The sequence below is a fragment of the Pseudomonas sp. R3.Fl genome, assembly GCF_023516765.1.
GTDB classification, from domain to species: Bacteria; Pseudomonadota; Gammaproteobacteria; order Pseudomonadales; family Pseudomonadaceae; genus Pseudomonas; species Pseudomonas citronellolis.
Genome location: NZ_JAMGSO010000001.1, coordinates 3711326 through 3815000, shown reverse-complemented (window position 1 = coordinate 3815000; position 103675 = coordinate 3711326). Strand labels below are relative to the sequence as shown.

Annotated in this window: 90 protein-coding genes, 1 rRNA gene and 1 pseudogene (1 of these 92 only partly in view); 44 read left to right on the top strand and 48 right to left on the bottom strand. The window is 67.8% G+C overall.

The genetic code is table 11. The annotated features are described in order from the left end of the window. Nucleotides 1–677: ribosomal RNA gene (locus M8R19_RS16780) — 16S ribosomal RNA — on the bottom strand; it reaches 860 nt to the left of the window's first position. 136 nt (nt 678–813) lie between these two features. Here M8R19_RS16780 and M8R19_RS16775 point away from each other — a divergent pair. Beyond that, nucleotides 814–1086 carry a hypothetical protein gene (locus tag M8R19_RS16775; protein ID WP_249918376.1) on the top strand — a complete coding sequence of 91 codons (273 nt, stop codon included), beginning with the start codon at nt 814–816 and terminating at the stop codon, nt 1084–1086. Between the two features lie 146 nt (nt 1087–1232). Here M8R19_RS16775 and M8R19_RS16770 read toward each other — a convergent pair whose 3' ends face one another. Continuing rightward, nucleotides 1233–2543, bottom strand: coding sequence for an MFS transporter (locus M8R19_RS16770; RefSeq protein WP_249918375.1), 1311 nt, complete (start codon nt 2541–2543; stop codon nt 1233–1235). 263 nt (nt 2544–2806) lie between these two features. Here M8R19_RS16770 and M8R19_RS16765 point away from each other — a divergent pair, with 263 nt between their 5' ends. Further along, nucleotides 2807–3211: an acyl-CoA thioesterase gene (locus M8R19_RS16765; RefSeq protein ID WP_009614218.1), complete on the top strand. Its 405-nt coding sequence runs from the start codon at nt 2807–2809 to the stop codon at nt 3209–3211. A gap of 197 nt (nt 3212–3408) precedes the next feature. Here the strand turns inward: M8R19_RS16765 and betA are convergent, their stop codons facing one another. From betA to betI, 3 genes are all read right to left on the bottom strand, one after another. After that, nucleotides 3409–5094: a choline dehydrogenase gene (gene betA, locus M8R19_RS16760; RefSeq protein WP_249918374.1), complete on the bottom strand. Its 1686-nt coding sequence runs from the start codon at nt 5092–5094 to the stop codon at nt 3409–3411. A 117-nt stretch (nt 5095–5211) separates the two neighbouring features. Further along, entirely contained in the window at nt 5212–6684 is a 1473-nt protein-coding gene (gene betB, locus M8R19_RS16755) for a betaine-aldehyde dehydrogenase (protein WP_249918373.1), read from the bottom strand. Between the two features lie 46 nt (nt 6685–6730). Continuing rightward, nucleotides 6731–7324, bottom strand: coding sequence for a transcriptional regulator BetI (gene betI / locus M8R19_RS16750; protein ID WP_043270284.1), 594 nt, complete (start codon nt 7322–7324; stop codon nt 6731–6733). Between the two features lie 362 nt (nt 7325–7686). Here betI and M8R19_RS16745 point away from each other — a divergent pair, with 362 nt between their 5' ends. From M8R19_RS16745 to M8R19_RS16735, 3 genes are all read left to right on the top strand, one after another. Then, nucleotides 7687–9225, top strand: coding sequence for a BCCT family transporter (locus tag M8R19_RS16745; RefSeq protein ID WP_249918372.1), 1539 nt, complete (start codon nt 7687–7689; stop codon nt 9223–9225). A 229-nt stretch (nt 9226–9454) separates the two neighbouring features. Beyond that, nucleotides 9455–10015 (top strand): HdeD family acid-resistance protein, encoded by a 561-nt coding sequence (locus M8R19_RS16740; RefSeq protein ID WP_074986091.1) that lies wholly within the window; start codon nt 9455–9457, stop codon nt 10013–10015. After that, nucleotides 10008–10184 (top strand): hypothetical protein, encoded by a 177-nt coding sequence (locus tag M8R19_RS16735; RefSeq protein ID WP_249918371.1) that lies wholly within the window; start codon nt 10008–10010, stop codon nt 10182–10184. The genes M8R19_RS16740 and M8R19_RS16735 overlap by 8 nt, the downstream gene beginning before the upstream one ends. A gap of 75 nt (nt 10185–10259) precedes the next feature. Here the strand turns inward: M8R19_RS16735 and pdxR are convergent, their stop codons facing one another. Further along, the gene (gene pdxR, locus M8R19_RS16730) at nt 10260–11726 is read right to left on the bottom strand and encodes a MocR-like pyridoxine biosynthesis transcription factor PdxR (protein WP_249918370.1); all 1467 of its coding nucleotides are present in this window, start codon (nt 11724–11726) and stop codon (nt 10260–10262) included. A gap of 105 nt (nt 11727–11831) precedes the next feature. On the opposite strand from pdxR, the gene M8R19_RS16725 reads away from it, so the two are divergent. The 3 genes from M8R19_RS16725 (at nt 11832) to M8R19_RS16715 (ending at nt 13973) form a co-directional block, all read left to right on the top strand. After that, a complete protein-coding gene (locus M8R19_RS16725; protein WP_249918369.1) occupies nt 11832–12281 on the top strand; it encodes a GNAT family N-acetyltransferase in 450 nt (149 codons plus the stop codon). Between the two features lie 13 nt (nt 12282–12294). Then, entirely contained in the window at nt 12295–12978 is a 684-nt protein-coding gene (locus M8R19_RS16720) for a GNAT family N-acetyltransferase (RefSeq protein ID WP_249918368.1), read from the top strand. 83 nt (nt 12979–13061) lie between these two features. Next, on the top strand, nt 13062–13973 hold the full coding sequence (locus M8R19_RS16715) for a D-hexose-6-phosphate mutarotase (protein ID WP_249918367.1): 912 nt from the start codon (nt 13062–13064) through the stop codon (nt 13971–13973). Between the two features lie 371 nt (nt 13974–14344). Here M8R19_RS16715 and M8R19_RS16710 read toward each other — a convergent pair whose 3' ends face one another. From M8R19_RS16710 to purE, 4 genes are all read right to left on the bottom strand, one after another. Then, complete coding sequence (locus M8R19_RS16710) at nt 14345–14887, bottom strand: DUF3299 domain-containing protein (protein WP_009614238.1); 543 nt, start codon at nt 14885–14887, stop codon at nt 14345–14347. A gap of 156 nt (nt 14888–15043) precedes the next feature. Then, nucleotides 15044–15289, bottom strand: coding sequence for a GlsB/YeaQ/YmgE family stress response membrane protein (locus M8R19_RS16705; RefSeq protein ID WP_074986098.1), 246 nt, complete (start codon nt 15287–15289; stop codon nt 15044–15046). 112 nt (nt 15290–15401) lie between these two features. Then, entirely contained in the window at nt 15402–16487 is a 1086-nt protein-coding gene (locus tag M8R19_RS16700) for a 5-(carboxyamino)imidazole ribonucleotide synthase (RefSeq protein WP_116425763.1), read from the bottom strand. 8 nt (nt 16488–16495) lie between these two features. Then, the gene (gene purE / locus M8R19_RS16695) at nt 16496–16987 is read right to left on the bottom strand and encodes a 5-(carboxyamino)imidazole ribonucleotide mutase (RefSeq protein ID WP_009614245.1); all 492 of its coding nucleotides are present in this window, start codon (nt 16985–16987) and stop codon (nt 16496–16498) included. A gap of 309 nt (nt 16988–17296) precedes the next feature. Between purE and adhP the strand changes: the two genes are divergently transcribed. Continuing rightward, entirely contained in the window at nt 17297–18331 is a 1035-nt protein-coding gene (gene adhP / locus M8R19_RS16690) for an alcohol dehydrogenase AdhP (protein ID WP_249918366.1), read from the top strand. A 316-nt stretch (nt 18332–18647) separates the two neighbouring features. On the opposite strand, the gene M8R19_RS16685 is transcribed toward adhP, so the two are convergent. The 4 genes from M8R19_RS16685 to M8R19_RS16670 form a co-directional block, all read right to left on the bottom strand. Further along, entirely contained in the window at nt 18648–21065 is a 2418-nt protein-coding gene (locus M8R19_RS16685) for a TonB-dependent siderophore receptor (protein WP_249918365.1), read from the bottom strand. Nucleotides 21066–21179: 114 nt separating this feature from the next. Beyond that, complete coding sequence (locus M8R19_RS16680; RefSeq protein WP_249918364.1) at nt 21180–22175, bottom strand: FecR family protein; 996 nt, start codon at nt 22173–22175, stop codon at nt 21180–21182. Then, the gene (locus M8R19_RS16675; RefSeq protein WP_074986107.1) at nt 22165–22758 is read right to left on the bottom strand and encodes an RNA polymerase sigma factor; all 594 of its coding nucleotides are present in this window, start codon (nt 22756–22758) and stop codon (nt 22165–22167) included. The genes M8R19_RS16680 and M8R19_RS16675 overlap by 11 nt, the downstream gene beginning before the upstream one ends. Before the next feature lie 122 nt (nt 22759–22880). Continuing rightward, nucleotides 22881–23795 carry a LysR substrate-binding domain-containing protein gene (locus M8R19_RS16670; protein WP_064584908.1) on the bottom strand — a complete coding sequence of 305 codons (915 nt, stop codon included), beginning with the start codon at nt 23793–23795 and terminating at the stop codon, nt 22881–22883. A 222-nt stretch (nt 23796–24017) separates the two neighbouring features. On the opposite strand from M8R19_RS16670, the gene M8R19_RS16665 reads away from it, so the two are divergent. After that, complete coding sequence (locus tag M8R19_RS16665; protein WP_009614250.1) at nt 24018–25442, top strand: aspartate ammonia-lyase; 1425 nt, start codon at nt 24018–24020, stop codon at nt 25440–25442. 482 nt (nt 25443–25924) lie between these two features. On the opposite strand, the gene zapA is transcribed toward M8R19_RS16665, so the two are convergent. The 9 genes from zapA to gbca all read right to left on the bottom strand — a co-directional run bounded on the left by zapA (nt 25925) and on the right by gbca (nt 36929). Continuing rightward, on the bottom strand, nt 25925–26224 hold the full coding sequence (gene zapA, locus M8R19_RS16660) for a cell division protein ZapA (protein ID WP_116425769.1): 300 nt from the start codon (nt 26222–26224) through the stop codon (nt 25925–25927). Further along, nucleotides 26221–26451 (bottom strand): hypothetical protein, encoded by a 231-nt coding sequence (locus tag M8R19_RS16655; protein WP_249918363.1) that lies wholly within the window; start codon nt 26449–26451, stop codon nt 26221–26223. The genes zapA and M8R19_RS16655 overlap by 4 nt, the downstream gene beginning before the upstream one ends. Nucleotides 26452–26712: 261 nt before the next feature. Further along, nucleotides 26713–27486: an electron transfer flavoprotein subunit beta gene (etfB, locus tag M8R19_RS16650; protein ID WP_074986113.1), complete on the bottom strand. Its 774-nt coding sequence runs from the start codon at nt 27484–27486 to the stop codon at nt 26713–26715. A 118-nt stretch (nt 27487–27604) separates the two neighbouring features. Further along, entirely contained in the window at nt 27605–28837 is a 1233-nt protein-coding gene (gene etfA / locus M8R19_RS16645; RefSeq protein WP_249918362.1) for an electron transfer flavoprotein subunit alpha, read from the bottom strand. Nucleotides 28838–29114: 277 nt separating this feature from the next. Then, on the bottom strand, nt 29115–31082 hold the full coding sequence (gene dgcB, locus M8R19_RS16640; protein ID WP_249918361.1) for a dimethylglycine demethylation protein DgcB: 1968 nt from the start codon (nt 31080–31082) through the stop codon (nt 29115–29117). A gap of 107 nt (nt 31083–31189) precedes the next feature. After that, on the bottom strand, nt 31190–33250 hold the full coding sequence (gene dgcA, locus M8R19_RS16635; RefSeq protein ID WP_074986121.1) for a dimethylglycine demethylation protein DgcA: 2061 nt from the start codon (nt 33248–33250) through the stop codon (nt 31190–31192). 74 nt (nt 33251–33324) lie between these two features. Continuing rightward, nucleotides 33325–33855 (bottom strand): DUF5943 domain-containing protein, encoded by a 531-nt coding sequence (locus M8R19_RS16630; RefSeq protein ID WP_043256596.1) that lies wholly within the window; start codon nt 33853–33855, stop codon nt 33325–33327. A gap of 105 nt (nt 33856–33960) precedes the next feature. Then, a complete protein-coding gene (locus M8R19_RS16625) occupies nt 33961–34938 on the bottom strand; it encodes a dipeptidase (protein WP_116425775.1) in 978 nt (325 codons plus the stop codon). A 701-nt stretch (nt 34939–35639) separates the two neighbouring features. Continuing rightward, nucleotides 35640–36929, bottom strand: a complete 1290-nt coding sequence (gene gbca / locus M8R19_RS16620) for a glycine betaine monooxygenase oxygenase subunit (protein WP_249918360.1) — start codon at nt 36927–36929, stop codon at nt 35640–35642. Nucleotides 36930–37376: 447 nt separating this feature from the next. On the opposite strand from gbca, the gene gbcB reads away from it, so the two are divergent. The 4 genes from gbcB (at nt 37377) to M8R19_RS16600 (ending at nt 41325) form a co-directional block, all read left to right on the top strand. Next, the gene (gene gbcB / locus M8R19_RS16615; protein WP_249918359.1) at nt 37377–38480 is read left to right on the top strand and encodes a glycine betaine monooxygenase reductase subunit; all 1104 of its coding nucleotides are present in this window, start codon (nt 37377–37379) and stop codon (nt 38478–38480) included. A 330-nt stretch (nt 38481–38810) separates the two neighbouring features. Continuing rightward, on the top strand, nt 38811–40097 hold the full coding sequence (locus M8R19_RS16610) for an NAD(P)/FAD-dependent oxidoreductase (protein ID WP_249918358.1): 1287 nt from the start codon (nt 38811–38813) through the stop codon (nt 40095–40097). Nucleotides 40098–40157: 60 nt separating this feature from the next. After that, entirely contained in the window at nt 40158–40940 is a 783-nt protein-coding gene (locus M8R19_RS16605; RefSeq protein ID WP_249918357.1) for an NYN domain-containing protein, read from the top strand. Nucleotides 40941–41004: 64 nt separating this feature from the next. Beyond that, the gene (locus M8R19_RS16600) at nt 41005–41325 is read left to right on the top strand and encodes a DUF2845 domain-containing protein (RefSeq protein ID WP_249918356.1); all 321 of its coding nucleotides are present in this window, start codon (nt 41005–41007) and stop codon (nt 41323–41325) included. A gap of 125 nt (nt 41326–41450) precedes the next feature. On the opposite strand, the gene M8R19_RS16595 is transcribed toward M8R19_RS16600, so the two are convergent. The 6 genes from M8R19_RS16595 to M8R19_RS16570 form a co-directional block, all read right to left on the bottom strand. Next, nucleotides 41451–42752 carry a HipA domain-containing protein gene (locus tag M8R19_RS16595; RefSeq protein ID WP_116425778.1) on the bottom strand — a complete coding sequence of 434 codons (1302 nt, stop codon included), beginning with the start codon at nt 42750–42752 and terminating at the stop codon, nt 41451–41453. Further along, nucleotides 42752–43039 carry a helix-turn-helix domain-containing protein gene (locus tag M8R19_RS16590; protein WP_009614281.1) on the bottom strand — a complete coding sequence of 96 codons (288 nt, stop codon included), beginning with the start codon at nt 43037–43039 and terminating at the stop codon, nt 42752–42754. The genes M8R19_RS16595 and M8R19_RS16590 overlap by 1 nt, the downstream gene beginning before the upstream one ends. Nucleotides 43040–43379: 340 nt before the next feature. Continuing rightward, complete coding sequence (locus M8R19_RS16585; protein WP_249918355.1) at nt 43380–44018, bottom strand: DUF2931 family protein; 639 nt, start codon at nt 44016–44018, stop codon at nt 43380–43382. 19 nt (nt 44019–44037) lie between these two features. Next, nucleotides 44038–44673, bottom strand: a complete 636-nt coding sequence (locus M8R19_RS16580; RefSeq protein WP_249918354.1) for a DUF2931 family protein — start codon at nt 44671–44673, stop codon at nt 44038–44040. Nucleotides 44674–44692: 19 nt separating this feature from the next. Then, the gene (locus tag M8R19_RS16575) at nt 44693–45331 is read right to left on the bottom strand and encodes a DUF2931 family protein (RefSeq protein ID WP_249918353.1); all 639 of its coding nucleotides are present in this window, start codon (nt 45329–45331) and stop codon (nt 44693–44695) included. Then, nucleotides 45331–47352, bottom strand: coding sequence for a PAAR domain-containing protein (locus tag M8R19_RS16570; RefSeq protein ID WP_249918352.1), 2022 nt, complete (start codon nt 47350–47352; stop codon nt 45331–45333). The genes M8R19_RS16575 and M8R19_RS16570 overlap by 1 nt, the downstream gene beginning before the upstream one ends. A 318-nt stretch (nt 47353–47670) precedes the next feature. Between M8R19_RS16570 and M8R19_RS16565 the strand changes: the two genes are divergently transcribed. Beyond that, on the top strand, nt 47671–48120 hold the full coding sequence (locus tag M8R19_RS16565) for a BRO-N domain-containing protein (RefSeq protein WP_074986255.1): 450 nt from the start codon (nt 47671–47673) through the stop codon (nt 48118–48120). Between the two features lie 126 nt (nt 48121–48246). Next, the gene (locus tag M8R19_RS16560; protein WP_074986258.1) at nt 48247–48774 is read left to right on the top strand and encodes an REP-associated tyrosine transposase; all 528 of its coding nucleotides are present in this window, start codon (nt 48247–48249) and stop codon (nt 48772–48774) included. A gap of 152 nt (nt 48775–48926) precedes the next feature. Here M8R19_RS16560 and M8R19_RS16555 read toward each other — a convergent pair whose 3' ends face one another. From M8R19_RS16555 to aptA, 3 genes are all read right to left on the bottom strand, one after another. Further along, entirely contained in the window at nt 48927–50423 is a 1497-nt protein-coding gene (locus M8R19_RS16555; protein ID WP_249918351.1) for a CoA-acylating methylmalonate-semialdehyde dehydrogenase, read from the bottom strand. Between the two features lie 176 nt (nt 50424–50599). After that, nucleotides 50600–50893, bottom strand: a complete 294-nt coding sequence (locus tag M8R19_RS16550) for a cupin domain-containing protein (RefSeq protein ID WP_069862934.1) — start codon at nt 50891–50893, stop codon at nt 50600–50602. After that, nucleotides 50894–52240, bottom strand: a complete 1347-nt coding sequence (gene aptA / locus M8R19_RS16545; protein WP_058071609.1) for an omega-aminotransferase AptA — start codon at nt 52238–52240, stop codon at nt 50894–50896. Nucleotides 52241–52377: 137 nt separating this feature from the next. Here aptA and M8R19_RS16540 point away from each other — a divergent pair, with 137 nt between their 5' ends. From M8R19_RS16540 to argE, 6 genes are all read left to right on the top strand, one after another. Beyond that, entirely contained in the window at nt 52378–53298 is a 921-nt protein-coding gene (locus M8R19_RS16540) for a LysR family transcriptional regulator (protein ID WP_249918350.1), read from the top strand. Between the two features lie 204 nt (nt 53299–53502). Next, nucleotides 53503–54192, top strand: coding sequence for an NYN domain-containing protein (locus M8R19_RS16535; RefSeq protein WP_249918349.1), 690 nt, complete (start codon nt 53503–53505; stop codon nt 54190–54192). Nucleotides 54193–54427: 235 nt separating this feature from the next. Next, nucleotides 54428–55777 (top strand): flavin-containing monooxygenase, encoded by a 1350-nt coding sequence (locus M8R19_RS16530; protein ID WP_249918348.1) that lies wholly within the window; start codon nt 54428–54430, stop codon nt 55775–55777. A 3-nt stretch (nt 55778–55780) separates the two neighbouring features. Next, a complete protein-coding gene (locus M8R19_RS16525; RefSeq protein ID WP_074986270.1) occupies nt 55781–56203 on the top strand; it encodes a RidA family protein in 423 nt (140 codons plus the stop codon). A gap of 10 nt (nt 56204–56213) precedes the next feature. Continuing rightward, entirely contained in the window at nt 56214–56888 is a 675-nt protein-coding gene (locus M8R19_RS16520; protein ID WP_009614292.1) for a DUF1028 domain-containing protein, read from the top strand. A gap of 117 nt (nt 56889–57005) precedes the next feature. Next, entirely contained in the window at nt 57006–58157 is a 1152-nt protein-coding gene (gene argE / locus M8R19_RS16515) for an acetylornithine deacetylase (protein WP_249918347.1), read from the top strand. Nucleotides 58158–58325: 168 nt separating this feature from the next. On the opposite strand, the gene M8R19_RS16510 is transcribed toward argE, so the two are convergent. From M8R19_RS16510 to M8R19_RS16485, 6 genes are all read right to left on the bottom strand, one after another. Then, entirely contained in the window at nt 58326–59678 is a 1353-nt protein-coding gene (locus tag M8R19_RS16510; protein ID WP_249918346.1) for an 8-oxoguanine deaminase, read from the bottom strand. 155 nt (nt 59679–59833) lie between these two features. Beyond that, nucleotides 59834–60517: an SDR family oxidoreductase gene (locus M8R19_RS16505; protein WP_249918345.1), complete on the bottom strand. Its 684-nt coding sequence runs from the start codon at nt 60515–60517 to the stop codon at nt 59834–59836. 41 nt (nt 60518–60558) lie between these two features. Continuing rightward, on the bottom strand, nt 60559–61359 hold the full coding sequence (locus M8R19_RS16500) for an ABC transporter permease (protein WP_249918344.1): 801 nt from the start codon (nt 61357–61359) through the stop codon (nt 60559–60561). Further along, nucleotides 61356–61979, bottom strand: coding sequence for an ABC transporter ATP-binding protein (locus M8R19_RS16495; protein WP_249918343.1), 624 nt, complete (start codon nt 61977–61979; stop codon nt 61356–61358). Before M8R19_RS16495 ends, M8R19_RS16500 begins: the two co-directional genes overlap by 4 nt. Nucleotides 61980–62177: 198 nt before the next feature. Next, nucleotides 62178–63485 (bottom strand): MFS transporter, encoded by a 1308-nt coding sequence (locus M8R19_RS16490; protein ID WP_074986284.1) that lies wholly within the window; start codon nt 63483–63485, stop codon nt 62178–62180. Nucleotides 63486–64034: 549 nt separating this feature from the next. Further along, entirely contained in the window at nt 64035–64832 is a 798-nt protein-coding gene (locus tag M8R19_RS16485; protein ID WP_249920188.1) for an AraC family transcriptional regulator, read from the bottom strand. Nucleotides 64833–64909: 77 nt separating this feature from the next. On the opposite strand from M8R19_RS16485, the gene M8R19_RS16480 reads away from it, so the two are divergent. Then, a complete protein-coding gene (locus M8R19_RS16480; protein ID WP_249918342.1) occupies nt 64910–66526 on the top strand; it encodes a gamma-glutamyltransferase family protein in 1617 nt (538 codons plus the stop codon). A 457-nt stretch (nt 66527–66983) separates the two neighbouring features. Next, entirely contained in the window at nt 66984–67820 is an 837-nt protein-coding gene (locus M8R19_RS16475) for an outer membrane protein OmpK (protein ID WP_043270226.1), read from the top strand. Between the two features lie 356 nt (nt 67821–68176). Here the strand turns inward: M8R19_RS16475 and M8R19_RS16470 are convergent, their stop codons facing one another. The 3 genes from M8R19_RS16470 to M8R19_RS16460 form a co-directional block, all read right to left on the bottom strand. Continuing rightward, nucleotides 68177–69094: an AEC family transporter gene (locus tag M8R19_RS16470; protein ID WP_249918341.1), complete on the bottom strand. Its 918-nt coding sequence runs from the start codon at nt 69092–69094 to the stop codon at nt 68177–68179. A gap of 83 nt (nt 69095–69177) precedes the next feature. Beyond that, nucleotides 69178–69789: an adenylyl-sulfate kinase gene (cysC, locus tag M8R19_RS16465; protein WP_074986294.1), complete on the bottom strand. Its 612-nt coding sequence runs from the start codon at nt 69787–69789 to the stop codon at nt 69178–69180. After that, complete coding sequence (locus M8R19_RS16460) at nt 69782–70486, bottom strand: sulfotransferase family 2 domain-containing protein (RefSeq protein ID WP_249918340.1); 705 nt, start codon at nt 70484–70486, stop codon at nt 69782–69784. Before M8R19_RS16460 ends, cysC begins: the two co-directional genes overlap by 8 nt. 557 nt (nt 70487–71043) lie before the next feature. On the opposite strand from M8R19_RS16460, the gene M8R19_RS16455 reads away from it, so the two are divergent. The 3 genes from M8R19_RS16455 (at nt 71044) to M8R19_RS16445 (ending at nt 73747) form a co-directional block, all read left to right on the top strand. Beyond that, nucleotides 71044–72027, top strand: a complete 984-nt coding sequence (locus tag M8R19_RS16455; RefSeq protein ID WP_249918339.1) for an ABC transporter substrate-binding protein — start codon at nt 71044–71046, stop codon at nt 72025–72027. A 92-nt stretch (nt 72028–72119) separates the two neighbouring features. Continuing rightward, nucleotides 72120–72926 (top strand): ABC transporter permease, encoded by an 807-nt coding sequence (locus tag M8R19_RS16450; RefSeq protein ID WP_061563149.1) that lies wholly within the window; start codon nt 72120–72122, stop codon nt 72924–72926. After that, the gene (locus tag M8R19_RS16445; RefSeq protein ID WP_043270214.1) at nt 72914–73747 is read left to right on the top strand and encodes an ABC transporter ATP-binding protein; all 834 of its coding nucleotides are present in this window, start codon (nt 72914–72916) and stop codon (nt 73745–73747) included. The genes M8R19_RS16450 and M8R19_RS16445 overlap by 13 nt, the downstream gene beginning before the upstream one ends. A 46-nt stretch (nt 73748–73793) precedes the next feature. Here the strand turns inward: M8R19_RS16445 and M8R19_RS16440 are convergent, their stop codons facing one another. Continuing rightward, nucleotides 73794–74264, bottom strand: coding sequence for a nuclear transport factor 2 family protein (locus M8R19_RS16440; protein WP_074986302.1), 471 nt, complete (start codon nt 74262–74264; stop codon nt 73794–73796). 309 nt (nt 74265–74573) lie between these two features. Further along, the gene (locus tag M8R19_RS16435; protein WP_249918338.1) at nt 74574–75566 is read right to left on the bottom strand and encodes a GlxA family transcriptional regulator; all 993 of its coding nucleotides are present in this window, start codon (nt 75564–75566) and stop codon (nt 74574–74576) included. A 210-nt stretch (nt 75567–75776) separates the two neighbouring features. On the opposite strand from M8R19_RS16435, the gene M8R19_RS16430 reads away from it, so the two are divergent. The 12 genes from M8R19_RS16430 (at nt 75777) to cls (ending at nt 88839) form a co-directional block, all read left to right on the top strand. Next, a complete protein-coding gene (locus M8R19_RS16430; RefSeq protein WP_069862908.1) occupies nt 75777–76715 on the top strand; it encodes a choline ABC transporter substrate-binding protein in 939 nt (312 codons plus the stop codon). 75 nt (nt 76716–76790) lie between these two features. Further along, nucleotides 76791–77678 carry a 3-dehydrocarnitine:acetyl-CoA trimethylamine transferase CdhC gene (gene cdhC / locus M8R19_RS16425; protein ID WP_249918337.1) on the top strand — a complete coding sequence of 296 codons (888 nt, stop codon included), beginning with the start codon at nt 76791–76793 and terminating at the stop codon, nt 77676–77678. Between the two features lie 109 nt (nt 77679–77787). Next, on the top strand, nt 77788–78753 hold the full coding sequence (locus M8R19_RS16420) for an L-carnitine dehydrogenase (RefSeq protein ID WP_249918336.1): 966 nt from the start codon (nt 77788–77790) through the stop codon (nt 78751–78753). Nucleotides 78754–78976: 223 nt separating this feature from the next. Then, a complete protein-coding gene (locus M8R19_RS16415) occupies nt 78977–79447 on the top strand; it encodes a thioesterase family protein (RefSeq protein ID WP_249918335.1) in 471 nt (156 codons plus the stop codon). Nucleotides 79448–79449: 2 nt separating this feature from the next. Next, nucleotides 79450–80379 (top strand): alpha/beta hydrolase, encoded by a 930-nt coding sequence (locus M8R19_RS16410; protein ID WP_249918334.1) that lies wholly within the window; start codon nt 79450–79452, stop codon nt 80377–80379. A 639-nt stretch (nt 80380–81018) separates the two neighbouring features. After that, nucleotides 81019–81849, top strand: coding sequence for an iron uptake transporter permease EfeU (gene efeU / locus M8R19_RS16405; protein WP_116425799.1), 831 nt, complete (start codon nt 81019–81021; stop codon nt 81847–81849). Beyond that, a complete protein-coding gene (efeO, locus tag M8R19_RS16400; protein ID WP_116425800.1) occupies nt 81846–83033 on the top strand; it encodes an iron uptake system protein EfeO in 1188 nt (395 codons plus the stop codon). Before efeU ends, efeO (M8R19_RS16400) begins: the two co-directional genes overlap by 4 nt. A 15-nt stretch (nt 83034–83048) precedes the next feature. Then, complete coding sequence (gene efeB / locus M8R19_RS16395; protein ID WP_116425801.1) at nt 83049–84326, top strand: iron uptake transporter deferrochelatase/peroxidase subunit; 1278 nt, start codon at nt 83049–83051, stop codon at nt 84324–84326. 29 nt (nt 84327–84355) lie between these two features. Beyond that, a complete protein-coding gene (efeO, locus tag M8R19_RS16390) occupies nt 84356–85183 on the top strand; it encodes an iron uptake system protein EfeO (protein ID WP_249918333.1) in 828 nt (275 codons plus the stop codon). A 135-nt stretch (nt 85184–85318) separates the two neighbouring features. After that, nucleotides 85319–85567 carry a hypothetical protein gene (locus M8R19_RS16385; protein ID WP_009614343.1) on the top strand — a complete coding sequence of 83 codons (249 nt, stop codon included), beginning with the start codon at nt 85319–85321 and terminating at the stop codon, nt 85565–85567. A 409-nt stretch (nt 85568–85976) separates the two neighbouring features. After that, entirely contained in the window at nt 85977–87374 is a 1398-nt protein-coding gene (locus tag M8R19_RS16380; RefSeq protein WP_249918332.1) for an amidase, read from the top strand. A gap of 40 nt (nt 87375–87414) precedes the next feature. Then, entirely contained in the window at nt 87415–88839 is a 1425-nt protein-coding gene (cls, locus tag M8R19_RS16375; RefSeq protein WP_249918331.1) for a cardiolipin synthase, read from the top strand. Between the two features lie 772 nt (nt 88840–89611). Here cls and ahpF read toward each other — a convergent pair. From ahpF to M8R19_RS16350, 5 genes are all read right to left on the bottom strand, one after another. Beyond that, nucleotides 89612–91177, bottom strand: coding sequence for an alkyl hydroperoxide reductase subunit F (ahpF, locus tag M8R19_RS16370; RefSeq protein WP_061563159.1), 1566 nt, complete (start codon nt 91175–91177; stop codon nt 89612–89614). Between the two features lie 135 nt (nt 91178–91312). After that, complete coding sequence (ahpC, locus tag M8R19_RS16365) at nt 91313–91876, bottom strand: alkyl hydroperoxide reductase subunit C (protein ID WP_037016170.1); 564 nt, start codon at nt 91874–91876, stop codon at nt 91313–91315. 213 nt (nt 91877–92089) lie between these two features. After that, nucleotides 92090–93016: an ABC transporter permease gene (locus M8R19_RS16360; protein ID WP_249918330.1), complete on the bottom strand. Its 927-nt coding sequence runs from the start codon at nt 93014–93016 to the stop codon at nt 92090–92092. Between the two features lie 204 nt (nt 93017–93220). Beyond that, nucleotides 93221–94324, bottom strand: a complete 1104-nt coding sequence (locus M8R19_RS16355) for an ABC transporter permease (RefSeq protein WP_249918329.1) — start codon at nt 94322–94324, stop codon at nt 93221–93223. Between the two features lie 10 nt (nt 94325–94334). After that, nucleotides 94335–95864, bottom strand: a complete 1530-nt coding sequence (locus M8R19_RS16350; RefSeq protein ID WP_249918328.1) for an ABC transporter ATP-binding protein — start codon at nt 95862–95864, stop codon at nt 94335–94337. Nucleotides 95865–96076: 212 nt separating this feature from the next. Here M8R19_RS16350 and xdhA point away from each other — a divergent pair, with 212 nt between their 5' ends. The 5 genes and pseudogenes from xdhA to M8R19_RS33455 all read left to right on the top strand — a co-directional run bounded on the left by xdhA (nt 96077) and on the right by M8R19_RS33455 (nt 102985). After that, nucleotides 96077–97501 (top strand): xanthine dehydrogenase small subunit, encoded by a 1425-nt coding sequence (gene xdhA / locus M8R19_RS16345; RefSeq protein WP_249918327.1) that lies wholly within the window; start codon nt 96077–96079, stop codon nt 97499–97501. Next, on the top strand, nt 97494–100082 hold the full coding sequence (xdhB, locus tag M8R19_RS16340) for a xanthine dehydrogenase molybdopterin binding subunit (protein ID WP_249918326.1): 2589 nt from the start codon (nt 97494–97496) through the stop codon (nt 100080–100082). Before xdhA ends, xdhB begins: the two co-directional genes overlap by 8 nt. After that, the gene (xdhC, locus tag M8R19_RS16335; protein ID WP_249918325.1) at nt 100079–100945 is read left to right on the top strand and encodes a xanthine dehydrogenase accessory protein XdhC; all 867 of its coding nucleotides are present in this window, start codon (nt 100079–100081) and stop codon (nt 100943–100945) included. The genes xdhB and xdhC overlap by 4 nt, the downstream gene beginning before the upstream one ends. A gap of 111 nt (nt 100946–101056) precedes the next feature. Further along, a pseudogene (locus M8R19_RS33460) lies at nt 101057–102118 on the top strand (HAMP domain-containing protein); the annotation flags it as partial. A 129-nt stretch (nt 102119–102247) separates the two neighbouring features. Beyond that, the gene (locus M8R19_RS33455) at nt 102248–102985 is read left to right on the top strand and encodes a methyl-accepting chemotaxis protein (protein WP_371857803.1); all 738 of its coding nucleotides are present in this window, start codon (nt 102248–102250) and stop codon (nt 102983–102985) included. The last annotated feature ends 690 nt before the right edge of the window (nt 102986–103675 follow it).

Here is a 103675-nt window from a genome sequence, read left to right as displayed (position 1 = left end):
CAGGAAATTCCACCACCCTCTACCGTACTCTAGTCAGGCAGTTATGGATGCAGTTCCCAGGTTGAGCCCGGGGATTTCACATCCATCTTACCAAACCACCTACGCGCGCTTTACGCCCAGTAATTCCGATTAACGCTTGCACCCTTCGTATTACCGCGGCTGCTGGCACGAAGTTAGCCGGTGCTTATTCTGTTGGTAACGTCAAAACAGCAAGGTATTAACTTACTGCCCTTCCTCCCAACTTAAAGTGCTTTACAATCCGAAGACCTTCTTCACACACGCGGCATGGCTGGATCAGGCTTTCGCCCATTGTCCAATATTCCCCACTGCTGCCTCCCGTAGGAGTCTGGACCGTGTCTCAGTTCCAGTGTGACTGATCATCCTCTCAGACCAGTTACGGATCGTCGCCTAGGTGAGCCATTACCCCACCTACTAGCTAATCCGACCTAGGCTCATCTGATAGCGTGAGGTCCGAAGATCCCCCACTTTCTCCCGTAGGACGTATGCGGTATTAGCGCTCCTTTCGGAACGTTGTCCCCCACTACCAGGCAGATTCCTAGGCATTACTCACCCGTCCGCCGCTGAATCCAGAAGCAAGCTCCCTTCATCCGCTCGACTTGCATGTGTTAGGCCTGCCGCCAGCGTTCAATCTGAGCCATGATCAAACTCTTCAGTTCAATACTGATCGGGTTTTGAGAAAACCCTAAACTTGGCTCAGCAATCGCAAAAAACTCTCGAATTCACGAGTGTTACTTGTGATGCTGATAATCTTGCGATCACCAGTCTTAACTCACAAGCACCCACACGAATTGCTTGATTCAACTTGTTAAAGAGCAGTTGGTTGATTCTTTCGTCTCAACCGAGGCCGCGCATTCTACGCCAACCTCTTATTTCGTCAAGCGTTATTTTCAGAATTTTTCGTTCCTACTCAACCGCTTGCGCTGTCGATCGGCCGGAGCTTCTCGTCAGCGGGAGGCGCATTCTACAGCGATCAAACTCGCTGTCAAGCACCTCGGCAATCTTCCTTTTGGCTCGCTGCCGGAGCAGCTGTCGAACCCAAAGGCGGCAAGTGAATCACCTGCCTGATCACCACTCTCAACTTCGAACCTGTTTAAGTGCTTGATTTTCAAGCTCTTTCAGCGCTTCGTCGCTGGGAGTGGTGCGCATTATAGGGACTTCAAAATGCCCGTCAACGACTTTTTGAATCTTTTCTGAAAAAGCTGTCCGAATGATCAATTTGCAACCAGGGAGGCCTCGCCAGCCAGGCGCTCCTGGCGCAGCAGGAAGCAGCCAGTGAGGAAGCCGACCAGGCACAGCGCGGCCACATAGTAGGCGGGGCCCATGGGGTCTTCCTTCATCAGCAGCGCCACGACCATCGGCGTGAGGCCGCCGAAGATGGCGTAGGACAGGTTGTAGGAGAAGGACAGGCCGCTGAAGCGCACCACCGGCGGGAAGGCCTTGACCATGACGCAGGGCACGGCGCCGACGATGCCCACGCACAGGCCGGCCAGCGCATATAAAGGGAAGAGCCAGTCCGGGTGGGTCTTCAGGCTGCTGTAGAAGAACCATGAGGTCGCGCCCAGCAGCAGGCTGCCGCCGATGAAGGTACGCCCGCCACCGATGCGGTCGACGATGCGCCCGGCGAGGATGCAGCCCGCGGTGAGGAAGATGATCGCCAGACTGTTGGCCTTGAGCGCGGTGGCCGCCGGGACGCCGTAGACCGACTGCAGCACGGAGGGCGTCATGAGGATGACCACGACGATGGCCGCCGACAGCAGCCAGGTGAGCAGCATGGAGATGGCCACCGCCGGACGGTGCTCGCGCACCACCACGCCCAGGGGCACCTCGTCGGCCAGTTGCTTGCGTTGCTGCAGCTCGGCGAACACCGGGGTCTCGTGCAGCCAGCGGCGCAGGTAGACGGAGAACAGGCCGAAGATGCCGCCGAGCAGGAAGGGGATGCGCCAGGCATAGGCCAGCACTTCGTCGGCGTTGTAGAAGCTGTTGATCGCCGTGGCCATCAGCGAGCCGATGAGGATGCCCGCGGTCAACCCTGCGGTCAGGGTGCCGCAGGCGAAGCCGACATTGCGCGCGGGCACGTGTTCGGAAACGAACACCCAGGCCCCGGGCACCTCGCCGCCGATGGCAGCGCCCTGCACCACGCGCAGCAGCAACAGGGCCAGCGGCGCCCAGATGCCGATCTGTTCGTAGGTCGGCAGCACACCCATGAGCAGCGTGGGCACCGACATCAGGAAGATACTCAGGGTGAACATCTTCTTGCGCCCGAGCAGGTCGCCGAAGTGCGCCATGACGATGCCGCCCAGCGGCCGCGCCAGGTAGCCGGCGGCGAACAGGCCGAAGGTCTGCAGCTGGCGCAGCCACTCGGGCATGTCGGCGGGGAAGAACAGCTTGCCCACCACCGTGGCGAAGAACACGAAGATGATGAAGTCGTAGAACTCCAGGGCGCCGCCCAGGGCGGAAAGGGACAGGGTCTTGTAGTCGCTGCGGGTCAGCGGACGGGCAGCGGTGGTATTCGCAGAAGGCATCGCAAGGCTTCTCGGCAGGTTGGCGGCGCTGACAGGGAGCGCCGAAGGCGAACCATGGCAAATGGGAGCGCGTCAGCGCAACATTGTCATCAGGCATTCTGCGGTCGCTGCCGCAGGCCGGCCTCTATATAATGCCGATGCGACATGCGCGGGGTCGGTCAGAAAGCTGTCCCAAGTTTCTGTAGGAAACCACTTTTACAGGACTCTTGGGAGAGCTTTTCCTTTCCTTGAATCGAGACCGTCGGGGCACGAGGCCCTTACCTATGATCGAGCTTGAACAAGAAGACCCCATTCCGCAGGGCGACCTGGCGCTGCAGATCACCGCGCTGCCGCGCGAGACCAATGGTTTCGGCGATATCTTCGGTGGCTGGCTGGTGTCGCAGATGGACCTCGCCGGCACCGCCATGGCCAGCCGCATCGCCGGCGGCCGCGTAGCGACGGTGGCGATCGACCGCATGGCCTTCCTGGTGCCGGTGGCGGTGGGCGCGCAGCTGTCCTTCTATACCCAGACGCTGGAGGTCGGGCGCAGCTCGATCCGCATGCTGGTGGAAGTGTGGAGCGACGATCCGCTGTCCAGCGAATGGCGCAAGGTCACCGAGGCGGTGTTCGTGTTCGTGGCCATCGATGGCAGCGGGCGGACGCGGCCGGTGCCGCCGCGGCGGGGGTGAGGGTTATCCTCGTTCGGAGTGGTGAATAGTTCCGCTCCTTCCTGACGTCGCTTTTCCCTCTCCCTAGCCCTCGGCTGCGCGCCCCGCCCTGAAGGGAGAGGGGGCCGTTCGGCGCATCCGGGGAAATTCAGTGTCAGCCGGCGACGCCCAAAGATTCAGGCGCTATCCACTCTGATAGCGCCCTTCCCTTCTCTAGCTCAAGCCCGCGTCGGCTTGCCGCGTACCGGCGCGCCGTTGGCTTTGTAGTAGTCCGCGGTGCTGCGCAGCAGCGGCTGGCGGCCACGGATGCGGTCGGCGATCTTCTCGGCGATCATGATGGTGGTGGCGTTGAGGTTGCCGGTGATGATCAGCGGCATGATCGACGCATCCACCACGCGCAGCCCTTGCATGCCGTGCACGCGGCCCTGGGCGTCGACCACCGCCATGTCGTCCTCGCCCATCTTGCACGAGCAGGAGGGGTGGAAGGCGGTTTCCGCGTGCTCGCGGACGAAGGCGTCCAGTTCGGCGTCGCTCTTCTTGTCCAGCCCCGGGCTCAGTTCGCGGCCGCGGTAGGCGTCCAGCGCCGGCTGCGCCATGATCTCGCGGGTGATGCGGATGGCGTCGCGGAACTCCTGCCAGTCCTGCTCGCTGGACATGTAGTTGAAGAGGATGCTCGGGTGCTTGCGCGGGTCGCGCGAGGTCAGCTGGATGCGCCCTCGGCTGGGCGAGCGCATGGAGCCGACGTGGGCCTGGAAGCCGTGCTCCTTCACCGCGTTGCTGCCGTTGTAGTTGATCGCCACCGGCAGGAAGTGGTACTGGATGTTCGGCCATTCGAACTCGTCGCGGGTGCGGATGAAGCCGCCGGCCTCGAACTGGTTGCTGGCGCCCAGGCCGGTGCCGAGGAACATCCACTCGGCGCCGATCTGCGGCTGGTTCCACCACTGCAATGCCGGGTACAGCGAGACCGGCTCCTTGCAGGCGTACTGCAGGTACATCTCCAGGTGGTCCTGGAGGTTCTGGCCGACGCCCGGCAGGTCGTGCACCACTTCGATGCCCAGGTCGCGCAGCACGGTCGCCGGGCCGACGCCGGAGCGTTGCAGCAGTTGCGGCGAAGCGATGGCGCCGGAGCACACCAGCACTTCGCGACGCGCGCGCGCCTCCTTCGGCGCATTGTCGTCGCCCAGCAGGTAGCTGACGCCGATGGCGCGCTTGCCGCTGAACAGGATGCGGTCGCTCAGGGCGTGGGTGACGATGGTCAGGTTGGCGCGCTCGCGGGCCTGGTCCAGGTAGCCGCGGGCGGTGCTGGCGCGGCGGCCCTGGGGGGTCACGGTGCGGTCCATCGGGCCGAAGCCTTCCTGCTGGTAGCCGTTGAGGTCTTCGGTCCGCGGGTAGCCGGCCTGCACGCCAGCCTCGACCATGGCGTGGAACAGCGGGTTGTTGCCGGCCTTGGGCGTGGTCACGCTGACCGGGCCGTCGCCGCCGTGGTAGTCGTTGGGGCCGATGTCGCGGGTTTCCGCCTTGCGGAAGTACGGCAGGCAATCGAGGTAGGTCCAGTCCTCCAGGCCCTTCTCTTGCGCCCAGCCGTCGAAGTCCATGGCGTTGCCGCGGATGTAGCACATGCCGTTGATCAGCGAGGAGCCGCCCAGGCCCTTGCCGCGCCCGCACTCCATGCGGCGGTTGTTCATGTGCGGCTCGGGGTCGGTGAGGTACGCCCAGTTGTAGCGGCGACCCTGCAGCGGGTAGGCCAGGGCGGCGGGCATCTGGGTGCGGAAGTCGGCGCGGTAGTCCGGGCCGCCGGCCTCGAGCAGCAGCACGCTGACGTCCGCGTCCTCGGTCAGGCGGGTGGCGAGGACGTTACCGGCGGAACCGGCGCCGATGATGATGTAGTCGTATTCCTGGGTCATGCAGGCCTACCTCTTTTTCTGGGCACGACACCGCCCGCGACGCATGGCGCGCCGGTGTCTGAAGGTCGGAAGGCCGGTCGTCGTGGCGACCGGCCGCTCAGGGCTCGATCGCGGTGGTCAGAACACCGAGGCGTAGTCGCCCAGCTCTACCTGCACGGATTTGATCCGAGTGTAATGAGCCAGGGTGGTCAGGCCGTTCTCGCGACCGACGCCGGATTGCTTGTAGCCGCCCACCGGCATTTCCGCCGGCGACTCGCCCCAGGTGTTGATCCAGCAGATGCCCGCCTCCAGGCGGTGGATCACCCGGTGGGCGCGGGCCAGGTCCTGGGTGACGACGCCGGCGGCCAGGCCGTATTCGGTGTCGTTGGCGCGGCGGATGACTTCTTCCTCGCTGTCGTAGACGAGGATGCTCATCACCGGGCCGAAGATTTCCTCGCGGACGATGGTCATGTCGTCACGGCAGTCGGTGAACACGGTGGGCGCGACGTAGGCGCCCTGGCCGAACTCGCCGTCGGTGACGCGCTCGCCGCCGCACAGCAGGCGGGCCTTCTGCTCCTTGCCGGCCTGGATGTAGCCGAGCACGCTCTCCATGTGCGGGAAGCTGACCAGGGGGCCGAAGTTGGTGTTCTCGTCCTGGGGGCTGCCCAGGCGGATGCGCCTGACGCGCTCCAGCACCTTCTCCTCGAAGCGCGCCTGCAGGCTGCGCGGGACGAACACACGGGTGCCGTTGGTGCAGACCTGGCCGGAGCTGAAGAAGTTGGCCATGACGGCGATGTCGGCGGCGCGGTCGAGGTTGGCGTCGTCGAAGATGATCAGCGGCGACTTGCCGCCCAACTCCATGGTGACTTCCTTGAGCGAGGAGCTGGAGGCGCTGGCCATGACCTTCTTGCCGGTGGAGGTGCCGCCGGTGAAGGAAATCTTCTCGATCAGCGGGTGCTCGGTCAGCCACTGGCCGACCTCGCGGCCGCTGCCGGTGAGCACGTTGAACACGCCGTCGGGCAGGCCGGCCTCGGTATAGATTTCGGCCAGCTTGAGCACGCTCAGCGGGGTGACCTCGCTGGGCTTGAAGATCATCGCGTTGCCCGCGGCCAGGGCCGGGGCGGATTTCCACAGGGCGATCTGGATCGGGTAGTTCCAGGCGCCGATGCCGGCGACCACGCCCAGCGGCTCGCGGCGGGTGTAGACGAAGCTGCTCTCGCGCAACGGGATCTGCTCGCCTTCGATGGCCGGGACCAGGCCGGCGTAGTACTCGAGCACGTCGGCGCCGGTGACGATGTCGACGTTGCGCGTCTCGGCCAGCGGCTTGCCGGTGTCCAGGGTTTCCAGCTCGGCCAGCTCGTCGTTGCGCTGGCGGAGGATGTCCACGGCGCGGCGCAGGATGCGCGAGCGCTGCATGGCGGTCATCGCCGCCCAGACCTTCTGGCCTTCGACGGCGCTGGCGACGGCGCGCTCGACGTCTTCCTTCGAAGCCCGCTGCACCAGGGCGAGGACCTCCCCGTTGGCCGGGTTGACGGTCTCGAAGGTGGCGCCACTGGTGGCCTCCACGTAGCGGCCGCCAATGTAGAGCTTCTGAACGTCGAATCGAGCCATGGGTCGGTTGTCCTCTCTTATGGTTTGTGCACGAAGGCCGCGCCCGCTATCCGGTGCGCTTGGCCAGTTGTTGGTCGAGATAGTCGTAGGCGATAGCCAGCGCCTGCTCGGTGTCGAAGGCATCGCCCGACAGCGCGCCGCGCAGCCACAGGCCGTCGATCAGCGCGGCCAGGCCACGGGCGGCGCGGCGCGCCTGGTCCAGCGGCAGCTCGCGGCGGAACTGGCAGCACAGGTTGGAATACAGCCTGTGGTCGTTGATCCGCTGCAGCCGGCGCAGGGACGGCTGGTGCATGCTGCTGGCCCAGAACGCCAGCCAGGTCTTCATGGCCGGGCCGTTGACCTGGCTGTTGTCGAAGTTGCCGGCGACGATCGCCCGCAGGTGGGCGCGCGGATCGTCGGTTCGCAGGCTAGCGCGACGCTCGCGCACGGCCTTGCTCAAAGCCGACATCAGATGCCGCATCGTCGCCTCCAGGAGGCCATTCTTGTCCTGGAAGTAGTGGCTGATGATGCCGTTGGAGACCCCCGCCAGGCGGGCGATCAGGGCGATGCTGGCGTCGCTCATGCCAACCTGGTCCACGGCCTCGAGGGTGGCGTGGATCAGTTGCGAACGGCGAATCGGCTGCATACCGACCTTGGGCATATTGATATATCTCCTCACGCGGGACGTGGCTGTGCCGTCCGGCGTCACTGTGGGCCAGTCTATTTTGTTTTTATTGAACGTTCAATCAACTAAGAATAAGCTGCGCTCCGTGAACCTCCCCGAGCCTTTGCGTGCAAGCGGGCCCGAGCCGTTCATCACCGCGATGCGTTCCAACCGGCAAGGATCGCAGAATCCTGCCCGGAAGTGTCGCGGCGGCAATGCTGTGTCTGTGGTTCGCGGCCCGTCGCCGTGCCTCGCGCACTGTCGCCGGCCGCCATGCGTTCACTGCCATGGGGTCCCCCTGAAAAATGAGTTCTGCTTCGCCAAGAAAAACAAACGAGCAGGCCCGTCTGAACCCGATCGTGTTCTTCGGCTCCACCGCCCTGATCCTGGTTCTGACCGCCATCCTGATCTTCTTCCCGGACAGCGCCGGCGCCGCCCTGGCCCGCACCCAGGCCTGGCTGTCGCACAGCTTCGGCTGGTACTACATGCTGGCCATCGGGGCCTACCTGTTCTTCGTCGTGTGGGTCGCCTTCTCGCGCTACGGCACGCTGAAGCTCGGCGCCGACCATGAGAAGCCCGATTTCAGCTACGGCGCCTGGGCCGGCATGCTGTTCTCCTCGGGGATCGGCATCTCGCTGCTGTACTTCGCCGCGTCCGAGCCGATCGACCACCTCTACCACCCGCCCGAAGGCGTCGCCGGCAGCCCGCAGGCGGCGCGCCAGGCGCTGCAGCTGACCTTCCTGCACTGGGGCCTGCACGGCTGGGCGATCTACGCCCTGGTCGGCCTGGCCGTGGGCTACTTCGCCTACCGCCACCGCCAGCCGCTGGCCCTGCGTTCGGCGCTGCTGCCGATCCTCGGCGAGCGCTGGGTGAAGGGCGCCGGCGGTCACGCGGTGGATATCTTCGGCATCTTCGTCACCCTGCTGGGCCTGGTCACCAACCTGGGGATCGGCGCGCTGCAGGTGTCCTCCGGCCTGGAATACCTGACCGGCATGGAGCACTCGAAGACCACGCTGCTGATCGTGCTGCTGGTGATGAGCCTGGTGGCCACGCTGGCGGCGGTCTCCGGCATCGAGAAGGGCATCCGCCGGCTGTCCAACCTGAACATCGTGCTGTTCAGCTCGTTGCTGGTGTTCGTGCTGGCCTGCGGCTCGACCCTGGAGTTGCTCAACGGCTTCGTGCAGAACCTGGGCGACTACCTCAACGGGCTGATCCTCAAGACCTTCGACCTCTACGTCTACACCGGCGGCAGCGCCGCCAAGAGCGAAGAATGGCTGGGCCTGTGGACCCTGTTCTACTGGGCCTGGTGGATTTCCTGGGCGCCCTTCGTCGGCATGTTCGTGGCGCGCATCTCCCGCGGGCGCACGGTGCGCGAGCTGGTCTGCGGCGTGCTGCTGATCCCGCTGGGCTTCACCCTGGCCTGGCTCTCGGTGTTCGGCAACAGCGCGCTGGACCTGGTGATGAACCACGGCGCCGCCGACCTCGGCAAGGCCGCCCTGGAGCAGCCGTCGATGTCGATCTACCTGCTGCTGGAGCACTACCCCTTCGCCAAGGTGGTGATCGGCGTGTCGATCTTCGTCGGCTTCGTGCTGTTCCTCACCCCGGCGGACTCCGGCTCGGTGATGCTGGCCAACCTGTCCCGCGAGGGCGGCGACCTGGACGAGGACGCGCCGAACTGGCTGCGCATCCTCTGGTCGGCGATCGTCACCCTGGTGACCATCGGCCTGCTGTTCGCCGGCAACTTCACCGCCATGCAGACGGTGGTGGTGCTGGCCGGCCTGCCCTTCTCGGCGGTGCTGGTCCTGTTCATGTTCGGCCTGCACAAGGCCATGCGCGCCGACTACGAGCGCCTGCACGGCAAGCGCCCGGAGACCGGCGGCGAGCTGGCGGCCGGCTGATCCAAGGCTCCCCGGTGGCGTCCCGCCCGACGCCACCTGCCTGCCCATGGCAGGCCCTTTCGCCCGGCCCTCGCGCCGGGCTTTCTTTTAGCTCCGGCTCTTCGTAGGAGCGAGCTTGCTCGCGAATCCTCTCGGCACGCGGCCCGTTCGCAAGCAAGCTCGCTCCTACGAAAAGCGTCCTCTGGCGCGGGGCTGCTATGGTTTCTGGCGAACCCCGCTGGAGAAACCCATGAACGATCATCCCCTGTGGCAAGCCCTGGGCCGGCACTGGAAATGGATCGCCCTGCGCGGCGTGGCCGCGGTGCTGTTCGGCGTGCTGGCCATCGCCTGGCCGGGCATCGCCCTCACCGTGCTAGTCATCGTCTGGGGCGCCTACGCCTTCGTCGACGGCGTGTTCACCCTGATCGCCGCGGCCAGCATGCGCGAGTCGCAACGGCCGATCTGGCCGCTGTGGCTGGTCGGCGCGCTGGGCGTGCTGGCTGGGCTGGTGGCGCTCTTCTGGCCGGCGCTGACGGCGCTGGGCCTGCTGATGCTGATCGCCGGCTGGGCGCTGGCCACCGGCGTGCTGCAGATCATCGCCGCCTTCCGCCTGCGCAGGAGCCTGGCCAACGAATGGTGGCTGGGGCTGTCGGGCGCGCTGTCGGTGCTGTTCGGCGTGCTGATGATCGCCAACCCCGGCGCCGGCGCGGTGGCGGTGGTCTGGGTGATCGGCGCCTACGCGCTGTTCTTCGGCGTGCTGCTGATCCTGCTCGCGCTGCGCCTGCGCAAGACCTCGACCTTCGATGCCTGAAGCGCGCGACTGGTGCCTGTGGCGCCTGGACGACAACGGCAACCGCTTCGTCGTGCGCCGCGGCCTGAACCGCGAAGAGGCCGAGGCCCTGGCCCTGGAGTACCAGGGCCGCGGGCACAGGCAGACCTACTGGGCCGAGCACGAGGAAAAGCCCCCGGGCTCTTCGTAGGAGCGAGCTTGCTCGCGAACCCCCGCCCCCGCTGCGGCACCGTTCGCGAGCAAGGACTAGGCGTCCCCCTCGCTCCTACGAAGGCGGGAGGTGCCAGGCCTTGCGCAGGGCCTTCAGGGCTTCGGCTATGCGCGCCTCGGGCACGGCGGCGAAGCCCATGACCAGGCCGGCGCGCTCGTCTTCAGGCTCCGTCGACTCGGGCAGCCAGTAGTCGCTCAGCGCGTTGATCTCCACCCCGGCCTGCAACGCGCGCTCCACCAGCCAGCGCTCGCGCTCGCGGCTTTCCACCCGCACGCACAGGTGCAGCCCCGCCTCCACCGGCGGCATGGGCGCGCAGCCGGGCACCTCCGGCCAGCCGCGCAGCAGGGCGTCGCGCCGCGCCCGGGCGGCCCGGCGCATGCGCCGCACGTGGCGCTGGAAGTGGCCTTCGGCGATGAAGTCGGCCATCACTCGCTGGGTACCGACCTCCGAGTGCCGCACGTCGAGGGCGCGGCGCCGGGCGAAGGCCTCGGCCAGGGCCGGCGGCACCACCAGGTAGCCCAGGCGCAGCGCGGGGAAGGCGATCTTGCAGAAGGTGCCGACGTAGAGCACGCGCTGCTGGCGGTCGAGCGCCGCCAGCGGCATCAGCGGGGTGCCGGCGTAGCGGTATTCGCCGTCGTAGTCGTCCTCGACTATCCAGCCGCCGCTGCGCTCGGCCCATTCCAGCAGGGCCAGGCGCCGCGCCAGCGACAGGGTGACGCCGGTGGGGTACTGGTGCGACGGGGTTAGGTAGACCAGACGGCAGTCCGGCAGCTCTCGCAGCTGCTCGGTGCGCAGGCCCTCCCCGTCCACCGCCACTCCGTGCAGGTGCGCGCCGGCGGTGGCGAAGGCATGGCCGGCGGCGCGGTAGCCGGGGTTCTCGATGGCCACGTGGTCGCCCTCGGCGAGCAGCACCTGGGCGCACAGGGCGATGGCCTGCTGCGCGCCGCTGGTGACTATTATCTGCCCCGCCTCGCAATGCAGGCCGCGCGCGCTGCGCAGGTAGGCGGCGATCAGCTCGCGCAGGCGCCATTCGCCGGCGGCGTCGCCATAGCCCAGGCAGTCCGCCGGCGGCTCGCGCCAGAAACGCGCCTGCAACCGCGCCCAGGTCTCGAAGGGGAACAGGTCGAAGGCCGGCACGCCGACGCGGAAGGCCCGCGGCGCACCTTGCGGCGGCCTGGGCAGGTGGTGCCGTTGCAGGCGTTCCAGCGCCGCCACCTCGGGCACCTTGCCGGGTTGCGGGGTGGGCGCGCTGCGTGGCTGCACGCGTTCGGCGACGTAGGTGCCATCGCCGGTGCGGCCTTCGATGTAGCCCTCGGCGTAGAGCTGCTCGTAGGCGCGCACCACGGTGTTGCGCGACACACCCAGGGCGGCGGCCAGGTCACGGCTGGCCGGCAGCCGCGAGCGCGCGGCGAGGCGGCCGTCGAGGATGCGTTCGCGCAGCGCCTGGAACAGCTGCTGGCCCAGCCCCCTGGCAGGGTCCAGGCGGATGCCGGACGGATCGAAAGGCAGCGGGGCGTTCATGGCGGGCTCCGGAAATGGCTCCTCAAATTGGACCATGAATGGCTCTTTAGCGGAACCAATTCCCGCTCTAGTCTGGAACCAGACCCCAAGGACAAAGGCCACCCCATGACCGCACCGCTCGAAATCCGCCTCGTCAGCGCCGACGACCACGCCGCCTGGCTGCCGCTCTGGCAGGGCTACCAGCGCTTCTACAAGACCGTGATCGACGACGCCACCAGCGCCGTCACCTGGCAGCGCTTCCTCGACCCCACCGAGCCCATGCACGCCGCCCTCGCCTGGCGCGACGGCGAGGCCATCGGCATGGTCCACTACATCTTCCACCGCTCCTGCTGGACCCAGGGCGACTACGTCTACCTGCAGGACCTCTACGTCCATGAAGGCCTGCGCGGCGGCGGCGTCGGCCGCGAGCTGATCGAGCACGTCTACGCCGCGGCCCGTGAGGCCGGTGCCTCGCGGGTGCACTGGCTGACCCACGAGACCAATACCGACGCCATGCACCTGTACGACCGGATCGCCGACCGCTCCGGCTTCGTGCAGTACCGCAAGATTCTCTGACCGGAGCGCGACCATGACCGACACCCAACCCGCCCTGCACTGGCAAGCGGTGCCCGCCCCGGCCCGGGAAACCCTTAACGGCCGCTACCTCGACCTGGAGCCGCTGGACGCCGCGCGCCACGGCGACGACCTGTGGGAAGCCCTGCAAGGTCCGGAATCCGACCCCGTGCTATGGGACTACCTGCCCTACGGCCCCTTCCCCGAGCGTGCCGCCTTCGACGCCTGGATCGCCGGCAACGCCGCCAGCGCCGACCCGCAGTTCTACGCCGTCCGCGAACGCAACAGCGGCCGCGTCACCGGCCTGCTGAGCTTCCTGCGCATCACCCCCAAGGACGGCGTGATCGAGATCGGCCACATCGCCTTCGGCCGCGTCATGCAGCGCAGCCCGGCCTCCACCGAGGCGGTGTACCTGCTGGCCCGGCGCGCCTTCGAGCTGGGCTACCGGCGCCTGGAGTGGAAGTGCAACGCGCTGAACGCCCGCTCCATGCGCGCCGCCGAGCGCCTGGGCTTCACCTACGAGGGCACCTTCCGCCAGCACATGGTGATCAAGGACCGCAACCGCGACAGCGCCTGGTTCTCCATCCTCGACAGCGAGTGGCCGGTGCGCCAGGCGGCCTTCGAAGCCTGGCTCGACGCCGCAAACTTCGACGCCCAGGGGCGCCAGAAGCGCGGCCTGGAAAGCCTGCGCCAGGGCTGAAAAAAGCCTTTTCGGGGAACTGCCCGGCCGCCGGGGGATCGGTGATACTGAATCCTTTCCCCTTGCTGTGCCGGAGGCCCCCCATGAGCAGCCCATACACCACTCCCCGCGTCGAACAGACCACCATCGACGAGCTGCCCTGCTGGCGCATCCACACCGAATTCGGCGAAGCGCTGATCGCCCAGCAGGGCGCCCAGTTGCTCAGCTACCAGCCCCACGAGCAGCCGCCGCTGGTGTGGCTCAGCGAGCAGGCCGGGTACAAGCGCGGCCAGTCCCTGCGCGGTGGCGTGCCGGTGTGCTGGCCGTGGTTCGGCGACCTGGCGCGCAACCCGGTGCAGGTGCGCACCGAATACGCAGGCGACCAGCCGCCGGCCCACGGCCTTGTGCGTGGCATCGACTGGCAACTGGACGACATCGCCGACGAACAGGGCGCGCTGGCCGTGCACTGGAAGCTCGACGCCCGGCAGGGCCTGCCGGGCTGGGCCCACTCCGCCGAACTGAGCCTGGTGATGCGCTTCGGCGAACGCCTGGGCCTGGAACTGACCACCCGCAACCTCGGCGACAAGCCGCTGGCCCTGAGCCAGGCGCTGCACACCTACTTCGCCGTCAGCGACGTTCGCCAGGTGAGCGTCGACGGCCTGCAGGGCTGCCGCTACATCGAGACGCTGGAGAACTGGGAGGAACGCCGCCAGGACGGCCTGGTGCGCATCCAGGGCGAGACCGACCGCATCTACCTGGACGTCGACCGGCCCCTGGTGATCCGCGATCCGCAGTGGCAGCGCGGCATCCACATCCAGGCCGGTCACTCGCGCTCGGCGGTGCTGTGGAACCCCTGGGTGGACAAGGCGCAGCGCCTGTCGCAGTTCGCCGACGATGCCTGGCAGCGGATGTTGTGCATCGAGACGGCAAGGGTCTGGGACGATGTGCTGAGCGTGGCGCCGGGGCGTAGCGAGACGATGAGTGTGGAGATCTGGAGCGAGGGGCTGGAGGGTTAGGGCCGCGCTTTTCGTAGGATGGGTTGAGCTTGCGAAACCCATGCGGTGGTGGTGATGGGTATCGCTTCGCTCAACACCATCCTACGGGGCCTTGTGCTTGCCCAAGTGAATGGGGTCTGTCGGCCAGGTTCGGTGCTTGGCCTGAAGAGCGCCCTCTCCCTAACCCTCTCCCTGAAGGGAGAGGGGACCGTTGGGCAGAGCTGGGTGTTTTGGAGTCAGCCGGCAGCACCGAAGGTTTCCGGTTGAAACCATTCCTCCTCTCGGCACGGACAAGCCCCCTCTCCCTTCAGGGAGAGGGCTGGGGAGAGGGAACGGAGTCAATCCGAAACACCAACACATCCGGGAAACACCGTTCGCGAGCAAGCTCGCTCCTACAGATCGCTATCCTGCACCGCCCGCACCTTGGCCTCGTCCATCGCATAGGCCGCATCCGCCATCTCGTTGCTGACCTTCTCCACCTTCAGCTTGCCGGTCACCCACAGCGGGCTGTAGATGTCGTCGATCTTCATGCCCTTGGGGTAGCGCACCAGCACGATCTGGTTCGGCGGCGGCGGCGGTACGTGGATGCAGGCGCCCGGGTAGGGCACCAGGAAGAATTCGGTGACGCGGCCCTTGGCGTCGTTCTCCAGGGGCACCGGATAGCCGCCGAGGCGGATCTGCTTGCCGTCCAGCGCGGCGACCGTCTTGGTCGAGAACATCACCTGCGGCAGCTTGCCCTTCTGCTTCAGGCCGCCCTGTTTCTGGGTGAAGGTGCCGGCGGCTTCCGGGCTGTTGTGGTCGATCTCGGGCATTTCCTCCAGCGCCTTGCGGTCGCTGGGCGGCATCAGTTGCAGCCAGTCGGTTTCCGGGATGTCGGCGGCATGGGCCAGGCCGGTGAGCAGCACGAGGCTGCAGGCGAGCAGGGTACGGCGCATGAATGGGCTCTCGGGCACCGGCAGCGGGCGCCCACGCAACGGGAAGACGGCGGATGACCTTCACCGCCCGCCCGGGCCGGGCGAGCGGGAATCGGCGCACATTCTTGGGGATCGCCGGGCAAATGACCAGCGCGAAGCGCTACCCGGCGTAGAGCCTCAGTTCTTCTTCACGAAGGCGTAGATGACCAGCAGGATCACCGCGCCGACCACCGCGCCGATGAACCCGGCGGTCTGCCCGGCCTGGTAGATGCCCAGGGCCTGGCCGCCATAGGTGGCCAGCAGCGAGCCGCCGATGCCCAGCAGAATGGTCATGATCCAGCCCATGCTGTCGTCCCCCGGCTTCAGGAAACGGGCGATGAGGCCGACGATCAGGCCGATGACGATGGTTCCGATTAAACCCATGGCTTTCCCTCCTGTGGGTGGACGCGCCAACCGGCGCGTCCTTGTCTGACAGTGTAGGAAAGCCTGGCGTTCCGCGCGGCCGCCCGCCATGAGAAGCGGGCGGCCGAGTGCGTCAGCCCTTGCCGATAAGGGCTTCGACTTCGCCGATGCGCGCCTTGAGGGTGGCCAGGTCCTTGCTGCGCAGGGTGGCGTGGCCGACCTTGCGCCCGGCCTTGAAGGCCTTGCCGTAGTGGTGCAGGTGGCAATCGGCGATGCTCAGCACCTCGGCCACCGGCGGCACTTCGCCGATGAAGTTGAGCATGGCGCTCTCGCCCACCTTGGCGGTGGAGCCCAGCGGCAGGCCGGCCACGGCGCGCAGGTGGTTCTCGAACTGGCTGCACTCGGAGCCTTCGATGGTCCAGTGCCCGGAGTTGTGCACGCGCGGGGCGATCTCGTTGGCCTTCAGGCCGCCGTCCACCTCGAAGAACTCGAAGGCCAGCACGCCGACGTAGTCCAGCTTGTCCAGCACGCGGCCGACATAGTCCTCGGCCAGCTTCTGCAGCGGGTGCTCGCTGCTGGCCACGGACAGGCGCAGGATGCCGTTCTCGTGGGTGTTGTGCACCAGCGGGTAGAAGCGCGTCTCGCCGTCGCGGGCGCGCACCGCCACCAGCGAGACTTCGCCGGTGAAGGGCACGAAGCCTTCGAGGATGCAGGGCACGCTGCCCAGCTCGGCGAAGGCGCCGGTCACGTCCTCGGGCTTGCGCAGGACCTTCTGGCCCTTGCCGTCGTAGCCCAGGGTGCGCGTCTTGAGCACTGCCGGCAGGCCGATGCTGGCCGCGGCGGCGTCGAGGTCGGCCTGGGACTGGATGTCGGCGAAGGCCGGGGTGGGAATGCCCAGGTCCTTGAACATCGACTTCTCGAACCAGCGGTCGCGGGCGATGCGCAGCGCGGAGGCCGAGGGGTAGACCGGGACGAACTGCGAGAGGAAGGCCACGGTCTCGGCCGGCACGCTCTCGAACTCGAAGGTCACCAGGTCCACTTCGTCGGCCAGCTGGCGCAGGTGGTCCTGGTCGCTGTAGTCCGCGCGGATGTGCTCGCCCAGGGCCTGGGCGCAGGCGTCCGGCGCCGGGTCGAGGAAGGCGAAATCCATGCCCAGCGGGGTGCCCGCCAGGGACAGCATGCGGCCCAGCTGGCCGCCACCGATGACACCGATCTTCATGGTTCTGCTCAGGCCTCGCGGGGGTCGGGGTTGTCCAGCACCGAGGTGGTCTGCTCGGTGCGGAAGCGCTTGAGCGCGTCGTGGTATTGCGGGTGCTTGCCGCCGAGGATGCTCGCCGCCAGCAGCGCGGCGTTGATGGCGCCGGCCTTGCCGATGGCCAGGGTGGCGACCGGCACGCCGCCGGGCATCTGCACGATGGACAGCAGCGAGTCGACGCCCGAGAGCATGGACGACTGCACCGGCACGCCGAGCACCGGCAGGTGCGTCTTGGCCGCGCACATGCCCGGCAGGTGGGCGGCGCCGCCGGCGCCGGCGATGATCACCTCGATGCCGCGGCCTTCGGCCTCTTCGGCGTACTGGAACAGCAGGTCCGGGGTGCGGTGGGCGGAAACCACCTTCACTTCATGGGGGATGCCCAGCTTGTCCAGCATGTCCGCGGTGTGACTAAGGGTGCTCCAGTCGGACTTGGAGCCCATGATCACGCCAACCAGTACGCTCATCGTCGTGCCTCTTGGTGGTGCGCGTGCCGCGCGTCAAAAACCAACAAGCCACGCATTCCGGTCCCGGGCGTGGCTTGTACATGGACGAACCGACGAGCGGGGCCGGTTCGGAGGCGGCGCAGTATACCGCAAGGCCGCGCCGTTCGTGGAGTCCGTGCGCGGGCCGTTGGGCGGGTGCTACCAAGGGATGAGGCGCGCGGTCCTTGCTCCAGCTCAATATCGCCTAGGCTCAAGGGCTCAGACTGATGCAACCCGCGGCGCAGACCGGCTTTCGCCCGCCCCCGTTCGTTTGCACAAGGAGAGCTTGCCATGTCCTCGACCCTGCCCCAGACCATGAAAGCGGCAGTGGTGCACGCCTTCGGCGCGCCGCTGCGCCTGGAAGAAGTGAAGGTGCCGCTGCCCGGCCCCGGCCAGATCCTGGTGAAGATCGAGGCCTCCGGCGTCTGCCACACCGACCTGCACGCCGCCGAGGGCGACTGGCCGGTGAAGCCGAGCCTGCCGTTCATTCCCGGCCACGAGGGCGTCGGCTACGTCGCCGCGGTAGGCGCCGGGGTGACCCGGGTGAAGGAAGGCGACCGCGTCGGCGTGCCCTGGCTGTACACCGCCTGCGGCTGCTGCGAGCACTGCCTGACCGGCTGGGAAACCCTCTGCACGCACCAGCAGAACACCGGCTACTCGGTGAACGGCGGCTACGCCGAATACGTGCTGGCCGACCCGAACTTCGTCGGCCACCTGCCCAAGGGCATTGGCTTCACCGAAATCGCCCCGATCCTCTGCGCGGGCGTTACCGTGTACAAGGGCCTGAAGGAAACCAAGGCACGCCCCGGCCAGTGGGTGGCCATCTCCGGCATCGGCGGCCTGGGTCACGTCGCGGTGCAGTACGCCAAGGCCATGGGCCTGCACGTGGTGGCGGTGGACGTGGACGACGCCAAGCTGGAGCTGGCGCGCAAGCTCGGCGCCAGCCTGACCATCAACGCGAAGAAGGAAAACCCGGTGGAAGTGGTCCAGCGCGACATCGGCGGCGCCCATGGCGTGCTGGTGACGGCGGTGTCCAACAGCGCCTTCGGCCAGGGCATCGGCATGGCCCGCCGCGGCGGCAGCATCTCCCTGGTCGGCCTGCCGCCGGGCGACTTCCCCACGCCGATCTTCGACGTGGTGCTCAAGGGCCTGCACATCACCGGCTCCATCGTCGGCACCCGCGCGGACCTGCAGGAGGCGCTGGACTTCGCTGGCGAGGGGTTGGTGAAGGCGACGGTGAGCGCCGGGAAGCTGGAGGATATCAACGGGATTTTCGACAAGATGCGGGCGGGGGAAATCGAGGGGCGGATTGTGGTGGAGATGTAGGCGCCTAGCTCTTGCTCACGAAAGGTGTTTCCCGACGGCTCTAGTGCGTTGGGTTAACTCCGCCCCCTCTCCCCAGCCCTCTCCCTGAAGGGAGAGGGGGCTTGTCCGTGCCGAGAGAAGATATGGTTTCAGCCGGAAACCGACGGAGTTGCCGGCTGACTCCAGAACACCCAGCCCTGCCCAACGGTCCCCTCTCCCTCCAGGGCGGGGCGCGCAGCCGAGGGTTAGGGAGAGGGCGCTCTTCAGGTCAAACACCGAGCCCAACCGGCAGAACCCCGTTCGCGAGCAAGCTCGCTCCTACGAAAAGACCCTCCCGTCAAAACTCCACGGTGGTGGAAACCTCGAACTGCCGCGGCTCGCCCACCGCGACGTAGAGGTTGTTCGCCGCCGACGGGTAGTACTCGCGGTTGAAGACGTTCTTCACATTGAACTGGAAGCCAACGTTGTGCCCGCCCAGCTGGGTGTCGTAGCTGGCGAAGGCATCGGCCACCGTGTAGGACGGCAGCTCGAAGGAATTCGCCGGATCGCCCGCGCGCTTGCCCACGTAGCGGGCGCCGCTGCCCAGGCGCAGCCTGTCGCCGCCGAAGAGGCTGCCGGCGTCGTACACCGCCGATAGCGAGGCGGTCTGCTTGGCCACGTTCTGCAAGCGGTTGCCTTCCAGCTCCGGGTCCTCGGTGACTTCCGCGTCCAGCCAGGCGTAGCTGCCCAGCAGGCTCCAGCGTTCGCTGAGCTGGCCGGCCAGGTCCAGTTCGGCGCCGTAGCTGCGCACCTTGCCGGCGGTGCGCACCACGGTGTCGCCGTTGGCGTCGAGCTGGTTGACCATGACGTTGCGCTTGCGGATGTCGAAGAACGCCAGGTTGCCGCTGATGCGCCCGGGAATGTCCATTTTCGCGCCGATCTCCCAGGAACTGGCTTCCTCCGGCTGGATCGCCGAGTCGATCACCTGGCCGGTGGACAGCGGCGCGATGGTCGAGTTGGGCTTGAACGAGCGGGTGTAGCTGCCGTACAGCGAGAACTGGTCGTCGAAGCGGTAGACCACGCCGGCGCGCGGCACCCACTTCTGCCCGTTCAGGTCGGTGTTGGCCTTGAACGGCCGGCCGCGGCCGGCGTACTGGTCGAACATCTGGTAGCGCCCGCCGGCGACCAGGATCCAATGCTCGTCCAGGTGCCAGGAATCCTGCAGGAACAGCGAGTCGCTGCGCAGCTTGTCGGTCTGGTCGCTGTCGCCGGGGCTGACGTCGGTGGCCGGCGACACCTGGCCGTAGGCCGGGTCGTTGTAGTCCAGGGTGTTAGTCCTGCTGCTGCGGATCAGGTCGGCGCGGTAGATCTTGCGCTTCTCGCTGTCCATGCCCAGCACCAGCTCGTGGCGGAAGCCGCCCAGCTGCACGTCGCCCAGCAGCGAGGCGGTGGCGAAGCTGTCGCTGCTCACCGCGCCGTGGGTGCCGTCGACGCGGCGGGTGACGGTGCCCCTGGCGCTGTTCACCGCGGTCACCCGCGCCTGGTTGTCGTCATAGGTCTCGCGGGTCCAGCCGTAGGCCAGGTGCGCCTTCCACTGCTCGTCGAGCTGGTGCTCGATGTCCAGGCGGGTCAGGTCGGAGCGGCCTTCGGTGATGTTGAAGGGCTCGTCCAGGCGGCGGGTGCGCGGCAGGTCCAGGGGCTTGTTGGTCCGGGGGTCGATGGCGGTGCCGCGGTCGAAGGGCGTCTTGAACTCGCGGTGCTCGTAGCCGAGTGTGACGGTGGTGGCCTCGCCGAACCAGGCCAGCGAGGGCGCCACCAGGGTTTCGCGCTGCTGGCCGAAGTCGCGCCAGTAGTTCTCGTCCTGGTGGTCGACGATCAGCCGGTAGGCCAGCGGCGTGTCGCCGATGCCGCCGGTCGTGTCGATCTGCGCGCCGCTGCCCTGCTTGCCGTGGGCGTAGGTGGAGCCGCGCAGGGTCACGGCGTTGTATTGCTCGAGCTGCGGCTTCTTGCTCACCACGTTGACCACCCCGCCCGGGTCCTGGATGCCGTAGAGCAGCGAGGCCGGGCCCTTGAGCACTTCGACGTGGTCGGCCGTGGCGGTGAGGTTGCGGCCCAGCACCGAGGGCAGGCCGTCGCGCATGATGGAGCCGTCGCGGTTGTCGCCGAAGCCGCGCTTCATCACCGCGTCCTGGGTGCCGCCGAGGGTGTTGGCCTGGGTCACGCCGCTGATGTTGTTCAGCGCGTCGTCGAGGTTGCGCGGCTTCTGGTCGCGGATCGCCTGGGCCGGCACCGTGACGATGCTCTGCGGGGTTTCCATCAGCGCGGTGCCGGCGCGGTTGATCGAGCTGAACGGCGCCGGCTGGTAGCTCTGTTCGGCATTGGCCAGCGCCGAGACGGTGGTGGCGTCCAGGCTCAGGGCGTCGGCGGGGATGCGTTCGAGGGTGACGCTGCGCCCGTCCAGCGGGCGGAAGCGCAGGCCGGAGCCGGCCAGCAGGCGCTCCAGGGCCTCGGCGGCGCTGTACTGGCCGCGCAGCGCCGGCGCCTGCAGGGCGTAGGGCGCCTCCTCGGTGTAGACCACGCTGAGCCCGGTGACGCGGCTGAATTCGCTCAGCGCCTGGGGCAGCGGCTGTGCCGCCAGGGCGAAGGCGTAGCGCGACTGCAGGCTGGCGGCGGCCGGTTCGGCGGCCTGCGCCGGCAGGTTCGTGACGCCGGCCAGGGCGCCGAGCAGGGCGAGGGTCAGGGGCTTGAGGGTGGAACGGGGACGCTGCGCTTTCATGGGCTTCTCGGGACTCGAAGGGCGGATTGCAACTGCGAATACATCGCATTCATGTCCACTACACGGAGCAGCCCCTCAGGTACCTCAGTGCCCGGCGGAAAAATTTTTCGCGGCTCAGCGGATCAGCACGAAACGCCCCAACAGATGCTGCTGGCGGAAGCCCACCACGGCCTGCAGCGAATCCAGCGCCGCCTGCGGGTCGTGGCTGGGGAAGCTGCCGCTGACGCGGCGCTGCGCCAGCTCGTCGTCGAGCAGCAGGATGCGCCCGGCGTACCAGGGCGCCAGGCGCTCCAGCACCTCGCCCAGCGGCGCGCGGTAGAAGGTCAGCCAGCCCTGGCGCCAGGCCAGCGCGGCGCGGCCGTCGGCGGCCTCGGGGGCGCCCAGGGTGGCGCCGAAGCTCACCCGCTCGCCGGCGCCCAACACCACTTCCGGCGCGCCCACGGCCCGGCTGGCGCGCACCGCCACGCGGCCCTCGGCCACGGTGACGCGGGCCTGGTCGCCCAGCCGGCGGACTTCGAATTCGGTGCCCAGCACCCGCGCCTCGCCCTCGCCCACCCGCACCACGAAGGGCTTGGCCAGGTGTTGCACGGCGAAGGAGGCGGCGCCGCGCAGCAGTTCGACGCGGCGCTGCTCGCCGTCCAGGGACACGGCCACGGCGCTGTCGGCGTCGAGCGTCAGGGTGGAGCCGTCGGCCAGCTTCACCTCGCGGACTTCGCCCGGCGCGCTGACGTAGTCGGCGGCCAGGTCGGCGTACCAGTGCCCCGGCTGCCACCAGCCGCCGGCCCAGAGCATCAGCAGCAGGCAGGCGGCGCTGGCCAGCGGGTAGAGCCAGCGCCGCGGGTTGCCCTGCCGGCGGCCACGCGGCGGGCGCTGCATGGCGTCGAGGTAGCCCCGCAGGGCGTCGCCCTCCTCCGCCGCCAGGCGCCGCGCCGGGCCCTCGCTGGCGCGCCACAGCGCCTCGGCCTCGGCGTAGGCCTCGGCATGTTCCGCGGCCTCGTCCAGCCAGCGCCGCAGCGCCCCGGCATCCGCCTCGCCGCCGTGCACGCGCGCCAGCCACAGGCGCGCCTGGCGCCGAGCGTCGGCCGGGAGGGTCGGGGTGTCAGGCGTCATGGCGTGGGGCTCCGCTGCGGGCGGCCGGTTCGGCGGGCTCCAGGCTCGCCTTGCAGGCATCGAGGGCGCGCATCATATGTTTTTCCACGGCGCTGCGGGTAACCCCCATGGCCTCGGCGATCTCGCCGTAGGTGCGGCCGTGCACGCGGCTGAGCAGGAACACGTGGCGGGTGCGCTCGGGCAGCGCGCGCAGGGCCTGTTCGACGCGCTCCAGCTCGGCGCCGGCCTGCACGGCCTGTTCCGGCGAGGGCTGCGCGGCGTCCTCGTCGGGCAGCAGCACGCTCAAGGTGCGGCCGCGGGAATCCTCGCCGCGCAGGTGGTCGATGGCCAGGTTGCGCGCGCTGCGCAGCAGGTAGCTGCCCATCTCCTCCACCGGCGCCTGGGGGCGTTTCCAGAAGCGCAGGAAGAGTTCCTGGACCAGGTCCGCCGCGGTCGCCCGGCAGCCCACGCGGCGGCGCAGCAGGGCCTCCATGCGCGGGCGCTGGCTGAGGAACACGCGCAGGAAGTCCTCGCGCCCCGCGCTTTCGCCGGGCGCCGTCGGTTCGGCCGCGGGCGGCCGGACGGGGGACTCGTGGTCGGACATGGACTGCGGGCTCGCCAGCGGTCCGCGCCGGGGCCGGCGCGAGGGGAAGCCCCCTGGCAAAGGCGCAAATGATAATGCTTATCAAATGAGCCTGGTAGCCCCGGCCATCCGCCGGGGCCGGCTCAGGCGCTCTCGCCCAGACCCAGGCCGCCCTCCAGCTTGCGCCAGAGCAGGCGGATCTGCGCCTTGCGCACCAGAGCGCAGCGGTACAGGCGGATTTCCTGCGGCACCACCCAGTGCGGGCCGCCGCAAACTGCCAGCTCGCCTCGGGCCAGTTCGGCCTCCATGCTCAGGCGCGGTACCCAGGCCACGCCCATGCCCTGCAGCGCCATGCTCTTCAGGCTGTCGGCCATGGCCGTCTCGTAGACCGTGGTGTAGCGCAGGTTGCGCTGGCGCAGCAGCAGGTTGACGCCGCGGCCGAGGAAGGCGCCGGCGCTGTAGGCCAGCAGCGGCACGCTCTGGCCGCTGTCGAGGTCGTACAGCGGCAGGCCGGCGGAATTCACCGCGCATACCGGAAGCATCTCGGTGCGGCCCAGGTGCAGCGAGGGGAACACTTCCGGGTCCATCTGCAGCGCCGCGTCCGGATCGTAGAAGGCCAGCATCAGGTCGCAGCCGCCCTCGCGCAGCAGGTGCACGGCCTCGCCGACGTTGGTCGCCACCAGGCGGCTGGCGATATTCAGGCCCTCGGCGCGCAGCCGGGCGATCCACGCCGGGAAGAAGCCCAGGGCCAGGGAGTGCGCGGCGGCGAACTGCAGCACCTCGCCCTGCCCGCCTTCCAGGTGGTGCAGGTGGCGCACCACCTGGCCGAGCTGCTCGACCACCGCGCGCGCGGTGACCAGGAACAGCTGGCCGGCCTCGGTCAGTTCGATGGGCGTGCGCTGGCGGTTCACCAGGGTCAGCCCGAGGGCGTCCTCCAGGCTGCGGATGCGCCGGCTGAAGGCCGGCTGGGTGACGAAGCGCTTCTCCGCGGCCTGGGAGAAGCTGCGGGTGGTGGCCAGGGTGCTGAAGTCCTCCAGCCATTTGGTTTCCAGGTTCACGTCGTCTCCTCCCGGCGCGGCGGGATGGTCTTGATCGATCGGTCAGTGGATGAACGGGCGCGCATAGCATGGCCACACGCTCGCCGTCATCAGGTCGTCACAGAATACATTATGCCGTTTGTGCATGAGACAGCTTCCAACAGCATTGGCCGACGATCGGCGAAATCCCTAGTCTAGTGGGCATCGCGGCGCTGGCCGTGTTCTCCTGAGAAAAATCTCATCATGTCCCCTGTTGCATCGTTCCGCATCGAGAAAGACCTCCTCGGCACCCTCGAAGTACCTTCTGACGCCTACTACGGCATCCAGACCCTGCGCGCTGTGAACAACTTCCGCCTTTCCGGTGTGCCGCTGTCGCACTACCCGAAGCTGGTCGTCGCCCTGGCGATGGTCAAGCAGGCCGCGGCCGATGCGAACCACAAGCTGGGCCACCTGCCCGGCGAGAAACACGCCGCCATCAGCGAAGCCTGCGCTCGCCTGATCCGCGGTGACTTCCACGACCAGTTCGTGGTGGACATGATCCAGGGTGGCGCCGGTACCTCCACCAACATGAACGCCAACGAGGTGATCGCCAACATCGCCCTGGAAGCGATGGGCCACGCCAAGGGCGAGTACAAGTACCTGCACCCGAACAACGACGTGAACATGGCGCAGTCGACCAACGACGCCTACCCGACCGCCATCCGCCTGGGCCTGCTGCTGGGCCACGACACCCTGCTGGCCAGCCTCGACAGCCTGATCCAGGCCTTCGCCGCCAAGGGCGAGGAGTTCGCCAACGTCCTGAAGATGGGCCGCACCCAGCTGCAGGACGCGGTGCCCATGACCCTCGGCCAGGAATTCCACGCCTTCGCCACCACCCTGGGTGAAGACCTCGACCGCCTGCGCCGCCTGGCCCCGGAACTGCTGACCGAAGTGAACCTCGGCGGCACCGCCATCGGCACCGGCATCAACGCCGACCCCGGCTACCAGCACCTGGCCGTGGAACGCCTGGCCGCCATCAGCGGCCAGCCGCTGAAGCCGGCCGCCGACCTGATCGAGGCCACCTCGGACATGGGCGCCTTCGTGCTGTTCTCCGGCATGCTCAAGCGCACCGCGGTCAAGCTGTCGAAGATCTGCAACGACCTGCGCCTGCTCTCCAGCGGCCCGCGCACCGGCATCAACGAGATCAACCTGCCGCCGCGCCAGCCGGGCAGCTCGATCATGCCGGGCAAGGTCAACCCGGTGATCCCGGAGGCGGTGAACATGTGCGCCTTCGAGATCATGGGCAACGACCTGGCGCTGACCATCGCCGCCGAGGGCGGCCAGCTGCAGCTGAACGTGATGGAGCCGCTGATCGCCTACAAGATCTTCGACTCGATCCGCCTGCTGCAACGCGCCATGGACATGCTGCGCGAGCACTGCATCACCGGCATCACCGCCAACGTCGAGCGCTGCCACCAGTTGGTGGAGCACAGCATCGGCCTGGTCACCGCGCTGAACCCGTACATCGGCTACGAGAACGCCACCCGCATCGCCAAGGTGGCGCTGGAAACCGGCCGCGGCGTGCTGGAACTGGTGCGCGAGGAGAAGCTGCTGGACGAGGCCACCCTGGCCGACATCCTGCGCCCGGAAAACATGATCGCCCCGCGCCTGATCCCGCTGCGCGCCTGATGCACCGCCCGGCGCGGGCCGGGCACGACTCACCGGTCGAGGGGCAGTACCCGCCTCTCACCCTTCAGGGATGGGCTATCCCCCGTCCCTTCTTTTATGCCCGGCGCGATGGGACTTCCCGCAGCGCCACGTCTCACCGGTCGAGAGGATATTCAGCCCTCTCTCCATTCATAGGGACGCCACGGATTGTGGTGTCCCTTTTTTTTCGCCTGGGGTTTGGGGGGTGGCTGCTGCTTTTCGTAGGAGCGAGCTTGCTCGCGAACGGGGCTGGCCGGTGAGAAAGAGCACCCTCTCCCTAACCCTCTCCCTGAAGGGAGAGGGGACCGTTCGGAGTGTTTGGATGCTTTGGAGTCAGCCGGCAAGCACCAAGCTTTCCGGCGAAAGCCTAACTCACCAGTGGCACGGCCTGGCTCCCTCTCCCTTCAGGGAGAGGGCGGGGGGAGAGGGGCTCTATTCCCGAGCACCAAGGCCCAGAGCAAAGATCAATCCTGCGCCTGCAAATGCGCACGAATACGCCGATTGAGCGCCGCAAGACGCTCGACCGTACGCTCCTCACCCTCTTCAGCCTCCCCACGCGGCGCCAACTGGCGGGCGCACAGGTTCAAGGCACTGAGCAGCAACAGCTCATTACTGGTGACATAGGGGAATTTCTGCTTGGCGGCGGCGATCTCCGCCTGCAACAGGGCGGCGGCCTCCTGCAGGGCGCGCTCCTCGCCGGCCGGCGCCTTGACGCTGTAGTCGCGGCCGAGGATGCGCAGGACGCGCACGCCGTCGTTGCTCATGCGCTGGCGCGGCTGTCGCTGACGCGGCGGACCAGGGCCTGTAGGCGCACGGCGGTGGCGTTGTGCTTCTCTTCCTGCTCCATCATCTGCAGTTGCAGGGCATCGTTGTCTTCGCTGGCCTTGCCGAGGCTGTCGCGCAGTTGGGCGTTGTCGTCGGCCAGTTGCTTGTTCTGCTGCAGCAGCTCAGCCACCAGTTGTTCGAGCTGTTCGATAGTGCTGTCGAGCATGGGAGTCTCCGAGGCCGTGGTAAAGGTCGCGGAGGATAAAGAAAAGTCGCCTGTGCGGCCAGGGAAATACACGCTTTCCTGACGGAAAGTATGCTGTCAATTCAATAGCTTAGAAGCCAAATTTCGTGCCATTTCAGCAGGTTGATCGCGCGACGAACCTCCGTAGGATGGGTTGAGCGAAGCGATACCCATCAGACCACGGCGATGGGTATCGCAAACTCAACCCATCCTACGAAGAGCGCATCGACGCAGTCGGCAAGCTCAGCGAATCACGCCTTCCTCGCGCAGCAGCTTGAAGATGGCTTCGGCGCCCGCCTCCGGGGCCAGGTCCTTGAGCACCTGGCCAGTGCCGCCGGAGGCCTTGGCGGTGGCGGCCTTCATGCGTTCGGCGCCGGTCTTGGCCTTGATCACCTTGAGCCGCTTGGGCCGCGGGCGCGCCGGTTGCAGGCTGCTGGCGGCGAGCAGGTCGTCCTCGACGACCTCCACCTCGTGGGCCTCGATGAAGCCACGCCGGGCCGGGCCGAAGGCGCTCTGGCGCGCCACCGGGGCGGCGTTGTCGACGCTGGCGACGAAGGGCAGGCGCACCTTCAGCCGGCGCCGCTGGCCGCGCGGCAGGGCCTGCAGCACCTGGGCGCTGCCGCCCTCGACCTTCTCCACCTCGGCCAGGCCCACCACCAGTGGCCAGCCCAGGCGTTCGGCGAGCAGGAACGGCAGCATGCCGGAGCCTTCGCCGGTCTCGGCCTGGCTGCCGGTGAGCACCAGTTGCGCGCCGGCGCCGCCGAGGTAGTCGACCAGCGCCGGCAAGGCGTCGGTGCCGGCCGGTTGTTCCAGCACCGCCAGCTCGTCCAGGCCCATGCCCAGATAGCTGCGCAGCGCCTCTTCCTGCGGGTTGCCGGCGTGCAGCACCTGCAGGCGCTTGCCGGCCAGGCGCAGGCCCAGTTCGACGGCGCGGGCATCCTGCTCGGCGCGACGGGCGCGGCCGGAGGCGGGGTGGGCGCCGATGGAGACCAGGGTGACGATGTTCAGGTCGGTCATGATGGGATCTCGACGCGGTGTTTATTGGGTTCCCGCGTGCGCGGGAATGACGGGGTTTGCCACGTGCCTTGTCTCCGGCATCGTCACCCCCGCGAACGCGGGGGCCCAGGGACTGCCTTCAAGCCGCATCCCGCGCCCCTCCCTGGCGATACTCCTCGGCCAGGCGGATCAGCGCCTGGAGAATCGCCGTGGAGTCGCCGATCACCGAAAGGTCGGCGCGTTTGATCATGTCGCAGCCGGGGTCCATGTTCACCGCCACCACCTTGTCGCAGGCGCCGATGCCTTGCAGGTGCTGGATGGCGCCGGAGATGCCCACCGCCAGGTAGACCCGCGCGGTGACCCAGGTGCCGGTAGCGCCGACCTGGCGGTTGCGCGGCATGTGGCCGTCGTCCACCGCCACCCGCGAGGCGCCTTCGGTGGCGCCCAGGGCCGCGGCGGCGCGGTGGAACAGGTCCCAGTCACGCACGCCGTTGCCGCCGGAGAGGATGAATTCGGCCTCGGCCATGGGAATCTGCGCCGGGTCCACGGCCACCGGGCCGAGGTCCTCGATGCGCGGCAGGTTGCGCGCCACGCCGCCTTCCAGGGCGACCGGGCAGGCCTCGTGGCGCGTCTCGCTGACCGGCTCGGCGCACTCGGCGGCGGCCAGGATCAGGCGCGCCAGCGGCCGTTGCAGGTCCTGCTGGCCGGCGCCGGCGCGGCCGATACAGCGCTCGCCCTCGGCCTGCCAGACGCGGGTGGCCGGGCGTTCGCCAAGGCTGGCGGCCAGGCGCCGGCCCAGTTCGCCGCCACCGGTGCGGCTATCGGGTAGCAGCCAGTGGCGCGGCACGAACTGGCCGTCCACGGCGCGCAGCGCCAGCACCCGCTGTTCCGGGGCGTAGCCTTCGTATTCGTCGCCCTCGACCTGCAGCAGGCGGTCGACGCCGGCGGTGTCGAAGGCGCTTTCCTTGTGTTCGCCGAAGACGATGGCCAGCACCGCGCCGGCGTCGCCGGCGAGCTTGCGGGCAAGGCCCAGCAGGTCGCGGTCGTGGCTGGAGAGGCGGCCGCCGACCATGTCCGGCACCACGGCGATGTAGAACGCCGGCTGCTCGATGACCTGCAGCGGCAGCTGCACCACTTCCGGCGCGCTGGAACGCTTGCCGGCGGTGCCCTGCTGGCCGCCGGAGCGGTCGATGCGCTTGACGCCGTTGGGACCGATGAAGCCAACGGCGTGGAGGTTCTTGCGGATCAGGCCGTTGGGGCCCATCCAGCGCACCTCACCGCCCTGGGCGGACTGCATGGCCGCGTGCAGCGGGTGCAGGCGGTTGCGGGCGATCCACTCGGCGCGTGGGTCGCGGCGGATGATGTCGCTCATGACAGAACCTCCAGCGAGCCTGGGCTTTTCGTAGGAGCGAGCTTGCTCGCGAACGGGCTGGCATCGAGGCCCGGGCCGCCCTCTCCCCCCGCCCTCTCCCTGAAGGGAGAGGGCGCTATCCGAGCGCCCCGGTAAGTAATGGCGCAGCGAACAACCCGGCTAAAGCCGATGTCCGCCGTGGCAGAGACGGTCCCCTCTCCCTTCAGGGAGAGGGCTAGGGAGAGGGCCTGCGGACTCACCGCCGGCACACGGCCAAGGCCTGAAGTCGTCCGAATCATCAATGCACCCCCACCACTTCTTCCCGCTTAACCGCCGCCGGCTTTTTTGCCGGCGCCTCCGCGCTCTCGATCAGCACCTCCGCCACCAGCTCGGCGATGTCCTTGATCTCCGGCCGCGGCGCCACCACGCCTTCGAGCATCGCGGTGCACTGCGGGCAACCCACGGCCACCAGCTCGGCGCCGGTCTCCTTGATGTCGACCATGCGCATGTCCGGAATCCGCTGCTTGCCGGGGATGTCGGTGATCGGCGCGCCACCGCCGCCGCCGCAGCAGCGCGAGCGGAAGCCGGAGCGTTGCATCTCCTTGACCTCGATGCCGATGGCCTTGAGCACATTGCGCGGCGCCTCGTACTCGCCGTTGTAGCGGCCCAGGTAGCAGGGGTCGTGGTAGGTCACGCTGTCGGCCTTGCTCTGGCCCAGCTGCAGCGCGCCGCTCTTAACCAGTTCGTCGATGAAGGTGGTGTGGTGCAGCACTTCGTAGCTGCCGCCCAGGGCGCCGTACTCGTTCTTCAGCACATGGAAGCTGTGCGGGTCGCAGCTGACGATGCGCTTGAAGCGGTACTGCGCCAGGGTGGCGATGTTGCGTTTGGCCAGGCTCTGGAAGGTCGCCTCGTCGCCCAGGCGGCGGGCCACGTCGCCGCTGTCGCGTTCTTCCAGGCCGAGCACGGCGAAGTCCACTTTCGCCGCCTTGAGGATCTTCACGAAGGCGCGCAGGGTGCGCTGGTTGCGCATGTCGAAGGCGCCGTCGCCGACCCAGAACAGCACGTCGGCCTGCTTCTGCTCGCTCATCAGCGGCAGGTTCAGGTCGGCCGCCCAGTTCAGCCGGCCGCCGGGGGCGAAGCCGCCGGGGTTGTCGGTGGCGATCAGGTTTTCCAGCACCTCGGCGCCCTTGTTCGGGGTGGCGCCCTTTTCCAGGGTGAGGTGGCGGCGCATGTCGACGATGGCGTCGACGTGCTCGATCATCATCGGGCATTCCTCGACGCAGGCGCGGCAGGTGGTGCACGACCACAGCGTCTCGGCATCCACCAGGGCCTTGCCTTCCAGCGCGACTATGGGCAGGTGCGGGCCACCGCTGTGCTCGCCCAGGGGCTTTCCGGGATAGGGCGAGCCGGCGAACTTGGCGTCGTTGCCGCCGGCCAGGCCGATGACCATGTCCTGGATCAGCTTCTTCGGGTTCAGCGGCTGGCCAGCGGCGAAGGCCGGGCACATGGCCTCGCACTTGCCGCACTGCACGCAGGCGTCGAAGCCCAGCAGCTGGTTCCAGGTGAAGTCGGTGGGTTTCTCCACGCCCAGCGGGGCCATGGGGTCGCTCAGGTCGAGGGCTTTCAGGCCGGTGGAGCGGCCGCCAGCGAAGCGCTCGGAGCGGCGGTGCCAGGCCAGGTGCAGGGCGCCGGCGAAGGCGTGCTTCATCGGCCCGCCCCAGGTCATGCCGAAGAACAGCTCGGAGACGCCCCAGGCCACGCCGATGGCGAGGATGGCCGCGAGGAACCAGCCACCGAAACCTTCCGGGAGGATGCCGGCCACGGGCAGCGTGGCGATGAAGAAGCTCGCCGAGAACATCAGCAGGCTCTTCGGCAGGCGCATCCATGGGCCCTTCGACAGCCGCGACGGCGGGTCGAGGCGGCGCTTGGCGACGAACAGCGCGCCGCCGAACATCAGCGCCGTGGCCGCCAGCAGGGCGAAGCCGAGGATCCGGCTGTGCAGGCCGAAGCCGTGCACGACGATGGCCAGCAGCGCCGCCAGGACGAAGCCGCCGGCGGTGGCCACGTGGGTCTTGGACATGTACTTGTCGCGCTCGACCACGTGGTGCAGGTCCACCAGGTAGCGCCGCGGCATGGCCAGCAGGCCGCCGAGCCAGTCGACCTGCGCGGGCCGCCCGCGGCGCCACATGGCGAAGCGCTTCACGGCGCCGAATGCGGCCAGTGCCAGAGCGGCAAAGAGCAGGAGGGGAAGAATCGTATTAAGCATGGGTCACCAGCCTTTTCGCTGAAGGCTGGAGGCTGGAAGCTGGACGAAAAAGCAGGCACGGTCGCTCTTTCGTTCAGCCTTCCGCCTCCAGCCTCCCACGGCTCTATTCAGAAATCCTTGCACAGCCGCAGCGCGTCGTAGATCGCCGCGTGGGTGTTGCGCTGGGCCACGCAGTCGCCGATGCGGAACAGCAGGTAGCCCTCGCCCGGCTCGCTGAGGCACGGCTGCGGCTTGATCGCGAACAGCGCCTCGACGTCGATCTGGCCCTTGTTGCGCGAGCCCTGCTTGAGCGCGTAGTACAGGCTCTCGTCCGGGCGCACGCCGTTCTCCACCACCACCTGGTCGACCACCCGCTCCTCTTTCGCGCCGGTGTATTCGTTCTCCAGCACCGCCACCAGCTTGTCGCCCTCGCGGTAGACCTTCTCCAGCATCAGGTCGCCGGTCATGATCACTTCCTTGGGGTACATGCTGCGGTAGTAGGTGGGGAAGGTGGTGCCGCCGATGGCCACGCCGGGCTTGATGTCGTCGGTGACGATCTCCACCAGCGCGCCCTTGTCGGCGAGGAAGTCGGCCACCGACATGCCGCTGAACTCGCAGATGGTGTCGTAGACCAGCACGTTCTTGCCGGGGGCGACCTTGCCGTCGAGGATGTCCCAGCTGCTCACCACCAGGCCCTCGGCGGCGCCCCAGTGTTCGTTCTGCTCGAGGAACGGGTGGCCGCCGTTGGCCAGCACCACCACGTCCGGGCGCAGGTCGAGGATGGTGTCGGCATCGGCGCCGGTGCCCAGGCGCAGGTCTATCCCCAGGCGCGCCAGCTCCAGCTGGTACCAGCGGGTGATGCCGGCGATCTGGTCGCGCTGCGGCGCCTTCGAGGCGGTGGTGATCTGCCCGCCGAGCTGGTCCTTCTTCTCGAACAGGGTCACGTCGTGGCCGCGCTCGGCCGCCACCCGCGCGGCCTCCATCCCGGCCGGGCCGCCACCGACGACGACGACCTTGCGCTTCACGCCGGTGGTCTTCTCGATGATGTGCGGCACACCCATGTATTCGCGGCTGGTCGCGGCGTTCTGGATGCACAGCACGTCCAGGCCCTGGTACTGGCGGTCGATGCAGTAGTTGGCGCCGACGCACTGCTTGATCTGGTCCACCTGGCCCATCTTGATCTTGGCGATCAGGTGCGGGTCGGCGATGTGCGCGCGGGTCATGCCGACCATGTCCACGTAGCCGCCTTCGAGGATGCGCGTGGCCTGGTTCGGGTCCTTGATGTTCTGCGCGTGCAGCACCGGCACGTTGACCACTTCCTTGATGCCCGCCGCCAGGTGCAGGAAGGGCTCCGGCGGGTAGGTCATGTTGGGGATGACGTTGGCCAGGGTGTTGTGGGTGTCGCAGCCGGAGCCGACCACGCCGATGAAATCGAGCATGCCGGTGTCGCTGTAGTACTTGGCGATCTGCTTCATGTCCTCGTGGGACAGGCCGTCCGGGTGGAACTCGTCGCCGCAGATGCGCATGCCGACGCAGAAGTCGTCACCGACCTCTTTGCGCACGGCCTTGAGCACTTCCAGGCCGAACTTCATGCGGCCCTCGAAGGTGCCGCCCCATTCGTCGGTGCGCTTGTTGACGCGCGGGCTCCAGAACTGGTCGATCATGTGCTGGTGCACGGCGGACAGCTCGACGCCGTCCAGGCCGCCTTCCTTCGCCCGGCGCGCGGCCTGCGCGTAGTTGCCGATCACCCGCCAGATCTCTTCCGGCTCGATGGTCTTGCAGGTGGCGCGGTGCACCGGCTCGCGGATGCCCGAGGGCGACATCAGCGTCGGCCAGTTGAAACCGTCCCAGCGCGAGCGGCGGCCCATGTGGGTAATCTGGATCATGATCTTGGCGCCATGCTTGTGCATGGCGTCGGCCAGGTTCTGGAAGTGCGGGATGATGCGGTCGGTGGACAGGTTCACCGAGCTCCACCACTCCTGCGGGCTGTCGATGGCGACCACCGAGGAACCGCCGCAGATGGCCAGGCCGATGCCGCCCTTGGCCTTCTCCTCGTAGTACTTCACGTAGCGCTCGGTGGTCATGCCGCCGTCGGTGGCGTAGACCTCGGCGTGGGCGGTGGAGAGCACGCGGTTGCGGATGGTCAGCTTGCCGATCTGGATCGGCTGGAACATTGCCTCGAAAGCCATTGCGGCATCCTCACGGGATCAGAGGTTTCTTGTTGTGGTGGCGGCCGGCGGGCCGCCTGTGCCGAAGTCGCGGATCAGAGCGGCTTGACGATGAACAGGCCGTCGTCGTGGCCTTCTTCCGAACCGCTGTAGACCTGCTCGGCCACGGTGCGGATGCTGCTGCCGCGGGCCTGGAGGATCTGGTCCATGGCGCCGGCGAACCAGCCGGTGAACATGTAGTCGACCTTGCGGTTGACCTTGCCGTACACGTACACGAAGGCGGAGTGCTTCAGGCGCACCTGGGCGGTGCCCTTGTCGAGGTCGATCTGCTCGATCTGGAACAGGCCCCAGCCGCGCTGCGACAGGCGCTTCATGTAGTGCTCGAACACCGCCACGCCTTCGATGCCGTGGCATTCGGCCTCTTTCTCGCACCAGTGCCAGGCGGACTTGTAGCCGGCCTTGTAGAGGATTTCGGCATAGCGCTCGGCGCCCAGCTCTTCCTCGATGCCCATGTGGTTGTTGACGAAGAAGTGCCGCGGCACGTAGAGCATCGGCAGGGCGTCGGTGGTCCAGACGCCGGTTTCGCTGTCGACTTCGATGGGCAGTTCGGGGGCGTGTTTGGCCATGGTTCGGTTCTCGGAATCCGGTTGATGATCTTGGCCGGCGGGGCGCCGGCATGGTGGGTATCGCTGCGCGCCACCCACCCTACGAAGGAAGTCGGCGACCCGGGCTTACTCGCCCCAGACGTCCGCCAGGACGCGCACCCAGTTCTCGCCCATGACCTTGCGCACCACGCGCTCGGGCATGCCGCGCTTGAGCAGGGTCTCGGTGAGGTTGGGGAACTCGCCCACGGTGCGGATGCCCAGCGGGTTGACAATCTTGCCGAAGTTGGTCAGGCGGCGGGCGTAACCCTTGTCGTGGGTCAGCCACTCGAAGAAGTCCTGGCCATGGCCCTGGGTGAAGTCGGTGCCGATGCCGATGGCGTCCTCGCCGACGATGTTCATCACGTACTCGATGGCCTCGGCGTAGTCGTCGATGGTCGAGTCGATGCCCTTGGCGAGGAAGGGCGCGAACATGGTCACGCCGACGAAGCCGCCGTGGTCGGCGATGAACTTCAGTTCCTCGTCGGACTTGTTGCGCGGGTGCTCTTTCAGGCCCGAGGGCAGGCAGTGGGAGTAGCAGACCGGCTTTTTCGATTCGAGGATGACTTCCTCGCTGGTCTTGCTGCCGACGTGGGACAGGTCGCACATCACGCCAACGCGATTCATCTCGGCGACGATCTCGCGGCCGAAGCCGGAGAGCCCGCCGTCGCGCTCGTAGCAGCCGGTGCCGACCAGGTTCTGGGTGTTGTAGCACATCTGCACGATGCCCACGCCCAGCTGCTTGAACACCTCGACGTAGCCGATCTGGTCCTCGAACGCGTGGGCGTTCTGGAAGCCGTAGAGGATGCCGGTCTTGCCCAGCTCCTTGGCGCGGCGGATGTCGGCGGTGCTGCGCACCGGGATGACCAGGTCGCTGTTCTCGCGGATCAGCTTGTTGCTGGCGACGATGTTGTTCACCGTGGCCTGGAAGCCCTCCCACACGGACACGGTGCAGTTCGCGGCGGTCAGGCCGCCCTTGCGCATGTCCTCGAAGAGTTCGCGGTTCCACTTGGCGATGATCAGGCCATCGATGACGATGCTGTCGGCGTGAAGTTCGGCTGGGCTCATCTGGCGTCTCTCTATATCAGGCAAGGCTTGTCGGGCTTGGCGCGCCGGGGCTTGTGCCGGCGCTTTGGAGGCAGCATATCCCCGGGTGGCGGGGCGGCCCGGTTCGAAAACGACCAGGGTCGTACCGAAAGCGTCAAGCCGGCGACATGCGCGACACCGAAGGCGTCGCGGGCGGGCATATGGGTATGAGGGGGGCGGTTTAGAGAGCCTGGGGGAATGAGGGGGGATGGCTTTTCGCGGGACGATGGCTTTTCGTAGGAGCGAGCTTGCTCGCGAACGGGGTTTGCCGGGAGCTGCAGGTGCAGGGTTTGAGAGCGCCCTCTCCCTAACCCTCTCCCTGAAGGGAGAGGGGACCGTTCGGAGCGCTCGGATATTTCAGAGTCAGCCGGCAGCTCTGCAGTTTCCGGCTAAAGCCATGCTCATCTCGGCACGGACTAACCCCCTCTCCCTTCAGGGAGAGGGCTGGGGAGAGGGAGCGGAGTCAATCCAACACACCAGAACCGCCGGGAAACACCGTTCGCGAGCAAGCTCGCTCCTACGAAAAGCAGCCGAACCCTCAACGATTGCGCCAGCAGGCCACCAGGTTCCACACCATCAACCCGCCAACGACCACCGAACTGCCATAGAACAGCAGACTATCCACGCTCTCCCCTCCGAAATGCAGGCGCCCCCAGTGAAGGGGGCGCCGGGTGGACCTGGGTTTACTCGTGAGCGACCAGCCGCGCGTGGGCGGACTCTTCGCCGAGGTTGTTGAGCATCCGCTCGCTGTACCAGTCAAGGAAGTTGATCACGCCGAACTCGTAGGTCTTGGAGTACGGGCCCGGCTGGTAGGCGGTGGAGTTGATGCCGCGCTGGTTTTCCTCGGCCAGGCGGCGGTCCTGGTCGTTGGTGGCATCCCACACTTCGCGCAGGCGCTGCACGTCGTAGTCCACGCCTTCCACCGCGTCCTTGTGCACCAGCCACTTGGTGGTGACGACGGTTTCCTGCGCGCTGATCGGCCACACGGTGAAGACGATCAGGTGGTCGCCCATGCAGTGGTTCCAGGAGTGCGGCAGGTGGAGGATGCGCATCGAGCCCAGGTCCGGGTTCTTGATGCGGCCCATCAGCTTCTTGCTGCCCTGCTTGCCGTCCATGGTCATGGACACGGTGCCGTCGAGCAGCGGCATGCGCACGATGCGGTTGCGCAGGCCGAAGCTGGCGTGGGCGTAGGGGATCTTCTCCTCGTCCCAGGCCTTGGTGCAGGCGGCCACCTGGTCCTTGAACGCCTGGCTGGCGCGCGGGTCGGTGACGTCGTCCCACTCCAGCAGGGTCTTCAGCAGCTCCGGGTGCGAGCCGTTGCAGTGGTAGCACTCGCGGTTGTTCTCGAGCACCAGCTTCCAGTTGGCCGCTTCGCGGATGGTGGTCTGCACGGCGACCTTGGTGTTCTCCATGTCGTACGGCTCCATGTAGTGCTCGAGCGTACGCAGGAAGTCGTCGATGGCCGGCGGGTTCTCGGCCAGGGAGATGAAGATGTAGCCGCCGGCGGTCTTCACGTTCACCGGCTTCAGGCTGTAGTCCTTCATGTCGAAGTCGGCGCCCATCTCGGTGCCGGCGAACAGCAGGCGGCCGTCCAGCTCGTAGGTCCACTGGTGATAGGGGCACACCAGCTTGGCCACCTTGCCCTTGTCGCTCACGCACAGGCGCGAGCCGCGGTGGCGGCAGACGTTGTGGAAGGCGTGGATCTTGCCCTCGGCGCCGCGCAGCACGATGACCGGGTTGTCGCCGATCTGCAGGGTGAGGAAGTTGCCCTTGGCGGGGATCTCGCAGGTCATGCCGGCGATCAGCCATTCCTTCTGGAAGATCTCCTGCATGTCGAGCTTGAACAGGCGCTCATCGTTGTAGAACGGCTGCGGCAGCGAGAAGGAATGGTCGCGGGTGCGCAGCATCTCGGCGGTGGCCTTGCGGGCCTGTTCCAGCGGATCGCCCAGACTCAGGGTGGTAGTGACGTCCATCGGTTGGTCCTCATGCCCCGCCGGGGATCGGCGGCGGCGAAATTGGGTGGCTGATACGGTTCGACGCTACGCAAGGTGGCGTTCACGGCCTTCGGCACTCCGGTGGCTCCGGAATCCCGCCCTGCCGATGGGCGGGGCCCGCGGCGGCGGGCGTGAAGGTCAGGCGCTCTGGTGGATTACCTTCGTTTCGGCTGGGGGCAGTGTGCGTCCGGGCCTTTGCGGTGCCTTATCCATGGGCGACACGACCACATCCGTTTCCGACCTGGCAGCCCCCGCCCCAGGCGGCAGGTCGCGATAAGCATGCAAATGTCGCTGGCAGGTAAGTGAGGGGCACGGGGCGTGCGCACAATCGGCCCCATCAGGCATGCCGAAAAGGCCGGGGCGAGCGTCCCCGCCCGGCGCTGCCCCATTCGGCCGGGAAACGGCCTGCGTGCGCGGAGAGACACCATGTCGACGAGCAACTTCCTCAACCCGGTGAACACCCAGACCTGGACCAACGGCCGCCACCTGGTGCGCTGCGTCAAGGCCATCCAGGAGACCTGGGACGTACGCACCTTCTGCTTCATGGCCGACCAGCCGATCATGTTCTTCTTCAAGCCCGGGCAGTTCGTCACCCTGGAGCTGGAGATCGACGGCCAGCCGATCATGCGTTCCTACACCATCTCCAGCTCGCCCTCGGTGCCCTACAGCTTCTCCATCACCATCAAGCGGGTGCCCGGCGGCAAGGTCTCCAACTGGCTGCACGACAACCTCAAGGAAGGCGACGTCGTCCCGGTGCACGGCCCGGTGGGCAACTTCAACGCCATCGACTTCCCCACCGACAAGGCGCTGTTCCTCTCCGGCGGCGTCGGCATCACCCCGGTGATGTCCATGGCGCGCTGGTTCTTCGACACCAACGGCTCGGTCGACATGGTCTTCGTGCACAGCGCGCGCACGCCGAAAGACATCATCTACCACCGCGAGCTGGACCACATGGCCTCGCGCATCGCCAACTTCAAGGTCCACCTGATCTGCGAGAAGTACGAGATGGGCGAGGCCTGGGCCGGCTACCGCGGCTTCCTGAACAAGGCCATGCTGCAGCTGATAGCCCCGGACTTCCTCGAACGCGAAGTCTTCTGCTGCGGCCCCACGCCCTACATGCACGCGATCAAGCGCCTGCTCGAAGCCGAAGGCTACGACATGTCGCGCTACCACGAGGAAGCCTTCGGCCCGACGCCGCCGGAAGTCCGCGAGGAAGTGAAGGAACTGGCCGCCGAAGCCGCCGAGGCCCCGGAAATCCCCGCCGCCGACCTGAACAACGTGGAGTTCTGCGAAACCGGCAAGAGCATCCGCGTGGGCCCCGGCGAAACCGTCCACGCCGCTGCCGCCAAGCTTGGCCTGCACATCCCCAAGGCCTGCGGCATGGGCATCTGCGGCACCTGCAAGGTGATGAAGCGCTCCGGCGAGGTGGAGATGGAGCACAACGGCGGTATTACCGACGAGGATGTGGCCGAGGGATACATCCTGTCGTGCTGCAGCGTGCCGAAGGGGGATGTGGTGATCGAGTATTGAGTGCGCTCGGGTAGGCCACGGTGCGAGGGTTCGAGCCCGCTCCCTCTCCCTAACCCTCTCCCTGAAGGGAGAGGGGACCGTTCGGAGCGCTTGGATGCTCTGGAGTCAGCCGGCCGCTCCGTCGATTTCCGGCTGAAACCATCACTTCTCTCGGCACGGACTGGCCCCCTCTCCCTTCAGGGCGGGGCGCGCAGCCGAGGGTTGGGGAGAGGGCGCTCTAAACCCCTTGCACTCCAGTCCCCCAAGGAATCCCAACCCGAAGATTTTTCAATTGCCCTCCCCGCCCCAACGGCTAAACACTCGTTCAACAACTCAAGGGACGAGTCAGCCATGCCCACCTTCACCCAAACCTACTACGAAGCCACCTCCGCAAAACCGACCTACCCCACCCAGACCGGCCGCCTCGACACCCGCGTGTGCATCCTCGGCGGCGGCCTCGCCGGCCTCAACACCGCCCTGGGCCTGGCCGAACGCGGCATCACCGACGTGGCGCTGCTGGAATCGCACTACGTGGGCCACGGCGCCTCGGGGCGCAACGGCGGCTTCGTCTTCGGCGGCTACAGCCTGGGCAACGCCGACCTGCTCGCCACCCTCGGCGCCGAGCAGGCGCGGCGGCTCTACCACCTGACCCTCGAAGCCGTGGACCTGATCCGCCAACGCGCGCGCCAATACGCCATCGACTGCGACCTGGTGGACCAGGGCGTGATCCTCGCCAACTGGTTCAACGACCCCTCGCGCCTGGAAAAACCCCGGCGCCTGATGAAGGAAGCCTACGGCGTGGACTGGGAACCCATCGCCCCCGGCGCGCTCCGCGAACAGCTCAAGACCGACCGCTACTTCGGCGGCCTGCTGGAACGCAACGCCTTCCACTTCCACCCGCTGAAATACGTGCGCGGCGTGGCCCGCGCCGCCGCCGGCCTGGGCGTGCGCATCCACGAAGGCTCGCCAGCCCTGGGCATCGAAAAACGCGACGGCCGCTTCGTCGTGCGCACCGCCGGCGGCGAAGTGCACGCCAAACAGGTGGTGTTCTGCGGCGGCGGCTACGCCCGCGGCGTGTACCGGCCCATCGAGCGCGCGGTGCTGCCCATCGCCACCTACGTCATCGCCACCGAGCCCCTGGGCGAGCGCCTGCAGGACGCCATCGCCTGCCAGGCCGCGGTCTACGACACCCGCTTCGCCTTCGACTACTACCGCCCGCTGGCCGACAGCCGCATCCTCTGGGGCGGGCGCATCTCCATCCTCGACCGCGGCCCGGAGTCCATCGCCGCCCTGCTCAAGCGCGACCTGACGCTGGTTTATCCACAGCTGGCCGAGGTGAAGGTGGACTACTCCTGGGGCGGCCTGATGAGCTACGGCCGCCACCAGATGGCGCAGATCGGCCAGGACGAAGCCGGCATCTGGCACGCCATCGGCTTCGGCGGCCACGGCATGGCGCCGACCACCGTGGCCGGCGAAGTGCTGGCCGACGCCATCAGCGGCGCCAGGGCGGTGCCGCCCGGCTTCGCCCGCTTCGGCCTGACCCACGCCTTCGGCCTCGCCGGCCTGCTCGCCGCCCAGGCCACCTACAGCGCCTACGAGGCCCGCGACGCCTTCGACAGCCGCCGCCTCAACGGCTAGGGCTGGTGCCCGGCGCGCTCGCGGTCTAAGGTCGATGCAAGCCTCAAGACCGGAGCCCCCATGGCAATCAAGACCACCCCCAACCGCCAGCAGACGCACCTGGCCGTACTGATCGACGCCGACAACGCCCCCGCCGCCATCGTCGAGGGCCTGTTCGAGGAGATCGCCAAATACGGCGTGGCCAGCGTCAAGCGCATCTACGGCGACTGGACGCAGCCGCAACTGGGCAAGTGGAAGCAGGTGCTGCTCGACCACTCCATCCAGCCGATCCAGCAGTTCGCCTACACCAAGGGCAAGAACGCCACCGACAGCGCGCTGATCATCGACGCCATGGATCTGCTCTACACCCGCCGCTTCGACGGCTTCTGCCTGGTCTCCAGCGACAGCGACTTCACCCGCCTGGCCGCCCGTCTGCGCGAGGAAGGCCTGATGGTCTACGGCTTCGGCGAAAGCAAGACGCCCGACCCCTTCGTGCGCGCCTGCGACAAATTCATCTACACCGAAATCCTCCGCGCCGACCCGGTGACCCCGGCGGAACCTGCGGAAACCGGCCAGCCCCAGGAACCCAAGGCCCCCGCCGCCAAGCCCAAGCCCCAGCGCGTGCCGCTGGACTTCATCGCCAAGGTGCTCGACGACATCGCCGACGACGAGGAAGACTGGGTGCAGCTCGGCGCCCTCGGCCAGAACATCAGCAAACTGCGCCCCGCCTTCGACCCGCGGCTGTACGGCTTCAAGAAACTCAGCGACCTGATCAAGGGCCACCCCAAGCGCTTCGAACTCCAGGCCCGCGGCGGCAGCAACAGCGGCGGCAAGGACCTGTACGCGCGCAACGTGCGCAAGTGAGCCGCGTCAAAGGCCCGGGCCGGAGCGAACCGGTATGCTGGGCCGGTCATCAAGGAGGGAAGCCATGACCGCCCTACCCCGCAGCCTCTTCGCCGCCCTGCTGCTAGGCCTGGCCCTGAGCACCAGCGCCCAGGCCTCGACGCTGCGCTGCGGCACGCAGCTGATCAACGAAGGCGACAAGATGGACGTAGTGCTGGAGAAATGCGGCGCGCCGGCGAAACGCGAAGTCTTCCCGCCGGCCCCACCCCGCCGCGGCCCGGACGGCAAGTTCATCCCCGGCGGCGCCACCATCGAAGTCTGGACCTACCCCCCACAGAACGGCGCCACGCGGGTGCTGCGCTTCCGCGAAGGCATCCTGATGCTGATCGGCACCGAGTTCCGCTGAACCCCAGCTCTTCGTAGGATGGGTTGAGCGAAGCGATACCCATCACCACGACAGCATGGGTTTCGCAGGCTCAACCCATCCTACGAAGAGCGCCTTGGCACAGCCTGCAAGACAGCGAACCGCCCTTACCCCAACCGCGCCGCCATTTCCGCAATGACAATCGTCACCACGGCCCGCAGCAAGCGAAGCTCACCGGCCAGCGTAGGACGCAGTTCAGGACGAGCGGCCGACAGTTCCTGGTTCTCCCGCTCGACCTCCGCCAACAGCGCCTGCGCCTGCTCCCGCACTGCCCTGGTGAGCCTTGCCACATGCTCGCGCGCCGTAGCCGGCTTGATGCCCATGGCCTCTCCGGCAGCCACCAGCAGCGCCCCATCGATCTGTTGCAGGCGATCGATACCGAGAATCGGCCAAGCCATCGCGGCCTGCTGCGGCCAGCGCTCCTGCTCGAATGCCCGAGTCCCGTAGACAGCCGTGCAAAGCAGATCGTAGAAAGGCGCCAGGCTGAATCCCCGGCGCGTGACCAGCAGGCTCAGGTTCTTCAGGTGCGCATCCTCGTTGCCCACCAGCACGTTGAATACCAGCCAGCGGAACAGGCCCAGGCGCGCCCTCACCGAAGGCCGGCTATCGCTGGCGATCTCGCGCAGGCGCTCGATGCTGCCCTGGTTGTACTTGAAGGCGCGGTCCAGGCCGAGCAACTGGCAGGCATCGATGCAATGCAGGCGCTCCCATTCGCCCTCCACCTGGCGGCGGTCGAAACGCTGCACCAGATACACCGGCTGCGGCACATAGCACCGATGCACAGCGGGCACCTCCAGCCCGACACGTGCAGCCAGGGTCATCACGAACCACTCGTTGACCACCGAATGCGCCCAAGCCGGGTCCGGATGATCGGGCTTGAGGATATGCGTAGAAGGCGTGCTGCCAACCGGCTCGAACAGATCCCGCCCATCGAAGACGACGGCAACCTTGTGCTGCGCCCCCGCCAGCGACATGCGCTTGGCCGCGCGTTCGGCCAGCGGCACCTGGGGCATCTGCTCGATACGCCGGGACAGCTCCGTATCGGGCAATGCACGCAACTCGCCAGGAGCCGGCGATTGCCCCGGCGGCAGCAAGGTGAGCGACCCCGCCGACTCTGCGCCGAAGTGCTCCAGCAGGCCAAAGGCATCCGCCTCCGCCAGGCGCGCCGCACCCGCCAACAGGCGACGCTGGCCCTCCTCCGGGAGCAGATTGTCGAAATACCACTGCACCGGGCGCTGGCTCGCACCATCCACATGAGGCTCGCCGCGAATCGGCAGCCCCGGGCACAACGGGTAGGCCTCGGGTGCATCCAGCCATTCGCGGGAATAGGTGAACGCCCAGACGCCGTTGTTCTCCTCCAGGGTTCCGACCCGGGTCTGGTTGATCCAGGCTTCCAGCTGCCGGGCCATCAGTCCTCCTTACCGCTTTCAGCCTTGTGGATAAGCCGTTGCAGCTGCGCCCGGGTCGAGTCCGCATACTCCTCCGGCACCTCGACGCAGACCTGCAGGCCAAGCTCCTGCAGCACCTGGAACAGCTTGCCCCACTGCACACGCTCCGCACCGCGCTCGACCTTGCCGAGGAAGTTCTCGCTCACACCAATGCTGCCGGCGGCATCGTCCTGACGCAGGTTCATGGCCTTGCGGCTTGCTCGCACCAGCAGTCCGAGAGTGGCAGGTGAGTCGATATCGATCTTCATTGAGAATCCTCATGATTGTAAGGATTATGCCAGCACCAGAGCGATGGTCCTATAAATCCTCACGACTGCGAGGATTCTAGTCAGCTGCTGTGGATATTCAAGGGAATCCTCATAATCGTGAGGATTAATGTGCAGCGATCACGAACTGTTCGCGAGCAAGCTCGCTCCTACACCCACATCGGAAATATCGCCGTATCCCGGCCAAAGGCCGCTCCCTAGCCTGCCCCGGTCACGGCTGGCGCCGTGACCGGGTTTGGCGACCCAAGGAAGTAGGTGGCGGCACTCGCGAACCACCACACGCCACGGTACAAGGCTTTTCATCTGGCGCCCTTCCGGCTGGCTACCAACTGCCGTAGGGAATGCCATGTTTGTCGATATAGGCCTTCGAGGCTTCGGAAAGCGGTCGATGTTTACCGCCTGAGGTGCCGTTATAAGGTCCCTTGGGCTCGACTTCGGCCTGGGCTCGCAGGATTTCGATACTTTCGCCGCAGGTACTTCTCACCCAGCCACGCACCACTCCACCGGGAGCCAACCCGATAGCCAGGGCCTGGCGGTATTGCATGGTTTTGCAAGGCGGATCGAGTTTCTCGACCATCAACTGACGGGCACGCTCTGGAATGTCGAGGGTCACCCGATAGGTCTGCGGCTCGGCCAGGGATTGCCAACGGACAAAAATGCGCTTGGGCAGATCGGCTCCATCGACATATCGGCCGCCTCCCCACCCCACTCGCGGCCCCCAGCCCTTGGCGTTCCCTCCCAAGTTTTCTGGAGTACTGATGGACACGATCCCTCCACCCATATGGGGAAAGAAACGGCCACGGATATCCTCCACATCCGCCGTCTCCACCCACACTTCCATATAGTCCGGCGCCAGGAAGCCCAACCGCCAATACCGGTAAGGCAGATCACCAGCGCCCTTGTCGGCTTGGGCGCAGCCGCCCAGTAGCGACAGACACAGCGTCAGTACCAGACTTTTCATCAGGCATTCTTCCGGCGGGCTACCAACTGCCATAGGGAATGCCATGCTTTTCGATGTAGACCTTGGATGCTGGTTCAAGCGGCAATGCATATTTGCCGTCCGTTTTCCCTTGGGATGGTCCCTTGGGCTCGACTTCCGCCTGGGCTTGCAGGATTTCGATACTTTCGCCGCAGGTACTTCTCACCCAGCCACGCACCACCCCGCCAGGGGCCAAGCCGATGACCAGAGCTTCTCGGTAAGCGCTGTAGGGGCAGGCGGGCTCAAGCTTCTCGACCATCAACTGACGAGCCCGCTCCGGAATGTCGAGGGTCACCCGATAGGTCTGCGGCTCAGCCAGGGATTGCCAACGCACGAAGATGCGCTTGGGGAGGTCCGCGTCGTCGACATTGCGACCAGCCCCCCAGTTGCTCCTCCACACCTTGGGCTGCCCACTGTCATCATCCGGCACATGCACTGCCACGACTCCGCCGCCCATATGGGGAAAGAAGCGGCCACCGATATCCTCCACATCTGCCGTCTCCACCCACACTTCCATATAGTCCGGCGCCAGGAAGCCCAGGCGCCAGTACCGGTAGGGCAAATCACCGGCGCCCTTGTCGGCTTGGGCACAGCCACCCAGCAAAGCCAAGCACAGCATCAGTACAAGGCTTTTCATCAGACACCCTTCCGGCTGGCTACCAACTGCCATAGGGAATGCCATGTTTGTCGATATAAGCCTTCGAGGCTTCGGAAAGCGGTCGATGTTTACCACCTGAGGTGCCGTTATAAGGTCCCTTGGGCTCGACTTCGGCCTGAGCACGCAGGACTTCGATGCTCTCGCCGCAAGTGCTTTTTACCCAGGCCCGAACTACACCGCCAGGAGCTAGCCCAATGGTCAACGCCTCTCGATAGGCACTGTAGGGACAGGGCGGATCGAGTCTTTCAACCATCAGTTGCCGCGCTCGCTCGGGGATATCAAGGGTCACCCGATAGGTCTGCGGCTCGGCCTGGGATTGCCAACGCACAAAAATGTGCTTGGGCAGATCGGCTCCATCGACATACCGGCCAGCTCCCCACCCCACCCGCGGCCCCCAGCCCTTGGCGTTCCCTTCCAAGTTTTCTGGAGTGCTGATGGACACGGTCCCTCCACCCATATGGGGAAAGAAACGGCCACGGACATCCTCCACATCCGCCGTCTCCACCCACACTTCCATATAGTCCGGCGCCAGGAAGCCCAACCGCCAATACCGGTAGGGCAGGTCACCAGCGCCCTTGTCGGCTTGGGCGCAGCCACCCAGTAGCGCCAAGCACAGCATCAGTACAAGACTTTTCATCAGGCATCCTTCCTTGGTGGCTGGTCGGCATAGCGAGCGCGGCCGCCATCGGCCGGGCGGTTGGGGAATACCACATCGACGCGGCTGGAGCCCTGACCAATTTCCGCATTCCAGTTCGAAGACTGGTGAATATAGCGTTGACGCAGAAGCGCCTCTTGCTCAGGTGCAAGCCGGCCATTGCCACGCCTAGCCCAGTCGATCAAGGCGGCGCTGATAGGCTGCAACTCCTCGGGCAACGACAGCGAGTCATCGCTTTCATCAATGAAATCCAAAGGCACCCCCGCCTCCCGCGCCAGCGCATGCATCACCCGCAAATAAACCCGCGACAGGTGACCACGGACCCGGCGCCGCAGCAGCGGCGCCGCCAGTACGTATTTCATGCTATCGCGCCGGTCGCCGCTGTAGGGCGCATAGTGCTCCCAGACGTCGGTCGTCAGGCTGGCCGAATCATCCTGCGGGTCGAGAAGGTCGGCTCGCTGGAGGTAGGCCGTGGCCTGTTCGGCATTGCGGTAGGCGAGGGTTCGCTGCGCCGGGGTATCCCGGCTGACCCAGTCGCAGAGTGGGCGTCCCAGGTAGAGGCTTTCCTCCATCTCCGGCGGGTAACCACCGCCGAGATCGGAGTGGGCGCCCGGCAGGCTGAGTTCCTGGAAGGGCGCGCTGACGCGGCTGAGCGGGAAGTTGTAGCGGTATTCGTCGCGCGCGGTGAGGTGTACCACATGCTCGGCACAGCCCCATGGCAGGTAGAGGTCCACTTCGCCATTGAGCGCATCGCCGGGAACGCCCCAGGCGCCCAGGCCGCCCACCGAGAGCACGGTATCGAACAGACCGATGAAGGTGATGCGCATATCGGTGCCCAAGGCAAAGCCCGGGGCGAACGCCTGGCGGTTGTTCTGGACCAGCTCGCCGAGCGGCCCCTGCTCAGTCTTGAGTACCTGGTTAACGAAATGTCGGGCTGCGGCGGCCCCACGACTGAAACCGAAGACATCCAATTCCAGCGTTTCAATGGCATGTTCATGGTTCATATCCATGATCTGCCGGACAGTTTTCTTTAACGAGACAAAGGCCTCCTCAACTTTGGCAAGTACACCGGTGCTACCACGCCCCAGAGCCTGTCCTGGCAAAAGTGTGTCCGGGCCGCCTATTGTGGTTCCTATGCCTGTGACATAGATGCGTACAAGGCTCAGTGATTCCGATGGGCTAAGTACTCTGCCCGCGTTATCCCGATACAACTCATGCATCCGCCAAACATTGCTCACATCGTTGGCATAGCTGCTATCGGGGTCGAGTTGATAGCGCTTGCAGCGCTCGTAGACCCCACGGGCCGCCTCGTCGTCGAGCTGTTGCGCGGCGGCGCGGCATTGCTTGCCGACTTCGCTGTTCGCGGCGTTGTTGCCGGTGCCGTCGAAACCGATGAACACCCGCAGGCGGAGGCGCTGGCGGGTATCGGCTTCGAGCTCCTCTTCCTCCTCCTCTTCTTCCAGCACCTGCGGAAGCTCGTCGGGCGGGTTCGCGGAAGGCGTTGCCAAGCGGGCCATCGCGCTGGGCGCGGCCATTGCACTGGCGCCCGGCAGAGGCGCGGGCGGCGTGAAAGGTGCCGGGGTGTGCTGCTGGCCGATGATCACGCTGCCAGAACCACCGATGACCACGCCGCCGTGGCTGTCGATACTGCCCTGGACCACGGCGGGTCGGCCATTGATCAGGACGTTGGGAATGACCTGGCCGCTGATGGCGGCGCCACAGGTACAGACGTCGCCCTGGCGCGCAGCCGACAGGCCGTCGAACTGGACATCGGCAGAGCCACTGGCGATGGCCGACATGCCACATCGGGGGCAGGCGACGGCATCGGTGAGACGGGCAGCGGGTTTACCGGTCATGGGCGTCCCCTTTTCTCCATGAAAAGGAGGACGTTGATTGGCCCCTCGCGCCCCGACAACCAGATCACTCTTAATCTGGTGTACGAAATATTTGTTCCATCCCGAGACTTTTTCGACGACAAACGAGAGGAACAGGCCTCTGCTCATCAGCAAGCCCACTCCTACGATCCCATCAGAAATATCACCATATGCGCTCCACCGGCCGCTCCCTATCCTGCACCGGTCACGGCCAGTGCCGTGACCGGGTTTGGCGACCCAAGGAAGTAGGTGGCGGTACTCGCGGGAACAGTTGCTGCTCTCGCTACCCGCAAGCACGCCGTGTTTCTGCACGCTCAATGGCAGATCGCGCGGGGAGACCTCCGGGTCTGCCGGTGCCTACTTCCGGCTCGCCAACCCCGCGCGGTCTGCCACCCTTCGTTTGGCGACTCGGGTGGCAGCTCTTATCCACAAGTAGGAGTTCCACCCATGCACGACGCATACACCCCCACCTTCTTCATCCGCCACGGTCGCCCCCTGCGCGCGGTCATGATCGACAACCAACCCTGGTTCGCCTCCTACGACCTCGCCCGCCTCCTGGGCATCCGCCGTCCCCACACCTTCCAGCACCGCGTCCTGCCCCACGAAACCCGACGCATCCACCTGCACTACGAAAGCGGCAGCGAAGAAGCCATCGACGTCCTCAACGAGGCCGCGCTCTACAAGGCCCTGGTGCGCTTCGGCAGCCCGGAAAGCCAGCACCTGGATACCTGGCTGACACGCGAAGTCATCCCCAGCCTGCGCGACCAATTAATGCCGGATGGCCAAGCACCGAGACGGGTGATGATGAGCTGGCAGGCGCGGCGGGTGATGTTGCTGGAGTGGCAAGGCGCGCTCTGGGTGCCCTTCGAGGAAATGCCGCGGCTGCTCGCCGATTGATGGGTATCGCTGCGCTCCACCCATCCTACGGGGGTATCAGCACGCTCCGGCATCGACGCCTGGCACGGACCCGTAGGATGGCGTTGAGCGCAGCGATACCCATCACCCCAAGGCCAAGGACGCGCCATGACTACCTACCGCCGTGACCGGACCCCAGGCGCCACCTGGTTCTTCACCCTGGCACTGCACGACCGCCGATCCCGCCTGCTGGTCGAGCACATCGGCCCGCTCCGCGAGGCTTTCCGCTACGTCGCCGAACGGCATCCCTGGGCAATCGACGCCATCGTCATCCTCCCCGAGCATCTGCATGCCCTTTGCACCCTGCCCGAGGGCGACAACGACTATGCCCTGCGCTGGCGGCTCATGAAGGCGCACTTCTCCAGGGCCCTGCCACGCGGCGAAGCGCGCTCGCCAAGCCGCGCCAGCAAAGGCGAGCGCGGCATCTGGCAGCGCCGCTACTGGGAGCACCGCATCCGCGATGAGCAGGACTTTTCGCGGCACGTCGATTACATCCATTTCAATCCGTGCAAGCACGGGCATGTGCAGCGGGTGGTCAATTGGCCGTGGTCGTCGTTTCATCATTATGTGCGCGATGAGGTGTTGCCGGCGGATTGGGCGGGAGGTAATGGGGAGGTCGAGCGGGCCGGGGAGTGAGGGAAATGATGGGTATCGCTTCGCTCAACGCCATCCTACAAACACCGATCCCTGAGGCCCCGTAGGATGGGTTGAGCGAAGCGATACCCATCACGCCCCATAAACGAAAAAGGCCGGTCTCTCGACCGGCCTTTCCCTTACCTCACGCCACCTCAGCTATTGCTGGGGAACGCAAACTGCGCCGCCTCGTGGCTCTTGCGTTGCGGCCAGCGCTGGGTGATGGCCTTGCGCTTGGTGTAGAAGCGCACGCCGTCCGGGCCGTAGGCGTGGAGGTCGCCGAACAGGGAGCGCTTCCAGCCGCCGAAGCTGTGGTAGGCCACCGGGACCGGCAGGGGGACGTTGACGCCGACCATGCCCACTTCGATCTCGTCGCAGAACAGGCGGGCGGCTTCGCCGTCGCGGGTGAAGATGCAGGTGCCGTTGCCGTATTCGTGGTCGTTGATCAGCTGCATGGCTTCTTCCAGGCTGTTCACGCGGACGATGCACAGGACCGGGCCGAAGATTTCTTCCTTGTAGATGGTCATTTCCGGGGTCACGCGGTCGAACAGGGTGCCGCCGAGGAAGAAGCCGTTCTCATGGCCGGCGACCTTGTAGCCGCGGCCGTCGACCACCAGCTCGGCGCCCTGGGCCACGCCGCTGTCGATGTAGCCGGTGACCTTGTCGCGGGCAGCGCCGGTGACCAGCGGACCCATGTCCAGGCCGCAGGAAGTGCCGGCGCCGATCTTCAGGCCTTTGACCTGCGGGACGATCTTCTGCACCAGGGCATCGGCGACCTGGTCGCCCACGCACACCGCTACCGAGATGGCCATGCAGCGCTCGCCGCAGGAGCCGTAGGCGGCGCCCATCAGCGCGCTGACGGCGTTGTCCAGGTCGGCGTCGGGCATCAGCACGGCGTGGTTCTTGGCGCCGCCCAGGGCCTGCACGCGTTTGCCGCGCTTGGTGCCTTCGCTGTAGATGTACTCGGCGATCGGGGTCGAGCCGACGAAGCTCAGGGCCTTCACTTCCGGGGCTTCGATCAGCGCGTCCACCGCGCCCTTGTCGCCGTGCACCACGTTCAGCACGCCTTTGGGCAGGCCGGCTTCCTGGAACAGTTCGGCGATCAGCAGGGTGGAGCTGGGGTCGCGCTCGGACGGCTTGAGGATGAAGGTGTTGCCGCAGGCGATGGCCAGCGGGTACATCCACAGCGGGACCATGGCCGGGAAGTTGAACGGGGTGATGCCGGCGACCACGCCGATGGGCTGGAAGTCGCTCCAGGCGTCGATGTTCGGGCCGACGTTGCGGCTGTACTCGCCCTTGAGGATTTCCGGGGCGGCGGTGGCGTATTCGACGTTCTCGATGCCGCGCTTGAGTTCACCGGCGGCGTCTTCGATGGTCTTGCCGTGTTCTTCGCTGATCAGTTTGACGATGCGCTCTTCGTTGGCTTCCAGCAGTTGCTTGAAGCGGAACAGCACCTGGGCGCGCTTGGCCGGCGGGGTGTTGCGCCAGGCCGGGAAGGCGGCCTTGGCGGCATCGATGGCCTGCTGCATGGTTTCGCGGTCGGCCAGCGGCACCTTGCGCACGGCTTCGCCAGTGGACGGGTTGAAGACGTCGGCGGTGCGGCCGGTGTCGGCGATCAGCTCGCCGCCGATCAGGTGCTTGATGATGGTCATCGTCTTGTCTCTTCTCGCTGAGTGGGGTTTGGAGGAGGAGCGTAAGAGCCCCTCTCCCTAACCCTCTCCCTGAAGGGAGAGGGGATTGTTCGGTGTGTGAGGTGGGCCGCGAGGCTCGCCGGGACGGCCAGGGTAAGCCCGGCCGAACCGGCATGCCTACGCGCGGGCCCGCGGGCTCAGTGTTGCTTGAGCTCGATCTCGATGAAGGCCACTTCGTGGTCGCACGGGTTGATCACGTTGTGCTCGGTGCCGATCTGGCGGGTGTAGCTCTGACCCAGGACCAGCGGCGCACGCCGCTCGCCCTCGGGGGTTTCCAGCAGCAGTTCGCCGTTGGTCACCGGGACCACCACGTATTCCATGCCGTGGCGGTGCCAGCCGGTCTCCGCTCCCGGGGCGAAGCGCCACTCGGTGACCAGGACCTTGTCGTTGTCGATCTGCACCGTCGGCACGGCCTTGGGACGCTCGCTCACTTACGCCACCCCGTTGAGGGCTTCGCCGACCGCGTCGAACAGGCGGTCGAGGTCTTCGGGCTTGGCGTTGAAGGTCGGCCCGAACTGCAGGGTGTCGCCGCCGAAGCGCACGTAGAAGCCTTCCTTCCACAGCTTCATGCTGGCTTCGAACGGGCGGACGATGGCGTCGCCGTCGCGGGCGGCGATCTGGATGGCGCCGGCCAGGCCGCAGTTGCGGATGTCGATGACGTTCTTCGTGCCCTTGAGGCCGTGCAGGGCCTTCTCGAAGTGCGGCGCAAGCTCGGCGGACTGCTGGATCAGGTTTTCCTTCTGCAGCAGGTCCAGCGCGGCGATGCCGGCGGCGCAGGCGACCGGGTGCGCGGAGTAGGTGTAGCCGTGGCCGAACTCCACCGCGTATTCGGGCAGGTTCTGGTTCATGAAGGTGTCGTAGATTTCGCTGCTGGCGATCACCGCGCCCATGGGCACGGCGCCATTGGTGACCTGCTTGGCGACGTTCATGATGTCCGGGGTCACGCCGAAGTATTCGGCGCCGGTGGCCTTGCCCATGCGGCCGAAGGCGGTGATGACTTCGTCGAAGATCAGCAGGATGTTGTTGGCGTCGCAGATTTCCCGCAGGCGCTGCAGGTAGCCCTTCGGCGGCACGATCACGCCGGCGGAGCCGGACATCGGCTCGACGATCACCGCGGCGATGTTGGAGGCGTCATGCAGTTCGATCAGCTTCAGCAGTTCGTTGGCCAGCTCGACGCCGCCGGTCTCGGCCGCGCCCCTGGTGAAGGCCATGCCCGGCTGCAGGGTGTGCGGCAGGTGGTCGACGTCCATCAGCGGGCCGAACATCTTGCGGTTGCCGCCGATGCCGCCCAGGGAGGTGCCAGCGACGTTCACGCCGTGGTAGCCACGGGCGCGGCCGATCAGCTTGGTCTTCTGTGCCTGGCCTTTGATGCGCCAGTAGGCGCGGGCCATCTTGATCGAGGTGTCGGCGCACTCGGAACCCGAGCCTGTGAAGAACACGTGGTCGAGGGTGCCGGGGGTCATCTGGGCGATCTTCTCGGCCAGCTGGAAGGACAGCGGGTGGCCGTACTGGAAGCCCGGGGAGTAGTCGAGGGTGCCGATCTGCTTGGCCACCGCGTCGGCGATTTCCTTGCGCGAGTGACCGGCGCCGCAGGTCCACAGGCCGGACAGGCTGTCGTAGATGCGCCGGCCCTTGTCGTCCACCAGCCAGCTGCCCTCGGCGGCCACGATGATGCGCGGGTCCTTGTGGAAGTTGCGGTTGGCGCTGAAGGGCATCCAGTGGGCCTTCAGGTTCAGGTCGGCGGCGGCCGACGGCGCTACGTTCACTTGCTGGTTCATGGAGCTCGTCCTCGACGACTGTCTTGTTGGGCGCGCAGGCCGCGTCACGCCTGCTGCGATAGCTCAAGATTGGGCCTGACTTAACGTGAGTTAAAGCCTATTCTTCTCACGTTCAGTTTCGATTCGGTAAAACAAAAATGGCGAAAACCCGCAGTCCGTCCCTAGGCCAGGTCAGCGATTTCGAAATACGCCTGCTGCGCATCTTCAAGACCATAGTCGAGTGCGGCAGCTTTTCCGCCGCGGAAAGCACCCTGGGCATCAGCCGCTCGGCCATCAGCCTGCACATGGGCGACCTGGAGAAGCGCCTGGGCATGCGCCTGTGCCAGCGCGGCCGGGCCGGCTTCGCGCTGACCGACGAGGGCCGCGAGGTGTACCGCGCCACCCAGTCGCTGCTGGCGGCGCTGGAGGGCTTCCGCGCCGAGGTCAACGAGCTGCACCAGCACCTGCGCGGCGAGCTGAACATCGGCATCATCAACAACCTGGTGACCCTGCCGCAGATGCGCATCACCCACGCCCTGCGCGCGCTCAAGGCGAGCGGCCCGGGGGTGCGCATCAACATCGGCATGACCACGCCCAACGAGATCGAACTGGGCGTGCTCGACGGCCGCCTGCACATCGGCGTGGTGCCGCTCATCAGCCCGCTGTCGGGGCTGGAGTATTCGCCGCTGTACGACGAACGGTCGCTGCTGTTCTGCAGCCGCGAGCACCCGCTGTTCGAGCGCGAGGACGCGGGCATCACGGTGGCGGAAATCCACGCCTGCGACGCGGTGGCGCCCAGCTACCGCATCCCCGCCGAGGCCCAGGAGCGCCACCAGGAGCTGAACGCCAGCGCCAACGCCTCGGACCGCGAGGGCATGGCCTTCCTGATCCTCACCGGCAGCTACATCGGCTACCTGCCCGACCACTACGCCGCCGACTGGGTGGCCCAGGACCGCATGCGCGCGCTGCGCCCGGAGCGCTTCCACTACGACATCCCGCTGACGGTGGTGACGCGCAAGGGACGGCGGCCGAACCTGGTGCTGGAACGGTTCCTGGAGGCGGTGGCGGAGAGCCGGTAGACCTGGCAACGTACGAAACGGCCTGGCCACGGCAGGCAGGTCCTAGGCATTTTTTGTCAACTGAATTCGGTTGACATCAGATCCCCGCCTCCCTAGCATCCTTTCTACGACTCAACCCCGTACGCAGCGATTCAGTTCGCTGGCCGTTGGGGTGAAAAAACCGGCCCGCTGGCCGGTTTTTTCGTTTCTAGGGATTGGAAACTCGTGAGAACAGCCTTCTTCGTCGACGGCTATAACCTCTTCTATGGCCTGCTTGCCGGCACCGCATTCAAGTGGCTCGACCTTCCTGGCCTGCTCGAGCATGTGCTGCGAGTACAGGATCCTGCTGCCCGGATGGTGGCGGTCAACTACTTCACCGCAGGGGTGAAGCCGGACCTGGCATCACGCGGCGTCCTTTCCAAGCAGGCGCAGGACACCTACATCCGTGCCCTGAAAGTCCGTGGTGTGGAGGTCTTCGTCGGGCGGCACCGCCTGGAGCCCGGGCGAGCGCCACGGTTCATCGACAGAAAAACACCCGCGTCCCGGGCGGACCAGGTCGATATCTGGCAATTGGAAGAAAAGGAAACCGACGTCCATCTGGCCATCAGCATGTACCGCCTGGCGGCGCGGCAGACCAGTTCCGCAGCAGAAGAGCGAATCGAGCAGATAGTTCTGGTGTCGGCCGATACGGACATGACGCCGGCCCTGCGGGCCTTACAGGAGGATTTTCCGCAATTGCGGATAGGCGTGATCCTTCCTCACCGCGAAGGCATCAAGCGTGAGCCCCCTGGATCGCTCCTTGAGTATGCGCACTGGACGCGTCGCACCATCACGACCGAAGAATTGCGAGCGCACCAATTTCCTCCCCGGGTGCCAACGCGTAAGCGCCCGGCCTGCAAACCGGATTACTGGTAACCCAAGCGCATGCCACATCACCCCATACGTTTTATCTTCCCTGCCACGCAAAAACCTATACCCCCTCCCCGCCGCCCCGCGCGGCGCTTGGCTCGCGGGCCCACAGTTTTTCCCTAGCCTGCGACTACAAAAATCATAATTTCGCTAATGCCCGGGTCTGAACAGAATGCGGCCAACACGCGGTGGACAGTCGCGACCGCAGAACAACAACGATCAGAGTCCGAGGAATCACCCCATGGCCGATCCGAACCAGACCGCCTTCGGCAAGCCCGCCGGCAAATCGCTCGATGGCATTGAAACCGACACCCTCGTGGTGGGCGCCGGGCAGGCCGGCGTGGCCATGAGCGAGCACCTGACCGCCCAGGGCGTGCCGCACATCGTGCTGGAGAAGAGCCGCATCGCCGAAGCCTGGCGCACCGGCCGCTGGGATTCGCTGGTGGCCAACGGCCCGGCCTGGCACGACCGCTTCCCGAACATGGAATTCTCCGTCGGCCCCGACGAGTTCCCGCACAAGGAGCAGGTGGCGGACTACTTCGTCGCCTACGCCAAGCAGTTCAACGCGCCCATCCGCACCGGCGTGGAAGTGAAGAAGGTGACCCGCAACGAAGGCCGCCCCGGCTTCACCGTGGAAACCTCCGAAGGCACCCTGCAGGCCCTGCGCATCGTCTCCGCCACCGGCCCGTTCCAGCGCCCGGTGATCCCGGCCATCGCGCCGAAGGACGAGCGCATCCAGCAGATCCACTCGGCCCAGTACTACAACCCGCAGCAGCTGCCCGAAGGCGCCGTGCTGGTGGTGGGCGCCGGCTCCTCCGGCGTGCAGATCGCCGACGAGCTGAACCGCGCCGGCAAGCAGGTGTTCCTCTCGGTAGGCGCCCATGACCGCCCGCCGCGCTCCTACCGCAACCGCGACTTCGTCTGGTGGCTGGGCGTGCTCGGCCTGTGGGACGCCGAGGAAGTGCAGCCCGGCCGCGAGCACGTGACCATCGCCGTGAGCGGCGCCCGTGGCGGCGAGACCATCGACTTCCGCCGCCTGGCCACCGAGGGCATCACCCTGGTCGGCCTGACCAAGGCCTTCGAAGGCGGCAAGGTGAGCTTCCAGGAAGACCTGGTGAAGAACCTGCAGGCCGGCGACCAGAACTATCTCGACCTGCTGGACGCCGCCGACGCCTACATCGAGCGCAACGGCCTGGACCTGCCGGAAGAGCCGGAAGCGCGTCGCGTCTACCCGGATGCCGAGTGCATCCGCAACCCGATCCTGGAACTGGACCTGGCCGCCGCCGGCATCACCTCGATCATCTGGGCCACCGGCTACGCCGTGGACTTCAACTGGCTGCAGGTGGATGCCTTCGACGACAAGGGCAAGCCCAAGCACCAGCGTGGCGTGTCGCGCGAGCCGGGCGTGTACTTCGTCGGCCTGCCGTGGCTGTCGCGCCGGGGCTCGTCGTTCATCTGGGGCGTGTGGCACGACGCCAAGCACGTCGCTGGGCACATCGCCACGCAACGCAAATACGTCGAATACCAGGACGCCTCGCAGCGCGAGGCCTCCGCTGAATCGCAAGCCAAAAAAGCCGCTTCCTGGGAGTAAGTGATGCCTACCCACACCCGCATCCGCATGTTCAACACCAAGGACACCTACCCGAACCAGTCCCTGGACAACGACCTCTGCCAGGCCGTGCGCGCCGGCAACACCGTGTACGTGCGCGGCCAGGTCGGCACCGATTTCAACGGCAACCTGGTGGGCCTGGGCGACCCGGCGGCGCAGGCCGAGCAGGCCATGAAGAACCTCAAGCAACTGCTGGAAGAAGCCGGCAGCGACCTGTCGCACATCGTCAAGACCACCACCTACATCATCGACCCGCGCTACCGCGAGCCGGTCTACCAGGTGGTCGGCAAGTGGCTCAAGGGCGTGTTCCCGATCTCCACCGGCCTGGTGGTCTCGGCCCTGGGCCAGCCGCAGTGGCTGATGGAGATCGACGTGATCGCGGTGATTCCGGACGACTGGGAAAAATAAGGAGCGGCCCATGACCTTCTCCATCGTCGGCCGTTGCGCCGAAACCGGCCAGCTGGGCATCGCCATCAGCTCGTCAAGCATCGCCGTCGGCGCGCGCTGCCCCTGGGTGCGCGCCGGCGTCGGCGCGGTGGCCACGCAGAACGTGACGCTGCCGGCCCTGGGCCCGCAGATCCTCGACCGCCTGGAAGCGGGCCTGGCGCCCGCCGCCGCGCTGGACCAAGCATTGTCGAGCAACGGCTACAGCGAGTACCGCCAGGTGACGGTGATCGACCAGCACGGCCAGGTGGCGCTGTTCACCGGCAGCGAAGCGCTGGGCGTGAACCACGCGGTGGCCGGCGAGAACTGCGTGGCGGCGGGCAACCTGCTGTCCTCCACCGCGGTGATCGAAGCCATGACCAAGGCCTTCGAGGCGGCCGACGGCTGCCTGGCCGAACGCCTGCTGGCGGCGATGCAGGCGGCCATGGCCGCCGGCGGCGAAGCCGGGCCGGTGCATTCGGCGGCGCTGAAGGTGGTGGGCGACCTGGTCTGGCCGATGGTGGACCTGCGCGTGGACTGGGCCGACGAGGCGCCGATCGACGAACTGGAAAAACTCTGGGTAGCCTACAAGCCGCAGATGCAGGACTACATCACCCGCGCGCTGGACCCGACCAAGGCGCCGAGCTACGGCGTGCCCGGCGACGAGTGAACATACCCTGTAGGAGCGAGGGGGACGCCCAGTTCTTGCTCGCGAACCAACCCTCGCTGCGGGGGCGGGTTCGCGAGCAAGCTCGCTCCTACGTTTAAAAGAATGCAGGAGCCGAACATGCCCAGCAGCCGTGACATCCTCGCCAGGCTGATCGCCTTCGACACCGTCAGCCGCAATTCCAACCTGGCGCTGATCAAGTACATCCAGGACTACCTGGCCGGCCTGGGCGTGGAGGCCGAGCTGTTCTTCGACGAAGCCGGCGGCAAGGCCAACCTGTTCGCCACCCTCGGCCCGCGCGACCGCGGCGGCGTGTGCCTGTCCGGGCATACCGACGTGGTGCCGGTGGACGGCCAGAACTGGAGCGTCCCGCCCTTCGAGCTGACCGAGAACGACGGCCGCCTGTACGGCCGCGGCACCGCCGACATGAAGGGCTACATCGCCTGCGTGCTGGCCGCCGTGCCGGCCTTCCTCGCCCAGCCTTTGCGTGTGCCGCTGCACCTGGCCTTCTCCTACGACGAGGAGGTCGGCTGCCTGGGCGTGCGTTCGCTGCTGGCGGACCTGGAGCGCCGCGAGCACAAGCCGATCGCCTGCATCATCGGCGAGCCCACCGAGCTCAAGCCGGTGCTCGGCCACAAGGGCAAGCTGGCCATGCGCTGCCAGGTGCACGGCGCGGCCTGCCACTCGGCCTACGCCCCGCAGGGGGTGAACGCCATCGAATACGCGGCGAAGCTGATCAACCACCTCGGCGAGATCGGCACCCGCCTGGCCGCGCCGGAGCGACACGACCCGCGCTTCGACCCCCCCTACTCCACGGTGCAGACCGGGGTGATCGGCGGCGGCCGCGCGCTGAACATAGTCCCGGCCGAATGCCAGTTCGACTTCGAGGTCCGCGCCCTGCCCAGCGACGACCCGCAGCAGGTCGCCGAGCAACTGCGCGACTACGCCGAAACCGAGTTGCTGCCGAAGATGCGTGCGGTGAAGGCGGAGGCGGATATTCGCTTCAGTGAGCTGTCGGCGTATCCGGCGTTGGCTACCGATCCGGAGAGCGAGGTGGCGCAGTTGTTGGCGCGGCTCAGTGGGTCGGATGAGTTTTCCACGGTGGCTTTTGGTACCGAGGGGGGGCTGTTCGATCAGGCGGGCATTCCGACGGTGGTGTGCGGGCCGGGGAGCATGGATCAGGGGCATAAGCCGGATGAGTTCGTGAGTGTGGAGCAGTTGGCGGCTTGTGATGGGATGCTGGGGCGGTTGGTGGGGTGGATGAGGGCTTGATGGGTGTCTTGCTGGGTGGGTTGGTGCGCGGGTTTGAGAGCGCCCTCTCCCCAGCCCTCTCCCTGAAGGGAGAGGGCTGGGGAGAGGGGCGGAGTCGAACCGAAGCACTCAGGCCGCCTGGAAACTCCGTTCGCGAGCAAGCTCGCTCCTACGAAAAGCAGTCCGGCGTCAGCCGATCAGTTTGCGTGCCGCCTGGGTGTGCGCAGCGATCAGGCCCTTCAGGTCCAACCCTTCCACCTCGCCATCCACCACCCGCCAACTCCCTCCGACCATCACCCTGTCCGCCCTGTCCGCCCCACACAGCAGCAGCGCCGACAACGGATCATGGCTCCCGGAAAACCGCAGCTCGTCCAGCTTGAACAGCGCCAGATCCGCCTGCTTGCCCGGCGCCAGCTCGCCGATGTCGCTGCGACCCAGAAGCTTCGCCGACCCCTTGGTAGCCCAACCCAGCGCCCGTTCCGGGGTGATCTCCTCCGCACCGTAGCGCAGCCGCTGGATGTACAGGGCCTGGCGCGCTTCGAGAATCATGTTCGAGGCATCGTTGGAGGCCGAGCCGTCCACGCCGATGCCCACCGGCGCGCCGGCGGCTTCCAGGGCCACGGTGGGGCAGATGCCCGAGGCCAGGCGCATGTTCGAGCTGGGGCAGTGGCAGATGCCGGTGCCGGCTTCGCCCAGGCGCTTTATTTCCTCGTCGTTGAAGTGGATGCCGTGGGCCAGCCAGGTGCGCGGGCCGAGCCAGCCGACGCTGTCGAGGTAGTCCACGGTGCGCTGGCCGAAGCGCTGCAGGCAGAAGTCTTCCTCGTCGAGGGTCTCGGCCAGGTGGGTGTGCAGGCGCACGTCGTGGTGCTCGGCCAGCTCGGCGCTGGCGCGCATGATTTCCGGGGTCACCGAGAACGGCGAGCAGGGCGCCAGGGCGATCTGCACCTGGGCGCCGTCGCCGCGCTGGTGGTAGTCGCGGATCAGCCGTTCGCTGTCGGCGAGGATGTCTTCGGCGCGCTGCACCGTCTGCTGCGGCGGCAAACCGCCATCGGCTTCGCCCAGGCTCATGGAGCCGCGGGTGAGCATGGCGCGCATGCCCAGTTCGGCGACCACCCCGGCCTGCACGTCGATGGCCTGCTCCAGGCCGTCGGGGAACAGGTAGTGGTGGTCCGCCGCGGTGGTGCAGCCGGACAGCAGCAGCTCGGCCAGGGCCACCTTGGTGGCCAGCGCCAGTTGCTCCGGGGTCAGCCGCGCCCACACCGGGTAGAGGGTTTTCAGCCAGGGGAACAGCGGCTGGTTGACCACCGGCGCCCAGGCGCGGGTGAGGGTCTGGTAGAAGTGGTGATGGGTGTTGATCAGGCCCGGCAACAGCACGTGCTGGCTGGCGTCGAATACCTGCTCGCAGGGTTGCGAGGGTTGCTGGCCAAGGGCGAGCAGTTCGACGATGCGGCCGTCCTGCACGACCAGGCCGCCACGGGCGTCGAGGCCGTTGGCGGTGAAGATGGCGAGGGGGTTGCGCAGCCACAGGCGGGGGGATGACATGGGTGAATCCTCTGAGTTGCGGAGCCGCCGCCCGAGGCGAGCCGGCTCCCGGTTGTACGGGAAGCCAGCTCAGTGTTCACCCTGTCTGCTGATCCAGGTGCGCCTTGACCCGCAGGTCAGGCGTCGGCGCATGGTAACGCCGCCGCCGGCATCCGTCACCAGTCGATCGTCGTCCCCTGGTAGTCCAGGTAGTGCTGGCCGCCGCGCCCGGCGTAAGCCTCGACCTGGTCGATGAGCCCGGCGGCGCTGGTTTCCACGTCCAGCGGCGCGGCCTCGCCGCCCATGTCGGTGCGCACCCAGCCGGGGTGCAGGTTGAGCACCGTCAGGCCGGTTTCGCCCAGCCCGGCGACCAGGCTGCGCGTCAGCGAGTTCAGCGCCGCCTTGCTCGCCCGGTACAGGCCCATGCCGCCGGATTCGTTGCCGGCCACGCTGCCCAGTTCCGAGGTCATGAAGGCCAGCACCCCGCGCTGCGGCTCCAGCAGCGGCAGCAGGCGCTCGGCCAGGCGCAGCGGGGCCACGGCGTTGACCATGAACAGCTCGCCGACCTCGGCCAGGCTGGCGTCCAGCGCCGACTGGTGCGGCGGGCCGTAGATGCCGGCGTTGATGTAGACGAGGTCGAAGCGCTGCCCGGCCAGGGCTTGGGCGAGGCAGTCCTGGGAGGCCGCGTCGTCCAGCACCAGGGACTCGACGCGCACCGGCAGGCTGTCCAGCACGCCGGCATTGGCGGCGTCGCGCACGGTGGCGGTGACCTCCCAGCCGCGCGCCAGCAGCTGGTTCACCAGGCCCAGGCCGAGGCCGCGGGAGGCGCCGATGATCAGGGCGGAATTGGCAGTGCTCATGGGGCTCTCCCCTCGGGATGGAAAAGCCCCAGCATACCCGCTCAATCCTCGCCGCGCAGGCGGTCCAGGCGCAGGCGGTCGCGCTCGTCGGTGAGCCGCCAGGCCGACAGGTACACGGCGCCCAGGGCCGCGGCGAACCCGGCGCCGACCAGCAGGAACATCAGCAGGATCTGGTAGCGCGCGGCGTCCAGCGGGTCCATGCCGGCGAGGATCTGCCCGGTCATGATCCCCGGCAGGGTGATGATGCCGGCGGCGGCCATCTGGTTCAGGGTGGGGATCAAGCCGGTGTAGAGCGCGCGGCGCAGCACCCCGCCAAGCGCGGTATAGCGGTCGGCGCCCAGGGCCAGGCGCGCCTCGATGGCGGCGCGCTCGCGGGTGACGCTGGCGAACACCTGGTTCAGCGCCAGGCTGGCGGCGTTCATCGCCGTGCCGAGGATGATGCCCACCAGCGGGATGGCGTGCCGCGCGTCGTACCACGGCTGCGGTCGCAGGCTGCCGGCCAGGGCGAAGAGCGCGATGCCCAGGGTGGCGATGCCGACGCTGCCGCCGCCGATGCCCAGGTGCCAGAACCCGGCCAGCCGGCGGCGTTGCCGCGAGCCGACCTCGAAGCTGGCCGCGGCGAGCATCGCCAGCACCACCCCGGCGGTCAGCCAGGGCGAGGACAGGGCGAACACCTGGCGCAGGAACAGCCCCACCAGCACCAGTTGCACCACCAGGCGCACGGCGCAGACCAGCAGGGTGCGCTGCAGGCCCAGGCGCAGCGCCCAGGACAGCGCGGCGGCGGCCACGATCAGCAGCGCCGCCAGGGCCAGTTCCGGCAGGCCGAGCTGCAGCGGCGTCATGGTTGCACCTCGCCCAGGCCGTGTTCGTCGAGTTGCAGGTGGACGTCCGCCAGGCGCCGCGCCTGCCCGGCATCGTGGCTGACCACCAGCAGGCCCAGGCCTTCGGCCTTCAGTTCCTGCAGCAGTTGCTCGACGCCCTCGCGGCTGGCCGCGTCCAGCGCCGCCGTGGGTTCGTCCAGCAGCAGGAAGCGCGGCCGCTGCACCACCGCGCGCAACAGGGCCAGGCGCTGGCGCTCGCCTGTGGATAACTGCGCCACCCGCGCCTGCAGCAGCGCCGGGTCGAGACGCACCCGCGGCAGCAGCGCCCGCACGGCGTCGAGGTCGGCGAAGTGCGCGGCGACGCCCTCCTCCCACCAGCCGGACTCCGCCGCCACATAGGTGACCAGCCGCCGCCAGGCGCTGGCCGGCATACGCTCGCGCGCCACCCCGGCCAGGCTGACCTGGCCCTGGTTGGGGTCGAGGTCGGCGAGCATGCGCAGCAACAGGCTCTTGCCGATGCCCGAGGGGCCGCTGAGCACGCTGCAGCGGCCGGGCGCCAGGTCAAGGTCGAAGGGCCCGCTCAGCGCCCCGCGCAGGCCGCGGGCCAGAAGAGGCCCAAAGGGAATTTCCAAAAGGCTCATGAACTCGCTTCGTCAACGCCAAGTCGCCGAGCATAACGTAGGGCGTATAACCGTTCGCGGTTATACGCCGCTACCCCCCATCTCCCCGCCCCTCATAAGCCCAGCCCAGTCGACCCAAAAACGACAAGACCCGGCATCTGCCAGGCCTCGTGGATAAAACGCCCCGGAACAACCCCGGGGCCAGGGCACGCGCCCCTATCAGTCGGTAGTGATCTTCGAATGCGTCCGGGTGTCCTTCATGGTCACGTAGACCAGCAGCGAGCAGGCGATGCAGCCGGTGACATACCAGTAGAAGCCACTCTCCATGCCGATGCTCTTGAACCACAGCGCCACGTACTCGGCGGTGCCGCCGAAGATGGACACGGTCAGCGCGTACGGCAGGCCCACGCCCAGGGCGCGGATTTCGGTGGGGAACAGCTCGGCCTTCACCACGGCGTTGATCGAGGTGTAGCCGCTGACGATCACCAGCGCCGCCATGATCAGGAAGAACGCGCCCCACCAGGTGTCGATGCTGTGCAGGGTGCTGAGGATCGGGTAGGTGAAGACGGTGCCCAGCACGCCGAAGGCGATCAGGATCGGGCGCCGGCCGATCTTGTCCGACAGCGCGCCGACGATCGGCTGCAGCAGCATGAACAGGAACAGGGTGGCGGCCGAGATCATGGTCGAGTCGGTCTTGCTCATGCCCACGGTGTTCACCAGGTACTTCTGCATGTACGTGGTGTAGGTGTAGAAGGCCAGGGTGCCGCCCATGGTCAGGCCGACCACGGTGAGGACTTCCTTGGGATGGCGCAGCAGGGCGCGCATCAGGCTTTCCTTGGGCTCTTCCTTCTTCTTGGCGAAGGACTCGGTCTCTTCCATGCCGCGGCGCAGGAACATGGCGGTCACCGCGCACAGCGCGCCGATGAAGAAGGGCACGCGCCAGCCCCAGCTTTCCAGCTGTTCGACGGTCAGGGTCTGCTGCAGCACGATGAGCACCGCCAGGGCGATGAGCTGGCCGGAGATCAGCGTCACGTACTGGAAGCTGGAGAAGAAGCCGCGTTGCTCCTTGTTGGCCATCTCGCTGAGGTAGGTGGCCGAGGTGCCGTATTCGCCGCCGACCGACAGGCCCTGCAGCAGGCGCGCGAGCACCAGCAGGATGGGCGCGCCGACGCCGATGGTCTCGTAGCTGGGGGTCAGGGCGATGATCAGCGAGCCGAAGCACATCAGCAGCACCGAGGCCAGCAGCGCGGCCTTGCGGCCCTTGCGGTCGGCGTAGATGCCCATCAGCCAGCCGCCGATCGGGCGCATCAGGAAGCCCACGGCGAAGATCGCGGCGGTGTTGAGCAGCTGGGCGGTCATGTCGCCCTGGGGGAAGAAGGCCTTGGCGAAGTACAGGGAGAAGGCGGCGTAGACGTACCAGTCGTACCACTCCACCAGGTTGCCCACCGAACCGCTGAAGATCGACTTGATGCGCTGGGAGGTCGTACGGGGCGCGGCAGAAGCGGAGACGGCGCTTGCGCTATCCATGGGTAATCCTCTTGTCGTTGTTGTCGTCGGGTGCGCGGACCACGAAACCGGCACCGGCGCGCCACGAGGTGCGGCGCAGTGTGGAGGGCGATAGCAGGCAACGTGCCAAGGGCGCAAAGCCGCGTGGGGCAAGGGATTACGGGATTTTCGTACGGTGTGGGCAGGCGGTTGGATGCCGATGGGCGGGGGTGGATGAGCGGAAATCCGCTTATTTGGAGCGGCTTTTCGTAGGAGCGAGCTTGCTCGCGAATGGTGGTCTGCCGGGGCTTCGGTGTTTGTCCTGAAGAGCGCCCTCTCCCTAACCCTCTCCCTGAAGGGAGAGGGGACCGTTCGGTGTGCTTGGGTATTTCGGCGTTAGCCGGCTGGCACCGTAATTTCCGGCTGAAACCATTCCTCCTCTCGGCACGGACAAGCCCCCTCTCCCTTCAGGGCGGGGCGCGCAGCCGAGGGCTGGGGAGAGGGTTGCGGAGTCAAACCAAAACACCGAGGCCGCCTGGAAACACCGTTCGCGAGCAAGCTCGCTCCTACAGGAAGAAAAGCCGCAGCGGCTCAACGCTGCTTGAACAACTCCCCCGGCGTAAAACCGAACAACCCCTTGAACGCAGCGATATAGGCCGAAGTGGAGTCATAGCCACAATCCAGCGCCGCAGCGGTCACGCTGGCGCCATCCTCCAGCACACCCAGCGAGCCGAGCAGCCGCTGACGCTGGCGCCAGAGGCGGAAGCTCATGCCGGTCTCGCGCTGGAACAGGCGCGAGAGGGTCTTTTCCGAGGTGCCCAGGCGCTGCGCCCAGTCGCCCAGGGTGAGGCTGGTGCTGGGCTGTTCGATCAGCGCCTGGCACAGCTGCAGCAGCCGCGGCTCCTGGGGCATGGGCAGGGAGAAGGCGACCTCCGGCAGGGTGCGCAGCTGGTCCAGCAGCACGCTCACCAGGCGCTGCTCGGGGCTGTCGCCCTGTGGATAATCCACCGCCAGCTCGCAGAAGCTCTTGATCAGCTCGCGGGCCAGCGGCGTCACCTCCAGCACCCGGCAGCGTGGCTCCGCCCAGGCGCAGGCCTCGGCGCTCAGGTAGAGGCTGCGCATCTCCGCGCGGCCGGAGGTGACCACTTCGTGCTCCAGGTACGCCGGTATCCAGATGGCGCGCTGCGGCGGGGCGAAGAAGCTGCCCTCGGCGGTGTGCACGCCGAGCACCCCGCTGATGGCGTAGGACAGCTGCACCCAGGCGTGGTGGTGGCGGCCGGTCCAGGAGCCGGCGCGCAGGCTCTCGGCGCGCGCATAGACCGGCCGCGGCAGGTCGTCGAGCGTGGGAATCGCGCGTTGCAGATGGGGGCGCTGTCCGTTCATCGCTATGCTTTGGCTTTGTATCGCTAGTCGACAGAGTCTGGCAGGGCTACCCTGCCGCCTCAAGCCGTCAACGGAGCCCGCCCATGCTGAATTTCTCCGCCCAGGAATATCCCTACGCTTCGCAACGCTCGCTGGTGTACGCCCGGCGCGGCATGGTGGCCACCTCGCAGCCGCTGGCGGCGCAGGTCGGGCTGGACATGCTCAAGCGCGGCGGCAACGCGGTGGACGCCGCGGTGGCCACGGCGGCGGCGCTGACGGTGGTGGAGCCCACCGGCTGCGGCATCGGCGGCGATGCCTTCGCCCTGGTGTGGGTGAAGGACAAGCTGCACGGCCTGGACGCCGCCGGCTACGCGCCCGGGGCGTTGGACATCGGCACGCTGCGCGGCGCCGGCCACGCGCGCATGCCGCTGTACGGCTGGACGCCGGTGACCGTGCCGGGCTGCCCGGCGGCCTGGGCCGAGCTGTCGGCGCGCTTCGGCCGGCTGCCCTTCGCCGAGCTGCTGGCCCCGGCCATCGAACTGGCCGAGCAGGGCTTCCCGGTCTCGCCGGTGATCGCCGGCCTCTGGCAGAGCGGCCTGGACAAGTTCCGCGGGGTGCGCGACGCGCATCCGGAACTGGCGGCCTGGTTCGACGAATTCCTCATCGACGGCCGCGCCCCGCGCGCCGGGGAAATCTTCCGCAATCCCGGCCAGGCACAGACCCTGCGCGAACTGGCGCAAAGCCGCTGCGAGAGCTTCTACCGCGGCGCCCTGGCCCAGCGCATCGCCGCCCACGCCCGGGACAGCGGCGGCTACCTGGACGAGGCCGACCTGGCCGGCTACCGCGCCCAGTGGGTCGAGCCCATCGCGCTGAACTACCGCGGCTACGACGTCTGGGAAATCCCCCCGGCCGGCCAGGGCCTGGTGGCGCTGATGGCCTTGAACATCCTCAAGGGCTTCGAATTCGGCGAGCGCGACAGCCCGGACACCTGGCACCGCCAGCTGGAGGCCATGAAGCTGGCCTACGCCGACGGCCGCGCCTACATCGGCCAGCCGGACGCCATGCGCTTCAGCGTCGCCGACCTGCTCAGCGACGACTACGCCGCCAGCCGCCGCGCGCTGATCGGCGAGCGCGCCCTGGAACCGCATCCGGGCAAGCCGCGCGCCGGCGGCACCGTGTACCTGGCCACGGCCGACGGCGAGGGCAACCTGGTGTCGTTCATCCAGAGCAACTACCACGGCTTCGGCTCCGGCGTGGTGGTGCCCGGCACCGGCATCGCCCTGCAGAACCGCGGCGCCGAGTTCAGCCTCGACGCCGGTCACGTCAACGCCCTGGCCCCGGGCAAGAAGACCTTCCACACCATCATCCCCGGCTTCCTCAGCAAGGGCGGCGTGCCCCTGGGCCCGTTCGGCGTGATGGGTGCCTACATGCAGCCCCAGGGCCACGTGCAGATGGTGATGAACCTGGTGGATTTCGGCCTCAACCCCCAGGCCGCGCTGGACGCCCCGCGCTGGCAGTGGCTGGGCGACAAGCGCATCGGCATCGAGCACGGCGCACCGCGCAGCCTGGCGGCAGTGCTGACGCGGCGCGGCCACCACGTGGAGGTGGCCCACGACCTGAGCAGCTACGGGCGCGGCCAGATCATCCTGCGCGACCCGCGCAGCGGCGTGCTCTGCGGCGGCACCGAGCCGCGCACCGACGGGCAGATCGCCGCCTGGTGAGGGCCGCCGCCGGGCCGGCGGAGGTGCTTGCGCGGCGCGGCTCTGGCATCATCCGCGCCCGGAAAGGCCGCGGCCGCCCGCAAGGTGGCCGCCGGGGCGCTTGTGTAGATTCTTCACAGCAAACTTGTATACACATTTTGAATTGATTCCATTCAACTCAAAGCAATCGTGTATTCAATAAGCCCTGTCCATGCTCGCCAAAATGGCGCTTCGGCACGCTGCCCTGCCCTGTTTGAAGGCACGACCTGTCCCAGGAGTCAGGTTTTTGCCCGATGCCAGGCCTTCGCCGGCTGCGGCGCAGGCCCATGAAACAGCATGGCTTTTCCCAAAACACAGAAGAAAACAGGGCCCGCGCCCCGCGTTGGCCCCGATCTTGCCTCGGCAGGCCAAGCCTGACCGAGTGGACAGGTTCAGAATTCCAACGAGATCGCTGCACTTCAAAACCTAGGAGCACCACATGACTCGCACCCTCGCATCCCTGCTGCTCGCCGGCGGGCTGCTGGCTACCGGCCAGGCCATGGCCGGCGGCGAAGACCTCACCCCCGCGCCGGCCAGCAACGACGGCCCGCTGATCTGGCACAACGAAAGCCTGACCTACCTGTGGGGCAAGAACTTCAAGGTCAACCCGCCGATCCAGCAGACCTTCACCTTCGAGAGCGCGAGCGCCTGGACCTGGGGCGACATCTGGTTCTTCGTCGACCAGATCAACTACAACGGCAAGGAAGACAGCCAGAACGGCAAGAACACCTACTACGGCGAGTTCAGCCCGCGCCTGTCGTTCGGCAAGATCACCGGCGCCGACCTGTCGCTGGGCCCGATCAAGGACGTGCTGCTGGCCACCACCTACGAATTCGGCGAAGGCGACACCGAGGCCTACCTGATCGGCCCGGGCTTCGACCTGGCCCTGCCCGGCTTCGACTACTTCCAGCTGAACTTCTACTACCGCAAGCCCGACGGCAACCGCGTGCCCTCCGGCGCCTGGCAGGTCACCCCGGCGTGGGCCGTGACCATCCCGGTAGGCAACTCCGACATCCTCTTCGACGGCTTCATGGACTGGGTGGTGAACAACAAGAGCGCCAGCGCCAGCGAACGCGGCCAGAGCGACTACCACGCCAACCTGCACTTCAACCCGCAGATCAAGTACGACCTGGGCAAGGCCATGGGCTACGAGGCCAAGCACCTGTACGTGGGCGTGGAGTACGACTACTGGTCCGACAAGTACGGGATCAAGGATTCGCAGTTCTTCACCACCGACCAGAACACCACCAGTTTGTTGGTGAAGTACCACTTCTGATTGGGGCTGGGCGCTTTTCTGTTCTGTAGGAGCGAGCTTGCTCGCGAACCAGACCTCCTGGTGGCTTCGGTGCCTGTCCTGAAGAGCGCCCTCTCCCTAACCCTCGGCTGCGCGCCCCGCCCTGAAGGGAGAGGGGACCGTTCGGAGTGTTTGGGTGTTCTGGAGTCAGCCGGCAACGCCGAAGGTTTCCGGCTGAAACCATTCCTCCTCTCGGCACGGACTAGCCCCCTCTCCCTTCAGGGCGGGGCGCGCAGCCGAGGGTTAGGGAGAGGGTTGCGGAGTCAATCCAACACACCAGAGCCACCGGGAAACTCCGTTCGCGAGCAAGCTCGCTCCTACGAAAAGCCCCCACATCCTCACCCCGCCAGCGCCTGCACCACCCCCATCACCAGCAACAGGCTCCCCCCCGCCAACAACGTCTGCAGCGTGATGATCCCCGCCATCAGGTGACTGTCCCCACCCAGCTGCCGCGTCAGCACATAGGCCGTGGGTGCCGTGGGCAGGGCGAAGAACAGCACGAACACCGCCGACTCCAGCGGCGCCAGGCCCAGCAGGTGGGCGCAGGCGAAGGCCAGGGCGGGCATCGCCAGCAGGCGCGTGGCGCAACTGCCCAGCAGCACCGGCAGTTCCGCGCGCAGCTCCTTCGGTTGCAGTGCCGCGCCCACGCAGAGCAGGCCCAGCGGCAGGCTGGCCACCGCCAGCAGGTCGAACAGCCGGGCGCTGCCGCCGCCCAGTTCCAGGCCGGCCAGGTTGACCAGGGCGCCGGCGGCGCAGGCGAGGATCAGCGGGTTCTTCAGGATCGGCAGCAGCAGCGCGCGGGCGCTGATGCCGCGTTCGGCGGTCAGCGCCCAGACCGACATCAGGTTCACCGTCGGCACCATCAGCGCCAGCATCAGCGCCGCCAGGGTCAGGCCTTCCTTGCCATACAGGCTGCCCACCGCGGCCAGGCCCAGGTAGGTGTTGAAGCGCAGCACGCCCTGGGCGATGGCGCCGAAGCGTGCCGCGCCCCAGACGCGCAGCCGCCGGCTGGCCAGCAGCGCCAGCCAGGCGCCGCCCAGGCCCAGGGCCACCGCCAGGGCCAGGCGGCCCAGCCCCGGGTCGCGCAGCGGCGCCTTGGCCAGGCTGGCGAACAGCAGCGCGGGGAACAGGATGAAGTAGTTCAGGCGTTCGGCCGCCGGCCAGAAGGCCTCGCCGGGGAAGCCGCGGCGGCGCAGCAGGTGGCCGCCGACGATGAGCGCGAAGAGCGGCCAGAGGGCCTCGAAGAGAACGGACACGGATACCCCGCGGCGGTGGTTGGGCGCCCATCTTGCCCAGCCGCGCGCGGGGACGGCAAGCCGGGCTCGGAGCCGCGAGGCGTTCAGGCCTTGCCGGGGCGGCAGCGCTGCAGGACCAGCCCGAGCAGCCGGCGGCAGGCCTCGTCGGTGGAGGTGTCGGTGGCGTCCACTTCGAAGTCGGCGTCCAGCGGCGGCTCGTAGGGGCTGTCGATGCCGGTGAAGTTGCGCAGGCGGCCTTCCCGGGCGGCCTTGTACAGGCCCTTGGGGTCGCGCTCGGCGCAGGTCTGCAGCGGCGTGCTGAGGTAGACGCCGAGGAACTCGTCGGCCGGGAACAGCGCGCGGGCGGCGTCGCGCTCGGCGCGGAACGGCGAGATGGCGGCGACTATCACCACCAGCCCGGCCTCGGTCATCAGGCGCGCGGCCTGGGCCAGGCGGCGGATGTTCTCGCGGCGGCCCTCGGGGCTCATGTCCAGGTCGCTGCACAGGCCGCCGCGGACCTGGTCGCCATCGAGCAGGAAGCTGTGCACGCGCTCGCGGTGCAGGGCCAGCTCCAGGGCGTTGGCCAGGCTCGACTTGCCCGAGCCGGACAGGCCGGTCAGCCAGATGCAGCAGGGGCGCTGGCCCTTGAGGGCGGCGCGGGCCTCGCGGCGCACGCTGCCGGTGACGGGGAACAGGGGTACTTTGAGGTCACTCATAGCCAAGCAGTTGGTAGTCGCGTTGATAGGCGCGGCGCACCAGGCGCCGCGTGCGAGTGCTGCAGAAGTCCCGGGCCGGGCCGGCCTGGCGTTGCCGCGAGGCGTTCAGGTGGGGCAGCTGGCCGCTGATGCCCAGGTGCTCGCACAGCGTCTGGAAATCCGCTTCCAGGTTCTCCTGGCGGCCGATGAAGTCCAGCCCCAGGTGGCCGAGGGAGTCGCAGAGGAAGGCCACCTGCGGCACGAAATGCAGCTGGCGCTGGAGGTTGTCCGGGTGCAGCCAGCGGTCGACGAAGTCGTCGAAGTCGCGGTACTGGCAGACCAGTTGGTGCGCCGCCCGGTCGCGCTGCGGCAGCTGATTGCCGCGCAGGTAGGCATAGGCCGAGTAGGCGCGCTCCAGCGGGTCGCGGACGAAGCTGAACTTGAAGCTTTCGGCATAGTCGCGGGGGAACTGCTGCTCGTACCAGTACAGCGGCAGGTGGCCGGGGCGCCCGCCGTCGAACAGCGCCGCGCAGAGGCTGCTGCCGGCGCACTTGGGCACGTGCACGAACAGGCAGCGGCGCTCGCGGAAATACGCGGGGAAATGGGCGTTGCCGGACATCGCCTTGTTGACGATCTGTCGTTCCTGCACCGGCAGGCGGCTGAGCAGGAAGTTGCGCTGGACCTTGGGCAGCAGCTTCCAGAAGTAGCGTTGCAGCATGGGGACTCTCGAACGCCGGAGGGTCGCTCCGGTGGTTTTCCTTGGATGGCGGGAGGGCCCCGGCCTTAAGGAAACCTTAACAGGCCCGTGTCCGGTGATTATTCCTTCTTGGTCAAGAATGTAAGGTTTCCGATACATGGCTGTCCGGTCCGGGGCGCGGGCCTTGTGGCTTGCAGGCTGGCCTGGGGCGATTTCCGACGGCCGGGGAGTCTATTCCCGGCCCGGCGCGGCGCCCACGGCGAAAAGGATGCACAAAGCGTAGGAAAGCCCTGAGGAAGTGGCTGGCAGCCCGCCGCCGGTCGGGGCGCCACGAATGCGGCAAGCCCGGGCCCCGGCGGCGAAAGGCAGCTTTTTCTTATGTCGCAACGACATATTTAATAATTTTCCGAGCCTCCCGCTTCCGCCACCATCCGCCCTGTCACGTGCCGCCCGCCATTCGGGCCCAGGGGCCACAGAGCCCATCGCCACGCACGTTCCGCTTCGCTGTGAAATCTCCGGCCATCTGGCCACTGCCGCAGTTATCCAATAACAAGCCCAACAGGCTGTGGGAGTGCTTCATGAACAAGTCCTTGCTTGCGCGTTTCACCCGTCCCCTCGCCCTCGCCGGGCTGCTCGCCGGCGCCGCCGGAGCGGCCCAGGCCGGCACCCTGTCCATCGGTCATACCACCTGGGTCGGCTACGGCACCCTGTACCTGGCCCGCGACCTGGGCTACTTCAAGGAGCAGGGCCTGGACCTGCAGCTCACCCCCATCGAGGAAGCGGCGATGTACATGGCCGCCCAGGCCTCCGGCAAGCTCTCCGGCTCCGCCTCGACCATCGACGAAATCCTCAAGTACCGCCCGCAGTTCTGCTTCAAGGCCGTGGCCGCGCTGGACGACAGCCATGGCGGCGACGGCGTGCTGGTGGGCAAGGACGTCACCAGCCTGGCCCAGCTCAAGGGCCAGGAAGTGGCGGTCAACGAAGGCTCGGTGTCGCAGTTCTGGCTGGCGTACCTGCTGAAGAACGCCGGCATGAGCATGGGCGACATCAAGGTGCAGAACATGACCGCCGACGATGCCGCCACCGCCTTCATCGCCGGGCGCATCCCCGCCGCGGTGACCTGGGAGCCGCACCTGTCGATGGTGCGCCAGAAGCAGCAGGGCAAGGTGCTGGTGGACAGCACCAGCACCCCCGGGGTGATCGTCGACGTGGTGGCGCTGAACTGCGACGTCATCGACAAGCAGCCCGACGACGTCAAGGCCCTGGTCAAGGGCCTGTACAAGGCGGTGCAGTACACCAAGGAGCACCCGCAGGAGGCCTACGCCATCATGGCCAAGGGCGTCGGCGGCTACCTGTCCGACCCCAAGGACCTGGCCGAGGCGGCCAAGGGCGTGCGCTTCTATGACGAGGCCATGAGCGAGAAGCTCCTCGGCGCCCCCGGCAAGGCCGGCGACATCAAGGACATCATCGGCCTGGCCAACGAGACCTGGACGCAACTGCAGGGCAAGACCTTCCAGGTCAGCTACGACGACCTGGTGGACACCCGCTTCGTCGCCCAGTGAACCCGGCGGGCCGCGCGCCCGCCCCTCCCCATCCCTCGTTCCACAGCATCCTGGCGGAAGGCTTGCGGCCGTCCGCATGGAGGTAATCCGCGATGTCACGTCCGAATAAATCCTGGCTCAGCCGCTGCCTGACGCCCAAGGTCGAGCTGCCGGTGCGCCTGGTGTGGTCCGCCAGCGCCCTGTGCTGGCTGCTGGTGTTCGGCCTCTGGGCCCTGCTCTCCTACGGCGGCGTGGTGCCGGCGATGTTCCTGCCCAGCCCCGGCGCGGTGCTGGACGCCGCCGTGCGCCTGGGCCGCGACGGCACCCTGGGCACCCACGTGCTGGCCAGCGTCGAGGTGGTGATGATCGGCTTCCTGGTCTCGTCCCTGGTGGCCGTGCCCCTGGGCCTGCTGATGGGCAGCTTCCGCATCGTCCAGGCCTTCCTCGAACCGCTGGTGAACTTCATCCGCTACCTGCCGGTGACCTCCTTCGTGCCGCTGTTCATCCTATGGATCGGCATCGGCATCGAGCAACGCGTCACGGTGATCATCTTCGGCGTGTTCTTCCAGCAGCTGGTGATGATCGCCGACGTCTCCCGCGGCGTCGCCAAGGACCTGGTCAACGCCTCCTACACCCTGGGCTGCACGCGCCGCGACGTGGTGCTGCACGTGCTCGGCCCGGCCTCGCTGCCCGGCGTGCTGGACACCCTGCGGGTGACCATGGGCTGGGCCTGGACCTACCTGGTGGTGGCCGAGCTGGTCGCCGCCTCCAGCGGCCTGGGCTACATCAGCCTCAAGGCCATGCGCGGCTTCCAGGTGGACGTGATCTTCCTGGCCATCGCCATCATCGGCCTGCTCGGGCTGATCACCGACCAACTCTTCCGCATCCTCCGACTGAAGGTGGCCTCATGGGCGCAGTAGCAGCCATGCAACGCAACGACGCGGCACCGGCCGCACAAGGGGCGCAGCCGGCACGGCTGCGCGTGGACCAGGTCAGCCTGCGCTACCGCACCCCCGAGGGCGGCACCTTCGCCGCGCTGGAGAAGGTCTCCTTCGAGGTGCCGGACCAGCAGTTCGCGGTGATCGTCGGCCCCTCCGGCTGCGGCAAGTCGAGCCTGCTGTACCTCACCGCCGGGCTGTCCGAGCCCACCGAGGGCGACATCTACGTCGGCGGCCAGCGCGTCGACGGCCCCGGCGCCGACCGCGGCATGGTGTTCCAGAGCTACACCCTGTTCCCCTGGCTGACCGTGCGCGAGAACGTCGAGTTCGGCCTGAAGCGCCGTGGCCTGCCGGCCGCCGAGCGCAAGGAGATCGTCGACTACTACCTCAACGAGGTGGGCCTGGCCAACTTCGCCGGCAACTACCCCAAGCAGCTCTCCGGCGGCATGATGCAGCGCGTGGCCATCGCCCGCGCGCTGGCCAACGACCCGCAGATCCTGCTGATGGACGAGCCCTTCGGCGCCCTCGACAGCCAGACGCGCATGCAGATGCAGAAGCTGCTGCTGCGCGTGTGGGACCACAGCAAGAAGACCGTGGTGTTCGTCACCCACGACATCGACGAAGCCATCCTGCTGGGCGACCGCGTCTACGTCATGGGCGCGCGCCCGGGGCGCATCAAGCGCATCCTCGACGTGCCCATCGAGCGCCCACGCTCGCTGGACATGGTGATGGACCGCCAGTTCATCGAGATGAAGCGCGAAATCCTCGGGCTGCTCCACGACGACCTGGAAGAAGCGCACTGAAAGCCCACCGCGGGGGCGCGGCGCCCGCCTCGCCTCCGCGGCCGGCTCAGAGTCCGAGATCGCTCAGCGACGGGTGATCGTCCGGGCGCCGGCCCAGGGGCCAGCGGAACAGCCGCTCGTCCTCGCTGATGGGCAGGTCGTTGATGCTGGCGTGGCGTTCGACCATCAGGCCGTTCGCGTCGAAGGCCCAGTTCTCGTTGCCGTAGGAACGGAACCAGTTGCCCGAGTCGTCGTGCCACTCGTAGGCGAAGCGCACGGCGATGCGCTCGCCGGTGAAGGCCCAGAGTTCCTTGATCAGCCGGTAGTCCAGCTCGCGGCGCCACTTGCCGGTGAGAAATTCGACGATCTGCACGCGGCCACGGATGAAAGTGGAGCGGTTGCGCCAGGTGCTGTCCGGGCTGTAGGCCAGGGACACACGCTGTGGGTCGCGGCTGTTCCAGCCATCCTCGGCGGCGCGCACCTTCTGGATGGCGGTCTCGCGGGTGAAGGGCGGCAGGGGTGGGCGGGCTTCGCTCATGATGGGGGCTCCTGGTGTGGGGGTTCTGGTCATGGTGCGCTGGAGGTGGGTTTGGAGGAATGACACTGCTCCCACGGATGTTGCCAAGGTGATGGGTGGCTTTTCGTCTTCGTAGGAGCGAGCTTGCTCGCGAACGGTGTTCACCTGTGGCTTCGGTGCTCGTCCTGGAGAGCGCCCTCTCCCTAACCCTCTCCCTGAAGGGAGAGGGGACCGTTCGGTGTGCTTGGGTATTTCGGCGTTAGCCGGCTGGCACCGTAATTTCCGGCTGAAACCATTCCTCCTCTCGGCACGGACTAGCCCCCTCTCCCTTCAGGGAGAGGGCTGGGGAGAGGGGCTCTTGGAAGCCCCCGCCAACGCCCCACCCGCAAACACCCCCCGATCCTCCCGCGGACAAACCCCGAACCTGGCCCGATAACTCCGCGACAGATACGAAGGCGACTCGAACCCACAAGCCAGCCCCACCTCCAGCACGCTCATCTCCGTCTGCCGCAGCAACTGCCGGGCCTTGTCCAGGCGCAAGCCGAGGTAGAAGTTCGACGGCGTATCGTTCAGATGCAGGCGGAACAGGCGCTCCAGCTGGCGGCGGGTGACCTGGATGCGCTCGGCCAGGTCCAGGGTGGAGAGCGGCGGCTCGGTGTGCCTTTCCATTTCGCCCAGCACCTGGATCAGCTTCTTGTTGGTCACCCCGTAGCGCGTCGCCAGTTGTAGGCGCTGGTGGTCCTGGCGGGTACGGATGCGCCCGACCACGAACTGCTCGGACACCTGCACCGCCAGCTCCGGACCCTGGGCGCGGGCGATCAGGTCGAGCATCAGGTCGATGGACGCCGTGCCGCCGGCGGAGGTGATGCGCGAGCCGTCGATCTCGAACAGCTCCTGGGTCGCCTGCAACTGTGGATAAGTCTCCCGGAAGGCGTCCAGCGCCTCCCAGTGCAGCGTGCAGCGATGGCGGTCGAGCAGCCCGGCCTCGGCGAGGACGAAGCTGCCGGTGTCGATGCCACCGAGGGTCACGCCCTCGCGGTCGAGGCGGCGCAGCCAGTGCAGCAGCGCCGGAGTGCAGGCCTGCAGCGGGTCGAAGCCGGCCACCACGAACAGCGTGTCGCCGCGGCCCAGGGCCTCCAGGGCGCCGTCGGCGTTCATCGACATGCCGCTGCTGGCCAGCACCGGACCGCCGTCGACGCTCAGCAGGTGCCAGCGGTAGAGCCCGCCGCGGAAGCGGTTGGCGACGCGCAGCGGCTCCACGGCGGAGATGAACCCCATCAGGGAAAAACCGGGCAGCAGGAGGAACCAGAAGTCATTCGACATGGCGTCATCCAGGCGATTCGGAGCGGCGATTTGTTGGTATGGAACATTTGCCCGGCCCTGGCAATGGCCGAGGTCGCCAGCGTGCAAGTGCAGGTCGCCGGAGTGCGATTTTCCGTCGCAGGCTGTGCGTAATTTGAACACCAGCCACCGCCGCGCGGGGCCATGACACAACAACGATAACCATTGCCGCAAAGGCCTTGAGGAGAAGTCATGAAGCTATCGATCAAAGCGGGCGCCTGCGCCGCGCTGTTCACCCTGGTCAGCAGCGCCTGGGCCGCCGAGCCGGCGTCGTGCCAGAACGTGCGCATGGGCTCGGTGAACTGGACCGACGTGGTGGCCAGCAGCGCAGTGGCCGAGGCCCTGCTCGACGGCCTGGGCTACAAGGTCAAGCAGACCAGCGCCTCGCAGCAGATCATCCTGGCCGGCATGGCCGACAAGCAGCTCGACGTCTTCCTCGGCTACTGGCAGCCGACCATGCAGCCGGTGGCCAAGCCCTACCTGGACAAGCAGCAGATCGAAGTCATCACCCCGGCCACCCTGGGCGACGCGCAGTCCACCTACGCAGTGCCCACCTACGTCTACGACGGCGGCCTGAAGACCTTCGCCGACATCGCCAAATTCCGCGACAAGCTGGACAACAAGATCTACCTGATCGAGCCGGGCAGCGGCTCCAACCGCATCACCGCGGACATGATCGCCAAGGACAAGTTCGGCCTGAAGGGCTTCCAGGTCGTCGAGTCCAGCGAGGCCGGCATGCTCACCGCGGTCAAGCGCGCCATCAAGCGCCAGCAGTGGGTGGTGTTCTTCGGCTGGAAACCGCACCCGATGAACCTGCAGATCGACATGAAATACCTCACCGGCAGCGACGACGTGTTCGGCCCCAACGAAGGCGCCGCCACCGTCTCCATCATGACTGCCGCCGGCTACCAGGAGCAGTGCGGCAACGTCGCCAAGCTGCTGCACAACCTGCGCTTCAGCAGCCAGGAAGTCAGCCAGGTGATGGAACCCATCCTCGACCGCAGCCAGCCGCTGGACGCCGCCCGCACCTGGCTCAAGGCCCATCCCGACCAGCTCAAGGCCTGGCTCGCCGGGGTGACCACCTTCGACGGCAAGCCGGCAGAACCCGCCTTTGTCGCCAGCCTGAAGTAAGCCAATAACGCCCCACCCTTGCGCGGCCCGCCCGCCGCGCAGGGACTCCGCATGCCTAAAGAAAGGACAGCCACCGTGAACCATGAAGTCATAGTCACCTGCGCGGTGACCGGCGCCGGCGACACCGTCGGCAAGCACCCGGCCATCCCCGTCACCCCCAAGGAAATCGCCGCCGCCGCCATCGAGGCGGCCAAGGCCGGCGCCACCGTTGCCCACTGCCACGTGCGCGACCCGCAGACCGGCAAGCCCAGCCGCGACGTGAACCTCTACCGCGAAGTGGTGGAGCGCATCCGCGAGAGCGACACCGACGTCATCATCAACCTCACCGCCGGCATGGGCGGCGACCTGGAGATCGGCAAGGGCGAGCAGCCCCTGGAATTCGGCGCCGGCACCGACCTGGTCGGCCCGCTGGAGCGTCTGGCCCACGTCGAGGCGCTGCTGCCGGAAATCTGCACCCTGGACTGCGGCACCCTGAACTTCGGCGACGGCGACTTCATCTACGTCTCCACCCCGGCCCAGCTGCGCGCCGGTGCCAAGCGCATCACCGAACTGGGGGTGAAGGCCGAGCTGGAAATCTTCGACACCGGCCACCTGTGGTTCGCCAAGCAGATGCTCAAGGAAGGCCTGCTGGAAGACCCGCTGATCCAGATCTGCCTGGGCATCCCCTGGGGCGCGCCGGCCGACACCACCACCATGAAGGCCATGGCCGACAACATCCCCGCGGGCCTCACCTGGGCCGGCTTCGGCATCGGCCGCTCGCAGATGCCCATGGTCGCCCAGGCCATGCTGCTGGGCGGCAACGTGCGGGTGGGCCTGGAAGACAACATCTGGCTGGACCGCGGCGTGCACGCCAGCAACGGCAGCCTGGTGGAGCGCGCCATCGAGATCATCGAACGCCTCGGCGGCCGCGCCCTCACCCCGGCCGAAGGGCGCAAGAAGATGAACCTCAAGCCCCGCCCCTGAAACCCGCTTTTCGCAGGAGCGAGCTTGCTCGCGAACGGCTCCGCAGCGGACCCGGTTCGCGAGCAAGCTCGCTCCTACAGGCAATCCCCCTTTCCCGCTGGAGCCCTTCATGTCCTACATCACCGAAATCAAGACCTTCGCCGCCCTCGGCAGCGGCGTCATCGGCAGCGGCTGGATCGCCCGCGCCCTGGCCCACGGCCTCGACGTGGTCGCCTGGGACCCGGCGCCGGGCGCCGAGGCCGCCCTGCGCCAGCGCGTGGCCAACGCCTGGCCGGCGCTGCAGAAGGCCGGGCTGGTGCCCGGCGCGTCCCAGGAACGCCTGAAGTTCGTCGACACCATCGAGGAATGCGTGCGCGACGCCGACTTCATCCAGGAAAGCGCCCCCGAGCGCCTGGACCTGAAGTGCGAGCTGCACGCCAAGATCAGCGCCGCCGCCAAGCCCGACGCGCTGATCGGCTCCAGCACCTCGGGCCTGCTGCCCAGCGAGTTCTATGCCGACGCCACGCACCCCGAGCGCTGCGTGGTCGGCCACCCGTTCAACCCGGTGTACCTGCTGCCGCTGGTGGAAGTGGTGGGCGGCGAGAAGACCGACCCGGCGGCCATCCAGGCGGCCATCGCGGTGTACCGCAGCCTGAGCATGCGCCCGCTGCACGTGCGCAAGGAAGTCCCCGGCTTCATCGCTGACCGCCTGCTCGAAGCGCTCTGGCGCGAGGCCCTGCACCTGGTCAACGACGGCGTCGCCAGCACCGGCGAGATCGACGACGCCATCCGCTTCGGCGCCGGCCTGCGCTGGTCGTTCATGGGCACCTTCCTGACCTACACCCTGGCCGGCGGCAACGCCGGGATGCGCCACTTCATGGCCCAGTTCGGCCCGGCCCTGCAACTGCCCTGGACCTACCTGCCGGCGCCGGAACTGACCGAATCGCTGATCGACAAGGTGGTCGAAGGCACCGCCGAGCAGCAGGGCAAGCGCAGCATCGCCGAACTGGAGCGCTACCGCGACGACTGCCTGCTGGCGGTATTGGGCGCCATCAAGGACACCAAGGCACGCCACGGCTTCGCCTTCGTCGACTAAGAACCTGCCAGGATTTGCTGCGCGTCGGCATAACTGCGTTAAAAACAGGCGGTGACTGCTCATTTACGGCAAGTAAACTCCGCGTCCCCGCCTGTTTTTGCCTTGTTCTGCTCTAGCTCGCGAAATCCTGATCAGGTTCTACCCTGTCTATCCGCCCACTCCGAACGGCCCCCTCTCCCTTCAGGGAGAGGGCTGGGGAGAGGGGCTCTTCGGAATGACCACCATGCCCACCCTGAAAACCTACGAAACCCCGGTACTGGCCGAGTGGACCGACTACAACGGCCACCTGCGCGACGCCTATTACCTGCTGATCTTCAGCTACGCCACCGACGCCCTGATGGACCACCTGGGCCTGGACAGCGCCGGCCGCGAGGCCAGCGGCCACTCGCTGTTCACCCTGGAGGTGCACCTGAACTACCTGCACGAGGTGAAGCAGGGCGAGCCGGTGGAGGTGCGCACCCAACTGCTGGCCCACGACCGCAAGCGCCTGCACGTGCACCACACGCTGCACCGCCCCGGCGAGGACGAACCGCTGGCGGCCAGCGAACAGATGCTGCTGCACGTGAGCCTGGACGGCCCGCGCTCGGCGCCCTTCGAGGGCGTGGTGCTGGAGCGCGTGCTGGCCCTGGCCGAGGCGCACCGCGGCCTGCCGCGGCCGGCGCACGTCGGCCGGATGATCGGCCTGCCGGGCTGAGCATGGCGCGCGAGTATCCGTTGTCCGCCGGCATGGCGGACTTCGTCGCGCGCACCCGCGCCTTCGCCAGCGCCGATCCGTCCCTGGCGGCGCAGCGCAAGGCCTACTCGCGCATGGCCGCCGCCTTCACCCCGCCACGCCCACCGGGCCTGCGGATAAGCGACCTGGCCCTGGCCGGCCTGCCGCCGCTGCGCCTGTTCCGCCCGGCGGGCACACCGCCGGCAACGGGCTGGGCGGCGGTGCTGTTCCTCCACGGAGGCGGCTGGATGCTCGGCGACCTCGACTCCCACGCCTTCTTCTGCGCCGAACTGGCCGCCCGCCTGGGCCTGCTGGTGCTGTCGGTGGACTACCGGCTGGCCCCGCAACACCCCTTCCCCGCCGCTCTGCAAGACAGCCTGGCGGCCTGGCGCGCCCTGCGCGACGGCGCGCTGGACGACCCCCTCGACCGCACCCGCCTGGCGGTGGCCGGCGACAGCGCCGGCGGCAACCTGGCCGCCGCCCTGTGCCTGGCCCTGCGCGATGCGGGCGAGGCGCAGCCGCGGGTCCAGGTGCTGGTCTATCCGGCCCTGGGTGACGAGGCTACGGATTCGCGAGTCGAGTGTGCGGATGCGCCGTTGTTGTCCGCTGCTGACATGCGGGCGTGCATCGATGCCTATTTGCCTGATCCATTGCAACGGCATCGGCCTCTTGCCTTGCCTTTGCGGGCCCATGACTTCACTGGGTTGGCGCCGGCGTTCGTGGGTGTGGCCGAGTTCGATCCGTTGCGGGATGACGGGCGGCGCTACGCCGAGCGGCTGCGCAGGGATGGGGTGGAAGTGGACTATTTTCCCGGTCCGGGGTTGGTCCACGGCTGCCTGCGAGCGCGGGAACTGCCGGAGGTGGATAGGTTGTACGAGGCGCTGTTCGAGGCGTTGGCCCGGCGTCTGGATTGAGCGCAGGCGGTTTTCCGCTTTTCCGCTTTTCGTAGGAGCGAGCTTGCTCGCGAACGGAGTTTCCAGGTGGCCTGGGTGCCTCGGTTTGACTCCGCTCCCTCTCCCCAACCCTCTCCCTGAAGGGAGAGGGGGCTAGTCCGTGCCGAGAGAAGGAATGGTTTCAGCCGGAAACCGTTGGAGTTACCGGCTGACTCCAGAACACCGAACTCTGCCCAACGGTCCCCTCTCCCTTCAGGGAGAGGGTTAGGGAGAGGGCGTTCTTCAGGATATGCACCGAACCTGACCGGCAGAACGCCGTTCGCGAGCAAGCTCGCTCCTACGAAAAGCCAGCCAGGGCGAACAACAAAAAAATCCCCCGCCGCGCCCGACGCGCGACAGGGGACGAAAGCGAGCCGTCAAGGCTCCCAGTGTGACAAGCACCTACTTCGGTATCGACCGCAGCGGTATGGCTCCAGTGTGGCTGCTTCGCCAACTTCGGGTTTGCCGAAAACGACGTGCGCGTATCCGCCGCGGACAGGCAACGAAACTAGGCACGGCCCCTTAAGCAATCCTTAAGGCGACGACATCGAGAATCCTTCTTGTTTGCATTCTCAGCCGCCGCCGACCACCGCGCCGCGCGGCCCTGCCCCAGGTGAAACCATGCTGGTCCCCTTCCTGATCATGCTCCGCGAGGGCATGGAGGCCGCGCTCATCGTCGGCATCATCGCCAGCTACCTGCGCCGCACCGGGCGCGCGCACTGGATGCCGGCGGTGTGGATCGGGGTGTTCCTCGCCGCCGCCCTGGCGCTGTTCGTCGGCGCCGGGCTGGAGCTGGCCAGCGCCGAGTTCCCGCAGAAGCAGCAGGAACTGTTCGAAGCCCTGGTGGGCCTGGCCGCGGTGGCCATCCTCACCTCCATGGTGTTCTGGATGCGCAAGATGGCGCGCTCCATCAAGGGCGAGCTGCAGGCCGCGCTGGACCACGCCTTCCACTCCCGCCACCAGGGTTATGCGCTGATCGCCATGGTGTTCCTCGCCGTGGCCCGCGAAGGCCTGGAGACGGTGTTCTTCCTGCTCGCCGTGTTCCAGCAGAGCGACGGCCCCGGCGCGCCGTTGGGGGCGCTGCTCGGCCTGGCGCTGGCGGTGGCCCTGGGCTACGGCATCTACAGCGGCGGCGTGCGCCTGAACCTGGCGCGCTTCTTCCGCTGGACCGGGCTGTTCATCCTGGTGGTGGCCGCCGGCATCCTCGCCAACGCGGTGCGCTCGCTGCACGAGGCCGGGGTCTGGAACCTGCTGCAGGCGCCCCTGTGGGACAGCGGCGCCAGCCTGCCCGAGGACGGCGCCCTGGGCTCGCTGCTGGCCGGGCTGTTCGGCTACCAGCAGAGCCCCACCCTGAGCACCCTCGGCGCCTGGCTGGCCTACCTGGCGCTGAGCCTGACGCTGTTCTTCCTGCCGCCGCGCCCCGCGGCCCCTGCCCGGAGCACCGCCGAATGAGCCTGCCGGAACCCCAGCCGCCGGTGGGCGCCCGCCGCCTGCTGCTCAACGCCGCGGTGGCGGCCTCGGCGGCCCTGGCCGTGCTCGCCGCGGCGGCCTTCTACTACGCCGCGCGCCATGCCCACCAGGCCAAGCTGGAAAACGACGAAGTACAGGTCACGGTGCTGCCCCACGGCTGCCAACCCAACGCCCTGAGCGTGCCGGCCGGGCAGGCGCGCTTCCGCATCCTCAACCGCTCCGACCGCGCGGTGGAGTGGGAAATCCTCGACGGCGTGATGGTGGTGGAGGAACGCGAGAACATCGCCCCGGGCATGAGCCAGTCGCTCTCGGCCTACCTCGCCCCCGGCGACTACCAGGTCACCTGCGGCCTGCTCAGCAACCCCCACGGCAGCCTGCACGTCACCCCCAGCGCGGCCGCCAGCGCCGCCCAGCAGGCGCGCTCGCCGCTGCTGGACTTCGTCGCCCCGCTGGCCGAATACCGCGTCTACCTGGCCGGCCAGCTGCGCCAGCTGCAACGCGCCCTGGATGCCCTGAGCCAGGCCCTGGCGGCCAACGACCTCGGCGCCGCGCGCACGCATTACCTGGAAGGCCGCGCCGCCTACCAGCGCATCGCCGCCAGCGCCCAGCGCCTGGCCGAGCTGGACAACCGCATCGCCCCGCGCGCCGACGCCTTCGAGCAGCGCGAGCAGGACCCGGCCTTCGGCGGCTTCCACCGCATCGAGTACGGCCTGTTCGCCCAGGACTCGACCGCCGGCCTGGCGCCGGTCGCCACGCAACTGCAGGCCGACGTCGCCACCCTGAAGGACGCCCTCATGGCCCAGTCGCTGCCGCCCGAACAGCTCTCCGGCAACGCCGCGCGGCTGCTGCGCAACCTGGCCGAGCAACGCGTGAACGGCGACGAGGAACGCTACAGCCACAGCGACCTGGCCGGCTTCACCGCCAACCTAGAGGGCGCGCGCAAGGTCATCGACCTGCTGCGCCCGCTGCTGCAACGCAAGGCCGCCGAACTGCCCGCGCGCCTGGACGCCGCCGCCGCGGCGCTCGACACCGGCCTCGCGCAACTGGCCGGCAGGCCCTACGACCAGGTCACGGCCGCCCAGCGCCAGCAGCTGGCCGCCGCGGCCGCCCGCCTGGCCGAGGCGCTGGACGCCGTGGCGCCGGCCCTGGGCCTGGCCCAACCCTGATCCGAGGAAGTACCGATGCACAGTAACGACGACAGCCCCGCCAACGCCCAACGCCGCCGCGTGCTGCTCGGCCTCGGCGCCGCCGGCATGGCCCTGGCCGGCGCCAGCCTGGCGGGCCCGGCGCGGGCCGCCGACACCGCGGCCGTCACCCACGCGCCGGCCAGCGAACGCACCCAGGAGCGCAACGCCTGGTTCGGCCGCCACCAGCCGGGCATCGTCACGCCGCGCCCGGCGGCCGGGATGATCGTCGCCTTCGACGTGCTGGCCAGCGACCGCGCCGGCCTGGAGCGGCTGTTCCGGGTGCTCGACGAGCGCATCCGCTTCCTCATGGCCGGCGGAGCGGTGCAGCAGGTCGACCCCAAGCTGCCGCCGCTGGACTCGGGCATCCTCGGCCCGGTGGTGATCCCGGACAACCTGACCGTCACCGTCTCGGTGGGCGACTCGCTGTTCGACGAGCGCTTCGGCCTGGCGGCGCGCAAGCCACGCCACCTGCAACCCATGGCCGGCTTCCCCAACGACGCCCTGGACCCGGCGCGCTGCCACGGCGACCTGTGCCTGCAGTTCTGCGCCAACACCCCGGACACCAACATCCACGCCCTGCGCGACATCGTGAAGAACACCCCGGACCTGCTGCTGGTGCGCTGGAAGCAGGAAGGCAGCGTGCCGGTGCAGCCCAGCCGCCCCGGCCAGCCCACCGAGAGCGCGCGCAATTTCCTGGGCTTCCGCGACGGCTCGGCCAACCCCGACTCCAGCGACGAGGCGGCCATGCGCCGCATCGTCTGGGTGCAGCCCGGCAGCGGCGAGCCGGCCTGGGCGGCGGGCGGCAGCTACCAGGCGGTGCGCATCATCCGCAACTTCGTCGAACGCTGGGACCGCACGCCGCTGCAGGAGCAGGAAAGCATCATCGGCCGGATCAAGGCCAGCGGCGCGCCCCACGACGGCCGGGTGGAAACCGACGTGCCGGACTACGCCCGCGACGCCGAGGGCAAGCGCACGCCGCTGGACGCCCACATCCGCCTGGCCAACCCGCGCACCGCGCAGAGCCAGGCCAACCTCATCCTGCGCCGGCCGTTCAACTACTCCAACGGCGCGGCCAGCAACGGCCAGCTGGACATGGGCCTGCTGTTCATCTGCTACCAGGCGGACCTGGCGCGCGGCTTCATCGCCGTGCAGACGCGCCTGAACGGCGAGCCGCTGGAGGAATACCTGAAGCCGCAAGGCGGCGGCTACTTCTTCGTCCTGCCCGGGGTCACCGGGCCGGACGACTTCCTCGGCCGCAGCCTGCTGGCCTGAACAACGACAACGCACTGGAGCCATCGGACATGAAACGCACCTCCCTCGCCCTGCTGTTCAGCCTCGGCCTGCTCGCCGCGCCGCTGGCCACCTTCGCCGCCACCGGCTCGCCGCTGGACCTGGTCGGCCCCATCGCCGACTACAAGCTCTACGTCACCGACAACCTCGACGAGCTGGTCAAGCGCACCCAGCAGTTCACCGACGCGGTGAAGCAGGGCGACCTGGCCACGGCGAAGAAGCTCTACGCGCCGACCCGCGTGTTCTATGAGTCGATCGAACCGGTGGCCGAGCTGTTCAGCGACCTGGACAGCGCCATCGACTCCCGCGAGGACGACCACGAGAAGAAGGTCGACGCCCCGGACTTCACCGGCTTCCACCGCATCGAGTACGGCCTGTTCACCAAGAACAGCACCGCAGGCCTCGGCCCGCTGGCCGACAAGCTGATGGCCGACGTGCACGAGCTGCGCAAGCGCGTGGAAGGCCTGCCCTTCCCGCCGGAGAAAGTCGTCGGCGGCGCCGCCGCGCTGATGGAGGAAGTGGCCGCGACCAAGGTCAGCGGCGAGGAGGACCGCTACAGCCACACCGACCTGTACGACTTCCAGGGCAACGTCGACGGCGCCAAGAAGATCGTCGAACTGTTCCGCCCGCAACTGGCCAAGCAGGACCCGGCCTTCGTCGCCAAGGTGGAGAAGAACTTCGCCACGGTCGACGGCATCCTCGCCAAGTACAAGACCAAGGACGGCGGCTACCAGACCTACGACAAGCTCAGCGCCAAGGACCGCAAGGCCCTGGCCGGGCCGGTGAATACCCTGGCCGAGGACCTTTCGACCATGCGCGGCAAGCTGGGACTGAACTAAAGCCGGTCGCGGGCCGTCCCGGTCGGAAAACGACCTGCTCTTGCCTGTGAAGGACACTCCGTCGGCCGGGTGCTTGCGCCCGGCCGGCGCTGTTCCGAGAATCCGGGGAAGCCCAACCTCACGGAGGACTCCGCGATGATGCACGCCGACCTGATCGACCAGGACGATTTCCGCGAACGCCTGCAGGCGCTGGGCTTCGCCGTTCCGCCGGACGTCACCGCGGAACAGGCCTGCGAATACGCGGTGCGCGCCCTCACCCCCGAACGCTCCATGGCCCTGCGCCGGCTGGTGGAAGAGATGCTGGGCGGCAACGCGACGCTGCTGCCGGCGGTGCGCGAGGCGATTTCGCGGCAGTTGTTGCCGGCGTTGGTGCCAAGGCCCTGACTCGCTCTCTTCGCTCTTCGTAGGAGCGAGCTTGCTCGCGAACAGCGTTCTGCCGGTTAGGTTCGGTGCACATCCTGAAGAGCGCCCTCTCCCTAACCCTCTCCCTGAAGGGAGAGGGGACCGTTCGGAGTGCTCGGATATTTCAGAGTTAGCCGGCAGCTCTGTGGTTTCCAGCTGAAACCCTTCCTCCTCTCGGCACGAACAAGCCCCCTCTCCCTTCAGGGAGAGGGCTGGGGAGAGGGGACCACGGGCGGGCCAGAACACCCAAAACCACCGGCCTCTCCCGAAGGCGCCCAGTTCGATTACCCCCATTCGGCAGCCAAGGCCAAACGGCGGATAACGCGGAGCGTTATCCGCCCTACACCGCCATAGGCTAGGGTTGTGCCATGGCCCCCCGCCGGAGTCCCCCATGACCGCGCTGCACGATCTCACCGCCGTCCAGCTGCTGGCCCTGTACCGTTCGCGCCAGCTGTCCCCCGTGGAATACCTGCAGCACCTGATCGCCCACATCGAACGCTGGGAGCCGCACCTCTGCGCGCTCTACGCCTATGCCCCGGAACGCGCCCTGGGCGAGGCGCGGGAGGCGGAGGCGCGCTGGCTGAAAGGCGAACCGCGCGGGGAGCTGGATGGCGTGCCGGTCACCATCAAGGAACTCATCGCCAGTGTCGGCGACCCGATTCCCCAAGGCAGCGCCGCCGTGCCCCTGGTCCCCGCCACCCACGACGCGCCGCCCACCGCGCGGCTGCGCGAGGCCGGGGCCATCCTCCTGGCCAAGACCACGGTGCCGGACTTCGGCATGCTCTCCTCCGGCCTGTCCAGCTTCCACAAGCTGGCGCGCAACCCCTGGAACCTGGCGATGAACCCCGGCGGCTCCAGCGCCGGCGCCGCGGCGGCCGCTGCCGCCGGCTACGGCCCGCTGCACGTGGGCACCGACATCGGCGGCTCGGTGCGCCTGCCGGCCGCCTGGTGCGGCCTGGTGGGCTTCAAGCCGAGCCTCGGGCGGATTCCCATCGACCCCTACTACACCGGGCGCTGCGCCGGGCCCATGACGCGCAGCCTGGACGACACCGCGCTGCTGATGAAGCACCTCTCGCGCGCCGACTGGCGCGACGCCACCAGCCTGCCGCCGGCCGAGCTGGACTGGAACATCCGCCCGGCCGAAGTGCGCGGCCTGCGCATCGGCCTGCAACTGGACCCCGGCTGCGGCCTGCAGCCCGAGGCGGAAGTGCGCCACGCGGTGGAGGCTGCCGCGCAACGCTTCGCCGAGGCCGGCGCGCAGATAATCGAAGTGCAGCCGATCCTCGACCGCGGGCTGCTCGACGGCCTGGACCTGTTCTGGCGCGCGCGCCTGTGGGCCGAGATCGAGACGCTGCCGGCCGAGCGCCAGGCGCAGGTGCTGCCCTACATCTACCAATGGGCGGAAGGCGGCGCGCAGGTCTCCGGCGTGCAGGCGGTGCGCGGCTTCAACCAGACCTTCGAGATGCGCAGGCGCGCCGCCGAGCAGTTCCACGACATCGACTGCCTGCTCAGCCCGACCAACCAGGTGGCGGCCTTCCCCGCCGAGTGGGCCTCGCCCACCAACGACCCGGCGCTGCCTTTCGAGCACATCTGCTTCACCGTGCCCTGGAACATGTCCGAGCAGCCGGCGCTGTCGATCAACTGCGGTTTCACCGCCGCCGGCATGCCCATCGGCCTGCAGATCGTCGGCCCGCGCTTCGCCGACGTGACCGTGCTGCGCCTGGGCAAGGCCTACGAAACCTGGCGTGGCGAACTGCCGGGATGGCCGCGGCCCCCCGAGCGAGGCTAAGCTGCGGGAACACGCACGGCAGAAGGACTCGTTCGCGCGCATGCATTACTCCGCCTACATCGCCCACTTCCTGGTGGCCATCCAGGTCCTCGGCGTGGTCGCCGCCGTCCACGCGGTGCTCACCGTGCGCACCGCGCAGGGCGCCATCGCCTGGGCCATTTCCCTGGTGTTCATGCCGCTGCTCACCCTGCTGCCCTACCTGGTGTTCGGCCGCAGCCGCTTCGACGCCTACATCGGCGCGCGGCGCCAGGCCAACGAGGAGATGCACCTGGCCGCCGCCGAGCTGGACTGGCGGCCCTGGGTGGAGGAAGCCCTGACGGCGAGCCAGTCGGAGAACTACAAGGCGCTCAAGGCCCTGTCCGCGCTGGCGCGCATGCCGACCCTGGCGAACAACCACGTGCGCCTGCTGGTCAACGGCAAGGCCACCTTCGACGCCATCTTCGAGGCCATCGCCCAGGCCAGGAAGGTGGTGCTGGTGCAGTTCTTCATCGTCCGCGACGACGCCCTCGGCCAGCGCCTGGCGCAGCTGCTGCTGGAGCGCGCGGCCAACGGCGTGGAAGTCTTCCTGCTCTACGACGCCATCGGCAGCCACGGCCTGCCCGGGCGCTACGTCGAGCGCCTGCGCGCCGGCGGCGTGCAGGTGCAGGCCTTCAGCACCGGCCACGGCGCGATCAACCGCTTCCAGCTGAACTTCCGCAACCACCGCAAGGTGGTGGTGGTCGACGGCCTGCGCGGCTTCGTCGGCGGGCACAACGTCGGCATCGAGTACCTGGGCGAGAAGCCGCCGCTGTCGCCCTGGCGCGACACCCACGTGGAACTGCGCGGCCCGGCCGTGGCCTGCCTGCAGGAGTGCTTCGCCGAGGACTGGTTCTGGGCCACCCACGCCCTGCCCACCCTGCTGCTGCCGGACAGCTACGACGAGCAGGGGGTGATCTGCCAGGTGCTGGCCAGCGGCCCGGCGGACAAGCAGGAAACCTGCTCGCTGTTCTTCGTCGAGATGATCAACGCGGCCAGCGAAAGGGTGTGGATAACCACCCCGTACTTCATCCCCGACGAGGCGGTCAGCTCGGCCCTGCGCCTGGCCGCGCTGCGCGGCGTGGACGTGCGCATCCTGCTGCCCTCGCGCCCGGACCACCGCACGGTCTACGCCGCCTCCAGCCTCTACGCCCAGGACGCGGTGCGCGCCGGGGTGAAGGTGTACCGCTACCAGCCGGGCTTCCTGCACCAGAAGGTGGTGCTGGTGGACCACGACTGCGCCGCGGTGGGCAGCGCCAACCTGGACAACCGCTCGTTCCGGCTGAACTTCGAGATCATGCTGGTGACGGTGGACGAAGCCTTCGCCCGCGACGTGGAGAGCATGCTGCTGGCGGATTTCGAGCAGGCGGTGGAGCTGGGCACGGAGCGCAGCGGGCAATTGCAGCAGTTGGGGATGCGGGTGGCGCGGTTGGTTTCGCCGATTCTTTGAAGGTTGCGGGCTGGAGGCCTGAGGCTGGAGGCTTTTCGTAGGAGCGAGCTTGCTCGCGAACCTGTCGGGGCCCGGTGCCAAGCCGTTCGCGAGCAAGCTCGCTCCTACGAGGAGAAGGTGTTCGGCGGTGGTTTCTGGTGTGGCGGGAATGCCGCTGCCCTCTCCCTAACCCTCTCCCTGAAGGGAGAGGGGACCGTTGGGCAGGGCTGGGTGTTTTAGAGTCAGCCGGCAACACCGCGGTTGGTTTCGTCGATTCTTTGAAGATTACGGGCTGGAGGCTTGAGGCTGGAGGCTTTTCGTAGGAGCGAGCTTGCTCGCGAACCTGGCGGGGCCCGGTGCCAAGCCGTTCGCGAGCAAGCTCGCTCCTACGAGGAGAAGGTGTTCGGCGGTGGTTTCTGGTGTGGCGGGGATGCCGCGGCCCTCTCCCTAACCCTCTCCCTGAAGGGAGAGGGGACCGTTGGGCAGGGCTGGGTGTTTTAGAGTCAGCCGGCAACACCGCGGTTGGTTTCGCCGATTCTTTGATGCTTGCGGGCTGGAGGCTGGAGGCTTTTCGTAGGAGCGAGCTTGCTCGCGAACCTGTCGGGGCCCGGTGCCAAGCTGTTCGCGAGCAAGCTCGCTCCTACGAGGAGAAGGTGTTCGCCGGTAGTTTCTGGTGTGGCGGGGATGCCTGTTGCCCTCCCCCCCGAACACCATCGACCCCAGGCAAAACACCCACAAAGAAAAACGCCCGACTCACTCAAGTGAGCCGGGCGCTTCTACTAGCGCAAGGTCATCAAGCCGGCGCAGAACTACGGATCAGGTGATCAAAGGCCGACAACGAAGCCTTCGCCCCCTCACCCACCGCAATCACGATCTGCTTGTACGGCACCGTGGTCACGTCACCGGCAGCGAAGATACCCGGCAGCGAAGTCTCGCCGCGCGCATCGACGATGATCTCGCCGCGCGGGGTCAGCTCGACGCTGCCCTTGAGCCACTCGGTGTTCGGCAGCAGGCCGATCTGCACGAAGATGCCTTCCAGCTCCACCGACTTGAACTCTTCCGAGTTGCGGTCCTTGTAGACCAGGCCGGTGACCTTCTGGCCGTCGCCCTTCACTTCGCTGGTCAGCGCGCTGGTGATCACGTCCACGTTCGGCAGGCTGTACAGCTTGCGTTGCAGCACGGCGTCGGCGCGCAGCTTGCTGTCGAATTCCAGCAGGGTCACGTGGGCGACGATGCCGGCCAGGTCGATGGCCGCCTCGACGCCGGAGTTGCCGCCGCCGATCACCGCCACGCGCTTGCCCTTGAACAGCGGGCCGTCGCAGTGCGGGCAGAAGCACACGCCCTTGGCCTTGTATTCCTGCTCGCCGGGCACGCCCATTTCACGCCAGCGGGCGCCGGTGGCGAGGATCACGGTCTTGGCCTTGAGGCTGCCGCCGCCCTCGAACTTCACTTCGTGCAGCTCGCCGGCATTCTTCGCCGGGACCAGCGCGCTGGCGCGCTGCAGGTTCATGATGTCGACCTCGTACTGCTTCACGTGCTCTTCCAGCGCGCGGGCCAGTTTCGGGCCTTCGGTCTCCTTCACCGAGATGAAGTTCTCGATGGCCATGGTGTCCAGCACCTGGCCGCCGAAGCGCTCGGCGGCGACGCCGGTGCGGATGCCCTTACGCGCGGCGTAGATGGCCGCCGAGGCGCCAGCCGGGCCACCGCCCACCACCAGCACGTCGAAGGCTTCCTTGGCGGCCAGCTTCTCGGCTTCGCGAGCGGCGGCGCCGGTGTCGATCTTGGCGAGGATTTCCTCCACGCCCATGCGGCCCGCGCCGAAGACTTCGCCGTTCAGGTAGATGCTCGGCACCGACATGACCTGGCGCTTCTCCACCTCGTCCTGGAACAGCGCGCCGTCGATGGCGACGTGGCGGATGTTGGGGTTGAGCACCGCCATCAGGTTCAGCGCCTGGACCACGTCCGGGCAGTTCTGGCAGGACAGCGAGAAGTAGGTTTCGAACTCGAACTTGCCCTGGATGCCCTTGACCTGCTCGATGACTTCGGGCTCGAGCTTGGACGGGTGGCCGCCGACCTGCAGCAGGGCCAGCACCAGGGAAGTGAACTCGTGGCCCATGGGGATACCGGCGAAACGCAGGCCGATGTCCGCCCCCGGGCGGTTCAGCGAGAAGGACGGCTTGCGTTCGTCGCCGCCGTCTTCGCGCAGGGTGATCTTGTCGGTCAGGCCGACGATGTCGTGCAGCAGTTCGCTCAGCTCGCGGGATTTGTCGCTGTCATCGAGGGACGCGACTATCTCGAACGGCTGGGTGACCTTTTCCAGGTAGGCCTTCAACTGGGTCTTAAGATTGGCGTCCAACATGAATTCAGCTCCTACGAAATTCGGGCAAAAGGGTTCCCGCGGCGGACGCTGTGCGTCCGCCCTGCACGCTTGCGGGTAGGCTTTGGGCAGGGCGGGCGGCCCTTGTGGGGGCCGTCCGCCGGGGGAGGGTGTTACTTAGATCTTGCCAACCAGGTCCAGGGACGGGGCCAGAGTCTTCTCGCCTTCTTTCCACTTGGCCGGGCAGACTTCGCCCGGGTGAGCGGCGGTGTACTGGGCGGCTTTCAGCTTGCGCAGGGTCTCGCCGACGTCACGAGCGATCTCGTTGCTGTGGATTTCGACGGTCTTGATCACGCCTTCCGGGTTGATCACGAAGGTGCCGCGCAGGGCCAGGCCTTCTTCCGGGATGTGCACGCCGAAAGCGTTGGTCAGCTGGTGGGTCGGGTCGCCGATCAGCGGGAACTGAGCCTTGCCCACGGCCGGGGAGGTTTCGTGCCAGACCTTGTGGGAGAAGTGGGTGTCGGTGGTGACGATGTAGACTTCGGTGCCAGCGTCGCGGAAGGCGGCGTAGTTGTTGGCGGCGTCTTCGATCTCGGTCGGGCAGTTGAAGGTGAAGGCTGCCGGCATGAAGATCAGGACCGACCACTTGCCCTTCAGGGACTGCTCGGTGACCTCGATGAACTTGCCGTTGTGGAAGGCGTTGACCTTGAACGGTTGGACTTGGGTGTTGATCAGGTTCATTCGGCATTCCTCGTAGAGATGGGTTGATCGAATTGGTTATGAAATTCGACGTGGGCAAGATTATCCGCTATTAGCCCGGATGGCCCATTGATTTAGGCCATCAAATAAATTGGCTTTCTCTATCAGCGGACTTATAAAAGGAAGAGCATCGCTATCGATGAGCGATGCCATCCTCCATCCTGCACAACCGACACGACCACCTCGTGACAGCCCTCAGTGCCCGGCCTTCCACGGCTGCCCCAGCGACACCGGGGCGAACAGGCGGGTGCGCAACCCATCGCGGGAGAGCAGCACCAGGACCACGATAGTGGCCACATAGGGCAGCATCGCCAGCAGGTTGGCCGGGATGCTCAGGCCGACGCCCTGGGCAACCAGATGCAGGATGCTCGCCAGGCCGAACAGCCAGGCGCCGAGCAGCACCCGGAACACCCGCCAACTGGCGAACACCACCAGCGCCAGGGCAATCCAGCCGCGGCCCGCGCTCATGTTCTCGGCCCACATGGGGGTGTAGGCCAGGGACAGGTAGGCCCCGGCCAGGCCGGCCATGGCGCCGCCGAAAAGCACCGCCATGGTGCGCACGCGCACCACCGGCAGGCCCATGGCGGCGGCCGCGTCGGGGTTCTCGCCGACCGCCTGGAGCACCAGCCCGGCGCGGCTTTTCAGCAGCAGCCAGGCGACGCCGGCGAACAGCGCGAACGTCAGGTAGACCAGCGCATCCTGGGCGAAGAGCATCTTCCCGACCAGCGGCAGGGCGGCCAGCCCCGGCACGGCGATGGGCGCGAAGCCCGCCAGCGGCTTGCCCACCCAGGCCGCGCCGACGAAGGACGATAGCCCCACGCCGAAGATGGTCAGGGCCAGGCCGCAGGCCACCTGGTTGGCGTTCAGGCCCAGGGCCACGGCGGCGAACAGGCTGGCCAGCAGCACCCCGGCGAGCACCGCCAGCAGCACGCCCAGCCACAGGCTGCCGCTGGCGAAGGCGGCCATGAAGCCGACCACCGCGCCGAACAGCATCATCCCTTCCTGGCCGAGGTTGAGCACCCCGGACTTCTCGCACACCAACTCGCCCAGGGCCACCAGCAGCAACGGCGTGCCGGTGCGGACCATGGCGTAGAGCACGTTGTTCAGTAGATCGATGTCCATCGTGATTCTCCGATCAATCCCTGTAGGAGCGAGCTTGCTCGCGAACCCACCCCGCAGCGGGACCTCCTACAGCGTTTCTGGATCCCCGCGTTCGCGGGGATGACGGCGGTGGGATTACGCGTCCCTCTCCAACCCGTCATTCCCGCGAACGCGGCAACCCAGTGCCTCAAATCCGAAGCAGGCAGGCCCGCTCCATTCGAAAATTCACACCGCGGCGCTCCGCCTGAGGCCTGTAGCCTGCAGCCTGAAGCCCCGCGCGAAGCGCGGCCGATACCGAATCAACACATCGCAGGCCAGCAGGAAGAACAGCATCATTCCCTGGAACAGCCCGGTCAGCGCCAGGGGCAGGTTCAGGCTCATCTGCGCCGTCTCGCCGCCCAGGTAGAGCAGCGCCATCAGCAGGCTGGCGAAGAGGATGCCGAGCGGGTTCAGGCGGCCGAGGAAGGCCACGGTGATGGCCGCGTAGCCGTAGCCGGGCGACACCTGCGGCACCAACTGACCGATCGGCCCGGTCACCTCGCAGACGCCGGCCAGCCCGGCCAGCGCCCCGGACAGCAGCAGCGCCAGCCACACCAGGCGCTTCTCGCGAAAGCCGACGAAGCCGGCGGCGCGGCGGTCCAGGCCCAGCACCCGGATCTGGAAGCCGACGAAGCTGCGCTGCGCCAGCACCCACACCGCCACCAGCGCCAGCAGGGCAAAGAGCGCGCCCAGGTGCACGCGGCTGCCGTCGAACAGCGCCGGCAGCAGGGCCGACTCGGCGAACATCGCCGACTGCGGGAAGTTGAAGCCCTGCGGGTCCTTCAGCGGGCCGTGCACGCAGAACAGCAGCAGGTTCAGGGCGATGTAGTTGAGCATGATGCTGGTGAGGATTTCGTTGGCGTTGAAGCGCGTGCGCAGCCAGGCCACCAGGCCCGCCCAGGCGGCGCCGCCGGCGACCCCGGCGAGCAGCGTCCAGGCCAGCGCCCAGCGGCTCTCCCAGCCCAGCAGCTGCAGGGCCATGGCGCTGCCGGCCAGGGCGCCCATGAGCAGTTGGCCCTCGGCGCCGATGTTCCAGATGCGCGCCTGGTAGGCCAGCGCCAGGCCCAGGGCGCAGAGCAGAATGGGCGTGGCCTTCACCAGCAGCTCGCCGACGCCGTACCAGTCCTGTACCGGCTCGATCAGCAGGGTGTGCAGGGTGGCCAACGGCGGGTGGCCGAGGGCGGCGAACAGCGCCGCGCCGCACAGCAGGGTGAGCAGGCCGGCCAGCAGCGGCGAGACCAGCAGCATCAGGCGCGACTGCTGGCCGCGCGGTTCCAGGGAAAACAGCATGTTCGGCTCCTCAGGCGGCGTGGTCGAACTGCCCGGCCATCCAGCGGCCGACGGCGAGGGGATCGGTGGTGGCGGTGTCCACCAACGGCGACAGCCGGCCGGCGCAGAGCGCGCCGATGCGGTCGCTGAGCAGGAACAGCTCGTCGAGGTCCTCGGACACCACCAGGATGGCCGCGCCGGCATCGCGCAGGGCGATCAGCGCCCTGTGGATAACCGCGCCGGCGCCGACGTCCACGCCCCAGGTCGGGTGCGCCGCCACCAGCAGGCGCGGCTGCTGGAGAATCTCGCGGCCGAGGATGAACTTCTGCAGGTTGCCGCCGGACAGGCTGCGGGCCACGGCCTGGGTGCCCGTGGCCTTCACCGCGAAGCGCTGGATGATCGCCTCGGCGAAGGCGCGCACCTTGCCCTGGCGCACCAGGCCGTGACGCACCAGGCCCTGCTGGAAACCGGTGAGCAGGGCGTTGTCGGCCAGGCTCAGCTCCGGCACCGCGCCATGGCCCAGGCGCTCGGCCGGGACGAAGGCCAGGCCGCGGGCGCGGCGGGCGTCCGGGGGCAGGTGGGCGGCGGGTTCGCCGGCCATGCGCAGTTGCTCGGCGTGCGCCCGCGGCAGGCGCTGCTCGCCGCTGAGCAGGGCGAGCAGTTCGTCCTGGCCGTTGCCGGCGACCCCGGCGATGCCGACGATCTCGCCGGCGCGCACCTCCAGGTCGAGCCCGGCGAAGGACACGCCGAAGGGATCGGCGCTGCGCCAGTGCAGGCCGCTCAGCTGCAGCAGCGGCTTGCCGCCGCGCGCCTTGGGGTAGCGCGCGGCCAGGCCCTCGGCGTCGCCGACCATCAGGCGCGCCAGCTCCAGGTCCGAGCACTGCGCCGGCGCGCAGTCGCCGGAAACCCGCCCGCCGCGCAGCACCGTGGCGCGTTCGCAGAGCGCGCGCACCTCGCCCAGCTTGTGGCTGATGAACAGGATGCTGCAGCCCTCGGCGGCCAGGCGCCGGAGCACGGCGAACAGCTCCTCGGCCTCCTGCGGGGTGAGCACCGAGGTCGGCTCGTCGAGGATCAGCAGGCGGATGTCCTGCATCAGGCAGCGGACGATCTCCACCCGCTGCCGCTCGCCGATGGACAGCCCGTGCACCAGGCGCTCCGGCTCCAGCGGCATGCCGTAGCGCCGCGACACCTCGCGGATGCGCGGCGCCAGCTGCCGCGGGGTGCCGGCAGCGGCACCCAGGGCCAGGGCGATGTTCTCCGCCACGCTCAGCGTCTCGAACAGCGAGAAGTGCTGGAACACCATGCCGATGCCCAGGGCGCGGGCCTGGGCCGGGTCCTTCACGCTCACCGCGCGGCCGTCCCAGAGCAGCTCGCCGCTGTCCGGGCGGGTGACGCCGTAGATGATCTTCATCAGGGTGCTCTTGCCGGCGCCGTTCTCGCCGAGCAGGGCGTGGATCTCGCCGGGGAGGATGCTCAGGTCGACGCGGTCGTTGGCCAGGCAGCCCGGGTAGCGCTTGCTGATGGCGCGCAGTTCCAGGCGGGGGATGGGGGCTGTGGGCATGGGTGGGCTCGGTCGGGGATTCACCAGTGGCGGGGGCCGAAGCAATTTCCTGGCCAGCTGGTCAAAAAGCGCCGCAAGCCTATGCTTTGCTTATGGAGCCGGCCCTTTCGGCTGGCAGAGTTCGTGCATTACCTGACCATATGGACAGCTTTGCCGCCGCGTCACACCCGCTCCCCGGCGGGCGGCGCGAACGCGCTCCAGCGAGGTTACGCATGATCCAGTTCCTGCTCGACGACGAGCTGCGCCAGGTGGACGGCCTGGCACCGGAAACGAGCCTGCTCGACTACCTGCGCACCCAACTGGGGCGCACCGGCACCAAGGAAGGCTGCGCCTCCGGCGACTGCGGCGCCTGCACCCTGGTGCTCGCCGAGCCCGATGGCGAGGGCCTGCGCTACCGCGCGGTGAACGCCTGCATCACCCCATTGGGCGCGCTGCACGGCCGCCAGTTGCTGACGGTGGAAAGCCTCGCCGAGGGCGAACACCTGCACCCGGTGCAGCAGGCCATGGTCGACTGCCACGGCGCGCAGTGCGGCTTCTGCACGCCGGGCATCGTCATGTCGCTGTTCGCCTGGCGCCATGCGGCTTGCGAGCATGACCGCGAGAGCGCGCTGACGGCCCTTTCCGGCAACCTGTGCCGCTGCACCGGCTACCGGCCGATCCTCGAAGCCGCCAAGCGCATCGCCGGCGACGCGCACGGGGATCGCTTCAGCGACGCCGAACGCGCCACCGCCGAACGCCTGCGCGCCCTGCCCGCCGGCGCCAGCCTGGACGACGGCGAGCAGCACGCCTGGCTGCCCACCACGCTGGAAGAGCTGGACACCCTGTTGATGAACTATCCACAGGCACGCCTGGTGGCCGGCGCCACCGACCTGGCCCTGGAGGCGACCCAGGCGCTGAAGCGCTTCCCGCAACTGATCCATCTGGAGCGCGTGGCCGAGCTGCGCCGCCTGGAAGAACACCCCGATCACCTGCTGATCGGCGCCGCGCGGCCCTACGCCGACTGCCTGGAGGTCCTGCATGCCTTCCCCGGCGTGCCCGAGCTGCTGGAACGCCTGGGCTCGCTGCAGATCCGCCAGCGCGGCACCCTCGGCGGCAACATCGCCAACGCCTCGCCCATCGGCGACATGCCGCCGGTGCTACTGGCCCTGGATGCGCGGCTGCGCCTGCGCCGCGCCAGGCAGGTACGCGAGGTGCCCATCGATGGCTTCTTCACCGGCTACCGGCAAAGCGTGCTGCAGCCGGGCGAATACATTGAGGCGGTAGTTATCCCCAGGCTGGTCGATGGCCAGCTGTACCGTGTGGACAAAGTCTCCAAGCGCCGCGACGACGACATCTCCGCCGTGTGCCTGGCCCTGCGCCTGGACTTCGACGACCAGGGCCTGGTGCGCGACGCGCGCCTGGCCTGCGGCGGCATGGCCGCCACCCCGCTGCGCGGCCGCCGCAGCGAGGCCGCGCTGAGCGGCCGGGCGTTCGACGCCGCCGCCGTGGCCGCGGCCCAGGCCGCCCTGGCCGAGGACTTCCAGCCCATCGACGACCTGCGCGCCAGCGCCGCCTATCGCCTGAAGGTGGCGCAGAACCTGCTGCAACGCGCATTAGTGGAATACACGGCAACCCCTGCGGAGGTGCGCCATGCGTAGCCTGCCTCCCCTGGCCGCCAACGGCGGCGCCAGCGAAACCCGCAGCGCCGGCCAGGCCCGGCCCCACGACAGCGCCGAGCTGCACGTCAGCGGCGCGGCGCGCTACGTCGACGACATCAAGGAGCCGCGCGAGCTGCTGCACGCCGCCGTCGGCCTCACGGACATCGCCTGCGGGGTTATCCACAAGCTGGACCTGGAGGCTGTGCGCAACGCCCCCGGCGTGGTTGCCGTGCTGACCCTGGACGACGTGCCCGGCCACACCGACATCGGCCCGGTGTTCCCCGGCGACCCGCTGCTGGCCGGCGAACGGGTGAAGTACCACGGCCAGGCGCTGTTCGCCGTGGCCGCGCAAACCCAGCTGCAGGCCCGCCGCGCCGTGCGCCTGGCCAAGGTGGAATACGCCGAGGAGCAGCCGCTGCTGGACCCGCTGCGGGCCAAGACCGAGGAACGCTTCGTGCGCCCGCCGCACTTCATGCGCCGCGGCGACGCCGAGCACGGCCTGGCCGCCGCGCCCTACGTGCTGCAGGCCAGCCAGTTCGTCGGCGGCCAGGAACACTTCTACCTCGAAGGCCAGGTGTCCATGGCGCAGCCCACGGACGACGGCGGCATGTTCGTATTCACCTCCAGCCAGCACCCCAGCGAGGTGCAGAAGCTGGTGGCCGAGGTGCTGGCCATTCCCCTGGCCAAGGTCACCGTGGAAGTGCGGCGCATGGGCGGCGGCTTCGGCGGCAAGGAAACCCAGGCCGCGCCCTGGGCCTGCCTGGCCGCGCTGCTGGCGCGCAAGACCGGGTGCGCGGTGAAGCTGCGCCTGCCGCGCGCCGACGACATGCGCGCCACCGGCAAGCGCCACCCCTTCCACAACCGCTACCGCGTGGGCTTCGACGCCGAGGGCCGGCTGCTCGCCGCGCAACTGGAAGTGGTGGGCGACTGCGGCCACTCGCCGGACCTCTCCGACGCCATCGTCGACCGCGCCATGTTCCATGCGGACAACGCCTACTTCATCCCCGACGTGGCCGTGGCCGGCTACCGCAGCTTCACCAACATCGTTTCGCACACCGCCTTCCGCGGCTTCGGCGGGCCCCAGGGGATGATGCTGATCGAACGCGCCATGGACGACATCGCCCGCGCCGTCGGCCAGGACCCGCTGGACGTGCGCAAGCTCAACCTCTACGGCGGCAGCGGCCGCGACCTCACGCCCTACCACCAGCGCGTGGAACACAACCTGCTGGGCGAGCTGATCGAACGCCTGGAAGCCAGCAGCGACTACCGCGCCCGCCGCGCCGCCATCACTGCCTATAACGCAGGCAGCCCGGTACTGAAGCGCGGTCTGGCGCTGACCCCGGTGAAGTTCGGCATCAGCTTCACCGCCCAGCACCTGAACCAGGCCGGCGCGCTCATCCACCTGTACACCGACGGCAGCATCCAGCTGAACCACGGCGGCACCGAGATGGGCCAGGGCCTGAACGTCAAGGTGGCGCAGATCGTCGCCGAGGAATTCCAGGTGCCGCTGGAGCGCGTGGCGATCACCGCCACGCGCACCGACAAGGTGCCCAACACCTCGCCCACCGCGGCCTCCAGCGGCACCGACCTGAACGGCATGGCCGCCCGCGACGCGGCCCGCACGCTGAAGGCGCGGCTGGCGGAATTCCTCGCCGCGCGCGAGGGCGTGACGCCTCAGGAAGTGCGCTTCGCCCACGGCCAGGTGCAAGTCCGGGACAAGGCGCTGGACTTCGCCGAAGTGGTGCAGGCCGCCTACTTCGCGCGGGTGCAGCTGTCCGCCACCGGCTTCTACCGCACGCCGAAGATCCACTACGACCGCGAGACCGGCCAGGGCCATCCGTTCTTCTACTTCGCCTACGGCGCGGCGGTGTCCGAGGTGGAAGTGGACAGCCTGACCGGCGAATACCGCCTGCTGCGGGTGGACATCCTCCACGACGTGGGCCGCAGCCTGAACCCGGCCATCGACATCGGCCAGATCGAGGGCGGCTTCGTCCAGGGCATGGGCTGGCTGACCAGCGAGGAACTGAAGTGGGACGCCAAGGGCCGCCTGCTCACCACGGGGCCGGCGACCTACAAGATCCCGGCGGTGAGCGACGTGCCGGAAGACTTCCGCGTGGCCCTGTTCGACCGGCCCAACGAGGAGGACAGCGTGTACCTGTCCAAGGCCGTGGGCGAGCCGCCGTTCATGCTGGCCATCTCGGTGTGGTCGGCCCTGCGCGACGCCATCGCCAGCCTGGCGGACTACCGGGTGAGCCCGGCGCTGGATACGCCGGCTACTCCGGAGCGGGTGTTGTGGGCGTGCGAGGCGTTGAAGGGGTGGGCTGTGGATAGTTCGCTGGAAGACGCGGCATGCCCTCACCCTAGCCCTCTCCCGGAGGGAGAGGGGACCGTCCTGAGCGGGGCTCAGCAACGGAGTCAGCCGGAAACTGTGGATAAATCTCCAGCGCCATTACTTTCCCGCCACACCGAAGCAGCCCCCTCTCCATTCAGGGAGAGGGCTGGGGAGAGGGAACCCAACTCACCGCCAGCACAGAAACACCCAACCAACACCAGCAACCCACCCCAGGAGCCCACCCCATGACCCCCATCTGGATGGACGCCATCGCCCGCCTGCGCGACGGCGCCGAGCCCTACGTGCTGGTCACCGTCATCGGTGTGCAGGGCTCCACCCCGCGCGAGGCCGGCTGCAAGATGCTGGTCACCGCCGACGCCTGCTACGACACCATCGGCGGCGGCCACCTGGAACTGGCCGCCACCGAGCACGCCCGCCAGTTGCTGCTGGCCGGCAAGGACGCGCAGAGCCTGGAGCACTTTCCCCTCGGCGCGCGCCTGGGCCAGTGCTGCGGCGGCCGCGCCAGCCTGCTGTTCGAATGCTTCGCGGTGCGCGGGCCGCAGGTGCTGCTGTTCGGCGCCGGGCACGTCGGCCGCGCCCTGGCGCCGCTGCTGGCCGGGCTGCCGCTGCGCCTGGAATGGGTGGACAGCCGCGCCGCGGAATTCCCCGCCGAGTTACCCACAGGGGTGCGCTGCAGCCTGCTGGACGACCCGCTGGAGGCTGTGGATAAAGCCGCGCCGGGCAGCTACTACCTGATCATGACCCACAACCACCCGCTGGACTACGCACTGGCCGAGGCCGTGCTCAAGCGCGGCGACGCCGGCTTCCTCGGCATGATCGGCTCGCGCACCAAGGCCCAGCGCTTCCACATGCGCCTGGAGCAGCACGGCTTTTCCACAGCCGCCATCGACTCCATGCACTGCCCCATCGGCCTGCCCGAGGTGCCCGGCAAGCGCCCGCTGGAAGTGGCCATCGCCGTGGCCGCCCAGGTCATCGCCCGCTATCACCAGGACGCCCCGCCGCGCACCACGCGCAGCGGCGTCGAATGGAAGGCGCTGTGCAGCGAGGCGGGGATCGAACCTGATCCGCCCCGCACCGCCGAAAAAACCTGACCGACGGGACAACAGTTTTTCCCGTACCCGCCGATAACCCCTTCGGCCCCTTCCCTACGCCCGTCTCCCACCGCGAACGGATTCGCCGCGTGCCAAGAGGACAAGAAGAACATGCGCCTTCGCAGCATCCAGACCCAACTCATCCTCAGCATGGGCAGCGCCCTGCTGCTCAGCCTGCTCATCGTGCTCGGCCTCTACGCCGTGCTGGTCAACCGCCTGAGCGAGCGCTACCTGCTCGAACAGGCGCTGCCGGCGAGCATCCAGGCCATCGCCAACGACTTCGAGCGCCAGCTCACCGGCCCGCTCACCGCCGCCGCCGGCATCGCCGACAACAGCCTGGTGCAGGACTGGCTGGCCGCCGGCGAGGACCCGGCGCGGCAGGCCGATTTCGTCCGCTACCTGGGCGGCATCCGCAGCTCGCAGCGGGCCTTCGCCGCGCTCATCGCCAGCCAGGCCAGCGACGCCTACTACAGCGACAAGGGCAAGGAACGCACCCTGTCCCGCGACAACCCGCAGGACGCCTGGTACTTCCGCTTCGTCGACAGCGGCCGGCCGCAGGTGCTGAACATCGACACCGACGTCGGCAGCGGCGAACTGACGTTGTTCATCGACCGCCGCGTCGAGCGCGACGGCAAGCTGCTGGGCATCGCCGGCCTGGGCCTGCGCATGGACGAGCTGTCGAAGCTGATCCGCGACTTCCGCTTCGGCCAGTCCGGCCATGTGTACCTGGTGAAGAACGACGGCCAGGTGCAGATCCACCCCGACCCGGCCCGGGCCCGCGGCAAGGCCCTGGCCGACCTGGTGGGCAGCGACGCGGCGCAGGCGCTGCTCGGCCATCCGGGCTTCCAGAGCAGCCGCTTCGAGCGCGACGGCGAAACCTACCTGGCCGCCAGCCTGCCGCTGCGCGACCTGGGCTGGACGCTGGTCAGCGAGGTGCCGGAGGCCGAGGTCTACGCCGACGCGCGCCAGGCCCTGCGCCTGTCCGGCCTGGCCGGCGCGGCGGTGGCGCTGCTTTGCCTGGGCCTGGTGGTGCTGCTGGCCCGTGGCCTGGTGCGGCCGATCCGCCAGGTGACCGCCGCGCTGCTGGACATCGGCGCCGGCGGCGGCGACCTGACCCGTCGCCTGGACGATTCCCGCGCCGACGAACTGGGCGACCTGGCCCGCGGCTTCAACCGCTTCCTCGAAGGCCAGCGCCAGCTGATCGGCGCGGTACTGGCCACCAGCGAGCAACTGCAACGCAGCGTGGCCGAGGTGGCGCGGGTTGTGGATAACACCGCGGAACACGCCAGCCGCCAGCAGGAGATGACCGACATGGTGGCCACGGCGGTGAACGAGATGGGCAGCACCGTGCAGGAGATCGCGCGCAACGCCGAGCAGGCCGCCAGCGCCTCGCAGCAGGCCCGCGGCGAAGCCGGCCAGGCGCGCCAGGTGGTGGGCGGCGCGCTGCAGCATGGCGAGCGCATGTCCGCCGAGATCGGCCAGGCCGCGGAAGCCGTGGGCGACCTCGCGGCCCAGGTGGCGACCATCGACCAGGTGCTGGCGGTGATCCGCGGTATTTCCGAGCAGACCAACCTGCTGGCGCTCAACGCCGCCATCGAGGCCGCCCGCGCCGGCGAGCTGGGCCGCGGCTTCGCCGTGGTGGCCGACGAGGTGCGCACCCTGGCCGGGCGCACCCAGGGCTCCACCGACGAGATCCAGGCGATGATCCAGCGCCTCAAGCAGGGCGCCGAGCAGGCGGTCGGCTCCATGCAGTCCGGCCAGGCGGCCACCGGCGAGGGCCTGGCCGCCAGCCAGCGCGCCGGCGCCTCGCTGGGCGCCATCGCCGACCAGGTGGAGCGCATCAGCGACATCAACCACCAGGTCGCCGCCGCCACCGAGGAACAGAGCGCGGTCACCGAGGAGATCAACCGCAACGTCCAGGGCATCGCCGACCTGGCCCGCGCCACCGCCGGCGAGGTGCACCAGGGCCGCGAACAATGCCAGGCCCTGCGCGGCCTGGCCGACGACCTGCAGCGGCAGATGGGGCAGTTCCGCTTGTGACGGGTGGGGGGTTCGCGAGCAAGCTCGCTCCTACGAAGAGCCGGTACGGTGCCGACCTGTAGGAGCGAGCTTGCTCGCGAACCGCCGACGTCCCGATCGGGCTCGGTTATCCACTGTTGAAAAGCGGTTTTCGCTGTCCACAGGCGGCAGGCTTCCACAGGGAGGCTCCATGAACACTTTTTTGCCTCTTCGATTTGTGGATACCCTTCTGCAGCCCAGCAATTCCGGGGCTTTTTGCTCAAATAACGTACAGTTTTCGCCAGCCGGCGGTGGTTCTGGCATGGGCAGTTTTCCCCAGAGGATATCCACAACACTGTCCACGGCCTCTGTGAGCAATCCACCCACCCGGCCGGGGAAAACCCCGATTCCACCGCCCTCTCTGCACTCCTTCCCCAGCCCTGCATAAGTACCGCCCATGGCACAGTTTTCCACCAGGATATTCACAGCTTGCCAAGGGCTTATACCGGACTTGTATAGGCCCCTTTTCCGGGGCTTCTCGACCTGGGCTAAGCCCTTGATTGGCGCGGCTTTCAGGCCATGACAGAGCAAAAAACGTACAGCCTCTCGCAAGCCCCGGAATGCCTGCTCCCGGGGCCTTCATCGACAGTTTTTCCACAGCCTTGCCCACGCTATCCGGGGATAGCCGAAAACGGCCTTTTCCGCCGTTTGCACAAATTCTGCGCAACAGCA

Excerpts from the sequence above, each read along its gene's own strand:
- M8R19_RS16770 (WP_249918375.1), bottom strand. The coding sequence starts at position 2,543 with ATGCCTTCTGCGAATACCACCGCTGCCCGTCCGCTGACCCGCAGCGAC.
- M8R19_RS16765 (WP_009614218.1), top strand. The coding sequence starts at position 2,807 with ATGATCGAGCTTGAACAAGAAGACCCCATTCCGCAGGGCGACCTGGCG.
- betA (WP_249918374.1), bottom strand. The coding sequence starts at position 5,094 with ATGACCCAGGAATACGACTACATCATCATCGGCGCCGGTTCCGCCGGT.
- betB (WP_249918373.1), bottom strand. The coding sequence starts at position 6,684 with ATGGCTCGATTCGACGTTCAGAAGCTCTACATTGGCGGCCGCTACGTG.
- betI (WP_043270284.1), bottom strand. The coding sequence starts at position 7,324 with ATGCCCAAGGTCGGTATGCAGCCGATTCGCCGTTCGCAACTGATCCAC.
- M8R19_RS16740 (WP_074986091.1), top strand. The coding sequence starts at position 9,455 with ATGAACGATCATCCCCTGTGGCAAGCCCTGGGCCGGCACTGGAAATGG.
- M8R19_RS16735 (WP_249918371.1), top strand. The coding sequence starts at position 10,008 with ATGCCTGAAGCGCGCGACTGGTGCCTGTGGCGCCTGGACGACAACGGC.
- pdxR (WP_249918370.1), bottom strand. The coding sequence starts at position 11,726 with ATGAACGCCCCGCTGCCTTTCGATCCGTCCGGCATCCGCCTGGACCCT.
- M8R19_RS16725 (WP_249918369.1), top strand. The coding sequence starts at position 11,832 with ATGACCGCACCGCTCGAAATCCGCCTCGTCAGCGCCGACGACCACGCC.
- M8R19_RS16720 (WP_249918368.1), top strand. The coding sequence starts at position 12,295 with ATGACCGACACCCAACCCGCCCTGCACTGGCAAGCGGTGCCCGCCCCG.
- M8R19_RS16715 (WP_249918367.1), top strand. The coding sequence starts at position 13,062 with ATGAGCAGCCCATACACCACTCCCCGCGTCGAACAGACCACCATCGAC.
- M8R19_RS16710 (WP_009614238.1), bottom strand. The coding sequence starts at position 14,887 with ATGCGCCGTACCCTGCTCGCCTGCAGCCTCGTGCTGCTCACCGGCCTG.
- M8R19_RS16705 (WP_074986098.1), bottom strand. The coding sequence starts at position 15,289 with ATGGGTTTAATCGGAACCATCGTCATCGGCCTGATCGTCGGCCTCATC.
- M8R19_RS16700 (WP_116425763.1), bottom strand. The coding sequence starts at position 16,487 with ATGAAGATCGGTGTCATCGGTGGCGGCCAGCTGGGCCGCATGCTGTCC.
- purE (WP_009614245.1), bottom strand. The coding sequence starts at position 16,987 with ATGAGCGTACTGGTTGGCGTGATCATGGGCTCCAAGTCCGACTGGAGC.
- adhP (WP_249918366.1), top strand. The coding sequence starts at position 17,297 with ATGTCCTCGACCCTGCCCCAGACCATGAAAGCGGCAGTGGTGCACGCC.
- M8R19_RS16685 (WP_249918365.1), bottom strand. The coding sequence starts at position 21,065 with ATGAAAGCGCAGCGTCCCCGTTCCACCCTCAAGCCCCTGACCCTCGCC.
- M8R19_RS16680 (WP_249918364.1), bottom strand. The coding sequence starts at position 22,175 with ATGACGCCTGACACCCCGACCCTCCCGGCCGACGCTCGGCGCCAGGCG.
- M8R19_RS16675 (WP_074986107.1), bottom strand. The coding sequence starts at position 22,758 with ATGTCCGACCACGAGTCCCCCGTCCGGCCGCCCGCGGCCGAACCGACG.
- M8R19_RS16665 (WP_009614250.1), top strand. The coding sequence starts at position 24,018 with ATGTCCCCTGTTGCATCGTTCCGCATCGAGAAAGACCTCCTCGGCACC.
- zapA (WP_116425769.1), bottom strand. The coding sequence starts at position 26,224 with ATGAGCAACGACGGCGTGCGCGTCCTGCGCATCCTCGGCCGCGACTAC.
- M8R19_RS16655 (WP_249918363.1), bottom strand. The coding sequence starts at position 26,451 with ATGCTCGACAGCACTATCGAACAGCTCGAACAACTGGTGGCTGAGCTG.
- etfB (WP_074986113.1), bottom strand. The coding sequence starts at position 27,486 with ATGACCGACCTGAACATCGTCACCCTGGTCTCCATCGGCGCCCACCCC.
- etfA (WP_249918362.1), bottom strand. The coding sequence starts at position 28,837 with ATGAGCGACATCATCCGCCGCGACCCACGCGCCGAGTGGATCGCCCGC.
- dgcB (WP_249918361.1), bottom strand. The coding sequence starts at position 31,082 with ATGCTTAATACGATTCTTCCCCTCCTGCTCTTTGCCGCTCTGGCACTG.
- dgcA (WP_074986121.1), bottom strand. The coding sequence starts at position 33,250 with ATGGCTTTCGAGGCAATGTTCCAGCCGATCCAGATCGGCAAGCTGACC.
- M8R19_RS16630 (WP_043256596.1), bottom strand. The coding sequence starts at position 33,855 with ATGGCCAAACACGCCCCCGAACTGCCCATCGAAGTCGACAGCGAAACC.
- M8R19_RS16625 (WP_116425775.1), bottom strand. The coding sequence starts at position 34,938 with ATGAGCCCAGCCGAACTTCACGCCGACAGCATCGTCATCGATGGCCTG.
- gbca (WP_249918360.1), bottom strand. The coding sequence starts at position 36,929 with ATGGACGTCACTACCACCCTGAGTCTGGGCGATCCGCTGGAACAGGCC.
- gbcB (WP_249918359.1), top strand. The coding sequence starts at position 37,377 with ATGTCGACGAGCAACTTCCTCAACCCGGTGAACACCCAGACCTGGACC.
- M8R19_RS16610 (WP_249918358.1), top strand. The coding sequence starts at position 38,811 with ATGCCCACCTTCACCCAAACCTACTACGAAGCCACCTCCGCAAAACCG.
- M8R19_RS16605 (WP_249918357.1), top strand. The coding sequence starts at position 40,158 with ATGGCAATCAAGACCACCCCCAACCGCCAGCAGACGCACCTGGCCGTA.
- M8R19_RS16600 (WP_249918356.1), top strand. The coding sequence starts at position 41,005 with ATGACCGCCCTACCCCGCAGCCTCTTCGCCGCCCTGCTGCTAGGCCTG.
- M8R19_RS16595 (WP_116425778.1), bottom strand. The coding sequence starts at position 42,752 with ATGGCCCGGCAGCTGGAAGCCTGGATCAACCAGACCCGGGTCGGAACC.
- M8R19_RS16590 (WP_009614281.1), bottom strand. The coding sequence starts at position 43,039 with ATGAAGATCGATATCGACTCACCTGCCACTCTCGGACTGCTGGTGCGA.
- M8R19_RS16585 (WP_249918355.1), bottom strand. The coding sequence starts at position 44,018 with ATGAAAAGTCTGGTACTGACGCTGTGTCTGTCGCTACTGGGCGGCTGC.
- M8R19_RS16580 (WP_249918354.1), bottom strand. The coding sequence starts at position 44,673 with ATGAAAAGCCTTGTACTGATGCTGTGCTTGGCTTTGCTGGGTGGCTGT.
- M8R19_RS16575 (WP_249918353.1), bottom strand. The coding sequence starts at position 45,331 with ATGAAAAGTCTTGTACTGATGCTGTGCTTGGCGCTACTGGGTGGCTGC.
- M8R19_RS16570 (WP_249918352.1), bottom strand. The coding sequence starts at position 47,352 with ATGAGCAGAGGCCTGTTCCTCTCGTTTGTCGTCGAAAAAGTCTCGGGA.
- M8R19_RS16565 (WP_074986255.1), top strand. The coding sequence starts at position 47,671 with ATGCACGACGCATACACCCCCACCTTCTTCATCCGCCACGGTCGCCCC.
- M8R19_RS16560 (WP_074986258.1), top strand. The coding sequence starts at position 48,247 with ATGACTACCTACCGCCGTGACCGGACCCCAGGCGCCACCTGGTTCTTC.
- M8R19_RS16555 (WP_249918351.1), bottom strand. The coding sequence starts at position 50,423 with ATGACCATCATCAAGCACCTGATCGGCGGCGAGCTGATCGCCGACACC.
- aptA (WP_058071609.1), bottom strand. The coding sequence starts at position 52,240 with ATGAACCAGCAAGTGAACGTAGCGCCGTCGGCCGCCGCCGACCTGAAC.
- M8R19_RS16540 (WP_249918350.1), top strand. The coding sequence starts at position 52,378 with ATGGCGAAAACCCGCAGTCCGTCCCTAGGCCAGGTCAGCGATTTCGAA.
- M8R19_RS16530 (WP_249918348.1), top strand. The coding sequence starts at position 54,428 with ATGGCCGATCCGAACCAGACCGCCTTCGGCAAGCCCGCCGGCAAATCG.
- M8R19_RS16525 (WP_074986270.1), top strand. The coding sequence starts at position 55,781 with ATGCCTACCCACACCCGCATCCGCATGTTCAACACCAAGGACACCTAC.
- M8R19_RS16520 (WP_009614292.1), top strand. The coding sequence starts at position 56,214 with ATGACCTTCTCCATCGTCGGCCGTTGCGCCGAAACCGGCCAGCTGGGC.
- argE (WP_249918347.1), top strand. The coding sequence starts at position 57,006 with ATGCCCAGCAGCCGTGACATCCTCGCCAGGCTGATCGCCTTCGACACC.
- M8R19_RS16510 (WP_249918346.1), bottom strand. The coding sequence starts at position 59,678 with ATGTCATCCCCCCGCCTGTGGCTGCGCAACCCCCTCGCCATCTTCACC.
- M8R19_RS16505 (WP_249918345.1), bottom strand. The coding sequence starts at position 60,517 with ATGAGCACTGCCAATTCCGCCCTGATCATCGGCGCCTCCCGCGGCCTC.
- M8R19_RS16500 (WP_249918344.1), bottom strand. The coding sequence starts at position 61,359 with ATGACGCCGCTGCAGCTCGGCCTGCCGGAACTGGCCCTGGCGGCGCTG.
- M8R19_RS16495 (WP_249918343.1), bottom strand. The coding sequence starts at position 61,979 with ATGAGCCTTTTGGAAATTCCCTTTGGGCCTCTTCTGGCCCGCGGCCTG.
- M8R19_RS16490 (WP_074986284.1), bottom strand. The coding sequence starts at position 63,485 with ATGGATAGCGCAAGCGCCGTCTCCGCTTCTGCCGCGCCCCGTACGACC.
- M8R19_RS16480 (WP_249918342.1), top strand. The coding sequence starts at position 64,910 with ATGCTGAATTTCTCCGCCCAGGAATATCCCTACGCTTCGCAACGCTCG.
- M8R19_RS16475 (WP_043270226.1), top strand. The coding sequence starts at position 66,984 with ATGACTCGCACCCTCGCATCCCTGCTGCTCGCCGGCGGGCTGCTGGCT.
- cysC (WP_074986294.1), bottom strand. The coding sequence starts at position 69,789 with ATGAGTGACCTCAAAGTACCCCTGTTCCCCGTCACCGGCAGCGTGCGC.
- M8R19_RS16460 (WP_249918340.1), bottom strand. The coding sequence starts at position 70,486 with ATGCTGCAACGCTACTTCTGGAAGCTGCTGCCCAAGGTCCAGCGCAAC.
- M8R19_RS16455 (WP_249918339.1), top strand. The coding sequence starts at position 71,044 with ATGAACAAGTCCTTGCTTGCGCGTTTCACCCGTCCCCTCGCCCTCGCC.
- M8R19_RS16450 (WP_061563149.1), top strand. The coding sequence starts at position 72,120 with ATGTCACGTCCGAATAAATCCTGGCTCAGCCGCTGCCTGACGCCCAAG.
- M8R19_RS16445 (WP_043270214.1), top strand. The coding sequence starts at position 72,914 with ATGGGCGCAGTAGCAGCCATGCAACGCAACGACGCGGCACCGGCCGCA.
- M8R19_RS16440 (WP_074986302.1), bottom strand. The coding sequence starts at position 74,264 with ATGAGCGAAGCCCGCCCACCCCTGCCGCCCTTCACCCGCGAGACCGCC.
- M8R19_RS16435 (WP_249918338.1), bottom strand. The coding sequence starts at position 75,566 with ATGTCGAATGACTTCTGGTTCCTCCTGCTGCCCGGTTTTTCCCTGATG.
- M8R19_RS16430 (WP_069862908.1), top strand. The coding sequence starts at position 75,777 with ATGAAGCTATCGATCAAAGCGGGCGCCTGCGCCGCGCTGTTCACCCTG.
- M8R19_RS16420 (WP_249918336.1), top strand. The coding sequence starts at position 77,788 with ATGTCCTACATCACCGAAATCAAGACCTTCGCCGCCCTCGGCAGCGGC.
- M8R19_RS16415 (WP_249918335.1), top strand. The coding sequence starts at position 78,977 with ATGCCCACCCTGAAAACCTACGAAACCCCGGTACTGGCCGAGTGGACC.
- M8R19_RS16410 (WP_249918334.1), top strand. The coding sequence starts at position 79,450 with ATGGCGCGCGAGTATCCGTTGTCCGCCGGCATGGCGGACTTCGTCGCG.
- efeU (WP_116425799.1), top strand. The coding sequence starts at position 81,019 with ATGCTGGTCCCCTTCCTGATCATGCTCCGCGAGGGCATGGAGGCCGCG.
- efeO (WP_116425800.1), top strand. The coding sequence starts at position 81,846 with ATGAGCCTGCCGGAACCCCAGCCGCCGGTGGGCGCCCGCCGCCTGCTG.
- efeB (WP_116425801.1), top strand. The coding sequence starts at position 83,049 with ATGCACAGTAACGACGACAGCCCCGCCAACGCCCAACGCCGCCGCGTG.
- efeO (WP_249918333.1), top strand. The coding sequence starts at position 84,356 with ATGAAACGCACCTCCCTCGCCCTGCTGTTCAGCCTCGGCCTGCTCGCC.
- M8R19_RS16385 (WP_009614343.1), top strand. The coding sequence starts at position 85,319 with ATGATGCACGCCGACCTGATCGACCAGGACGATTTCCGCGAACGCCTG.
- M8R19_RS16380 (WP_249918332.1), top strand. The coding sequence starts at position 85,977 with ATGACCGCGCTGCACGATCTCACCGCCGTCCAGCTGCTGGCCCTGTAC.
- cls (WP_249918331.1), top strand. The coding sequence starts at position 87,415 with ATGCATTACTCCGCCTACATCGCCCACTTCCTGGTGGCCATCCAGGTC.
- ahpF (WP_061563159.1), bottom strand. The coding sequence starts at position 91,177 with ATGTTGGACGCCAATCTTAAGACCCAGTTGAAGGCCTACCTGGAAAAG.
- ahpC (WP_037016170.1), bottom strand. The coding sequence starts at position 91,876 with ATGAACCTGATCAACACCCAAGTCCAACCGTTCAAGGTCAACGCCTTC.
- M8R19_RS16360 (WP_249918330.1), bottom strand. The coding sequence starts at position 93,016 with ATGGACATCGATCTACTGAACAACGTGCTCTACGCCATGGTCCGCACC.
- M8R19_RS16355 (WP_249918329.1), bottom strand. The coding sequence starts at position 94,324 with ATGCTGTTTTCCCTGGAACCGCGCGGCCAGCAGTCGCGCCTGATGCTG.
- M8R19_RS16350 (WP_249918328.1), bottom strand. The coding sequence starts at position 95,864 with ATGCCCACAGCCCCCATCCCCCGCCTGGAACTGCGCGCCATCAGCAAG.
- xdhA (WP_249918327.1), top strand. The coding sequence starts at position 96,077 with ATGATCCAGTTCCTGCTCGACGACGAGCTGCGCCAGGTGGACGGCCTG.
- xdhB (WP_249918326.1), top strand. The coding sequence starts at position 97,494 with ATGCGTAGCCTGCCTCCCCTGGCCGCCAACGGCGGCGCCAGCGAAACC.
- xdhC (WP_249918325.1), top strand. The coding sequence starts at position 100,079 with ATGACCCCCATCTGGATGGACGCCATCGCCCGCCTGCGCGACGGCGCC.
- M8R19_RS33455 (WP_371857803.1), top strand. The coding sequence starts at position 102,248 with ATGACCGACATGGTGGCCACGGCGGTGAACGAGATGGGCAGCACCGTG.